General features: G+C 40.4%; 96 protein-coding genes and 2 pseudogenes. 8 read left to right on the top strand and 90 right to left on the bottom strand.

The window, feature by feature from the left end; all coding sequences use genetic code 11:
- Nucleotides 1-328 precede the first annotated feature (328 nt).
- The 29 genes and pseudogenes from NXH67_RS03620 to NXH67_RS03480 form a co-directional block, all read right to left on the bottom strand.
- On the bottom strand, nt 329-895 hold the full coding sequence (locus NXH67_RS03620) for an HD domain-containing protein (protein WP_026668811.1): 567 nt from the start codon (nt 893-895) through the stop codon (nt 329-331).
- A 40-nt stretch (nt 896-935) separates the two neighbouring features.
- Nucleotides 936-1,508 (bottom strand): DUF1349 domain-containing protein, encoded by a 573-nt coding sequence (locus NXH67_RS03615; RefSeq protein WP_272796427.1) that lies wholly within the window; start codon nt 1,506-1,508, stop codon nt 936-938.
- A 68-nt stretch (nt 1,509-1,576) separates the two neighbouring features.
- The gene (locus NXH67_RS03610; protein ID WP_272796426.1) at nt 1,577-2,062 is read right to left on the bottom strand and encodes a hypothetical protein; all 486 of its coding nucleotides are present in this window, start codon (nt 2,060-2,062) and stop codon (nt 1,577-1,579) included.
- Between the two features lie 14 nt (nt 2,063-2,076).
- Complete coding sequence (locus NXH67_RS03605; protein WP_272796425.1) at nt 2,077-2,268, bottom strand: hypothetical protein; 192 nt, start codon at nt 2,266-2,268, stop codon at nt 2,077-2,079.
- Nucleotides 2,256-2,861: an HD domain-containing protein gene (locus NXH67_RS03600; RefSeq protein ID WP_026654007.1), complete on the bottom strand. Its 606-nt coding sequence runs from the start codon at nt 2,859-2,861 to the stop codon at nt 2,256-2,258. The genes NXH67_RS03605 and NXH67_RS03600 overlap by 13 nt, the downstream gene beginning before the upstream one ends.
- Before the next feature lie 11 nt (nt 2,862-2,872).
- Nucleotides 2,873-3,520 (bottom strand): metallophosphoesterase family protein, encoded by a 648-nt coding sequence (locus NXH67_RS03595; protein ID WP_272796423.1) that lies wholly within the window; start codon nt 3,518-3,520, stop codon nt 2,873-2,875.
- Nucleotides 3,521-3,523: 3 nt separating this feature from the next.
- Nucleotides 3,524-3,994, bottom strand: coding sequence for a hypothetical protein (locus NXH67_RS03590; RefSeq protein WP_272796421.1), 471 nt, complete (start codon nt 3,992-3,994; stop codon nt 3,524-3,526).
- Nucleotides 3,995-4,011: 17 nt separating this feature from the next.
- A complete protein-coding gene (locus NXH67_RS03585; protein WP_026517273.1) occupies nt 4,012-4,479 on the bottom strand; it encodes an HIT family protein in 468 nt (155 codons plus the stop codon).
- 17 nt (nt 4,480-4,496) lie between these two features.
- Nucleotides 4,497-5,480: a GNAT family N-acetyltransferase gene (locus NXH67_RS03580; RefSeq protein WP_272796420.1), complete on the bottom strand. Its 984-nt coding sequence runs from the start codon at nt 5,478-5,480 to the stop codon at nt 4,497-4,499.
- Nucleotides 5,477-5,707, bottom strand: a complete 231-nt coding sequence (locus tag NXH67_RS03575) for a hypothetical protein (RefSeq protein ID WP_272796419.1) — start codon at nt 5,705-5,707, stop codon at nt 5,477-5,479. Before NXH67_RS03575 ends, NXH67_RS03580 begins: the two co-directional genes overlap by 4 nt.
- Nucleotides 5,700-6,233, bottom strand: a complete 534-nt coding sequence (locus NXH67_RS03570) for a hypothetical protein (protein WP_272796418.1) — start codon at nt 6,231-6,233, stop codon at nt 5,700-5,702. Before NXH67_RS03570 ends, NXH67_RS03575 begins: the two co-directional genes overlap by 8 nt.
- Nucleotides 6,234-6,245: 12 nt before the next feature.
- Nucleotides 6,246-6,422, bottom strand: coding sequence for a hypothetical protein (locus tag NXH67_RS03565; RefSeq protein WP_022779452.1), 177 nt, complete (start codon nt 6,420-6,422; stop codon nt 6,246-6,248).
- Nucleotides 6,423-6,618: 196 nt separating this feature from the next.
- Entirely contained in the window at nt 6,619-6,909 is a 291-nt protein-coding gene (locus NXH67_RS03560; RefSeq protein ID WP_272796417.1) for a hypothetical protein, read from the bottom strand.
- On the bottom strand, nt 6,851-7,264 hold the full coding sequence (locus tag NXH67_RS03555; protein WP_242830372.1) for a GNAT family N-acetyltransferase: 414 nt from the start codon (nt 7,262-7,264) through the stop codon (nt 6,851-6,853). Before NXH67_RS03555 ends, NXH67_RS03560 begins: the two co-directional genes overlap by 59 nt.
- Before the next feature lie 149 nt (nt 7,265-7,413).
- A complete protein-coding gene (locus tag NXH67_RS03550) occupies nt 7,414-7,896 on the bottom strand; it encodes a flavodoxin family protein (RefSeq protein ID WP_026668807.1) in 483 nt (160 codons plus the stop codon).
- Complete coding sequence (locus tag NXH67_RS03545) at nt 7,893-8,429, bottom strand: PadR family transcriptional regulator (protein ID WP_022775675.1); 537 nt, start codon at nt 8,427-8,429, stop codon at nt 7,893-7,895. The genes NXH67_RS03550 and NXH67_RS03545 overlap by 4 nt, the downstream gene beginning before the upstream one ends.
- Nucleotides 8,429-9,160, bottom strand: coding sequence for a 4Fe-4S binding protein (locus NXH67_RS03540; RefSeq protein ID WP_022779447.1), 732 nt, complete (start codon nt 9,158-9,160; stop codon nt 8,429-8,431). The genes NXH67_RS03545 and NXH67_RS03540 overlap by 1 nt, the downstream gene beginning before the upstream one ends.
- 192 nt (nt 9,161-9,352) lie before the next feature.
- Entirely contained in the window at nt 9,353-10,078 is a 726-nt protein-coding gene (locus NXH67_RS03535) for a flavodoxin (protein ID WP_272796415.1), read from the bottom strand.
- A gap of 5 nt (nt 10,079-10,083) precedes the next feature.
- A pseudogene (locus tag NXH67_RS03530) lies at nt 10,084-10,422 on the bottom strand (carboxymuconolactone decarboxylase family protein); the annotation flags it as partial.
- 1 nt (nt 10,423) lies between these two features.
- Nucleotides 10,424-11,479: an aldo/keto reductase gene (locus NXH67_RS03525; protein ID WP_272796413.1), complete on the bottom strand. Its 1,056-nt coding sequence runs from the start codon at nt 11,477-11,479 to the stop codon at nt 10,424-10,426.
- A gap of 18 nt (nt 11,480-11,497) precedes the next feature.
- Nucleotides 11,498-11,662: a hypothetical protein gene (locus NXH67_RS03520; RefSeq protein ID WP_272796412.1), complete on the bottom strand. Its 165-nt coding sequence runs from the start codon at nt 11,660-11,662 to the stop codon at nt 11,498-11,500.
- A gap of 62 nt (nt 11,663-11,724) precedes the next feature.
- Entirely contained in the window at nt 11,725-12,267 is a 543-nt protein-coding gene (locus NXH67_RS03515) for a flavin reductase family protein (protein WP_272796411.1), read from the bottom strand.
- Between the two features lie 47 nt (nt 12,268-12,314).
- Nucleotides 12,315-12,932: a TetR family transcriptional regulator gene (locus NXH67_RS03510; protein ID WP_022762071.1), complete on the bottom strand. Its 618-nt coding sequence runs from the start codon at nt 12,930-12,932 to the stop codon at nt 12,315-12,317.
- A 252-nt stretch (nt 12,933-13,184) separates the two neighbouring features.
- The gene (locus NXH67_RS03505) at nt 13,185-13,871 is read right to left on the bottom strand and encodes a DUF624 domain-containing protein (RefSeq protein ID WP_272796410.1); all 687 of its coding nucleotides are present in this window, start codon (nt 13,869-13,871) and stop codon (nt 13,185-13,187) included.
- A 36-nt stretch (nt 13,872-13,907) separates the two neighbouring features.
- Complete coding sequence (locus NXH67_RS03500) at nt 13,908-14,753, bottom strand: carbohydrate ABC transporter permease (protein ID WP_022779440.1); 846 nt, start codon at nt 14,751-14,753, stop codon at nt 13,908-13,910.
- Between the two features lie 16 nt (nt 14,754-14,769).
- Nucleotides 14,770-15,693, bottom strand: coding sequence for a carbohydrate ABC transporter permease (locus NXH67_RS03495; RefSeq protein WP_042258082.1), 924 nt, complete (start codon nt 15,691-15,693; stop codon nt 14,770-14,772).
- A gap of 152 nt (nt 15,694-15,845) precedes the next feature.
- Nucleotides 15,846-17,297: an ABC transporter substrate-binding protein gene (locus NXH67_RS03490; RefSeq protein WP_272796409.1), complete on the bottom strand. Its 1,452-nt coding sequence runs from the start codon at nt 17,295-17,297 to the stop codon at nt 15,846-15,848.
- 52 nt (nt 17,298-17,349) lie between these two features.
- A complete protein-coding gene (locus tag NXH67_RS03485; protein ID WP_272796408.1) occupies nt 17,350-19,290 on the bottom strand; it encodes a glycoside hydrolase family 127 protein in 1,941 nt (646 codons plus the stop codon).
- Between the two features lie 22 nt (nt 19,291-19,312).
- Nucleotides 19,313-25,303 carry a DUF5695 domain-containing protein gene (locus tag NXH67_RS03480; RefSeq protein WP_272796407.1) on the bottom strand — a complete coding sequence of 1,997 codons (5,991 nt, stop codon included), beginning with the start codon at nt 25,301-25,303 and terminating at the stop codon, nt 19,313-19,315.
- A gap of 278 nt (nt 25,304-25,581) precedes the next feature.
- Here NXH67_RS03480 and NXH67_RS03475 point away from each other — a divergent pair, with 278 nt between their 5' ends.
- Entirely contained in the window at nt 25,582-26,595 is a 1,014-nt protein-coding gene (locus tag NXH67_RS03475; protein ID WP_272796430.1) for a LacI family DNA-binding transcriptional regulator, read from the top strand.
- A 55-nt stretch (nt 26,596-26,650) separates the two neighbouring features.
- Here the strand turns inward: NXH67_RS03475 and NXH67_RS03470 are convergent, their stop codons facing one another.
- The 5 genes from NXH67_RS03470 to NXH67_RS03450 all read right to left on the bottom strand — a co-directional run bounded on the left by NXH67_RS03470 (nt 26,651) and on the right by NXH67_RS03450 (nt 32,867).
- The gene (locus NXH67_RS03470) at nt 26,651-26,968 is read right to left on the bottom strand and encodes a hypothetical protein (protein WP_272796406.1); all 318 of its coding nucleotides are present in this window, start codon (nt 26,966-26,968) and stop codon (nt 26,651-26,653) included.
- On the bottom strand, nt 26,969-30,040 hold the full coding sequence (locus NXH67_RS03465) for a glycoside hydrolase family 3 N-terminal domain-containing protein (protein ID WP_272796405.1): 3,072 nt from the start codon (nt 30,038-30,040) through the stop codon (nt 26,969-26,971).
- Between the two features lie 110 nt (nt 30,041-30,150).
- Nucleotides 30,151-31,449, bottom strand: coding sequence for an ATP-binding protein (locus NXH67_RS03460; protein ID WP_022779433.1), 1,299 nt, complete (start codon nt 31,447-31,449; stop codon nt 30,151-30,153).
- A complete protein-coding gene (locus tag NXH67_RS03455; RefSeq protein WP_026668803.1) occupies nt 31,450-32,163 on the bottom strand; it encodes a LytR/AlgR family response regulator transcription factor in 714 nt (237 codons plus the stop codon).
- A gap of 143 nt (nt 32,164-32,306) precedes the next feature.
- Nucleotides 32,307-32,867, bottom strand: a complete 561-nt coding sequence (locus NXH67_RS03450) for a TetR/AcrR family transcriptional regulator (protein ID WP_272796403.1) — start codon at nt 32,865-32,867, stop codon at nt 32,307-32,309.
- Between the two features lie 111 nt (nt 32,868-32,978).
- Between NXH67_RS03450 and NXH67_RS03445 the strand changes: the two genes are divergently transcribed.
- Nucleotides 32,979-33,521, top strand: coding sequence for a hypothetical protein (locus tag NXH67_RS03445; protein WP_272796402.1), 543 nt, complete (start codon nt 32,979-32,981; stop codon nt 33,519-33,521).
- Between the two features lie 14 nt (nt 33,522-33,535).
- Nucleotides 33,536-34,003 (top strand): sugar phosphate isomerase/epimerase family protein, encoded by a 468-nt coding sequence (locus tag NXH67_RS03440; protein WP_330676578.1) that lies wholly within the window; start codon nt 33,536-33,538, stop codon nt 34,001-34,003.
- Between the two features lie 62 nt (nt 34,004-34,065).
- Here NXH67_RS03440 and NXH67_RS03435 read toward each other — a convergent pair whose 3' ends face one another.
- The 3 genes from NXH67_RS03435 to NXH67_RS03425 form a co-directional block, all read right to left on the bottom strand.
- Nucleotides 34,066-34,479 (bottom strand): EamA family transporter, encoded by a 414-nt coding sequence (locus NXH67_RS03435; RefSeq protein WP_272796401.1) that lies wholly within the window; start codon nt 34,477-34,479, stop codon nt 34,066-34,068.
- Between the two features lie 109 nt (nt 34,480-34,588).
- Complete coding sequence (locus tag NXH67_RS03430) at nt 34,589-36,937, bottom strand: glycoside hydrolase family 31 protein (protein WP_272796400.1); 2,349 nt, start codon at nt 36,935-36,937, stop codon at nt 34,589-34,591.
- Entirely contained in the window at nt 36,910-37,152 is a 243-nt protein-coding gene (locus NXH67_RS03425) for a hypothetical protein (protein ID WP_272796399.1), read from the bottom strand. Before NXH67_RS03425 ends, NXH67_RS03430 begins: the two co-directional genes overlap by 28 nt.
- A gap of 37 nt (nt 37,153-37,189) precedes the next feature.
- Here NXH67_RS03425 and NXH67_RS03420 point away from each other — a divergent pair, with 37 nt between their 5' ends.
- Nucleotides 37,190-38,377, top strand: coding sequence for a cation:proton antiporter (locus NXH67_RS03420; RefSeq protein WP_272796398.1), 1,188 nt, complete (start codon nt 37,190-37,192; stop codon nt 38,375-38,377).
- A gap of 94 nt (nt 38,378-38,471) precedes the next feature.
- Here the strand turns inward: NXH67_RS03420 and NXH67_RS03415 are convergent, their stop codons facing one another.
- The 29 genes and pseudogenes from NXH67_RS03415 to NXH67_RS03270 all read right to left on the bottom strand — a co-directional run bounded on the left by NXH67_RS03415 (nt 38,472) and on the right by NXH67_RS03270 (nt 62,591).
- Complete coding sequence (locus tag NXH67_RS03415; protein WP_272796397.1) at nt 38,472-40,616, bottom strand: EAL domain-containing protein; 2,145 nt, start codon at nt 40,614-40,616, stop codon at nt 38,472-38,474.
- 247 nt (nt 40,617-40,863) lie between these two features.
- Nucleotides 40,864-41,241, bottom strand: a complete 378-nt coding sequence (locus NXH67_RS03410; RefSeq protein ID WP_272796396.1) for a zinc ribbon domain-containing protein — start codon at nt 41,239-41,241, stop codon at nt 40,864-40,866.
- A gap of 123 nt (nt 41,242-41,364) precedes the next feature.
- On the bottom strand, nt 41,365-41,691 hold the full coding sequence (locus tag NXH67_RS03405; RefSeq protein ID WP_272796395.1) for a hypothetical protein: 327 nt from the start codon (nt 41,689-41,691) through the stop codon (nt 41,365-41,367).
- Nucleotides 41,692-41,726: 35 nt separating this feature from the next.
- On the bottom strand, nt 41,727-41,903 hold the full coding sequence (locus NXH67_RS03400; protein WP_272796394.1) for a hypothetical protein: 177 nt from the start codon (nt 41,901-41,903) through the stop codon (nt 41,727-41,729).
- A 13-nt stretch (nt 41,904-41,916) separates the two neighbouring features.
- On the bottom strand, nt 41,917-42,774 hold the full coding sequence (locus NXH67_RS03395) for an AAA family ATPase (protein ID WP_272796393.1): 858 nt from the start codon (nt 42,772-42,774) through the stop codon (nt 41,917-41,919).
- 1 nt (nt 42,775) lies between these two features.
- Entirely contained in the window at nt 42,776-43,078 is a 303-nt protein-coding gene (locus NXH67_RS03390; RefSeq protein WP_272796428.1) for a Dabb family protein, read from the bottom strand.
- Between the two features lie 130 nt (nt 43,079-43,208).
- On the bottom strand, nt 43,209-43,520 hold the full coding sequence (locus tag NXH67_RS03380; protein ID WP_272796392.1) for a glutaredoxin-related protein: 312 nt from the start codon (nt 43,518-43,520) through the stop codon (nt 43,209-43,211).
- Nucleotides 43,517-44,218 carry a hypothetical protein gene (locus tag NXH67_RS03375; RefSeq protein WP_272796391.1) on the bottom strand — a complete coding sequence of 234 codons (702 nt, stop codon included), beginning with the start codon at nt 44,216-44,218 and terminating at the stop codon, nt 43,517-43,519. The genes NXH67_RS03380 and NXH67_RS03375 overlap by 4 nt, the downstream gene beginning before the upstream one ends.
- 57 nt (nt 44,219-44,275) lie before the next feature.
- Entirely contained in the window at nt 44,276-45,607 is a 1,332-nt protein-coding gene (locus tag NXH67_RS03370; protein ID WP_272796390.1) for a topoisomerase DNA-binding C4 zinc finger domain-containing protein, read from the bottom strand.
- A gap of 44 nt (nt 45,608-45,651) precedes the next feature.
- Nucleotides 45,652-46,422, bottom strand: a complete 771-nt coding sequence (locus tag NXH67_RS03365; protein ID WP_272796389.1) for an MBL fold metallo-hydrolase — start codon at nt 46,420-46,422, stop codon at nt 45,652-45,654.
- 53 nt (nt 46,423-46,475) lie between these two features.
- Nucleotides 46,476-46,550, bottom strand: a pseudogene (locus NXH67_RS18435) (SEC-C metal-binding domain-containing protein); the annotation flags it as partial.
- Between the two features lie 1,298 nt (nt 46,551-47,848).
- Nucleotides 47,849-48,118, bottom strand: coding sequence for a metallophosphoesterase family protein (locus NXH67_RS03355; RefSeq protein ID WP_272796387.1), 270 nt, complete (start codon nt 48,116-48,118; stop codon nt 47,849-47,851).
- A 14-nt stretch (nt 48,119-48,132) separates the two neighbouring features.
- Complete coding sequence (locus tag NXH67_RS03350) at nt 48,133-48,684, bottom strand: DUF4298 domain-containing protein (RefSeq protein WP_272796386.1); 552 nt, start codon at nt 48,682-48,684, stop codon at nt 48,133-48,135.
- A 92-nt stretch (nt 48,685-48,776) separates the two neighbouring features.
- Nucleotides 48,777-49,247, bottom strand: coding sequence for a hypothetical protein (locus NXH67_RS03345; RefSeq protein ID WP_272796385.1), 471 nt, complete (start codon nt 49,245-49,247; stop codon nt 48,777-48,779).
- Nucleotides 49,248-49,267: 20 nt separating this feature from the next.
- Nucleotides 49,268-50,185 (bottom strand): DUF6591 domain-containing protein, encoded by a 918-nt coding sequence (locus NXH67_RS03340; protein WP_272796384.1) that lies wholly within the window; start codon nt 50,183-50,185, stop codon nt 49,268-49,270.
- 20 nt (nt 50,186-50,205) lie between these two features.
- A complete protein-coding gene (locus NXH67_RS03335; RefSeq protein ID WP_272796383.1) occupies nt 50,206-50,862 on the bottom strand; it encodes a hypothetical protein in 657 nt (218 codons plus the stop codon).
- A gap of 4 nt (nt 50,863-50,866) precedes the next feature.
- The gene (locus tag NXH67_RS03330; RefSeq protein WP_272796382.1) at nt 50,867-51,193 is read right to left on the bottom strand and encodes a helix-turn-helix domain-containing protein; all 327 of its coding nucleotides are present in this window, start codon (nt 51,191-51,193) and stop codon (nt 50,867-50,869) included.
- 159 nt (nt 51,194-51,352) lie between these two features.
- Nucleotides 51,353-51,799, bottom strand: coding sequence for a hypothetical protein (locus NXH67_RS03325; protein ID WP_272796381.1), 447 nt, complete (start codon nt 51,797-51,799; stop codon nt 51,353-51,355).
- A 2-nt stretch (nt 51,800-51,801) separates the two neighbouring features.
- A complete protein-coding gene (locus NXH67_RS03320) occupies nt 51,802-52,878 on the bottom strand; it encodes a protein kinase domain-containing protein (protein ID WP_272796380.1) in 1,077 nt (358 codons plus the stop codon).
- Between the two features lie 27 nt (nt 52,879-52,905).
- Nucleotides 52,906-53,775 carry a ComEC/Rec2 family competence protein gene (locus NXH67_RS03315; protein WP_272796379.1) on the bottom strand — a complete coding sequence of 290 codons (870 nt, stop codon included), beginning with the start codon at nt 53,773-53,775 and terminating at the stop codon, nt 52,906-52,908.
- Nucleotides 53,772-55,973 (bottom strand): hypothetical protein, encoded by a 2,202-nt coding sequence (locus NXH67_RS03310; protein WP_272796378.1) that lies wholly within the window; start codon nt 55,971-55,973, stop codon nt 53,772-53,774. Before NXH67_RS03310 ends, NXH67_RS03315 begins: the two co-directional genes overlap by 4 nt.
- Before the next feature lie 115 nt (nt 55,974-56,088).
- The gene (locus NXH67_RS03305) at nt 56,089-57,414 is read right to left on the bottom strand and encodes an AAA family ATPase (protein ID WP_272796377.1); all 1,326 of its coding nucleotides are present in this window, start codon (nt 57,412-57,414) and stop codon (nt 56,089-56,091) included.
- 15 nt (nt 57,415-57,429) lie between these two features.
- Nucleotides 57,430-58,455 carry a hypothetical protein gene (locus NXH67_RS03300; RefSeq protein WP_272796376.1) on the bottom strand — a complete coding sequence of 342 codons (1,026 nt, stop codon included), beginning with the start codon at nt 58,453-58,455 and terminating at the stop codon, nt 57,430-57,432.
- A 2-nt stretch (nt 58,456-58,457) separates the two neighbouring features.
- Nucleotides 58,458-59,102, bottom strand: coding sequence for a hypothetical protein (locus NXH67_RS03295; RefSeq protein ID WP_272796374.1), 645 nt, complete (start codon nt 59,100-59,102; stop codon nt 58,458-58,460).
- A 540-nt stretch (nt 59,103-59,642) separates the two neighbouring features.
- On the bottom strand, nt 59,643-59,987 hold the full coding sequence (locus NXH67_RS03290) for a Mor transcription activator family protein (RefSeq protein WP_272796373.1): 345 nt from the start codon (nt 59,985-59,987) through the stop codon (nt 59,643-59,645).
- A gap of 297 nt (nt 59,988-60,284) precedes the next feature.
- The gene (locus tag NXH67_RS03285) at nt 60,285-60,860 is read right to left on the bottom strand and encodes an SGNH/GDSL hydrolase family protein (RefSeq protein ID WP_272796372.1); all 576 of its coding nucleotides are present in this window, start codon (nt 60,858-60,860) and stop codon (nt 60,285-60,287) included.
- Nucleotides 60,861-60,891: 31 nt separating this feature from the next.
- Complete coding sequence (locus NXH67_RS03280) at nt 60,892-61,389, bottom strand: flavin reductase (RefSeq protein ID WP_272796371.1); 498 nt, start codon at nt 61,387-61,389, stop codon at nt 60,892-60,894.
- A gap of 36 nt (nt 61,390-61,425) precedes the next feature.
- On the bottom strand, nt 61,426-62,229 hold the full coding sequence (locus tag NXH67_RS03275) for a cyclophilin-like fold protein (RefSeq protein ID WP_272796370.1): 804 nt from the start codon (nt 62,227-62,229) through the stop codon (nt 61,426-61,428).
- A gap of 50 nt (nt 62,230-62,279) precedes the next feature.
- Nucleotides 62,280-62,591, bottom strand: coding sequence for a hypothetical protein (locus tag NXH67_RS03270; protein ID WP_029231752.1), 312 nt, complete (start codon nt 62,589-62,591; stop codon nt 62,280-62,282).
- 293 nt (nt 62,592-62,884) lie between these two features.
- Here NXH67_RS03270 and NXH67_RS03265 point away from each other — a divergent pair, with 293 nt between their 5' ends.
- Nucleotides 62,885-64,114 carry a hypothetical protein gene (locus NXH67_RS03265; protein WP_272796369.1) on the top strand — a complete coding sequence of 410 codons (1,230 nt, stop codon included), beginning with the start codon at nt 62,885-62,887 and terminating at the stop codon, nt 64,112-64,114.
- Nucleotides 64,115-64,323: 209 nt separating this feature from the next.
- Here the strand turns inward: NXH67_RS03265 and NXH67_RS03260 are convergent, their stop codons facing one another.
- The 3 genes from NXH67_RS03260 to NXH67_RS03250 all read right to left on the bottom strand — a co-directional run bounded on the left by NXH67_RS03260 (nt 64,324) and on the right by NXH67_RS03250 (nt 65,443).
- A complete protein-coding gene (locus tag NXH67_RS03260) occupies nt 64,324-64,689 on the bottom strand; it encodes a hypothetical protein (protein ID WP_022779901.1) in 366 nt (121 codons plus the stop codon).
- Nucleotides 64,690-64,707: 18 nt separating this feature from the next.
- Entirely contained in the window at nt 64,708-64,980 is a 273-nt protein-coding gene (locus tag NXH67_RS03255) for a hypothetical protein (protein ID WP_272796368.1), read from the bottom strand.
- 142 nt (nt 64,981-65,122) lie between these two features.
- A complete protein-coding gene (locus tag NXH67_RS03250; protein ID WP_022779899.1) occupies nt 65,123-65,443 on the bottom strand; it encodes a nucleotide pyrophosphohydrolase in 321 nt (106 codons plus the stop codon).
- Nucleotides 65,444-65,593: 150 nt separating this feature from the next.
- Between NXH67_RS03250 and NXH67_RS03245 the strand changes: the two genes are divergently transcribed.
- Nucleotides 65,594-67,240, top strand: a complete 1,647-nt coding sequence (locus NXH67_RS03245; protein ID WP_272796367.1) for a DUF2075 domain-containing protein — start codon at nt 65,594-65,596, stop codon at nt 67,238-67,240.
- Nucleotides 67,241-67,547: 307 nt separating this feature from the next.
- On the opposite strand, the gene NXH67_RS03240 is transcribed toward NXH67_RS03245, so the two are convergent.
- The 8 genes from NXH67_RS03240 to NXH67_RS03205 form a co-directional block, all read right to left on the bottom strand.
- A complete protein-coding gene (locus tag NXH67_RS03240) occupies nt 67,548-68,138 on the bottom strand; it encodes a class I SAM-dependent methyltransferase (RefSeq protein WP_272796366.1) in 591 nt (196 codons plus the stop codon).
- 9 nt (nt 68,139-68,147) lie between these two features.
- Nucleotides 68,148-69,323: an HNH endonuclease domain-containing protein gene (locus tag NXH67_RS03235; protein WP_272796365.1), complete on the bottom strand. Its 1,176-nt coding sequence runs from the start codon at nt 69,321-69,323 to the stop codon at nt 68,148-68,150.
- A 30-nt stretch (nt 69,324-69,353) separates the two neighbouring features.
- A complete protein-coding gene (locus NXH67_RS03230) occupies nt 69,354-72,476 on the bottom strand; it encodes a DUF3427 domain-containing protein (RefSeq protein WP_272796364.1) in 3,123 nt (1,040 codons plus the stop codon).
- A 445-nt stretch (nt 72,477-72,921) separates the two neighbouring features.
- Entirely contained in the window at nt 72,922-74,214 is a 1,293-nt protein-coding gene (locus NXH67_RS03225) for a Wadjet anti-phage system protein JetD domain-containing protein (RefSeq protein WP_272796363.1), read from the bottom strand.
- A gap of 8 nt (nt 74,215-74,222) precedes the next feature.
- Nucleotides 74,223-77,480 carry an ATP-binding protein gene (locus NXH67_RS03220; RefSeq protein ID WP_272796362.1) on the bottom strand — a complete coding sequence of 1,086 codons (3,258 nt, stop codon included), beginning with the start codon at nt 77,478-77,480 and terminating at the stop codon, nt 74,223-74,225.
- Entirely contained in the window at nt 77,470-78,135 is a 666-nt protein-coding gene (locus tag NXH67_RS03215) for a DUF4194 domain-containing protein (protein ID WP_272796361.1), read from the bottom strand. The genes NXH67_RS03220 and NXH67_RS03215 overlap by 11 nt, the downstream gene beginning before the upstream one ends.
- Nucleotides 78,125-79,531, bottom strand: coding sequence for a Wadjet anti-phage system protein JetA family protein (locus tag NXH67_RS03210; protein WP_272796360.1), 1,407 nt, complete (start codon nt 79,529-79,531; stop codon nt 78,125-78,127). The genes NXH67_RS03215 and NXH67_RS03210 overlap by 11 nt, the downstream gene beginning before the upstream one ends.
- Before the next feature lie 160 nt (nt 79,532-79,691).
- Nucleotides 79,692-79,877 (bottom strand): hypothetical protein, encoded by a 186-nt coding sequence (locus tag NXH67_RS03205; protein WP_272796359.1) that lies wholly within the window; start codon nt 79,875-79,877, stop codon nt 79,692-79,694.
- Nucleotides 79,878-80,211: 334 nt separating this feature from the next.
- On the opposite strand from NXH67_RS03205, the gene NXH67_RS03200 reads away from it, so the two are divergent.
- On the top strand, nt 80,212-80,544 hold the full coding sequence (locus NXH67_RS03200; RefSeq protein WP_272796358.1) for a multidrug transporter: 333 nt from the start codon (nt 80,212-80,214) through the stop codon (nt 80,542-80,544).
- Between the two features lie 28 nt (nt 80,545-80,572).
- Here NXH67_RS03200 and NXH67_RS03195 read toward each other — a convergent pair whose 3' ends face one another.
- Both NXH67_RS03195 and NXH67_RS03190 read right to left on the bottom strand, forming a co-directional pair.
- Nucleotides 80,573-81,463 carry a DnaJ domain-containing protein gene (locus NXH67_RS03195; RefSeq protein ID WP_272796357.1) on the bottom strand — a complete coding sequence of 297 codons (891 nt, stop codon included), beginning with the start codon at nt 81,461-81,463 and terminating at the stop codon, nt 80,573-80,575.
- An 18-nt stretch (nt 81,464-81,481) separates the two neighbouring features.
- A complete protein-coding gene (locus NXH67_RS03190; RefSeq protein WP_272796355.1) occupies nt 81,482-81,964 on the bottom strand; it encodes an SEC-C metal-binding domain-containing protein in 483 nt (160 codons plus the stop codon).
- 110 nt (nt 81,965-82,074) lie between these two features.
- On the opposite strand from NXH67_RS03190, the gene tnpA reads away from it, so the two are divergent.
- Nucleotides 82,075-82,428, top strand: a complete 354-nt coding sequence (tnpA, locus tag NXH67_RS18430) for an IS200/IS605 family transposase (protein ID WP_442870178.1) — start codon at nt 82,075-82,077, stop codon at nt 82,426-82,428.
- On the opposite strand, the gene NXH67_RS03185 is transcribed toward tnpA, so the two are convergent.
- The 11 genes from NXH67_RS03185 to NXH67_RS03135 form a co-directional block, all read right to left on the bottom strand.
- Nucleotides 82,364-82,600 (bottom strand): CopG family antitoxin, encoded by a 237-nt coding sequence (locus NXH67_RS03185; RefSeq protein ID WP_044932127.1) that lies wholly within the window; start codon nt 82,598-82,600, stop codon nt 82,364-82,366. The genes tnpA and NXH67_RS03185 overlap by 65 nt on opposite strands.
- A gap of 114 nt (nt 82,601-82,714) precedes the next feature.
- Nucleotides 82,715-83,293 (bottom strand): GNAT family N-acetyltransferase, encoded by a 579-nt coding sequence (locus NXH67_RS03180; RefSeq protein ID WP_272796354.1) that lies wholly within the window; start codon nt 83,291-83,293, stop codon nt 82,715-82,717.
- 202 nt (nt 83,294-83,495) lie between these two features.
- Nucleotides 83,496-83,951, bottom strand: coding sequence for a GNAT family N-acetyltransferase (locus NXH67_RS03175; protein WP_272796352.1), 456 nt, complete (start codon nt 83,949-83,951; stop codon nt 83,496-83,498).
- Nucleotides 83,942-84,463, bottom strand: coding sequence for an NUDIX domain-containing protein (locus NXH67_RS03170; protein WP_272796351.1), 522 nt, complete (start codon nt 84,461-84,463; stop codon nt 83,942-83,944). Before NXH67_RS03170 ends, NXH67_RS03175 begins: the two co-directional genes overlap by 10 nt.
- Nucleotides 84,464-84,760: 297 nt before the next feature.
- On the bottom strand, nt 84,761-85,117 hold the full coding sequence (locus NXH67_RS03165; protein WP_272796349.1) for a dihydropteridine reductase: 357 nt from the start codon (nt 85,115-85,117) through the stop codon (nt 84,761-84,763).
- Between the two features lie 36 nt (nt 85,118-85,153).
- Nucleotides 85,154-86,173, bottom strand: a complete 1,020-nt coding sequence (locus tag NXH67_RS03160; protein ID WP_272796348.1) for an NAD-dependent epimerase/dehydratase family protein — start codon at nt 86,171-86,173, stop codon at nt 85,154-85,156.
- 188 nt (nt 86,174-86,361) lie between these two features.
- Complete coding sequence (locus NXH67_RS03155) at nt 86,362-86,940, bottom strand: TetR/AcrR family transcriptional regulator (RefSeq protein WP_026493131.1); 579 nt, start codon at nt 86,938-86,940, stop codon at nt 86,362-86,364.
- A 267-nt stretch (nt 86,941-87,207) separates the two neighbouring features.
- Complete coding sequence (locus NXH67_RS03150) at nt 87,208-88,473, bottom strand: alpha/beta hydrolase-fold protein (RefSeq protein WP_272796346.1); 1,266 nt, start codon at nt 88,471-88,473, stop codon at nt 87,208-87,210.
- Nucleotides 88,474-88,799: 326 nt separating this feature from the next.
- Complete coding sequence (locus NXH67_RS03145; protein ID WP_272796345.1) at nt 88,800-89,240, bottom strand: GNAT family N-acetyltransferase; 441 nt, start codon at nt 89,238-89,240, stop codon at nt 88,800-88,802.
- A gap of 50 nt (nt 89,241-89,290) precedes the next feature.
- Nucleotides 89,291-89,827 (bottom strand): GNAT family N-acetyltransferase, encoded by a 537-nt coding sequence (locus NXH67_RS03140; protein ID WP_272796343.1) that lies wholly within the window; start codon nt 89,825-89,827, stop codon nt 89,291-89,293.
- A 45-nt stretch (nt 89,828-89,872) separates the two neighbouring features.
- On the bottom strand, nt 89,873-90,331 hold the full coding sequence (locus tag NXH67_RS03135) for a GNAT family N-acetyltransferase (protein ID WP_272796342.1): 459 nt from the start codon (nt 90,329-90,331) through the stop codon (nt 89,873-89,875).
- Nucleotides 90,332-90,574: the final 243 nt, after the last annotated feature.

Raw genomic sequence — 90,574 nt, 5'->3', positions numbered from 1 at the left:
CTTGAGAAAGATGAAAAAGCATACGAAAGAGAATGATAATGAAGCTTTCATATGCACAAGAATGCAAAATGGTATAGATATTAGGGATTATGCTCATCTAAAGGCATATTAAGAACCTCTATTTGATTACTTTCGTATGTCTTGAGCACAAGCAGGGCTTGCCCTTTACGGGTTCTGGTGGAAACGCTACAATGATGTTACGCGACGGTGTGCCATTTAGCTGTTCCCATCATCTTCACCGTCGGCAAAACCTGACATGCGTTTCCAGCAGGTTCCGTCGAGGGTGGCGTCCCTTGTCCACAACATAGATGGTTGGTTATCCTGCAAGTTACTGCTTCTCAGCTTCTATCTTTTTTAGGGTATCATCCAAAATCTCTTTTCTCAGTTCAGTAAGCCAATCTGAGAATGCAACAGTATCAAATGCATATGTTTTATTTAGCTCATACTCGTTTTCTGACCATGTATCTATAGGAGATTCATTGTGCTGTATAAGAGCTTCAAGTTTATCAAGAGATTTGTATAGCTTTGCTTCCTTAGTTTCCTGCGCATCCATCTCTTTGTATAACTCAGAGATTTCTTTAGATAATTCCTCCGGCAAAGATTGCACCCATTGGTTGAGGAGCGAATCCTCAACTTCTCTGTCATCATCTGTTTTGATAAAGGTTGGAATATCTCCGGTAAAGCATTCCCCCAAATCATGGATGAGACACATGTCTACAACTTTATCTATATCCAGCTCCGGAAACTCATGCCTCAAAAGAAATGCCATCAGAGAAATACGCCAACTATGTTCAGCAACGCTCTCTGTTCTGCGCTTCGTAGTCGTACAATGACGAGGTGTATCTTTTAATCTCTCAGCAACGTGTAAAATATCCAGGTATTCTCTAGCGTTCATACATATCCTCCCACCAAAAATTTGTACACTATTCCGCAAGTTATTCGTTACCATTACGGATATTCTTCAAAGATATTCTTTTTAATTCTATATCTCTGAAATAACGATCCCCACCCTCGCCTAGCGGAGACTGAGCTACTAGTCCAACCTTTATTGTTTCTCCCATTGGCAAGTTAGCCAATCGAGCCATTCTATACTCTTTACCGTCGATGGAGTAATGAATTCCAAATACATTTCCTCTTCTGGCAAGTTGTAGCCACACTTCATTTCCTTCAATATCGACAGAGTTTGCATCATCTGATCGTCCGTTTGTCATAACAGAAACCACAGAATGAGTGCCGTAATCTGTATATTCGAAACACGCTTTTGCCCACAAACGCTCATTATCATATGCTAATAGCACACAAGCGTCATAGGTAGCCACAAAGTCATGTGAAACTCTGGCTTTAAGAACAAAATCCCCCGTAACATCCTCATAAAAGAATGGAGCATTATCTACAGATTCATTGCTGTATGGATCCACAAAGAGATTACTGTTCGGCGTAGCAACAGCTTTTATTCCATCTTCTATAGTCTCATAATTACTGTCTAATATAGTCTTATTAATCTCCATAACTGGTCTTCTTCTCTGTCTCTTTAAATTTTGATTCGTTATTCTAAGATATACTGCAAGTTAAAGTTTCACCCTACAAGTTGCATAACCCATGCCAGGATTGCCGCCACTATCGGAAATCCAATCAAAGTCCCAATCCATTTACCCGCCAATGTTTTCCCGTGAATATAAGGCATGAACTCCTCTGTTCCCGGTATGATCCACGCCCTGGTATGCCCTACCCACCACCAGTCAATAAAGATCCGGTCAAATAGACCTGCAATCAGATAAATACCAGCGAGCTGAATAAATCCATCTAGAAAACCACTTACACCATTATAGAAAAAAACAGTTAAAGGGATTGCAGTCAGCATGGGAAGAAACAATGCCAAGCTCGTAATAATACTTACATGCTTTATCTTTTCTTTTGTAATAAGGCCAAGTTCAACCACCTTATCCTGAACTTCCTGTTCATAAAAAACTACAAGTCCAACAGGACCATCTTTAGCAATACCAACTACGCAGATCAGTAACAGCCAAAAGCTCAAAATCAATCCTTCAAAAACAACCAGCATAATTAACATCCTTTCTAGTAGATACCCTGCATAGGCCAAGCATCACCTACATTAAGTCCGTTATCAGAAAGCCATGCATCTTCTACGGAAACAAGCTTTGTTTGTCCCTCCTCATTTTCAAGTGTTACTGAAACCTTCGGCCTTTCTCCGGGTGCGAGCTCCTCGCAGCCAAAGTCTCCATCAAAAATCTGCTTTATCTTCCACATGAGTATTCCTCAAATTCTTCGTTTATCAGATCTTCGCTTGCTGCCATAGCCTGAAGAGTCATGGTAAGCAGCTTATCAAGTTCCCAGCCAAGCTGCTGCGCGCCTCGCTCAATTACTTCTCTGGAGCAGCCTGCGGCAAAGCCCTTGCTCTTGTACTTTTTCTTGAGAGACTTAAGTTCCATATCCTTGGTGCTCTTGGACGGTCTCATGAGCGCCGCTGCCCAGATAAGTCCGGTAAGCTCATCTGCTGCAAAAAGAACTTTCTCCATTTCGTGAATGGGTTCCACATCTATAGTTGTCCCGCATCCAACAGTTATTCCATAGCCATGCGAGCATACAGAGTGAATAATGTCGTCACTGACACCACCTTCTCTTAGGAGTTCAGGAGCCTTCAGGCAGTGCTCTTCTGGATACAGTTCAAAGTCTATATCATGCAAAAGACCTACAATCCCCCAGTACTCCGCTTCATCAGAGTATCCCAGTTCATTTGCATACCACTTCATAACAGCCTCAACTGTCAATGAATGCTGGATATGAAATGGATCCTTGTTATATTTCTTTAAAAGTTCAAATGCCTCATCCCTAGTGATCATACAGTTCCTCCTCAGCTTATCCTCTGTAGTATCCCGGCAACATCCACTCCCGGATGCGTCAGGTACATTCTGCAAATACTCTCTGCAAGCTCTTCTGATATCTTTAGCTTCTTGGCAATTTCTTTATGCGTTTTTCCTTTATCTGTCATGTCCATTGTCTTGGAAATAATCCTATCTATATCCTTTGGAAGCCTTGAATCCTGACCTGAGTTATCTATGACTCTTTTTCTAAACTCAAACTCTCCGGGGCCTGATATCTCAAGAAGGGCAAAAGACACTTCCTGCTCCGGTTTCCTTTTTCCACAGCAACCAGGATTAAACCAGACCTGCCCATCTTTCTCAACCAGGCTGTATTTATGGCTGTGTCCATATATGATAATTGATATCCCCGTCAGATCATCGTGAATTTTACCCTTGTTGTGAATAACATAGATCTTGTTGCCAAGAAATTCTAAAATTGCTATCTCTTGGAGATATTCAGCCCACTCTTTATCCGCATTTCCTCTCACAACTGTAACGGGAGCAATCTCCTCAAGCCGATCAATGACTGCTTTATTATCTATGTCTCCGGCATGAATGATATGATCAACACCTTTAAAAGCATCAAACACTTCCTGCCTTAATAGTCCATGTGTATCTGAAAGGATTCCTATTCGCATGCTTCAATCCACCTTACTATCGCTCTTGTTTCCTTTTTTTACTATTAGTAAAATCCCTGATATTGCCAAAACAAGTCCTCCTACAACCGCAGTAATAATGGTGCCTGCGCCATATTTTCCAGCTAGGAATATTGAAGTCGGTCCATCAGCACCACCTATGATTGTATAAGAATGCGGTGTACTCGTGTAGAGAGTAATAGCCATCCAGAGCACTCCTACAATAGCTGCTAAAACTCCGAGAATTATTCTCCCTGCTCTTTTATGAATAGCGAGCTTAATTAGTAGGCACAAGATCATAAAAGCCACAAAAGCTACTGCATTTGGAATTGCAGAATAGTAATACCAAGGAGCTGAATTGATCTCATACACCTTAGGATGATTTATGAAGTCCCTGTACGCAACATAAAGACTCTCTACAAAGATTCCTGCGCCAAATACCATTATCATGCTTATCAACGTGTTAAACTTCTTCATGAATCCTCCACAAATTATTACCCCAGCAGTTTATCCAGCTCACAAAGAAGTTTTGTTTTCATCTCTTCTAGTTCTTCACTGCTGGGTCTATTAGTGTCAGCGTACATTTTTTCACTTGGATAGCACCAGACAGGTCCCTTGCCTTGGTTTCCATAGTTATCTATGTCGCCAGCCCTTCTTGGAAACAAATGCCAATGAATATGTGCACCACCTTCACCATTTCCCAGACACTCATAATTCATCTTTTCAGCTCCGAAAGCATTTTTCACAGCTTCAGCAACAAGTGTCATTTCATATAAGTGCTTTGCTCTTGTTTCCTTGTCCAGATCAAACAATTCAACAACATGGTCTTTATACAAAAATAATGTATATCCCTTAAAATGCTGGAAATCCCCAATTACCACATATCCAGTTTCCAGTTCTTTTACAAGAAATGGATTGTCCCCTGCTTTTGTTTCTTTAATTCTTTCACATACTCCGCACATACACACGCCTCCATAATCTACAGTTCTTTTTTCATATAACCACATGTAAATGGAAAGAAATCAAATTTCTTTGTCCCCACATGAACAGCTCCGTTATCCTCATACCACTTACGAAGCCGCGTATTCTCTTCTACTATTCCGATATTCATCAATCTACAGCCTTTGCTTCGGGCGATTTTAAAAGAATGCTCCAATAGCTCTTTCCCTATTCCCTTATGTCTGTACTCTGGTAATACAGCAAGATTGTTCAACTCGCACTCATTGTTATCCTGAAGGAGTAACGAGTAATATCCGCACAGTACACCGTCTACCTCAAACACATACATCGGTCTATGCTCGCCATCCATGTGCCAGTATAGTCTCTCATCGGTAGTTGCAAATGCAGTAAACCTCGGAGCATTTTCCTCTGTAAAACCATATTCATCAGCAACAGTCTTAAAACTCTTTTTAATAATATTTGCACATAAAGAGATTTCTTCCCGCTTAACCTCTCTGATCATTCCATTAAGCATCTTGAACATATTGCATCTTCCCCAGGATTCATCTTTATAAGAAAATGCATTTTCTGTAACACTCCACTCAGTAAATCCAGCCTTCTGATAGCACTTCTTTGCTCTGATGTTTTCGGAAAAGACATTTAGATGAAGTGCTTTCGCTCCTGTTTCTTCAAAAGCATATTGCGATGCCAGCTCAAGCATTTCCTTTGCAACACCTTTTCCACGCAGCAATGAATTGACCACAATAAACTTCAGCATGCCTTCTTTAGTCTCATCATTTAATGAATAGCAAAAGAAACCCACATTATTGCCGTCATCAAGGCTTGCAATAAACGGAGTATCTCCCCACTTCGAGTGCATATCCTCAAGAACCGCTTCAAAGTTTTCTTTCTCAAGAGGATATTCAAAGCGGCCTGCACACCACATAGCGTGTGTCCTTTCATCATCTATCCAGCTTTTAATATTGTCGAAATCCTTAGAATGTAAATATTCCCTTAGCTTCATATTCCCACCAAAACTCCGCTGTAAAATTGTTCCTGAAATGCAATCTGTGCATATATCTCGTCTCTACTTGGAATCTTGATATCACTCCTCACAGTTCCATTTTCATCGCAAGGAATAACTATCCATTTAGTTTCGTCATCATCAGCAAGCTTCCCCTGTTCACCGCGAATGCAGGTCTTTCCGATTAGTTTCCTGTCTATCGTGTATACATCCCACAACTCACTCATTAACTTTCTCCATCAAATCTTTTTTCCAAATATGAACCTCTATATAGCGTTCCGGACCATGGGCACCATCATCATTCCAATTCTGCGGCAAACCATACTTATCGATAATCTTAAGGATTTCATCATAAGTGTATACTTGCCCGCGATATTCCTTACCGTCTTGAACTGCAAATGTCGGCATTGAATCACCATACGTAAAAGAAACATATCGAAGGTCTATCTCTGAAGCAGGAATCTTAATAAAATCCGGCTGCTCATACCATGAATAAAGCCACGGACTATGCTCAACAACAAAATAGTACGGACTATCTATCTCTATGAGTCCTCCTTTAGCTAAAAATGCTTCTTTCAGCTTTGCCTCACATTTCTTTCTCTTATCAACATATGAGTCATCTCTTTTGGCACACATCGAATCAGGTCTCTCAAGACGGATTTGATCCAGCAAGGCCTTTGATTCCTCATCAGGTAATAACGTTATACGCTTGCATGGGCCTGTGCGTTTATCATAGTAATGATACAGATACATGATTTACTTCCTTTAGTCACAATTGTATTCTGGCCTTTTATATAAATACTGATCATCCGGAACAATGCTTTTATCCCATACTTCAGCAATTTCATGAAGCCTATGAAAAAAAGGTTTTTCTTCACTTACCAAAGTTGAGCCAACATCAAAAAAGAGCCACTCAATATTATTAATTTCATCTTCCAGCATCCTCCGGTCTGGCATTTCTAAGTATTATTGTTCTTCCAAGCTTATCCTTAATAGATATTTCCCCAAATACCATTTTTCCCTCCGCCAACGATGACATAGTTCTAATATATCAGAAAAAAGAGCCATCTTACAGCAATTATTCTGTCAAATGGCTCAATCACATCAATTTGTAGATTAATAGTTCGCTCCTCCAAAATCATCTCCGTAACCCCCATAGTCCATATGGATCGCGCTTTAATTCTTTTTCATATAAAGAAACTACTGACCATATATCAAAAAACATCACCTTACAAGGACCGATAAACGCTTCTTTTATAAGTTTTTTTTCATAGGCCATATCCTGTATCTTGTACCATGCCTTCACCGGCGGGTGTCCGGCTTCTATCATCCACTTATCTGGCGGATAGATTTTACAAATTTCTTGAAATTCATTTGCCCTGCTCCTTATAAACAATAAACCTGGGTCCCTCTTCTCCAATTTCTCCATTAGCTACAAATCCACATTTCATCAGCACTCTTTGCGACGCCGCATTGTCAGGATCTGTCTCTGCCTCAACAGCCACTATTTCCGGATGTTCAAATGCCCATTTTATTGCCAGGCTCACAGCCTCTGTTGCATAGCCATGTCCCTGAAACTCATCTAAAATTCCGTATCCGATTTCAGGATTTTTCTCCTCAAGCCCCTTGAAACACAGATCTCCGATATGTGTTCCATCTGTCTTTTCAATCATCCACATGGCATACCAGTCCCACTGATCCGGATGCGTAAGGCACCCCTCCAGCATTTCACCATATGCCTTCTTAAGCTCATCATCCTTTTCCGCCTGGATTATTCTTTCCATCTGCTCTCTACTAGCGGGATATATCTTTATTCTTTCTGTTTTTATCATCATTCTCCTCTTTATTTCTCCTGATTTCATATTATCTTAAAACCAAAAACAGACCTACCTTTATACGGATATAGGTCTGTTTTACACTACTTAAAATTCTGCTATAGCATCTGACAAAACTCGCTGAGTCTATGCGTATTATCTTCTGAAGGTTTATCTTTCGGATCAATGAAAATCGCAGTCGCGGCAAAGCTGGTGATTCCAATGCAGTCCTTTAGCTTAGAAAAAGCTCTCTCTGCCCCGGAACCGCTTTGGCAGGCAAATGCAGCTATAGTCTTATTTTTCAAGTTCTCGTTATTCTCCAAAATAAACGTCCGAAGCGGAGGCGTGAACGTTCCTGCCCAAACAGGAAACCCAAAAATAATCTCATCATAAGCTGACACGTCCAGATCGTATGCCTCAAGCTCGGGCTTTTCTGCCATAACAGCACTCTTCCCACCCCAGAAAAACTTTGAGAATCCACTGGTCGAATACGCTTTCTTTGGAACAAGTTTTAATTTATCTGCTGGAAGTACCTTTGCCAGTTCATCTGCTATATACTCTGTGTTACCTTCTAATGAGAAATAAATTATAATCCTTTTCATGCCAGAACCTTTCTTGCTTTGTTGCACCATTTCAAATATGCCTCATAGGTTTCTATTCCAAACAGTATCGTAAGATAGAAATAAACATGATCTTCTTCATCAAGTGCTTTTTCAATATTAGCCTTATATACCTGTAATACCTTAAGGTCAGCCTTTATCTGTTCTTCAAAGACTTCTATATTCCTAAGTGCTGTCTCTTTACTTTCAACCCCTCCGAAAAACAGTTTCATCAAAGTCTCATATTTAAGATCGTTGCTTGCCTTCTCGTCTCTTACCCATGCTCTGAGTATCTCTTTTCCCTGACCGGTAATGCTGTAAATGATCTTCTCCCGGCCGCCACTGTCATTACCCTTAAGACGCCTTACGCTGCCCTGTTTTTCCAGTTCCGCAAGAGCGGGATAAATGCTACCAAAGCTTCCCTTCCAGAAGAACCTTATACTTCCGTCGATCTGTTTTTTTATATCATATCCGGTCAGATCATCATGGGATAACAAGCCCAGAATCACCATGTCTATCTTTCTGTCTTTGGCCATTATTTCCACCTCCAACAGTATTTTAGAACTTTTTTCGGACATTCATCAACACAAGCTCCGCACAATATGCACTCGGTGCACTTTGAATTGCTGCCTTCCTTTGCCATATGTGCGACGTCAAGCCCCATTGGACAAGCCCTTGAACACCTGTTACATGAAATACAGTCCGCTGCAGATGCTTCAACATGAAGCTGGGGGACATGAAGAAAACGACCTATGCTGCTCCCGATCACCATAAATGGCGCCATCCAGCAAAGATAATGGCATGTTGCTCTCCTTCCATGTATCAGTGACGGAAGAACCAATATCAGAAGTACTCCGTAATAGACAATATAGTTATGTATTTCTGTCACTGAAATACCGTGATCTGTCATGAAAAACGGATCTATGGTTACATGGTTTTTCCCGAGGATGAAAGTCACAACTATAGCGGAGATCCACAGTATCCAGATAACGTATTTAATCTTATTCCTCCAGCCCTGCTTCGCGGACTTATCATTGCATCTTGCTACACATTCCTGTAGCCCTCCTGCCGGACAGAGATATCCGCAAAAGGCACGTCCAAAGAACACCGAAAAAATAAGCAAGCTCATAAAGACTATAAAGCTTCCGTTCATGATATGTTCTGATGCTGCCATGATTATCAGGTATGGTGAAAAGTACCACGCTGTTATTGGAAACAGCAGGAATGACATGAAAATAATCGTTCTTCTTATTGTCTGACGCTTCATTGAACACTCCTTCGCATATATCAATTAGATATATCATTTTGATATATATTATACTTCAGAATACTTCATGTCAACAGATGTTTTTTCAAATCAGACATAATAAGAGGACGGTCATACAGACATCCACTATTCTTTTTAACATGATATTTTGTTTTCTCTGCATGTTCTCGTCCTCACTTCCTCACTCTTTCTTTACTGCATGCCATCTATCCAGGATCTGATCTCATCCTCAGATGCTCCTGCGCCAAAACGCTTTCCATCAATCCATGTACCACTTCCTGCATTATCTGCAAGATTCTGACCACTTCTTCCTATTCCACTGCTGCTTGAGGTGCAGAAAGGTATCATTGTAATGCCATCAAAGCTGTAGCTCTCCACAAATGTATCCATGATGCGCGGCTCTTCTCCCCACCAGATAGGGTATCCAATATAGATTGTTGTATATCCATCAAGAGATATCGCATCACTTCCAATCTCAGGTCTTGCCGCTGAATCATTCTGTTCCTTAGTTGAGCGGCTGTTTGAATCGTTCCAGTTTAGATCTGCATCTGTATATTCCTGTGCAGCCTTTATCTCATAGGTATCTGCATCTGTGATTCCTGCAATCTTTTCCGCAACACCCTTTGTGGTTCCGGTTGCTGAGAAATATACTACAAGAACACCACTGTTTTCCTTGGAGCTACCAGTCTCTTCCGAAGAAGTATCATCCGCACTTTCATCATTTGTGTTTGAAGCAGCTTCACTTGTCACGACCTGCTGTGCTTCCTCTTCAGTATTATTCGCAGTTTCTGTTTCCTGTGAACTCTCAGCCTGTATAGTCTGAGCTGTATCACTCGCTGCCTGACCCTCGTTATTCCCACATGCCGTAAGACCAACAGCTAACAAAACAGCTGCAAGTACTGCCATCTTTTTCTTCATTTTGCGTCAGCCTCCGTCGTTTCATTCCATACTTCCTTTGCAAGACGAAATACCGCCCATCCTTTAGGCCATCCTACATACATGGTAGCATGGGTTATGATTGCAGCTATCTCTTCTTTGCTTACACCATGCGCCTTTGCATTCTGAAGGTGATACGAAAGCGATGAGTCTGTGATGCCTGAAGCCATAAGCGAAACCACTGTAATAATACATTTGGTCTTCACATCAATGGCTTCTTCATTCCATACCTCACCAAATAATACGTCATCATTTAAATGTGCGAACATTGGTGCAAATTCTCCAAGCTGCTCTCTTCCTGCGGTTTGTACGATTTTTTCTGCCATCTTATTTCTCGCCTCCTAATATTTTCTGTGTACCTGTAGTCCAAACATGTTTCTTTGATGCATCAGTTCTTTTATTCTGTGCCATGACTCCTGCAAGCGGATGAGGCACATATGGCTCTTCAAGGTAAGTAAGCTCTTCGTCAGTCAGTTCCAAATCCACCGCTTTTGCAGCCCCTTCTATATGATGCAGCTTAGTCGCTCCAACTACCGGCGATGTCACTTTGGTAAGAAGCCATGCCAGTGATACTTCCGTCATGGTAACACCGTGTTTCTCAGCAAGCTCTGCTACACGACCTATGATCACAGCATCTTGCTCCGCTGTAGCATCATACTTAAACTTTGCATATGCATCCTCAGCAGCTCTCTTGGTATCTCCCTCACCGGGCTTTCTGGATAGTCTTCCACTTGCCAGCGCACTGTACGGAGTGAGTGCGATATTCTCTTCTTCACAATAAGGCACCATCTCACGCTCTTCTTCACGGAAGATCAGATTATAATGCCCCTGGATTGAAACAAACTTAGCAAATCCTTCTTTTTCTGCCAGAGCATTAGCCTTTGCAATCTGCCATGCGAAGCAGTTTGAAATGCCGATGTACCTTGCCTTGCCTGCTTTTACGATACGGTTCAAGCCATCCATGATATCGTAGATATCTGTATTCCAATCCCACATGTGATAGATATACAGATCCACATAGTCCATTCCAAGATTCTGAAGGCTAGTGTTTATCATATTTTCTATATGCTGCTGACCGGTAATTCCCTTTTCTATCTCTTCCGGTGTTCTCGGAAGAAATTTGGTAGCAACAACCACATCCTTGCGCTTTGCAAAATCTCTAAGTGCACGTCCTACGTACTGCTCACTGGTTCCGCTCTGGTATGCTATCGCCGTATCATAGAAATTAACTCCAAGATCAAGACCTCTCTTTATAATTTCTCTGGAATGTTCCTCATCAATCGTCCAGCTATGCTGTCCTTTTTGGGCATCACCAAATCCCATACAGCCCATACAGATACGGGATACATTCAAATCAGAATTTCCAAGTTTTGTATATTTCATTGCCTGACTCCTTTCCGTTTACAGTACTTCATCAAGCCACTTTTTAATGATGGCTTCATCCGGGCGATTGATCTGTGTACCCTTTTCCCACTTCACATCACCCTTTACATTCTTATGAAGTTCTTCATCACTTCTTCCCACACCGCTTGCTGAAAAAACAGCCACTAAAGTTTTTCCTGTCATTTTTGTCCTTTCTTCTTATATAAAACAAGCCTCTGACCTTTGTAGGCCAGAGACTTGAAAAATCAGTTCATCTTTCCACAGTTTCCGACCTTTTCTCCGGTAACGAAATACTCATAGGTCGGGAATTCAAACAATACCGGCTTAAAGGTATGATAGTTGATTTTGCCCTGCTCGTTTAAAACTGCTTCATCAGCATAGGTGGCAAGGATCTTGCAGATAAAGTGGTCGAAGTTTTCAAGTTCATAGTTACCATCAACCTCACACTCGATAGAAACCTTGGCTTCATCAATAATAGGTGCTCCGTTTTCGCCCATTGTCCATGCAAAAGCCTCAGACTTATCCTCTTTGTTTCCGCTGATTGTTCCCATCTTATCCGCTTTTGAAAGCCATGATTCATCTACCACATTTACGGAAAGCTTTTTATTCTCACGGATTCCCTTATTGATATAGTGTGCCTGTACCAACGATACCATCAGATGACTGTGTGCCACAGTTCCCGCATGTGCAACAAGAGTCCATGTAGGTTTATCATTTACCATTGCCCCAACAACGATCACAGGGCATGGATATAACGCAAGTGTTGCTCCAATATTGTTCTTTGCCATATTAGTTTTCCTCCTTGAAATTAGTGTTTTTATTAGTCTGCCTCGCTTTATAAAAGCTTTAGCAGACAGTTATTTGTTATTTCAAAAATGGACTGATATACATAGTCCACATTTGCCTGTTTCATGGCTTCCCTCTGTTTATCCGTTACTGCGGTATAAGGATAAATACCAAACATAAAAGGGAAGAATACATATATAAAATCCTGAATCTCCTGCACCGATTTCTCCGGACAGAACTTTGTGATTATCCTGCATACATTCTTCATGGACTCGCCATAAGCTACCTTAAAAGATGTAAGAAGTTCAGGTCTGCTGTTTTCCTCCATATCATAGTTATTCATGGAGAGAAGTTTTAGCAGTTGCTGCCTGTTTGCTATGGATGATGCAAGCTTGTTTGCAAGCTGCTCCTTGGAAAGCTTCTCATTTTCCTGAAGAATAGATTGTAATTCTTCATTCCAGCGAATGTACTCTCTCTCAAAAAGGGCCAAAAATATTTCCTCTTTTGTCTGGTAGTAGTTATATATTGTCGGTCTTGAGAAGGATGTTTCATTCCCGATCTCTTTAAGAGTGATATCTTTAAAGCTCATGGTCTGATACAGCTTCTCGCAGGCACTTATGATTTCTTCTTTTCTTGCTGCGGTTCTTTCCGGTGATCCTTTTGGCATATATCTGTCTCCTGATTTTTTATTCTGACTTCGTGTCAATATGAATTGTATCAGCATTCTGACACAGTGTCAAGTTATTGTTTTGTAAAAAAATAGCGGCTACAAGATTTCTCTCATAACCACTGTATTTGGGGTTCCATCTCCAATATCAGATTTTACTTTACTATCCGTTGTCGTTTTATCTTCCGATTCCTCCAAGATTATTAGTTGTCAGTATAGACATCGCTCTGTTAGCTGCCAACAACTTTTTACCTAATTACCAGCTTCTTCATAAGGATCAGTAATTCTCCGCTTTATCACCGGACATATTATGCTGCAAGAGATCAAGCCATAAAAAGAATTACCAATGATCATTGGCACAAGAATTGAGTACGGCATAAGAGCAAGTATTATGAACAGATAAATTGCTGTATATAAAATAAGCTTCAGGCCGCTCTTCCACTCCAGAATAAGGAGTATGGCTGCGTTTCTAATTATTCCTGACAATCCAAGACGCAGATGAGCAGCCAATACAAAAGTCCATAATGCAAAAAGAATGCCTATGCCAAATATTGCGCAGCCGGCACACATGATGATCACATATGAAGTATTGTCAGAGACAGCTTTAAAGTTTCCCGCAAGGCTCATGAGATAATAGCCATAGAAAATGACTGCAGACTCCATGATGCCCAAGACAAGCTTTTTAATAAAGCCATCTTTAAATTCTGCAAGATAGTCCTCCAGGGTAAAGTCATAACCCTTCAGAAACATTTTGCCGGTAAAGGCGCAAAGTGCTGTCCATGCAGCCGGTATTGTGATTAGAGGAATGCAGCTTATGATAAATACTATATTTATCATGAGCAGCTTTCCCGGAAAATTAACAACAAGATATAAGATGCGGAAAAAGCCGTCCTTAGGCGGCTCTTTTTCCACATCGTTTTCTCCAAGATACCATTTCATAAAACGATTCAAGTATTTCATTTTTTCCCCTATATATTAGTTTTTCATACCGGTCAGTACTATACCTTCTACAAAGCTCTTTTGCCCAAATATATAGATTACTATACCAGGCAGAATAGTCATAAAAGTGGCTGCCATAGCCATGGGCCAGTTTGTTCCAAAAGAGCCTGTGAAATTGGTGAGTGCAATGGCAAAAGTAAACTTGCTCATACTGTTAATGTAGATTATCTGCTGGAGCATATCATTCCAAATCTGTATAAATAACATCATTCCAACAACAACTACTGCCGGCTTGATCGCAGGAACAAGAATTGTCCACAATATCCTCATGCGGCCGGCCCCATCTATTGATGCAGCTTCATCAAGATCCCTGGGGATTGTCATAAGGAACTGCCTGATCAGGAAGATGTTAAAGAATCCTCCACCTGTTAAAAACGGCAGGATCAGAGGCCAATATGTGTCACCAAGTCCAAAGAATTTTGTCCACGCAATATAAAGTGGAATCAGCGTAACCATGCCCGGAAGAAGAATTGTGCTGACACATATCTTAAATATAAGATTTTTGCCTCTAAACCTTAGTCTTGCAAAGGCGTAGCCACAAAAGATGGCAGTAATAACACCAAATGTCACAGCCGGAATGATAATTGAAAAGGTGTTTTTAAAATATGTCCAGTATTCGAAGGTCTGAAGGGTCTTGGTGTAGTTGGACCATAGCCACTCTGTTGGAATAAAGGATGGCGGATAAGCGTTGACCTGCGCAACACTCATAAGTGAAGATCTGAATATCCACCATATTGGAAGGAGTGTCAGAAATGCAAAAAATAAGGCAATCAATGTTACAACTGAGCGGTTTGCCAGTTTCCTTTTTTCTTTTCCTGTCATGTCTGCTCCCCCTTTCTCATGCTTCATCGCTAAAAATGCTATCTTTTTGAGTTACAAATAATACTATTGTAAAAATGCCTACCAGAACAAAGAATATAACTGAAAAAGCTGCTGCATATCCAAGCTTATTTTTTTCAAATCCATACATGTAGATAACATAAGATAAAAACATAGACTTCTTGGCCGGTCCGCCATTTGTAAGGGCTAGAGCCGGATTAACTACCTGCAGATGTGTGATAAGAGCAGTCAATACATTATAAAAAATAATAGGCTTGATGCATGGAATAGTTATGTTCCAGAATCTCTGCCATGAGTTGGCTCCATCTATCTGAGCAGCTTCCTTGTACACTGTAGGTACATTTTGAAGTCCTGCAAGAAATATTACTATGAGATTTCCGCTGGCCCATACTGCGATGAGAACAAGGGCCGGTATTACCTGCCTTGGACTGTCCAAAAATCTCTGGGGTGGAATCCCCAGCATTCTGAAGATGAAGTTAAAGAGTCCATAGTTCTGCTCATAAAGCCATTGCCAGCCTTTGAAAACACCTATTGCCGGTAGCAGATAGGGTATAAAGAAAATAGATCTGAAGATAGTTCTTCCAAAAATATCCATGTTTAGAATAAGTGCTATCACCAGAGAATAGATAACCGCGCCGATAACTGCCAAAAATGCATACAAAAGCGTTGCCTTTACAGCACTTGCAAAATACACATCTTTTGTAAAAATCCTAATGTAATTATCCAGACCCACAAATTCAGGGGTGGACAAACCATTATAGCTAAACAAACTAAGTACAAACACTGCTATGGTAGGAAGATAACTTATAAAGGTGATTCCAAGGAATGCCGGAATCAGGCACAAATAGGCACATCTTTCCTCTTTTCTATTATATTTGGACTGAGAAGTACGTATTTTTCTTTTGCCGGATGCTCTTTTCATACTCTTCGCCTCGCTTGTACTATATATCCCCGCAACTTCCATTGTATAATCCCTCTCCCCTGATATCAACGCCGGCGAAGACAGTTACACTGCACTTTTGACCATGTTTCAAAAGTTACATGAACTGTCTTCGCACGGCACTATATCAAATATTAATTATTTGTACTGAAAATATCATTTAACTCATCGTAATACTCATCAATTGCTTCTTTCATTGTCTGATCACCAGACCAAACAGCTGAGAATGCAGAATCCAGTGTTGCATTGAACTCATCTGTTGCGTTGATATAATACCATGCTGTTGACTGAGAATTTTCTCTTGCGTAGTCTACTACTGCACTCTTGTACATATCATGGTCAGGATAATTAGGGTTATCAATCCACTTATTTGTAAATTCATCATCTGTGTACCACTTATCAAGAATAGGCATCCATGTTCCTGCTTCAATAAGTGACCAGCTGTTTTCTTCCTGGTAGTACCACTTGAGCCATGTCATAGCTTCTTCAGGGTGCTTGGTTGTAGCAAATACCACGTTTGGTCCGCCAGTACAAATTGTAACCTTCTCCTTCATGTAAGGAAGAACGCCTACGCCATATTTAAAATCTGCAGATGGTCCAAGGAAGGTTCCTACATTCCAGGTTCCATCTGTTGCCATAACAACCTTCTTGGAACCAAGTGAGGATTCAAGTGCGTTAGCTGCGCTTGTTACAGGAGGTGCACAGTGATACACATCTGAAAGGTCTGCAATTTTCTGCAGTGCTTCTACTGTTGCATCGTCATTGATAGTACATTCCTTGCCGTCAGCACTATAATATCCGCCACCATTACTCTTTGCCCATACTTCAAGCTGCCATGGAAGAGTGTTAACTGTACAGCCGTAAACATCAACGTTTGCCGGATCAAAGTCTGGACTTAATGCGTTATTACCGTTGATATCAACTGTGAGAGTCTGAGCTATCTTAACAAATGTATCCCAGTCCCATGCACTGTCTGCACTTGCCGGAGGTGTGAAATCAGCAACATTTAATCCCTGCTTGGAACATATTTCTTCCAAAAGATCTATGTTGTACCAAAGGTTAAGTACCTCATTAGCTGCTGAATATGCCACAGGTGTTCCCTGATATTTAAAGGTTATGGAATCAAGAGGCTTGGAATCGCCTTCACCGTACATTGAGCTGATGTCTGCAAGTAATCCATTCTCTGCAAATTTTAATACTCCGGCTTCGCTCATGATGGCTGTATCAGGAAGTTCTCCTGCTGTAGCCATTGCATTTAACTTGGTTACATAGGTATCATGGTCAATCTTGATTACTTCTACTTCAATTTCATCCTGAGACTGATTGAATTTATCAGCCACCGCCTGAGTTGCAGCAGTCTCTGTCTCATTGCCCCACTGAGCATAGGTAATATGTACCTTTTCTCCAGTGCTCTCACTAGTTGAAACAGGTGTCTCTGTCTCTGTTTTAGGTGTCTCTACTGCGTTCTGCGTTGTGTCCTGCGCTTCCCCCTGTGCGCTTTGAGAACTTGCACCACAACCTGTTACCAACATTGCCGTAGTAGTAACAACAGTTAATGCCATGCTCAACAATCTTTTCTTTTGCATACTTGAAATATCCTCCTTTAGAAAATTATTTTTCAGCAGTAATGTTCTATCTTTAGATAGAAATATTCTGCCAGACTTCCATCTCTCCAATACCTCTGTTGTTCCAAAAAGCATAGGGAACAGCTCTGATCTTCACAGGCTTTTTAGTAAATCTTGCCTCTCCATAAAGGCTGCCATCTTCAATACCAACACTCTTAACCCTGTAGCCCTCATACTCTATCGCCGGTACTTCTCCCGGGAATTCTTCATAAGCTTTGCCCTTTAGCAGATTAGCATCAGTGTCCACGTAAATGTCAGATAAGTTCTGTCCATTGTCCGCCTCCTCCAGGCAATAGACCATAGGTCCATGCATTACAGCAACCTTACCTGCATCAGCCCTGACATTGTGGTCTGCTGCCACAAATTTTGGATGAACTCCCATATTAAGCTCGATTGTGTGTTTGCCACCCTCAAGAGAAATTACGGCATAATTATTTTCAGCTTCATAGGAAAGCTTTTCACCATCAAGGACTATCGTCATATCCTTGGCATAGGCAGGAACTCTTATCCTGATATCTGCAGCTTGCAGAATTGAAATACTGATATCTACTGTTCCATCTGTCAAAAGAGATGACTTAAGGTCCACAGATATTTCCTGCCCCGGATCATCTATTAAAACTGTAGATGATACAAACTGATTAATGAAAATGCCCTTTTCGTCACAGGAGTATAAATACTGTGATAAAGAAGCAAAAGTCCTTGCAAGATTGGGTGGACAACAGGCTACATTAAACCATTTCTGTCTGGTAGATTTGACATGATCCATATAGGTGTTCTCAGTACAAAACTGCGGAACCATCTCTAATGGATTTACGTAAAAGTATCTGTCCCCTTCAAGATTCATAGCTGCTAAAATAGTGTTGTACAATACTCTTTCAACAGTATCATAATAGCTTGCATTTTTCTTTAATGCAGCCATCCTTTGTCCGAACATCATCATTCCAACAGAAGCACAGGTCTCACAATAATTTGTACTGTTAGGCAGATCGTAATCTGTGGTAAAGCACTCTAAAAATCCGCTGCTACCAATTCCTCCGGTAATGTACATTCTCTTGCCTACCATGTTATCCCATAGTCTGTCACAGGCTTTTTCCATTTCTTTATCCTGCTGCCAATCAGCCAGGTCAGCCATAGCACTGTACAGGTACATTGCCCTTACGGCATGGCCTTCTGCTTCAGTTTGTTCTACCGGAGGTTTCTCTGCCTGTGCATATTTCATGGAATAGTTTCTGAACTCAGGAAAGAACTCCGGGCCTTTTCTGCCATCAATCTCATTCTGCAAATAATTGGGTGTAGTTCCCCTCTGCCTGACAAAATAATCAGCCTGCTTTAAGTACTTGTCATCCCCGGTCCACCTATAAAGCTTGATCAAAGCCAACTCAATTTCTTCATGCCCCGGAACTCCGGGAATCTGTCCTTTCTTTGTTCCAAATACCCTGCAAATAAGGTCAGCATTCCTAATTGCAATTTGAAGAAATTTCTCCTTACCGGTGGCCAGTGCATAAGCAACCGCTGCCTCAATCATATGTCCTGAGGTATATAATTCGTGTCCCTCAACCAGGTTGGTCCATTTCTTTTCCGGAGCTGTTATCTGAAAGTAAGTATTTAAATATCCGTCTTTTTCCTGAGCCTTTTCCAAAATATCGATCACCTGATCAATTTTACCTTCAAACTGAGTCCCGCTACCTATTGCAATGCAATAGGCAGCTGACTCTATCCACTTATATAGATCAGTATCAAGAAAAACTACTCCTTGCCGTTCTCCCTCCTGTAGTCCGGCAGCTATACGGAAGTTTTTGATACATCCCGTAGGATCAGTTCCTTCCAGTTCATCATTTAGAGCTTTCCACTGATGAACCAGCATGACTTCACTTACTTTATTGATATAATGCCCGAATAAAGGATCAGTGACTTTTACCTGCTGAAGTTTCAATGGCCTTATTTCTTTTTCCATGCCCAATGCCCCTTCATATTTTTTAGTTAATAAGCACTCCGTTTTCATCAAAGGTGTACTTCTTAAACCATTTTGTAATAGTTCTGCCTATTACCATATGACCTTCTGAATCAAAATAATGTCTTCCATCTTCAAGGTCAACAAAGGAACTTACTACCTTGTGTCCCTTTTTATTAAAGTAGTACTTCTCTCCTTCTACTTCATAAACTCTGCCAGTGACCTGAACGCCCTTTTCATCAAAATAATAGGTGCATGTCCACTTGGTCATAAATCCTGTGACCATTCGTCCCTCTGAGTCAAAATAGTATGTCTCTCCATCAATTGTTACGAACTGGCTTATAGCCATTGTTCCTTTTGGCTCCTTGAAGTAGCGATAAGAACCCTCTACCATCTGAAGGCCTGTGAGTTTTGTTCCATCCTCAGTAACCAGATAGTATGAACCATATTTTCTGATAAGTGTCGCCTTTACAGGCTCCTCTTTTTCCACATTTACTATCTGCCACTCATGAACACCTACTCCTGTGTTGTCACTTTCAAGTTTTGTAAATGTAGCACGGATGCCTTTTGTAGTGATGCTCTCAAATTCTGATACTGTAAAGTCATCAACAATCAGCTCTGCTGCAGATACAGTTGCAATCTTTTGCCATTTACCATCTTCATCAATAATCTCGTAGGTGATCTGAGAAGGATATTTGATTCCACCATTGTCAATCTCAGATCCGTCATACCACAGGTACATATTGGAGGTATTAAAGGTAACTTCTGTTGGCCAAAGATATGTTAAAGACTCTCTTGCAGAAGTATTTCCCCAGGTTCCCCAGTGACCATACCTGCTGTTGTAGGAATCTATTGGAAGATTACCGTCGTTAACTGCAGGAAGTGATTCCCAACCGGATGTATGTGAGGCTGACAGCTGTGCGATAAATGCAAGGTTATCGCCCTCAACCTTGAGATTTGCAAATGCAGAAGCCATAGCTTCATCAGCTGCTCTTAGTTCTGTATCACTTACATCTTCTTTCTTGAGGAGTTCTTCTGCAGCAGCTATAGCAGCTGTAAGACCATCAAAGCCTTCTATTACATGTGTCTTTTTTACCAGCTTATAAGCCTTGATATCATCTTTCAGTGCCTGCTTGGCCGCTGAAAGCGCATCTCCATATCCGTAAACCTTCCATTCGATAACGCCACTGCCAAGGTTCTGTGGATTCATGATCATCCTGATTGCTGTAGTCTTGACAGGATCAAATGTGGTCCTGTTATACTTGTTTAGCTCAACTCCAAGCCCCTCAACGCCTGTGAAATTCTTCCATGTTACTCCATCAGCATCAAGATAATAGTAATTAACTGATGCAGGATTGAAGTTTCCATTTCCATCTCTGAAATAATAAGCGTCAGTTCCTGTAAGTATCTGTTCCTCTTCCCAAGTGTACTGTACCCATGCCTGTGCGCCATTATTGCCGCCCCAGTTGTGCCAAGCGCCATGGCTTGTATCTCTACTGGAGGTTGGCTCGTAGCCGTCGTTAAGTGTCGGACATCCGCCAAGATCATTTCTATTCTCGTAAATAGCAGAAGGCACTGCATTTTCAGCCAGATTTACAAGGCTTCCATTTACAACCATTACTGTTAATGTGGCTGTTACATCATATCCTGCTACCCGGCCGGTTACTGTAAATACTCCAGCCTTGCTATATTTCTCAGGATCAATTTCAGCCCATGTAACATCTGCTTTTTCAAACAAGCCGTTTGAATAAAGAACCTGCACCTGTGTAGGCAGCTTAGGTGCCTTTCCTACCGGTGTGACCACATCTCCTGCTATTGCGGAAGTTATAGTAACTTCTTCACCGGTTCCAAAAATTTCAAGTGCTATCTGAGAATCCAGTGCTACAGAATAGATTCTGAAATTATCTATAATTCCATCAAAGTATGGATCTGTCTGATTTGTTCCTCTTCCAATGTAATCTGACTGATTAGAGGAAAGCTGTCCCAGTGTAAGTGTGCAAGGCTCACTGAGCTTTTCATAGCCGTCCACGTAAACAACTGCTGTCTGTCCATCAAGTGTAAGTGCTACATTCTTCCAGAAATCCTTGGATATAGCCACTCCTGTCTTGTAGGCTGTTCCATTTATTGAAAGAACAAGTTCATTTCCATTTTCAAAAGAAATAGCAATCTTTTTGCCTGCATTATCATCAAGGCTAAATACCTTGGCCCCATTACCTTGAGATGCGTTGAGCTTAATATCAGCACTTATGGTGCTTTCATTAAGTCTCTTGAAAAGGCTCTCATCAAGTCTTACATAACCACTTGAATTGCTTCCGTTTACACTAAGCCCTTTAGTATCATCTTTTCCATTACCTGTAGCAAAGTTTCCAACTGCCTCGGCAGCCTTGCCTCCTTCAACTTCGTTTAATATCTTTTTGCCACTTATATTGTCAAAGGTATACTCTGCTATAAGCTCAGGAAGCTGATTATCATCTGTTACAGTAACCACTACGCTGTCTGACTCTCCTGTAGAAGCGGTAAGTGTAAACTCATAAGCGCCAGCCTTACTAAAGATTACATAAGTGCTGAGATTATCAGGTGTTGCAAGAATTGCACTTCCATCCTCCGGAGATGCAGTAACAGTCCATGTTCCAGAAATCTTATTAGCTGCATTACTGCTATCTGTTATAGTTCCTGCAAGCTTTACTTCGTCATAGATATCAGCTGTGAAATCTTTACCTGCATTTACTACCACGCTGCCTTCAAAGGCTCCGGCTACTACCTGTACTTCCTGAAGCTGTGCCCCCGATAGCCGTACAGGCACTGTAACTTCTTCCTTTGAAGAATTAACTATAAATCCGCACTGAGCTTCTCCATCAACCAGAAGTGTGTAGGCCCCTTCGTTTAAACCATATAGAGTAACTTCTGAAGTGTGACCTGTTTCCTCGAGGTTTTTGATGGTAAAAGAAAGAGCGTCTTTGCTGTCACTTATGGTTGCGGTAGTATACTGATCTCTTTCAAGTTCCAGATATAATTCTTCATTTATAAGATTAAGCTTTGTATAAAGACCATCGAGTGGTATTACTACATACTGACCGTTATTCTCAGATACTTCACAGCCATATCCAAAGAGTCCAAATATAGGATCCTCAGCAACGTCTGATGAAAGAATCTGTACAGCACCAAATAATCCCAGGTCAGCCTCTCCTGTCATCTGTCTCCAGCCATTATGGAGTTTTCCACCGCCAGTTCCCTGTCCGCCCAGATTACCCATCTCAGCCTGATAGGTCCAAGCTGCGGCACCAATGTTCTCAGAATCTGCATCTATCTGTCCTGAATTGATACAGGTCAGATTTCCAAGCTTGGCTGCATAGCTAAGTCTCTGAGCCTCTGCCTTTTCTTCACCAGAAAGGCCATTGTTCTGATAACGGATATAGTCATCCATACAGAATCCAACCAGGGACATAGAGTATTGGAACTGCCACCAGTTCTCACCGCAGTTAGTTACAGGAACACTATATTCGTACCATATAGGCTGAGTTCCTCTGCAGGCTCTTGTCTTAAGGTCAATAGCTGACAACATTCTTTCTGCATTAGTTGTATCTTTTCCCGCCTCGAGCTGCATCTTGGCCAGAACGTAAACGGCTTCTTCACCTGTATTGTCGTATGAGTACTCAGAACCATAAGGATATCTCTGGCGTTTGAAGCTGTTATATTTTTCGTTCATTATTGCTTCTACATTACGTGCCTGAGTTTCAAAGCCTTCTGCTCTGAGAGCATCTATGATTGCCGGTGTTGTGCTCTCTCCCATAACACCAGTGCTCCAGTTATAGGCTACACCGTTCCCGTAATACAGAGCGTATAGAATGTTATAGGCCCTTAAAAGATATGTATCAGGTGTTTCCTTATAGTCCACAAGATCCGGATACTTGCTGGCTATCTTGTACATCATGAAATAGGTGTTATAAATATGAGGGTAAGCATATCCTCTATAAGTAGGTGATGCGTTTGGCTCATTCATTAGGAAGTCATGTACCAGATAGTCATTATGATGTTCCTGCATGAGACCATTCCAAATAGCTTTATCAAGATATTCATCAAGTGCTTCTACTTCAGATGCCTTGGGCTGATATACATTCTTTTCAGCAAGGAACGTTCCATGGGTTAATCCCCAGTCATCTCCCCAGCCCCAATAGCTCATATTAAAGTAGTCACGCTCTACATTGTTTCTGGTAGTCTTCTGATCCATCATCCAGTCATCAAAGACTTTATCTCCGGTCTGCCCCGGAAGATCAAGCTGTGTCTTGTCAACCATGAAAGTTGAATGAGTTTCCAGCGCCCCGTCTATGTCATCCATGATGTAGAACTGGAAGGTTGTCTTTTTATCCTGCCAGCTTACTGTAACGTTATGGTGGCCAAGATCGTAAAACTTAAGATCATATACGTGATACTGCTCACCGTCTTTTTCTACCGTCCTTTCATAGGTCATTGTTGCATCGCCCTGATGAGGAAGGGTTGAACTTACAGTAGAGGCGTGCCCTGCAAAAAGATCAAGCTGATCCGGGCACTTGATATCTATAGAAATATCCTCCGGATCTATTGTCGTGTGAAGATACATTTTGGCCGGCATATTTCTTGCAAAAGTCATGCCCGGAACAGCTACCGCATCAATAATCCCTTCGTTGTAAAGGGCTGATCCAAGGGACTCCTGATTTGGAACTGCACTGAAGTTAAAGGTGTAGTTCTTTTCCTCTCCCTGCCCAAGGGTAAGACTGGTATTAGGCAGGTATCCCCGGTTAGTCTTTTTGATATTATCAGAATGAATGTAAAAGACATTAAGTCCGTTCTGCCATCCTGACTGATCCTGACACCACGCAGCTTCATAGCTTTCACGCTCATTAGTGCGCCAGTGATCCTGATACTCAAATCCTGCATCAGTATTCTGGTCTGGTGTCATCAGAAGGAATCTTCCCGCTCCGCTTGGCCTTGTTACATAAATGTAAGAACCATTCTGTCCCACAAAGCTGTGATCAACGGATCTTGTCTCATAAATCTGATCTCCTCTTGTCCAGAACTCATTGAAAGGAAGAGGAAGTCCCAGATCGCCTACGATAATATCATCGCCTGTGATGTTCTTTAAACTGATGTCCCACTTTAGTTTCTCTCCTACCAGCTGATAGGTTTCAACAATAAGGAGGTCATTGATCTCTTTTGTGGAAACGCTACTATCAAGGGAAGGATCATAGACTACAGTGATCTTTTTCTGCTCATTGTCGACAAAAATTTTACGAATGTCACCAGAATTGGCTGTTCTCTCATCCCTATAGTTTCTGCCGTCGCCACTCTTTGTTGCCAGCATCAGCTCTCCAAGCCATTCATGACCTGATGTATTCTGAGAAGGAGTGTTACTCTCGTTCATTACATAGTTTGTATCAAACTCATCTCCAACCAGCTTAAGAGTTGTGATCTGGCCATACTTGCCTACTGAAACCTGGAAGTATTCATTAGAAATTGTTCCACCGTTTTCTGATAGTTCGCCATCAAAGTTCTCGGCAAGTTTCCTTGCTCCAAACACCTCCTGATCTGCAGAATTCTCAGTTGATGCACTGTCTGTAGCTTCTTGTGATGATAATTCTGTAGATGCATCTGTTGACTCTTCAGCCGATGCGCTGTCGGATGATGCTTCTGATGAAGCCTCTGATGATGCATTGCCTGACGCATTGTTTGACGCATTATCTTCAGCCTCCTCGGTTGATGAGTTACCTGCTGCCTCATTTGATGCATCCCCAGGTTCTTCTGTTCTTTCTTCTGTTGTCTCTTGTGATGATTCTTTTGATGATTCGTCAGATTGTCTGTCTGTCGATCCTACAGATAATTCTTCAGATGCCTCATCAGCTGCGCTTGCAATCGTGGTCAGATTCCCCTGATCCGCAGCGATTACCCCAATAGCCATCTGTGACACAAGCATTCCGGCTGAAAGGATTGCTGCAAGGCATTTTGCGCCACGTTTTTTACCCACACGAACTTTTTCCCCCATTTTTTTCCTCCTTCTAGTTGTGTGCAAAGTTAACGTTTTCCCTTTTCATATTTAAAGCTGTAGTCCTCGCTACAACTCATGATACTCATTTAACTCATCCCCCAATTTCATTTAAGGTAAACGTTTACCTTAATTTGGATTTTATATTGTTGCATTATATATGTAAATAGCAATTTTCAATAATATTGCGAGCAATTTTTTGGTTGTTTTTAATTAAGAAAACGTTTACCATTATCTTGTAATTAGTATTTTGGAAGTGAGGACGAACTGTGTCTAATATGAAGGACATCGCCAAAAAAGCCCAGGTATCTGTCGCAACAGTATCCAAGGTTTTAAATGGCACCGGAAATATAAGTGAAGAGACCACCAGGAAAATTCTGGAAATTGCTGAGGAGCTTAATTATCATCCCAACCTCTATGCCAGAAATCTAAAAACCGGTTTCAGCAGGACAATTGGGATCCTTGCAGAGGACCTTACCGTATTCAACACTCCTCCAATAATAGACGGCATCGGAGCCTGTTGTGAAGAGAAGGGTTATCGTTATCTCTTGGAAAATCTTCGCATAAACACTCTTGGTATTGATCCTGACAATGACAAGGATAGATACTCAGAAATCAAAAACAATGCAGTTTCACACATGAGTTCCATGCAGGTTGATGGAATTATTTATCTTGGCTGCCATTCTCACAGAGTAGTACCAAGCATATTTGAAATCAATATTCCTTTCGTATGCGCTTACTGCATTTCTCCATCCCTTGCGATTCCTTCTGTTTTGTATGATGATCAGCACGCCGCCTATGAAGCAGTTTCTCTTCTGATCAAAAAAGGGCACAAAAAAATAGCCACCATAACCGGCAAAGTAAGCAGTGTTCACACCAGATGGCGACTAACAGGTTATCAGGAATCCTTATATGATCATAACATCCCCTACAATCCCGGGTATGTAGTAAATGGTGATTGGTCAAGAGACAGTGGCTACAACGCCACCAAGAAACTTATCAAGCAGCATGTGACTGCTATTTTTTCCCATAACGATGAAATGGCCATGGGCGTAATAGATGCCTGCAATGATGCCGGGATTCAGGTTGGCAAGGATATTGCACTTATTGGCTTTGATAACAGGGAATTATCAACAGTGTGTCGTCCAACACTCACAACTGTTGAACCCCCTCTTTTTGATATCGGCTACAAATCAGCCGAAGGCTTGATTTCAAAAATTGAACATAAAGAAGACATCCTGCGAGGCGAAGTGCGACTTCCTTGCAGGATAATAGAAAGAGATTCTACCTGATTGGCAGAATCTCTTTTTTTCACTCCGCTCTTCCTACTACTTCCGCATTTTTACCTTATCTTTTCTTATAAAGAACAAGTTCTGGATTTGCACCCTCTGCCTCATATGTGCATACCATTATGAAATCCATATTTGCAAAAATCCCGAAACATCTGTCTCCACCAAACTCTGACTCAAGCTGGTTACCAAGATATGTAACATTGTCGTCCAAAAATTTAACCTTGGCTCCGTTTGGTAATGGATATTCAAGTATAACTTGCTCAAGGAAAACCTGTAACCACTGTATAAACTGCATTTTTAACTGCTGCCAAAGCGCATCAAAATACCACCAGCCTGACCGGGACTGGTGGTATTTTTCTATGTTATCTATCAATTAGGTATTGCCTTGTTTTGCGGCCTTTTTCTCAGCTTTTTCCTTAAGCTTTGCGAGCTTTTTAGCTGTAGGCTTGTAAAGCCTGAATATCTTATAGATCTGAAGAACAATCAGCAGCACGCATACAACAGTTACAATTCTCACCAAATGATCAGTAGTTCTTGTGCCGTCCTTGATAACTGTTCCGGGCATGGCGCCATTCATGGCCTTACTGTTGACTACAGTATAAAGAGTATGATGCATTGCTTCTCTTGCGTAATAATATGTTGCAGGATCATTTTTATCAAAGTTATATCTGGCTGCAGAAGGAAGCGATGTAAGTTTCACATCTCCACCCGCTTCAGTCATCTGATAGCCGTCCATGAAGACACCTGTATTAGCATTATCTGTCATAACAAGGCCATCAAAATCCCATTCATTTCGCAGAATTCCGGTAAGCAGACCATAATCTCCTCCGGCCCATGTAGCACCAACTCTGTTAAAAGAGGTCATGACTGCCTGCGAAGCTCTTATCTCTTTAGAAGCCTTCTTATAACTTCCATCTTCCTGCTTCTCAACGTAATTAAGAGTCACGTTTCCGGCTTTCATTGTCATTTCAAAAGGAACAAGGTAAATCTCTCTGGCAGCCTGCTCATTTAACCACGTTGCAATACTGTACTGGCCATCCCTGTCTCCACGGTGATTTTCCTGATCATTGAATGCAAAATGTTTAATGTAAGTATACATACCCTTGGAAGCAGCTCCGTATGCTGCATTTGAGCCAACTACGCCTGAAAGGAAGGCGTCTTCTGAATAATACTCACCATTTCTTCCGGAGAAAGGAGTTCTGTGTATATTCATTGAAGGAGCATACCATCCGTCTGCGCCGCCAAGAAGTCCCTCATTACCTATCATCGTTCCAAACTCAAGAGCCAAGGCAGGGTTCCAACATTGTGCCAGTGTCATTGCATTCGGGAACATAGCCCCGGTTCCGCCATAGATAAGACCTGCCGCTGTATCCGCATCTATGTTATATGGCTTCTCTATAGATTTAATATATTCGATTCCATATCCACTTACACCGATGGCATTATAAATTTCCTCAGCTGTAAGTTCATCCAAAAGATCATCCCATAATGGATCATCATAATCGAGGCCTCTGAGGTCGATGAGCTTAAGTCCATTATCAGCACCGTATACAATCTTAGTCTCTGAAAGTGATGCCTTATCTACCGTCGTTCCCGAATCAAAACTGTCAAGCTGTGCTATAAGTTCTTCTGAAGCAGTCTTTGTATACGTATAAGATACTCCGTCACTTCCATTTATCTCATTTCCCCATGTGCTTATCTGAGCACTTGGTACTCCATCATGTGTTGGGAAAGTACCTGTCCAGTCACTTCTTGTAAGATAGGTATTCTCACCTCTTGCATCATCAAGTCTGTTAGTAATATCTACACCTGAGTAGCTGTCTTTTGCATAAGTAACTGTATCTACATCTGCATTATCAGGAGTATACAGGCTTACAAAAGAAATATCTCCGCCCTTAGTCACATTCTCTGAAGACAAGCCTGATGTGCTGACAAGAGCTGATGATACATCTTTTGCCGCAAGAATATTGTTTATAGCTGCGTGAGCGTTCTTTGCAGCTGTGATGTAATAATCGCCTGCGTCAAAAATATATGTCTTTGCATTGCTTGAATCATAGGCTTTAAGCTGTGCCTTATCAAACGAAAGCTTTACTGTCTCGCTTTCCCCCGGAGCAAGTTCCCCAGTCTTTTCATAAGCCACGAGCTGAACAGATGATTTTTCCACACCATTATCAATGTCATACTGAGTATATGGACTTTGAGCGTAGATCTCTACAACATCCTTACCGGATACAGATCCTGTATTCTTAACGTTTACTGTGATATTACATGTATCATCACTCCAGGAAACATCCATGTCTGACCACTCAAATGTTGTATATGAAAGTCCATATCCAAAAGGATAAACAACCTCAGATGTGTAATCATAATCACTGGCATTTCCCTGTTTTAAAACAACATCCTCATATCTGGTTTCGTAATACTTGTAACCTACGTAGATACCTTCTTCATATGTAACATAATTGTACTTGGTCAGATTCCCGTTTGAGTCTGAATACTGATAGTCACCAAAGTTCATAGCAGAAGGTGAAGAAAGAGGATCTGAAGCAAATGTATCAACAGTCCTTCCTGATGGGTTCACCTGTCCTGTCAAAATGTATGGCAGTGACTCTATTGCTGTAGCTGAGATAACTGCTTTTATGTTAGGAAAATTCTTAATGAAATCAAAATCAAGCGCTGCATTTGAATTGCTGACAAGAATAATCTCATCAAAATTCTCATTCAGATATGACAGAATCTCAAGTTCAGTGCTGTCGGGCTCAAGATATGTCCTTGCCTTATCCTCTTCAGAAGATGCATGGCTGTACATGGATCTTGGCATGTCTCTTCCTTCGCCTGCTACTCTCTTAAGAAAATATACTGGCACAGTTCCTTTTACCGAATCCATTACTGATCCATTTTCAAGAAGTACTGAAAGCGGCACCTCGTTGATACTGAAATCCTCTGCATCACCATATGATATTGAGCCGCTGCCAAGTCCATAGTTCTTGGACTGTTCCTTATAAAATTCAAATAATTCTGTATTTAACGCCACTCCCGCATTACTGAAAATGTCTTTAAGACTTCTTCCGCCAGTCATTGAATCATTAGCAGTAACAGTCGCTGAATTAACACTAAAAAAGCTAAAGACTGAATCTGCTGCTTTAGGAAGTGCACTTTCTTCATTACTCAAAAGAATCGTGCCCTCATCAGCAATCCTCTGATGAAGCTCTGCTTCTGCCTCCTTGATTGAATCTTTTGTATAATCCGCTTTGTTATACTCAAGATCAAGTCCCTTAGTATCGACCTTGGAATTGTCCTTCTTCGTATTAATACCACCTATCATACTGTCAACCATTCTCGCATAGTTTGGTAAAATGCTATTTAACGCAACTATGATCATGGCCAAAAATACTATCAGAATGCTGCGTATGATTGTTCCGACTATTTTTCTTCCTTTACTCATAACCCTCTCCTTTAAAAAATGCGCGTTTTCTGTGCTATGAGATTATCATTTTGCAAATAAAAAAAGCAGGTTTTGTCATATCCTGCTTTTTCTTTGTCAAATCCGGTAATTCAGTTGCCATTTTCTGTAAAAATCAGCCTGAGAAGATATTTGTTATTATCGGTCTTTATTATCATCTGGCCTTTGTATTTTTCAGTGATTGCCTTAATGCTGCCGCTTCCAAAGCCGTGACTTATTTTATCCTCTTTTGATGTCTCCGGAACATCCCCATTCATCTTTATATCCCCTTCATATGGGTTAATAATTTCAACAAGAACAATTCCTTTTTTGTCCTGTATCTGAACAGAAATCCAGCGCCTAGCTGTATCCGCTATCTTCTCGTTTGCTTCAATCGCGTTATCAAGGGCATTCCCCATCAGCGTATAAAGATCTATCTCATCCATAAAAGAAAGCTGTGAACCATCTGCGATACAACTCATCTGAATATGCTTACTATGGCAGATCAGTTTTTTCTCTGTAAGAACCGTATCCAGATACTCATTTCCTGTTCTGACAACTGCATCATACACCGCTATATCATTTTCCATCTCAGATAGAATCCCACGCCGCTTCTCATCATCTTCCATACTAGCCAGCGCACTTATCTGATGTTTCATATCATGATAATGCTGGTTTACGATAGCCATGGCATCTTTTGAAATCTCATATCTTGCCTGAGTATCCTTCCAAATCTGCTCCTTGACCTTAAACTCCGCCCTTTCATTCTCCCTGATAAGCTGCGCACGCTGGTTAGAAAGTATAAAAATGCAGCTCAAGATCGCATAAATGCAATGAAGATAAGTAAATCCAAAAATCCCCGATACCAGACTAAGAAGCCATACAATAAGCAGAATTCCGATAGTTGCCGAAGTAGCAGTAACCGTCTCAACATAAAACCTGCCATTTTTCACCGTTCCCTTGGCAAACCAATAGTAAGCCAAAAGAAATGAACCAATGAGACACGCCATGTATATAACAGGCTGATCTGCCAGGATTTTACCATTTGAAACATACTCAACTAACGTCCTTATGCAATAAAAGATATGTTCTATGGAATAACCAACTGCAAAAATGTATACAGCCTCATATAACGTTACCTCGGTCCACAAATATATTGAGGCCACAACAAAAAACCACGAAACTATGAACCATCCGACAGTAAAAGCATATCCTGCCATCCCGGTTATGATCTCTGTTCCGGCATAGCCAACATTTTTTGCCGCCAAAATCATAGCATAGCTAAAAATCTGACTTACAGCAATGCAACATATTGCCTTTATAAGTCCATTTTTTCTTTTTCCAATTACTATGCAGAGCCCAATAGTTGGCATCAGCATCTCCAGCAGATATCTGAAATTGAATCCGTCCATCTATATTTCCGCTCCTACATACTGCGCAAATGCAGCCAAAAAATTCTTTTTCTGACTCCTGCTTAAGTAAATATCCTCACCATGAACCCGTACTATGTCTCCATTTATCTGATCAACATATTTAAGATTAACCAGCTGAGACTGGCCCGCTTTTACAAAATTATAGTCCGATAATTCTTCTGCCATTGCGGTAAGAGTGCTTCGCTTGTGCTCCAAAGTACCAAGACTGCAATGAACAAATACATCATGCGCCACTACCTCGATGTAATAAATATCACTGACAGACACTTTCCGCTTCGCACCATCATCAAGAACAATAAGTGTCTTATCTTTCCGAAACTTATCAGATGTTTTCAGCACCCGGTCCATTGTAACGACAAGCTGCTCATATACAACCGGCTTTAATATAAAATCCAAAGCATTAACCTTATAGCCTTCTATCGCATACTGAGCAAGTGCAGTTATGAAGACTATGATCACATCAGGATCTAATTCTCTTATCTTTTTCGCTGTTGTCATACCATCCTGATGTTTCATATGTATATCAAGAAAGATAAGATCATAATCCGATGTATAGTCATCCAGTATATCTATACCATCATAAAAGGTTCTTACAATAAAACTATCGTTATGGTCTTTTTCATATCTGCTAAGGTACTCAACAAGACTTGCCTGGTATTCTTTTTCATCCTCTACGATTGCAATCCTAAGCATATTTCTTCCTCGATCCGTAATCGAATCTCACATCATCACTTCTTGTTCAGCCTGTACCCCACAATAGCGCCAGTAATACCGCCTAAAACATGCGACAGATTGGAAATGTTATCCTGCAGGAACAGCCCTTCATTTACGACAATTCATATTCCTATTAATCTTCCAGATGCATTTAATATTAAACTGCACATTTTCTGACAGCTAAGGCTGCATCCATCAGATATCCAGTCACTTATCATTTTGACACTTCCGTGTAAAACATAGGAGGACAGATATTTTTTTTCATATTCTGTGATAGATGAATTACGCATAGATGCCAGCACAAATTTATTAAAATCCGGTAGTAATGAGCTTATATCTGATATAGGATTTAAGTTATCTTTTCCCAGAAATAAGATAAAAAAATCCGCATTGTCTTTTATGAACTGAAGTGCATTTACCAAATCATCAGCTATTTTCCGATCCTCGGCTAAATTCTCCATAAGCAGAGCGGTTGTTTTAGATATATATATTGAAGCAATTTCGTTTAACACGTCATATTGACTGCCATAATATTTATAAAAAGTTGTCCTGTTTATGCCGGCTGTCATACATAATTCCTTTATAGTTATCTTTTCTATAGTGATATTTTCAAGCATTTGTATAAGGGAATTTCTTATACGCTCTTTTGTATGTAAAATCTTGGTCTCTCCTGAGGCAGTCATTGATACTCCTTTTCTGAAATCAACAGAAGTAAAATATTTGTCGGTTGAAATCAACACATGATGATTATATTATAAGCAAAAATAAACCGAAAGGAAATATAAGTATCTAAAATGAGAAAGTTAAAGGAAAAAAAGCCGCTGATATTCACCGTCTTAATTGCCGTGTTGTGCATGATTATTGCCTTTTTGATAAGAAATATATATCTAAATGCCACAGCAGGACCTTATGAAGTTACAAGAAAAGAAATAGCTGATTATTTCAGTGCACAGCTTAATACTCAGGAGAATACTGTAAAAAAAGGTGTGCAGCAGATTATGCTCGGTACAGTATCAGATAATTACGACACTACGCTTGACGCTTTGAAACATGTTAAGGCTGCCGGATATGATTATATAGAGATAAATGATTTCATGATAGAAAAATCTTCTTTTATAGTAAAGCTTTTGACAAAATTTGGTGGAATGGACATAGGAAACAGCGGTAATCAGGATTGGCATACGCTTATTTATGAGAGCGGGCTCAAGGTAAGCAGTATGCATTCAAATCTCGGTGCAATAGAAGCAGATCCTGAGAAAGTTGCGAATCTTGCAAAAAGCTATGGCACAGACGTAGTTGTTATAACAGGAATGTACAGGTTTGATATAGCGATTTAAACGAGGTTGAGAATCTGGCAGAGCGGTTAAATACTGCAGGAAAAGCTCTGAAAGAACACGGCGTAAAGCTTTTATATCATAATCACAACTGTGAATTGCAGAAGGTTTCAACGAATAAGACAGCTTATGATGTGATTATAGAAAACACTGACGGTGAATATGTGAATTTTGAGCTGGACACATATTGGATGACTGACGGAGGAGCTGACGTCTATCCAATAATAGAAAAGCTCGGTTCACGTCTTAAGTACTGGCATATTAATGACAGAGGAAACACTCAAAAAGGACCATATATGACACCCATCCTTAAAGAAAAGGCCACAGAGCTTGGAAAAGGCAATATGAATCTTAAGTGCCTTTCTGAAGTCATAAAGGAAAAGGGTGTTATGGCAGTTATTTTGGAAACTCACATGAACTGGATTGACAATGATCCGGTAAAGAGTATCGAAGTAAGTTCCGAATTCATGAATAAATATTTTTAAACGTGGTTGAGATGAGGAAGATAATGCTATGCGCAATGTCTCCAATGATGCATGCCTGAATATTATATTACCATCAGCAGCGTCCCCGCTCCGATCAGGATGCATCCCATAATTGACTTTGCAGTAAACTGCTCATGCAGGAACACAAATGCCAGAACCAGAGTGATCACCACGCTGAGTTTGTCTATAGGTACTACTTTAGAAGCTTCTCCCAACTGTAATGCTTTGTAATAACATAACCACGAAGCACCCGTAGCCAGACCTGAGAGAATAAGAAATATCCAGCTTCTTTTGCTGATCGTCGATAACCCGCTCTGTGCATGAGTTATGAATACCATAATCCAGGCCATTCCAACCACTACCACGGTTCGGATGGCCGTAGCCAGATTAGAATCCACTCCTTCGATTCCTATCTTAGCCAATATTGAGGTTAATGCAGCAAATACTGCAGATAACAATGCAAATATGATCCACATATATCTAAAACCTCCCCATCTATATTTCATTCCGACAATTAAAGTTTCAAAATATCCGGGCACTATGCCCGGATGAAATTTTATGCAGATACTTTGGGAATGTACCCCCTTATCCGACCACCCGGTACCGGATCTCTCCACCCCGGAAGCGCTCATCTCCGGTGGTTTCGGTAGTGAATTCTTTTTTCCGATCATCCCATTTTAATTGGGTAATGCAGTACTGTCCCTGTTTATAGCCGTATCCGTCTCCGGCATCTTCATACAGGCGGAAGGTGGCATCTCTTCCGGGATAAACGATCACCTCCGTTACCGTATTCTTCTGGGCGTTTGTGCAGACGGCAGCCTCTTTTGCAGGGATCAGCGATCCCTCTTTTACAAACACCGGAATGCGCGCCAGCTCGCAGGAAAGCTCAATCCTTTGGCCTCCGTTGTAATACTGTTCCGTTTGCATCTCATACCAGCCGCAGCCCTTCGGCAGATAGATGCTCCGCTGGTCGTCTTCTCCTGTAACAGGGCAGATCATAAGGCTATCTCCCAGCATATACTGATCCCAGATTTCGGACACCCGTTCATCCTCCGGAAAGTCGAAGAACAGTGGCCGTATGATCATACCATCCTCCATGGAGGTGGCAGCGCCGACGGAATACAGATAGGGGATCAGGCGATAGCGACCGCGAATGGTCTCGCAGATCGCTTCGTACACCGGATCTCCTTTATCTCCAAAGGCCCAGGGTTCCCGTTCCACATCGGTGCCATGGGCACGAAAGATCGGCAGATACGCCGCCCATTCCAGCCAGCGCACATACAGTTTTTTGTATGCATCATCGATCCCTTGCGGATACTTCCCCTTCCAGTACCAGAAGGGTCCTTCTTTGACAAAAAAAGCTCCGGTATCCATGGTCCAGTAGGGCATGCCGCTTGCTGCCATCTGCAGACCGCACCGGATCTGCTGCCTCAGGCACTCCCAGGAAGCCGCTGTGTCACCGGACCACAGGATGGTACCGTATTTCTGGCTTCCTGCCCAGCCGCTTCGGGTCAGGTTTACCACTCGTTTGTCCGGATAGGTGCTGCGCATCCCTTCCCACATGGTCATAGCATGGTATCTTCCATAGGCATTGGCTTTTTCCAGTGGCATGATTGCCGCAGCATCCTCTTTGAAGGCTACGTATTTTTCTCCGTCGGAGGGTTCCATGATGTGTTCCCATTCCGGAGAGATCGGCTCGCTGGAATCGCACCACCAGGCATCCACGCCTGCAGGTGCCAGCCCTCTTACTACCTGCTCCCAGTACAGCTTTCTGGCTTCTTCGGAAAACGCATTGTAAATATCGGTTCCGTGCAAAAGCATTCCCCGCTCCCGAAACTCCCGGTTATTCTCTGTATTAGGGCTCATATTGGGCCAAATGGACATCATAAAGTGTATGCCCTGCTCATGAAGACGCTCCACCATGCCGGCAGGATCCGGGAATCGCACGGGGTCAAAGCTTTTTTGTCCCCACTGTCCATCCTCCCAGCTAAGCCAGTCCAGGATCAAAGTGTCCACTCCGATCTTCCGGTTCCGAAATTCTCCCGCCGTATCCAGGATCTGTTCCTGGCTTTCGTACCTCTCCTTGGACTGCATATATCCATAGGCCCACAGTGGCAGCATAGATGCCTTTCCCGTAAGCCTCCGATAGTTTTTTACCACCTGAAACAGATCCTCTCCAAAGAGGAAATAATAATCCAGATAGGCGTCTGCCTCCGTCTGCAGAAAGGCTTTTCCATGGTTCTCCGAAAACAGTGCCGGCGATTCCGTGCTCAGCAGGATACCGTATCCGCCTGTGGATACCAAAAGAGGCATACCGATTTTCCGGTTCCCCTGATGGACATAATAGGATACATGCCTGAGATTCCATTCTCCGTGTTCGCCCTGTCCGAGACCAAATAGCCTTTCAGACTCTGCAAAGGAGAAATACGTCCGGGTGCGGTAAGCCTCCCCATAGGCTTCCTTTTCCACCGCCTTCACCTTCTTTTTAACCCCATCGGCGGTCTGGATCTCTTCTACCTGCAGGTCCTTCGTGGGGATCGTGCGATACAGCGTGATCTTTTCCAGTTCTCTGGGCAAATCCTGCGCTTCCCGAAGAAGGCTCCGTCCCATGGAATCCAGAAAGGTTACTGCTCCGCCGGCTCTGCTTACTGTGACGGTGCCTTCCGCCGTACAGATCCCGATCTCATCCCCGCTCTCTGTAACGGTAAAAGGGAGGCTACCTGCAAAATCCTGAAAAAAACTACCCTGCTCTCCTGCAAATGTATCGTCCTCCGAAAAAGAAATCCGGACAATACCGCCCACCTGAGGCATTACCCGCAGCATGCCATATTCCGAATGCAGAAATACAGCGTTTTCTGTTTTTCTTACTTCTGTAATGTTCCTCCTTTTCGGAGGGATCACGTTCATCATAGGCTTATTTCCTTCTCTTCCCATTTACTTCTACGATCCGTTCTCTCTTTATATGTTGCTGTCTGTGTTTGAGCCGGCGTCTGCTCTTCTGCCACAGGCGCTTCTGTACCTGAACCACATGCTACCATTGATAATGCCATGGTTGCAGCAAGTAGTGCCGCTAAAAACTTTTTCTTCATAAAATAATATCCTCCATGATTATAGTTTTTTAACTTGATTTTGAGAAGAAAAAGTATCATACTCATTTCCTAGCATCAATAAGATGGAGGTATAAGTATGGATACAATTCAGATACTCAGAGATCTTTTTATCATAATCGTCATGGCAAAGTTATTCGGACTGATAGCCAGAAGACTTCATGCGCCACAGGTTGCCGGTGAGATCATCGCAGGTCTTCTCATAGGTCCAACACTGCTTAATCTTGTTAATCCCAGTGATTTCCTGTCGGGCATGGCTGAAATCGGTGTGATTCTTCTGATGTTCAGCGCCGGACTGGAAACAGATATCGACAAACTCAAAAAATCCGGCCTGAAGGCAACAATCCTTGCATGCACAGGTGTTGGAGTTCCGCTTGTTCTTGGAACGCTCCTGTACATGGCCTTCTATGGCTTTGCAACTCCCGGATCAACCGAGTTCATAAAAGCACTCTTTATAGGAACTATTCTTACAGCCACTTCCGTTAGCATAACAGTCCAGGTTCTTAAAGAACTTGGGAAGATTTCCACAGAAGTGGGAACAACGATCATGAGCGCCGCAATCATCGATGATGTAATAGGAATCGTGGTTCTTACAGCTGTTCTTGGTCTGAAAGATCCAAATGCCAATCTTGTAGCTGTTTGCTTAAAGACCGTAGCCTTCTTTGCCCTTTCGGTTGTTGTGGGAATGATCATATTTAAGATAATGTCAAAAGCAGAAGCAAAATGGCCTCATACCAGAAGAATCCCGATCATGGGACTGGCACTTGCTTTTGCGATGTCTTATGTTGCAGATAAGTACTTTGGAGTAGCTGATATCACCGGAGCCTATGTCGCAGGTATTATTCTCAGCTCCCTGGACAACTCCGAGTATATAGACAGAAAGATGGACATAAATTCATATATGTTATTCGGCCCCGTATTCTTTGCAAGTGTAGGACTTCAGACAAACCTAAGATCTGTTGACATGACAATCTTTGCATTCTCGGCAGCATTTGTTGTCGTTGGACTCCTCGGAAAGGTTGTAGGCTGTGGCATCGTAGCAAAGCTCCTTAAGTACAACACTTCTGACTCGTTAAAGATTGGTGTCGGTATGATGACCAGAGGCGAAGTTGCACTTATCGTGGCTCAGAGAGGTTTAAAAGCTGATATCGTTGACAGCAGATACTTTACCGCAGTAATCCTGTTGATAATATTGAGCTCAATTCTGACACCTATAATATTGAAGGCTATATATGCCTCAGATGAAAAAGCTAATTCTCCTGCTTGAGTTAATCGCCTGTAGAACTGGGATTATACAGAAATAAAAAGGTCCGCTTTCTATTAAGAAAACGGGCCTTTTTATTACTTAGCAGGCTCTTCTTTTATATTTTCTCAAATTCTTCAACAGGAAGCGCTTTATAGAAGTAGTATCCCTGCATCTCCGTGCATCCAAGCTCTTTTAGCATTTGAGCCTGCTCTATAGTTTCAACTCCTTCTGCAATCAGTTTTATACCAAGTCGTTTAGCCATATAGATCATACATTCAATGATGATACGCCCCTTTTCTCCACATCCATCACCAGTTAGGAATCGAAGATCCATCTTGATACGATCCACAGGAACCTCTTTCAGCATGTTCAGCGAAGAGTATCCGCTTCCAAAGTCATCCATTTCAACCTGGAAGCCAAACTTTCTGAGTCCCTTGGTAAGGTTTATCAATATTTCCGAATCCTGTACATATGCTGTCTCAGTAATCTCAATCTTCAGCTGATCTGCTGTAAGTTCATATTTTCTCAGAAGGTCACAGAAATACGCTACAATGTCCTTGTTGTCATGTATGTCGCACCGGGACACATTTACAGATACAGATCTGTGTATTCCCTGCTCATTCCATCGGTGCAGATCCTGGCAGACTCTTTCCCAAACATAGCAGTCAAGCTCATATATCGAACCGGCATCCTCCAATGCAGGGATAAACTCTGAAGGAGGAATCCAGCCAAGCTTAGTGTGATTCCATCGACAGAGCGCTTCTGCTCCGGTAACTTCTCCGGTTTCAAAATCCACCTGAGGCTGATACCACACCTGAAGTTCACTTTCCCTTATGGCAACCCTCAAATGTCCAACAACGTCAGATATCCATTTTCCTCTTTCCCATTGACTGGGATTATAGAACTGATATCCATCCTTGACCGTGTCACGAACCTTTCTCTCTGCTACACGGGCAAAATCAAGCAAGTGATCCACATCAGGATTCTTGTAATCTTCCGGCATTAAAACATAAACACCGCTACTCATCTGTACCCTGACTTCTTTCCCTCTATCGATGAAGTAATTACGCACCAGATCAAAAACCTGTGCCTCATCAGCTTTCATTTTTTCGTTGCCACCTATACTACGGAGCACAACAAAATGATCGCCTTCTATTCGGCCTATTGCCTCCTCATCGCTCATTACTTCCAAAGACTTTGATGCCCAGAACTTCAAAAGCTCATCTCCAGCTTCTTTTCCCAGGTTATCATTTATATATTTGAAGTCCCTGATGTTGTTGTACGAGATCATATATGGAATATCCGGATGCAGCGTCAACAATTCCACTACACGTTTCCTGAATCCATTCATACTGAGCACACCGGTCAAAGGATCTCTATCAACAAGTTGCTTGACCGTTTCTTCATGCTTGGCATGCAGGGCTTTCTGTTTCATTATGACAATTATATTAAAAATAGCTAATATAAGAATTCCTACGAGAATAATCAGACCATACTCATGAATATAGTCTTCTAAATCATATTTGTATAACTTACGTGAAGTATGATCCAGAACAACAGCCTGTTTCTGTGTGTCTGAAAGTGTATCTATGCCTGTATTAAGACGTTCTATTATCTCCCGTCCCTTATCTGTATCCAGCGCACCAGCTCGAAAATCCATGGAAAACATTGCTGCAGGCTGAACCTTAAGATCATCATAAGTAGGTTTCTGCAGAACATAGCTCCACACATATGAATTATGCAAAAGTGCATCCACCTTACCGGCGCGAAGAGCCTCTACACATTCAGGCATTGAGTCATATAAGGTGATTTCTATTCCTGGATATAGTTGACGAACTGTTTCGGCAGCACCGCTCAATGAACTAAGCATTCCAACACGTAGTTCATGCATATCAGGAAGATTACTCTGATTAACCGTAACAAGTGTAAATGGTGTTTGGATAAGATTATCAGAAACAACAGATGGATTTCCTGATGAGCTTGTTATGGCACTTCCGAATGGCATAATCACATCATATCCCGGGTTATCAAGGGCATCCTTAAGATTTTTCTCTTCCAGGACTCTGAAAACAGCTATATATCCAGCCTCTTTTGCTGCCGCCGTCATAAGATCTGCACCTATTCCGGTAATTATCCCTGCGTCCTCGTCAAAGTAAAACATAGGGCAACGATCTGTAGGTACTCCAACAATGAGATATTCATCTGATTCTGCATTAGAAACAATGCTGCTTATGACCACGCAGCACAGAATAGCCAGCATACATAATGAAGTTATTATTCTTTCACGGAGAGCGCCTTTCCCTATCAAAGCAGCACCTTTCTATTGGTTCTGAGTAGACTGATTTTTATTTCAATTGGATATAGAACCGCACTATAATTATATCAAAAAGCTTGTAAAATACCGATAAATATATGATTATATAAAGATAAAGTTTACAGCATTTATCCAAACAAAGCCTCCGGTTGTCATACCGAAGGCTTTTAAATCTCTTTATCATCTATCTGTTTTAAAACCTCGTTCCGCACTTAGGACAAAAATCAAAGTCCTCTGTTGTCTCGTATCCACACTGTCTGCATCTCTTATAACCGGTCGTGAATCCTCTTCCGCCGCTTACCTGAGTCAGATGACTTGGCAGAATCTCCGTTTCTTCGCCCCTTGCGATCATCTTACCAACCTCCGGATCAAGCTCATAAACAGTTCCGCAGCAGCTGGTCTGCACGTAGTAATGCCTGTTCCACTTAAAGGTCGGTATAAAGAAAAGAGACAGTACTGTATATGTCATGAACACGTTGAAGCGCCCATATTTCCCACAGATCACGCAGGTCATCAGCTGATTGAAATCAAAATCCTTCCTGCCATCTGTAATTCCCATGATAAAAAACATCTACTTCCTCGCTCCGTTCTTAGTAATGTACTCTCACAACTCTTGCCCCAAATGGGAAAAGAGCTACTCTAGCAAACACAAATGCAAACATTAGCATCGCTACGATAACAATCTCTTTTCGCCTCATTGTCTCTTTTTCTCAGCCATTCTCTCTTTTATTACCACCACAACAGTTCCAACTGCGGCAACTGCAAACGCGATAAAGCCATAAACCATCATGAGTGCCGCACCAAAAATTGGAGCCTCAGAATTAGCGCTGACAAAGTAGTAGTAATAATATGTGTAAAGAATCATTCCCACTACGGTAGATACTACAAGCATCAGCGATGAAATAAGATACTCTTTCATGCCTTTTGCAAGGAACATATTCATAATTCCAAGCACAACAATTATTATCAATAAATACCTGCTGATCAATGTTCCTCTCAGCTTATCTACTATGAAAAACATAATAAGCGGTAGCAAATTCAGCCATTTTAGATATCTCATAATCCCATCCTCATGCTGACAACTCCGTCTTTCTCGCCAACTTCTTCAAAACCCATACGCTTATACAGTTCGTATCCAACCTTCATCACTTCAGGCTTGGTAGTAAAAGTAACTTCCTTAAATCCAAGCTCTTTTGCCTTATCAAGTCGGGCTTTCATTTCCATTTCATTCATGTTCAAATCCTCATCAAAACTCGTTTTTATGCTTTTCAAAAAACTCAAAGTAAGTCCTTACTCCCTCAAGCTCCGTCCACTTCTTGATATCTACCGGCCTTTCATCAAGGTCATAAATCAGTGCACCTTTTAACGCCAACAAAAATGGGGAATGTGTTGCTATTATAAACTGGCATCCAAAGAACCTTGCTGAATTCTGGATAAACTCAAGCAATTCCAACTGCCTCTGAGGCGAGAGTGAGTTTTCAGGCTCATCCAACAGATAAAGTCCATTATCTTTAATCTTTTCAGAGAAATATTGCAGAGCACTTTCTCCATTGCTGTGCTCTATAATGTTATTTCCAATCGTATCTCTAACATACTTTGACTGTGTCTTGGATCTGGCATCCACAACTTTCTTGAGCTGATCATAATCATCAAGTGACTTCATCTGAAACTTTGAATGCTTATTCTCAATCCATTCATCAAAAGCCTGCTCTCTCTTCCGGTCAACGCCATCGTTCAGTGCTCTTAAGTTGAGCATAAAATCAAATACATCATCACTTGTAATCATCCTGATTTCTTCAGGTCTGCCTTCATGTGTCATCTCAAAATCACACATACCGATATAATCACCAAAAAAACTACTTCTGTTGAACAATGTATCTCTTTCGGCTTTCAGTTTCTCTGCCATAAGGTTCAGGGCTGTGCTCTTTCCTGAGCCATTGTTTCCATACAAAATCGTTATTTCAGAAAAAGACAGCTCCCGCAGCTCATTCTCTGCGAACACCCCAAACGGATAGAACGAGGTATAGCACGTTCTTCTTATATAGTTTACAAACTGCTCTTCATTTTCCACTCCTGGAAACTTAAATGAGTCAATATATCTCATTTTAAACCTCAAAATCCAGGCAGCTTCTGATCTTGGTATAAGGTCTCACCTTGGAATCAGCTACTGCTACGTGCTCAGGATGTACAGAATATCCCTTAAGCGCATCAACGCTCTCAAAAGTAGAATCCAACATCAGGTCTGCATTTGAAGACTCAAGACCATTGATATTGACCTTGATATCCACGATTCCGGGAACCTTTCCTTTTAATCCTTCAAGGCCTTCCTTGATCCCCTGCTTAATTGTCATCTTCTCTTTTGCAGAAAGTTCATCCTTAAGTGTCCATAAAATCACATGTTTAACCATTCTCGTTCCCCTTATCCTTTCCATCACTTCCTTGTTCCGCTCAAGCGCATCGTAGATGCCATCTTCAGAAAGCACTCCACGCTTCAGATCTTTGGGCAAAAGCCCATCTTCATCCAGCGCAAAATCATCTTTAACACCCTTTCCTTCCGCTTTTATGATCTTCTATTGAGCAGGCATCAGGTGTTCCATATTCAATAAGACCCACAACCGCAGGATCAAGAGTTATACTGCCATCTTCGAGAACAAAAGCCGGTATGCCAACATCGCCTATTTTCTTGGAATGATCGAATGCCGGATTGGTATCACGTAGTCTGGTAAAAGCACTCATGTTTCTGATATTCTCACCAATGTTAATATACTCAAATTCATTCTCACGCCCTATAATCTGCTCATGAATGTAATCGCAGTAGGGACATGTAGGCATTCCGTAAATTTTGATCATTGTTCTCCCTCCATAATGTCATTGTAAATCTGAACAATATTCTTTTCGATATTTACCTCACCATTCATATATCCAAAAGAAACGTTGTCTTTCCTTAAAGTCGCCACATATCTATAATAATCCTTATGGCTTATGAATCCGGTAAAGAAGTAAACTCTGTCATAGCTTCCAAATTCTCCAGCAATATAACGTGATGACTCGTTTATTTGTATGTAGCTCCAATCTGGGAATGTCTTTTTTAACTTACTGATCCAGTTTGGATGACCGCCAATTATTGCAATCTTCTTTCCCGAAATAGCCTTTTTCATCTGCTCAATGCCAGCTTCATCCGGCAGATCTTCCTGTTTTGTAGAATTATAAGTAAAGCTTCTTAATGCTATCAGCTCATCACGTTCTGACTCGTACTTATTGATCATTGAATCAGCAGACTTGGCTTTTTCCCTATAACTTCTCAAATCATCCCTAAGAGCCTGATTCTGTTGTTCCAACTTGCTGTTCTTAGCTCTGAGAACATCGATTTCTTTTATGTAATCTTCTACAGAAGCATCCTTAAGCTCTACCGGCGCGGTAGTAACAGCTTTCTCAGGCTTTTTAGCTTCCTTTTTCTCATAAATAACTATGCTTGCCGGTTTAAAACTTGAGAGCCAAATTGCTTCTTCATCAATTTCTTCACCTAGCAGAAAGGCTAGCTGCCGCAATTACTCCAAGAGTTCTTTTTATTCGCATTTCATCCCTTTTACAACTTCTCCTTCATTTCATCGAATTGACCGAGTATATTTACATCTAGGATAGCTACTGCATCCAACAAATCTGCCATTCCTACCATTTCTTTCAACAAGCCTGCTACCGCATTCGGGACACACGGTCGGATCGTATCTATTAGCATTACTTCCCCTATGTGGAATACTAATTTGTACTGCTGCATCAGGATTGTTTCTGGAGCATTCGGTACATGTTCCCAGGTTCACATGATTCTTCCCACCATATGAAGAAAATTCCCTATCCATGGCTATCTTCCCGCAGAACTCACACTTAACCCATCTGTTCCCATCGGGATCTTTAATAGGATTTTCCTGTTGCTCAAAACCAGCAGCCATGTTGCGGGCAAATTCTTCCCGGGCTCTGCGCTTTTCTGACTCAGCAGCCTCCTTCTCACGAAGCAACTGCTCCTCACGTTCTCTTATCTTTCGCACGTATTCCTCTTGGAGTTTCTTTTCTTCTTCCAAGCGTTTTTGGCGTTCAGCCTCGCGCTTTTCCTGCTCCATGATACGTCTGTCGTGTTCACAATCCTGCTTCTTTCTGAATTCATAATATGCTTTATCATATAAAGTATCTAAACTATCTCTGTGAAACATTAGATTGTTATTCTCATCAAAAGAATAGTCACTGAGTCTTCCTTCTGTAACAATCGTCTCACGCCATAGTCCATCAATATCCTGATCATAAAATACAGCTTCAAGTCGAGCCTCTTCATACTCAATCCCATCTATTGACAGAAGAAGGCAATAGCCCTGTCTGCTTTCTATTTTCATAAGCCATTCCGGAAACTGATCTTCAAAACCTCCATTCATGATATCTGCAATATAATAAATCCTGATATCCTGTGTATTCATATCAAGAATATCAAGTTTATCATCTGTGATATTTGCCCTATCATGAAAGTAACTGATGGCCAGCTTATGGGACTCTGATAAAAAAGAGAACTCATACTTCCTATTAGTGCTTTCATCAACTGTATTTATAGGCACTCTGGTGTCTATGTCCCCGGTTTTAAGTTTATCATCGAGCCAGCATTTCAATACTATCTTTGACTCTATCGAAGTCTTGCCTTCAGTTACTGCCGTACACTCAAGCTCTGTATCAGAATCCTTTATCCTAAAATGCTGTTCCCTAAGATTTCTATCCCCGGCTACAAGTATAAGATTGGCACCACAACCGCAAGGACAGAACAGTTCTCCTTTTTTGCTCTTCTCACGAAGCCAATTTAGTTTCTCCGGGATATTGATCTGCTTATCACCAATGACAGTATATATGGACTCAATTCCTATAGATTTTCCGTTATATATAGCCTCCGTCCTCTGGGCCATTGAACTCTGCTCCTTATCTTACATAGTGTTTTGCATACCCGATTTCATCTATAACAGATAACGCTCTCCAGCTGTTGATATGTTTTACCTTCTTCCAGCTTAAACGGATGCTGCTTAGCTTCACCTCCGAACCATTGATATGGAAGATCATTTTCTGTTTTGCCTTCACATATCTCTACAGCCCCACTTCTCAGACAACGCATCAAAGAAATATCATCGAAATCAGTTGCATGACCGTGTAAAATAAGATCTGCCTCTTTCTCCAGAAACATAACCTTATCAAGTTCTTTGACATAATCTCCCATACTGGGACACCCATCTAACTGCATCCACAGATGATGATTTATGGAATCCCCAGTAAACAGTATCCTGTCTTCCTTTAGAAGGAGGAGAATACCACCCGGAGTGTGCCCCGGAAGATCATACACTTCCAGCGTTTTCCCACCAAGATCTATTACATCCCCACCTTTTATAGGTTTGAACGCAGGCATAGTCAGTCCAGCCTTTTTACATTCTTTAATAAACTCAGGGGCATTTATAAAAGATTCAGCAAGCTCATTATCCTTAGGATTCATATAGACTTCGTCAAAATACACATTGCCAAAAATATGGTCAGGATGCCCATGCGTATTTACGACTGCTATGGGTTTATCTGTTATATCACGCACGACTCTATGGAGATCATTGTAGCCGTTCATGGTATCGATGACGCATACTTTTTCATTCCCTACAACTATATAACCGGTTGCTTCATGTGCCTCATCCATAAGATAAAGATAAGGCCGTAATTGCTTTATGAATAATTCTTTGCCCATCTCTTTCTCCTACCTTGTCAAAAATACAAACACACACATGCTTATCGCCTGCTTCAGTTTCTTCCGCAGCATTTCTTAAACTTTTTACCGGAACCGCAAGGACATGGATCATTGGGATATACCTTCTTGGTTGTCTTCTCAACAGGGCCATTCATACCCATAGGCATGTTCATAACCGGCATTTCAACTGACTCACCATCAACGTCAACACCAAATCCCATCTCCCTGATATGCGGAGCTGCCTCAGCAAGCATCTTAGCTGCATGACTGCTTCCTGGAATTATGGTTGGCATCTGTCCCGGCTTAAGAACCGGCCTTGGCATATCACTTGGTGCATATCCCCTGTTAATGAGCATATTGGTTCCATTTGTCAGCGGCATGTACAGACTAACAATCTTATTCACCTGCTGATCATTTGCAAATTCGAACTGATCCCAGAACCATTGCATGGTATCGTGTGGATTATCATCCTGCCATGAGATCCTGTCCCAAAGCTCATACAAAAGGTCAATCGCATCATCTCGCTCCATCTTCATATCTTTCACAAGAAATGCCAGCATATCCTTATACACCTTGTGAGATAAAAGAGCTCCCGTAAAGAACAACTCCTCAACTTCTGCAGGAGTAGGAATATAAAAATCTTTATCCGCCTGTGCTCTACGTAACCTGTCCAAAGAATCCATATGACCGATAAAGAGCCTCTCAATAAGCACATTTTCTATCTTGACTGACTTAAGCAGATCATCTGGGATACGCTTATATATCACATCAAGTTCCTCTGCGTCCATATGCATTCCTTTTTTCTTGTTAACTACTTTCAGAAAAACATCTACCGGTGTGTATGCGTACATGGTTTCCGCCCATCTAAGGCACATCCATACCCAGGCAGCTCTTGCTCTGTACTTATTAAACTCCTCACCAGCAATCTCTTTTGTATAGATCTCCCACACATCTGTAAGCGTTGAGAAATAATGGTCTTCATCGAAGTATGCCAGTTCCATCTCGTTTAATGTGCAAGCCATATCAAACACTGGCTCATCCGGTTTTACCTCAATGACCTTTCCATATGCTTTTTCCAAAAGAAGCAAGGATGCTTCATCCAGAATCGCCAATCGGTTAAAAAGACTTTCCTTTGAAAGAAAGATCTCTGCGATCTTTTCAATAAGATCTGCCTTTTTGAGCTGAGAAGTTTTCCCAATATAAAGATCTCTGGCAAAGAGCTTAAGCGACTCCTTGTCATACATATCCATCTTGTCTCTAAACTCAAGCAAATTCGACATATCCGCACCCTCCAACTACGCTAAATCCCCATGCATTCAACTTACTCTATTATATGCAAAAAAGCACTTCCATGCTATATGAGTCATGAAAGTGCATCTATGTTAAATTCCCTTTTATAAGCGGGTTGATGTTGGGAGGAAGGCCATCAACAATTTGGGATGACCTTTCCCTTGTTGTGGATCACGTAGATCTTATTACTTTCAAATTCGAGAAGTGCTTTCTCTGGAAGGTACACTGCCCAATCCTTGTCAACATTTCCTCTGACTGCAGTAACCGGTGCTATCTTTTCAAGTTCATCGAGCACTTCCTTCTTATCAATATCCCCAGCATGAATTATGTGATCGACTCCCTGCAGGCCTTCTATCACTTCTCTCCTGAGAAGGCCGTGAGTATCAGATACAATACCTATTCTCATCTTATGTCTCCATCTTAATCTTCGGTTTCATCCTCTGTAAGATATGGTTTCAACACTTCCATGATCTCTTTATTCCGATCAAGCAGGTTGAAAACACCATCTTCAGACAATACGCCGCGCTTCAAATCTTCCGGATATAGTCCTTGCTCATCCGCCTCAAAGTCTTTTCGCCACTGCTTGCTGCCATAGTAGTCGGACAGCTTCTGAAGATCATCCTGCATATGCTGAAGATCAAAGATATTTGCCTCCAGGGCATTGAGTGTTTCATTGGCCTTCTGATAGATTGCTTCCATCTTGTTCAGATTCGCTGGCACATTATCTCTCTGAAGGCGCTTAGCAAAGTGATTCTTCTTATGCTCGTATCTCTCGGCAACTTCCTCCGGAAATAAATGAATACTTCTATTGTTCAGAACCTCAGCAACACGCTTATGGGCTTCCTCATCAGAGAATCCTTCTTTTATCTGGTCCTTGTATATTGCGTACATCAGATTTGTACAGAGAGCCTTGGCACGCTGCTTCAAATCTGAGTAATGTTTTACTCTTGGTGGATGTTTCTTTTTGCTCATGGTGGTATCCTTCTGGTAATTATCAGTCTTTTAATTATATCAAAAACGAGACTACTACATCGTAGCAATCCCGTTCATTATAAATATATTACTCAAATCCTCATAAATACTTCATTAACTGCTTCCGCATAAAGTGCACGCGATTTCTTATGTGGATCATCGTTGTTATTCTTTTTATCCAGGTATACGTCCCTAACCTCATTCCATTTCTTGGCAACCTTTATTCTTTCAGCTTTTTCTTCTATGTAGTACGAAGATGCCTGTTCTTCCCACGAAAGAACACGATTCTGTTTATTGAACCGAATATACTCTTGATGATGCCTGCCCTTGTTTTCATAGTCGTATACCAAAGCTATATCACAACTATGAAGGACTTTCGAACTCCATACATCAACTTTCTTCAGCGTTATAACTCGCGTTGATTCCTCAATCCTGTTAAACCCATATCTCATATATATTTGTTTCAGGCCATTAAAGACTTTTCTATGAATCTCATCCGGACCATCTTCCTCTAAATTATAGCCAAAAACTACGCCACCATTTATCGGTTGCGTAGTTTTCATGCCTGTTTTCTATTCTTTTATCAATATGCCTCAAGCATCTTCTGAGTACACCTTGTGGTAACCTCAATGTAATACTTGTAGTCTTCTGTAGACATGTCATCTGAGTTATATTTATCTACCTTATCTGCGAACTCAGCATATTTCTGCATCATTTCTCCATACTCTCCCAGCATGGAAACCATGTTATTAGGATCCGAATTGTATTTCTTCATAAATTCAACATACTGATCAATAAATTCTTCATAGCTATCAAGGAAGGCCTTAAGATCAGGATCCACTCCACTAGCCTTTTCTGTCTCCTGAGGCTGCTCCTCTGTTTTCTCTTCTGTTTTTTCCTCTGGGGAAGCTTTATCTGCCTCAGTTGTAGTTAGTTCTTCTTTTGGCTCCTCTTTAACTTCTGACTTAGTTATAGTATCATCTGCTTTCTTTTCTTCTTTTACTGTTACTGAGTTTTCCTTAGTTGCTGTAGAACTAGAAGCATATTCTTCTGCTGTTGGAGTCTTAAAAAGCCCAAACTTCTTTGCCTGACCAACTCCAGAAAACAGACAGATTACCGCAAGGATCAGTGCAATAATCGTAAATCCCTTAAGCTTATACTTCTTACCAAGGCAGTATATCGCTCCTGCAATAATACCAGCCGACAGTATAATTGTTAATATAGCCGGGTCAGAGTTGAAATCTAATATAGCAAGGATAAAAAGAATGATTCCAAAGAACTTGCCAAACTTATCAAGCCCTGAAGCCTGCGGTTGCTGTACTGGTGGCTGAGTCGGATATACCGGTTGCTGATATCCTACTGGTTCGTTATTCTGTTGCTGAACATTTTGATTCTCCGCTACTTTCTCAGGTGTAACACTGCTTCCCACCTGCGTTCCACAATTAGGACAGAACTTTGTTCCATCCGGTACTTCATTTCCACAATTCATACAAAAAGCCATAACAAGACCCTCTCTTTCTCTTATTTACTGTGATAAGTTATAAGGATGTTCGAATTCTTCGGAAAAATATCCCCTTCTTCAAATTCCTCGTTACCATTGATTGTTATAGTTTCAACCTGACCATTCTTTCGCTGGTTGAAAAGTCCAAGATCTCCCAACGGTAGTGAATTAACATTGGTAAAACCGGCACTCCTGAATATCGTTGCCACGCTATTATAATTTTTCCCTGAACAATCCAGCATCTGTGCTGTGATGGTGGCATCATTGGGACTGACATATTGGGACTTCTTCTTTTTCTTGTCATCACTCTTTATGTAAGTAAACATCGCTATATATGCACCAATTATGATTCCCCACATGCCACCAAGAGGAGCAAATATGCAAATGATAGCTCCGACCAGAACAAATGCTAATGCAACACCATAGGCAACCAGCGTGGATTTTCTTCCACGGTTATTCTCTTTTTCTTCAAGTTCCAGTTCACGGAGTCTTAGTATACGTTCCGTTTCAGCTTCTTTTATCCTGGCTTCGTCAATGTTTCGATAAATATGCTCATTATCGTTATGAACCATGACTTTGGCTCCGCAATAAGAGCAGAAAGCAAATTCCCTTGAATTATCTATTGATAGTTCAGCCCCACAATCCGGGCATTTAACAGATATAAACTGAATTGCCATACCCTCACCTCTCTTCTTCTTTTTCTCCCGGTCTTATTACCTTGTAACCATATGACTCAAGGGCTGCAATTACTTCAGGAGTAATGTTCACATTGAAATCTGCGTCTTTCATGCCTTCCCGCTCAATGACCCTGTGAAGATCATCTACGGAAACATCCATCACTTCCGCAATTCTCCGAAGATTATCCCTATCCGGCAGACCGCCATCTGTCTCCCACTTGGCTATTGCTGATTTTGAGACTCCAACTTTATCTGCCAGTTCCTCTTGCGTCAGCCTCATATGTTTTCTTCTGGCCGATATATACTGCCCTAAACTTAATCTCTGCTCCATGAAACTCTCCTATTTTCTGGTAGGTACTGTATTTCCCCTTATCAAATTACTTTTTGTTTACGCTGCGTAAGTTCGTACCGGATTCCTATAAATACCATATCAATTTGAGCAAAGAAAAATCCCCACCAAAATGGTGGGGAAAATCATCATCCTTCATTCTTAAGTTGTAAGTTTCTTGAGCCCTTGCTTCATCAGCATCTCATCTATCTCGTACATATCAAAAATGCGGTTGTTGACGGCAACTATTATGCACGCATCTCTGGGATCCTTTGCATACAGCTCGCTGAGTCCGTACAATTTCAGTGCTCTGTTGGTTTCATCCCAATTAAAATGTCCTGCAAGGCAAAGCCTGATGATCAGGTCCCTGTCCTTGGTATGTTTTTCCATGGTAACAATCTTGCTGCCATAGGATTCGGTGACTCCGGCAAAAGAGTAAACATCCTTAAGCTTGATGTTCTTCTCATCCAGGACATCTTTCATGTAATAGTAAAATGCCTTCTTCTCATCAGCCATGTACTTGCTGTTATCCTTAAGATATGAATCAAGTTGATCAGGCTTCATATTTTCAAGAAGATCATTGAGTTCGTTAGTAGATTTCTTTTGCAAGGCTAATTCCTCTTAAGTTCCTGCAGTGCTTCATAGAGTTCAATTGCAGTATATCTGTCTTCAGCATTGAGGCTGATACAGCGTTCAATAATATTCCAGATTTCTCCCGGCGCACGTTTCTCTTTTGGAAAACAGCCCGTGATCATCACATTGAGAAGCATTCCAACCGCATAAATATCTGCTTTTGCCGAAGAAGCAGTTAATCCATATCCCACCTGTTCAGGCGCTGCATAGTACTGGGTTCCCATGTATTTGGTATCGTCTGTCTTCTCAGGATCATACCATTTGGCAACATTCATATCCAGGAGGTTCACCTCGCCATCAATGGTAAGGATGATGTTGGATGGCTTAACGTCTCTATGAATGATGGGCGTCGGCAGGTTGTGTAATTCATTCAGTATCACACAAATATACTCTACCACAGTAACAGCCTGTTCTTCAGGCATTGGTCCTTTTTCCAGAATGTGCTCTAAATTCAGGCCAATAATAAACTCCTCTATAACGATCAGGCAGTTGCTGCTCTCAAACATATCTACGATACGAGGCATCCGCTCAACGGGATGTTCCATCAGGTAGGAATAAACGCTTTTGTTATAGATGGTGAGAAGCTTCTTGATGTAGCGCTTGCCGGTCTCTCTGCGCCTTACAAGAATTATGTTATCTCTTCCTTCGATAGCCTCTTCGTCCTGATACATGGACAGCTCCAGCGCATCCGCATCAGATAGTCCCCTGTAGGGATTTCTCTTATCTGCCTCGAACTCATCCTCAGAAGTATAGAGCTGGCTTACATCAATCTTGTTTACATGACCACACTCCGTGCACTTCCACTCTCCGCAGTCCTCAGAAAACCCCGGCTGCTCATTCATGACTGCCCGGCACTCATCACAGATCCAGACAATATCACCTTCCACTTCAGGGTTGATCAGCATCTGGCCGCAGCCTTTGCATTCCCAGTATTTTAGGGAAAGATCATAACCTTTCTGAAGAGTGAGGTTTGCGTAACAGTGGGGACAGTATTCATAATAATTCTCCCCATCCTTTGCCCTCCGACTATCTAGTTTTGTTATTCCACTAATCATTTCAAAAAATTTATCAAACACTTGTTATCACTTCGTCGTTTGTACTGATATTTCTTTTCCATTAGATTTAACTGTTATATCACCATTCAAGTCAGTCCTGTAGATTTTTGCACTATATGCCTTATTGTTTAAGATATCTAAAGTTCTTTGATGTGGATGTCCATATATATTTCCTGCTCCACAAGATATGATTGCGTAATCCGGCATAAAAGTTCGTACAAATGAATAGAGGTCAGAATCATGCTCATTGCTTTCTCCACTTGACCCATGATGTGGCATTTTCATTAAATCAATTTTATATTCCTTATCTTCATCATTTCTATACTTTTCTACTATCCTTTTTTGAGCAGCATACTCTATATCTCCAGTAAACAAAAACTTATTCTTACCGTATGTTATCATGATTACAAGCGAATCATTCGGATCGTTTGAAGCCACATCTATCACATCAATTGTTGCACTTCCTAACTTATATTGATCTCCTACATCAGGGACCTTTATCCTTGAACCGAGCGTTCCCAACTGATGCTCAACTTGCCTAAAAACTTCTGAATCATAATAATCCGTATTACTTAATGTGGCTCCTATCGACGAAACACTATTAAGAGCTTCGACCAACCCTCCAATATGGTCGGAATGTGGGTGAGATATCACTAAAAAATCTAGTTTTCTTCTTGATCCAACATGATCTTTTAATATTTGTCCAACTTTTTCTCCGTACTGCTTTTCTCCTGCATCTATAAGCATAATCTGTCCATCGCACTCTATCAAAGCAGAGTCTCCTTGTCCTACATCAATGAACGTTATACTGAAAGTCGAATTACTTTCTGTATTAGTGCATCCACAGCACAATAATACCAGTAATAAAACTAATAGAATACTCAATCGTTTTTTCATTCTTTTTCAAACACCACCTTATCGCCATACCAATGAGATTCGTATTCATTCACTTTATAATTCAGTATCAACTCACGGTTATATGCATCAGAATAGATTATCTTCACTGATACGTGCGAATCAGCTGTCCAGGAAATCTTTTTCCATTGCTTACTAGATACAACCGCCTTAAAATCTTTGATATTATCGCCCTTTCTCTCAACATTCGAAATCGTACAGTCACTTATCGTTGTTTTATTTCCTTTATCAGTTATTGTAATTTCTACTTTTGATTCTGCAGATAGAAGAGCTACCGGAATAGTAATATCATCTTTGGTCATACTTATCTCATAATTTTTAGCCCCATCATTAAATGAATAAAAATCATTAATTGGTTCAATTATAAACGTTCCATTGTTACCTGCCTGTAGGATACTATTGATATCATTCATATCCCCCTTACTAATATTCATTTTTTCAGAAAGAGCAAAAAGTAACTCGCAATTAAGAATCAATGGCTCATACAACGATGGCAGCTCTGTTTTTCTTGCTTTCTTCAATCCTTCATTATATGCTTTTACCCTTTTCTCTTCTGCTTTAAATTCCTTCTGGGCATCTTTCTTTTCTTGCTCAGTCATATATCTGTAATCAGGTTCTGATATTTTTACTTCTTGAACCAGAGCCAAATATGAAGTGTTTAAATTCCTTTGTTCCTTTAACAAAACAGTCACATTATCATAAATATATTCATACGCTTTATCAAAATACTCCTTTTTATTTGTTTTTGAATATAAATCAAGATATACCTGCGCTGCAAAGTATCTAGTTGACCAATCCTTAGAAGATGTATTATCAATGATTGCATTTGCATACTTACTGATTTCAGACTCATACTTGGCACCTTTATATATATTCTGTGCTGAAACTATTGCCTTAGGTAAAATCTGAACATAATCTGTATCTTTTTTATAAATCCCTATAGATAAGTCATTGTATTTCTCTACGCATTCCAAGCAGTCAGCATATTTATCCAATTCAAAATAGCAATCTGCTAATTCAAGCCAATAGTTACCCAGTAATTCATATTTTCTTTCTTCCGCCCTTAATAGTTTTATTTTCTCCGCAGGTGCTTCCGTTGCACATATTTCAGAAAAACTTTTGATATCTTCTTCAGAAAGAGTCTTTAACCCATCTAGGTCGTACTCCTGAACCATATCAACCATATAATTAAATGCTCTTTCACGGTTATTTTGTACAGCATTACGTTCTTCGTCATCTAAATTCCAACCGCTCATCAAGAATTCCGTATCAGCATTTTCACTTTCATTTTTATAATTTGTATACGAATCAACAACTGTATATACAGCACTAATTGCTAAACGTTTCCAATCCAAGGAATTAGCCATGGATAATACTGCTATTGGATTTGGTACAGCGTTCCTCATCGCAGCCGCTTTTTTTTGATTATGAATGAACTGTAACCTTTCTCTTTTTGTAGAAATATTTATATATGACTTTATTACATCGCATAGATTCTGAATATGGTTTTGAGTCGTTTCATCAATAGACCCTGGATTAATATCATTCAAGAGCGAAGTATATATATCATCCAACATCAAACGATTATCTTTAGAAGTCCTAATATTCTCGGCAGTTATTGCTAAGTGATACAGCATGGAATATGAATTCTTAATTTTTCTTTCTTCCTCTGCCTTTTGCTGAGCCGCAACCTCCTCAGCTTTCTTCTTCTCCTCTTCCTCAGCCTTCTGTTTTTTCTCTTCTTCTGCCTTCTTTAGATCTTCCTCAGCTTTTTTGGCCTCAGCCTCAGCTTTTAAGCGTTCTTCTTCAGCCTTCTTTGCTTCTGCCTCCGCCTTTAAGCGCTCTTCTTCAGCCTTTTTAGCCTCAGCCTCAGCTTTCAGACGCTCTTCCTCAGTTTTAGCCTCTTCTTGCGCTTTTTTCGCATCTTCCTCAGCCTTCTTTGCCTCTTCCTCTGCCTTCTTAGCTTCTTCTTCGGCTTTCTTTGCCTCTTCTTCGACCTTTTTTGCCTCTTCAAGATCTACACTCGAAGCTTCTTCTGATGACTCATCAGCTGCTTCTTCTATTTCAGCAGTTTGCTCGATTTCCTTTGTAGAATTGCTTCCACAACCAACCAGTGATGAACTAACCATACCCATGGAAAGAAGTATTGCTAATGTCCTATAAACCAGCTTCTTTTTCATAATTCCTACCCTCTCAACTTAAGCTCTCAACTTAATAATAAAGTTGTGTCTATTAATACTGTATATTTACATGTGTCCAATAAATATAACTTTGTCCAGGAACACGTACTTTATACTACCATGTACTACTTTTTAGTCCTTTGGCATTCTTGAGATCTTCCAAAACTACTGTCCTATATTCTTCAACTGAGATACTGTCCAATATTGGATTTAGTCTGTTGGCACGCATTTTAATTACTTTTTCAAAATAGTTCCTGACATCACGGCCATTGGCATAATCATCAGAACGATTCTCATATAAATCCGTAAAACAATCTAAGAGATATTGGGCACATCCTTCTCCCAAAATCAGGTTCTGATTATTGCATTGAAGATAAAAGATTTCTCTGAGTTGTTCCGGCGTATAGTCTTCAAAATTGATATATTGATTGAATCTGGATTTCAAACCTGGATTCGAGCCTATAAACTCCTTCATCAAATCCGGATAGCCAGCGACAATCACAATGAAATCATCTCTATGGTCTTCCATTGCCTTAAGAACTGTATCAACTGCCTCCTGACCGAAATCACTCTCTCCTTTTCCATGTGTAAGAGCATATGCTTCATCAATAAATAGGATTCCGCCCATAGCTTTATCAATTGCTTCCTGAGTCTTGATGGCTGTCTGACCGACATAACCACCAACCAGTCCGCCTCTATCAACTTCGACAAGCTGTCCTTTAGATAAAACTCCCAGAGCCTTATAAATCTTAGAAAGCAGCCTTGCTACAGTAGTTTTTCCCGTCCCAGGGTTTCCATAAAACACCAAATGCAAAGAAAGTGGGATCTTCTTTTCTCCAAATTCCTCACCTTTCTTCTGTAACCTGATAAGATTAATAATTTGATCAACTTCTTCCTTTACACCATCAAGGCCAATCAACGAATGAAGCTTATCCAAAAGTTCCTCTAATGACTCTTCGGGCTCGGCATTGATTTCCTCTTCTTCTGAGGGATCCTTCTCCTCAGTATTTTCGACATCGCGCTTAGATTCAGTCTTATTAGCTACGGTTGTTTCCGAAAAGTCTTTGCCCACCTGATTATCAGGAGCAGTAACAGCACTAATCCTTTTGATAAAGTCTGAGTATTTATCTTTATCTATATCTTTCTTATCAAATTTGCTAAAGATATAGTATTTCCCCAGGATTGTAAAAAACATTACGATATCGCTGACATGTTTACCTGCTGCCCTCAAGGAATTATTAGCCGACGGGCATTCGTTTTTTAGCTTGGGGTTAAAATCCTTCTGAACATAGATTTTTCTAAATGCTTCAAATCTGTCTACTCCATCATTCATAGAAATATACAGAATAAAATCGCATATATCCTGAAGAAAATCAGAAAATGCCGCACTTCCAACTGCCTGTTTAGCCCTGTTATAAGCATTTTTTACATCAATATCCATACCTGCTTCCGCCCTTTATACTGCCAATGCAACCTGCTTCATAGTATCCTGGTAAATTCTAACTACATCAGGGTTCTCCATCGCACCTTCTGTCTGCTCAAATGCTTCCTGTATACTCTCAGAAACATTTTTTCTAACATACTCTGTATAATCAGCCATCATATCTGCACTGTCCAAAGTCTGAATCAGCGTCTGATTATCTTCCACATCTTCTGCCAATTCTCTAACCTGATCATAAAGACCAATATAATATGTATCCGCCTCTGTAGTAGTAAGGTTTAAATCAAGTATGCCATGGTCCTGAATCTTTTGAACAAACTCATCAGATGATATCCTATCAAAAGCAGCCATCCAGTTAGCATGAGAAGAATGCCATACTTCACCATCTCCAATTGCTTCCTTGTTGTTGAAATAATATAGTTCATCAAAATATCTCAACGACACTGATAGCATTGAGGCAAGTGAATAGATTGAAAAAATAATACCATCCACATCCTCGGTCATATTCTTCAAGAACACCTCAATAAGCATATTTAAGACATTACACTCATCATCCACAAGTTTTCTCATCTGCTCTTCGGTGTAGAACTTCTGAGTTTTTCTTGAATCAAGCATATTGGAATGCTCTGATAGAACCTTTTTAAACTCAAAATCTGCCTGTATTCCTTGGCCTTGCTTAATAACACTCATCAATTGGTTTATCTGCCCACTCATCTTGTCGAGCTTTTCATACATAATCACAAAACCGACACAAGTAGCACACAGATTAACTCCACTCAAAATAAGTCCCAATTGCTGAAGCTTAGCAACATTACTCACTGCCTTAAGAGTCTTCTCTGCCACTGCATTGTTCTTGTTCAATATATTAACTGCATTTTTCAAGAGCTCCGTCTCTTCTCCCTGTGGGGCAATATTAAGCGCCACCTTCTGGAACTCCTTAAATTTCTTCTTTTTGCTCCTTATAGCAATTTCCATTAAGCCGTTATCATTAAGAAATTGCTCTAACTGCTCTATACTTGTAATATTAAGTATTCCTGACATTTTTAGTATTCTCCGGTTATCTCGTTGTTCTTTATGTAATAAAACATTATCATTGTTAATATAAAAGTTGAGGTATCTGTGCAATATAGATCTGACAAGTCAAACATCATTTTTTTGCCGATTGGTAAACTTAATCCTCCCGGTTTCTCCGATTTCATAGCTGTTATTATCCGATCAATTTTCAAGCATGAAGATGATAATTCAAAGTTCTCAATTTCCTTACCCTCATTGTCTATAGCAGCCATGTAAAGACACATCATAATTCTTGAATAATCCATCTTCTGCTTAATCGTCATACTACGCGAATTCTTTATTTCCATAGCATGCAAATAGTATTTCCTTGATCTTGGGGTCGGAGGCGGAGTCTGTCCCTTTTTAACTGATGGTTCCCTAGGAATATATTTTTTTACAATATCATCCCAATTCGACACATACTTCTGAAATATCTTATCAAACGTACTTAAATTCTTTAGTTCTACTTTTTCAAAATAATCACATACTTTCTCAGAGAAATTATCTTGAGTGATTTTATCTTCAGCAACAAATGAAAAGGATAAGTACTCTCCCAATAGTTTATCCTTTAATGCAAAAAACTGTTCTGACTCAATCTCATTTACGGTATCTTTTACAAAATCCTTGATTTCCACGTAAAACCTCCTTACAAGCATCAAGACTATATTCATAACTTAATATTAGGGACTTGAGCCAAGCAACAGCTGTTTTCTCACAGTCCCCAATACAGTATTATAACAAAGATGTCAGTTTTATTCTTTACATTTATGTTCAAATTACTCTTTGATTACTTAGCGTAACTTTCTTTGTTATTTTTTTATGTTATCAGCTAAACAAAACACAGATTCCCACCGTTTTGGTGAGTGTAAATAAAAAACTGTTGTCTTCGCTAGAACTCTCCCCGATTCCACCCGCTGAGGTTCTTCTGAAGCCGGAACTGCTTAAGTAACAATCAACCAACCATAGGCCAGACATATTTCCATACTCTTACAGAAATGGGGCGCGATTACTTTTACAAACTTTTGCGCCGCCATTTGTTTGCCGTGCTCAGATATAAGCAAAAACAACAGTTTTTACTAATTATACTCCATCTAAAAAGGCGAAAATTAAGGTTTATGATTGTATTCACTTTTACTGCCTTGCAATTACTTTTTCACTCAAAGAAGTGCTGATATTTACTGCTTTTGCGCCCTTATTTCTGCAATTATCTGGCGAACCCTTCTTTCTGAGAGCCCCAACATTTTTGCCATCTCAGAAGGTTTCATAATTTCCATGTTTTCCATGATAAATTCCTTACGAAATTCAATTGAATAGAGCTTCTGTGGAAATGTGATATTAAGTCCGGAAAAGTTCTTCCAGATTTTTAATGTAGCAGCATCCCCAACCAGCTCTGCCAAATCTTTATATACGCCACTATAACGTTCCGGATTGCTGTTAATATCAATCACCTCCTCATCAATATTCAATTGTAAAGAATCCTTTTGGAAAACATCCTTTGCTGATTGCCCTGTTGTATTCATGTGAAATTTACACTGACAAATTTCTTAACCTATATGCAGTGCATTCCTCCTTTCGTTACAGGGCATGTTTTTTTCGCGAGGTGAAAAGAACTATAATTCTGCTGGTTACAGCTCACAAATTCATCTTAGAAGAACTATAATAATTGTATGAAACTCTTCTTCATTTCTAAGAAAGGACATCTACCATGAGTGAAAATAATTCCAACAACAAAAACAAGCACAGCATCAGTACAGGAGCTGCTGCGCTCATATCTGTACTTGCTGTGCCCGTAACTCTTCTGGCCAGTTTATTAATTTCTAATAAGCGAAAGAAATAATTTTTTCTGCAAAATGCAAATGCGCTTCTTCAGTAAGGTGTACCCCGTCATAGCATAATGGCAGATCCCACTCACATGCATTTAGAAATGTCAGTCCCTTTTCACTTGCTATAGCTTCATATACCGTCCCAAACTTATTTGACTCATTGACAATGACAGAATCAGTCCAATCGCCCAGGCTCATCTTTGGCGGTGCCACTAATACCATACGCTGAACATGCTCCGGAATGCAGTCACATAGTGTTGAAAGAAAATGTCGCAAACGAATTCCTACATTTTCACAGGATGCAGGGGACATGTTCAATAGGTCATTTGAGCCGATCATTATCAATATCATATCTGGGCTATACTCTTTGATACTTCTGCCAATTGAAGCAATAGAACTATCCGAGTATGGAATCGAAAGGCCGTTATACCCCTGATTATTCACCTCATACTCATGCATCAGATCAATCACACCGGTCCATCTGATATTCTTAGGATATCTCCCAACACCACCCATTCTTGGGTCAAAGCCATATGTATTTGAATCTCCAAAGGCATATATTTTCTTCATATCCAAGTCTCCTTAGACCATGGAATTTAGCTCACTTAATGATTTCTACAACCTCTCCAATGTACATATCATGCTCAGCCTGGTCTTCATAGAACTGCTTCGCAATGTCTGAGCTCATATTCTCAGGATCAAGCCTCTGGCAAAAGAGCTTTCGGCAAACGAGAGTAACCTCTGCCTCTTCAAAAGTCATTGAACCATCAACTTCCTTAGCTGTCAGTCCTGAAGAATGCATTTTATCAATGTCTCTGCCGGACTTAGAACCAAGGACTCCAAGAGCACTCTTATACTCTTCAGGATAAAAACTGATTGTAAAGTACTCGTTATTATCCATAAATTCATGGGTATAACGGGATGTTCGCACATAAGCTGTTGCAACAGGCTTATTCCATAGGGTACCAAGACCACCCCAACTTATTGTCATCGTATTGAACTTGTCCTTGTCACCTGCTGTGAGTAGCGCCCACTGCTTATCAAATTTGCTAAAAATATCTGTTGTAAACTCCATCTTTTTGCTCCCTTCTTTCTTCATACATACTTCTATTCACTAAAAGTGCGAATTTGCCCCTTACTTTATCTCTAAAACAACATCACCATTACCAAGAAGCTGTGTCAGCTCTTCCTCAGATAGATCAATATGCCCAAGCTTAGTATATGCCCAGGAATTTGATCCATAGAAAACCACAATCTGATTCCCTGAATAAAGGACTATATCCCCAAACTCTGTTGTGATCTGCTTATCATCCCGGCTTATGCTCTGACCTATTGATCCAACCTGCTCAAAGCCGCCATACATTGACATGTTTACTTTGAGAGGGCAGATTTCCTTCAGCTCATTTACCGAAGCATTATCTTCCCATGTAACCGGCATTTCTTTTCCATCAATAGAAAGTGTCATAGCTGTCTCTTTTGCCTCCTCTGTAATAACCTCTCCGGTCCAGTCGATAATTCCACCAAACTCAAAGACATTGGTATATCCCATATCAAAAAGCTTCTGTGCTGCCTCTTTGCTGCGCCTTCCACTCCTGCAATAAACAAGAATTACCTGTTCAAGGTCAGGAAGTTCCGACGGCATTGAATCAGTAATACTTTCGTTAGGAATACATATAGCTCCCGGAATGTGCCCTTCATCAAACTCATCCTGACGCCTGACATCCACAATCACATGACCATCATTAAGATCCATCATCAGCTTTGCTGTTTCCTGATCAATCTGCGTGTAACTGTCTTTTTCGTTCTTTGATGCAAGAAAAACAGATGTCGGTCCATCAGCCCCATCGATGATTGTTACATCTGATTCAGTTTTAGATCCGCAGCCTGTCATTATCATGGCTAGCGTAAGCATCCCCAGGGCTAAATGTCTTCTTTTCACTTAATGGTCTCCTCAGTCATTACTCTTTTATCTATTCTCATGTATCCCTCTTAACACCCTTTCCTTCCGCTTTTATGATCTTCTATTGAGCAGGCATCAGGTGTTCCATACTCAATAAGGCCCACAACCGCTGGATCAAGAGTTATGCTTCCGTCTTCAAGAACAAAAGCCGGTATACCAACATCGCCTATTTCCTTGGAATGATCGAATGCCGGATTGGTATCACGAAGTCTGGTAAAAGCTCCCATGTTTCTGATATTCTCACCAATGTTGATATACTCAAATTCATTCTCACGCCCTATTATCTGCTCATGAATGTAATCGCAGTAGGGACATGTAGGCATTCCGTAAATTTTGATCATTGTTCTCCCTCCATAATGTCATTGTAAATATACCCCAATAAAATCAATACTTTCTTCATATACTTTTAACTCCCCTAATTATATGCAAAAAAGTACTTCGACGCTATATGAGACATCGAAGTACCCTCTATATAAATCCCCATGAAATCGGGTTGTTGCAGGAAGGAAGGCTACGTACATTTTGGCGCAGCCTTTGTGTGCTATGAAAAAGTGTTGTATCCTTCCGCTGTACCTAAAATGTAGTAAGATATCAATGAAGAATAAAACATTTAAAAATTTAACGGAGTCATTACATGAAAAAGAAAATACTATTTATGGCAATTGCCATTGCACTTACTTTGAGCGCATGCTCCGGCAACGTCATCACCACAGATCAGAATACTGATTCAGAAGCAGTAGCGTCTGTATCCACTGAAGAGACAAAAACAGATTCAACATTAGACAATACTGCAGAAGAACAAAAAACAAGTTCTGAAGTAGCCACCGACGCAAGTACCGAGGAGCCTTCTTTTGAAGCAGGATACAAACAAGCTTACAAAGAAATCATCGAGGCCGATTGTGAAAAGAAAGCGTCCCTTACAGAAGAAGCTTCATATGATGAACTTGCAGAATGCATCGATTGTTACTGGCTATACGATATAGACAAAGATAATGTGCCTGAACTTCTGATAAGATATGGCGACTGCGAAGCTGCATATCACGGAAAGCTATATTCCTTTATTAATGGAGAAGCGAAATTCATAGATGATCTTTCAATGGGGCACACTGGATTCTATGCAGTTCCTGATGAAAACGGAATACTTAGCTATTGGGGACATATGGGATATGCAGAATGCTGGAAGCTAACGCTTAATGGCACCGTGCTTAGCTCCGAAGAATTATATTCAGAGGATATCAACGAAAAGATGCAAGCTGGAGAAGACGTCTGGTACAAAGCTTCAAATGAGATTGTACCCGGGGCCTATTACCTGGATTCATATGATTACAACAACACCTATCCAATAGAGATGTATGAGACCATTACAGCTTACGCCAATGGAAAAGAAAAATCTGATTTAGAAAACTACTCTTTCCCCGATAATAACCCGGACTACTACACTGATATTATGCAAAAAGATGTCATGGTTAACGCCGTAGCCCTTGATCAGTTCATGAACACATTAGGGGAAGTGCCTTTCAGTAAGCTCTTTGAAGAAAAGCAGATATATGACTATGCTCCAGGAGGCCTTACTCCCCTAAAAATCACTTACGCTGATTTAAACGCTGATGGCATATACGAATGCATTTTCTACCTTAACGAAGGAAATAACCCTGAGGATCAGTACATGGATTATAGAGTTATCCTAAGTCTTCAGAGCGACACAGTTTATGCGTATCTGAACTTTTGTCCTTATGAGACCTCCATTACCGAAGATGGCTACTTTATAACTGAGCCCGAGGAGTACGCCAGTGAGCGCTACGTAAAAAGAGTACTCTATGATAGGGAAAAATGTTTTATCTATAGTGTTCCTTCCGAGGTTTGAACTCGTTAACGCTATAACGATGATATTTTATAGAAAAATCATATCTTTTTCAGTGAAACAATGCTATGATTAGTTCACTCCATGTAGGGAGCCGTCGAGCACCTACATATCATAAGAAAACAGGGAGACTGCCATATTCTTGGTTGTTCTCCCTGCGCTGCATTATAAAGATTTGTGAGCTCTTCAAGACTAAGCATAAGCAATCCTTCTTATCTCCAGAAATCAAACATACTCCCCAGTATGTATAATCCAAACAAAACCAATGCCCCTATGATATTATTACCAACAAATAGCCATATTGCAGCAATCACGACTATAGTAATCAATATGTGTCCTGATTTTTCGGCCTGGACATCTCTGCGAAGCTTTTCCATGTCGGCATTCATTTTCCTACGTTCTTCAGTTGTAGGGTACCATCCTCCGCCACCAATGCCATTGCCATCATCGATATCTGTACTGCCACCATCATCACTTTCTTTATAAAAAGTATCATAAATGTAAGCAGCCTCATTAGAATCTATGTGTCCATCGTGATCTAGATCAAATGGCGTATTTTCAAAATTATCATATGCCATAGCGCATCTCCATTTTCATCAAAAATCAAAATCATCGAAATCATCTGCATCAAGGCCTGCATCTTCTAAAACCTGTCTGCGCTCATCTTCATCCATGAACTCCAGCTCGTCTCTGTCCAGGCCTGCCATCTCAATCTCGTCTATAACGTCATCATCTTCATTAATGTTGCTTCCGGATGAAATACCATTATTATCCTCAAATAATGTATCATTGATAAAAGCCCATTCTGCTCCGCTAATCTTGCCATCCCTATTCAGATCAAATGCTGAATGTCCAAATAATCTATCCATTGGTCCTTCCATATCAGTGTCCTTTCTTTTTCTTATTACTATCAACCATTGCTGCAATTATCATGACTTACGTTTCACCGATGCCAAGGGACGCTCTTTGCGTTATATGCTACATCTATTCAATTCGAATCAAAAGCACTTCTTACAGCTTATCGTACTTAGTACTGATCCCCTTGCTCTTCTCCACGGGATACTTCTTCTCATTCTTATCAATCTTGCTGTTCAGGATCTCGCATATATCAAAGCCCTTCTTCTGCGCCATCTGTATGCAATAGTTCATCACATCAGCCAGCTCTTCCTTAAGCGCTTCCTCATCCGCATCAGGACTCCACTGGAAGCACTCCAGAAGCTCTCCTGCCTCTATAGCTATGGATTTAGCCAGGTTCTCCGGAGTGTGGAACTGATCCCAGTCACGATCCTCAGTAAATCTGGCAATTCTTTCGCATGTCTCTTCAAAAGTCATCTCGTTATCTCTCTTTCAAGCATATTTGAATTTCATCACTAGTATAACACGCATGAAACCTGACGTTACCCCAAACTTTCGTAGCATCGTTAAAAATGTTATCATTTTAAATATAGTTAATATCTCTATTTTCAGGAAAGCAGGCACTTAATGACTAATTCAGCAACAGGCGAAAAACTGTATATCATTTCCGGCCATCCCTTCCCCAGCAACAGCTACGGAGATCAGGGATATCTCGGCAACTGGCCTATGCTCTATATCCTAGAGAATGGAGACAAAGTCTATATCGGCGAGTCCACCAACGTCACCGAGCGCATGCGTCAGCATTATCAGAATCCTGAGAAAAAGATCTTTAATCAGGTCCATTTTATATACTCCGATCAGTTCAATCAGTCTGTGACTTTTGATTATGAGTCCAAACTCATTCAGTTCATCGCAGCCGATGGGAAGTTTGTCATAACCAACAAAAATGATGGTATCGCCAATAAAGACTATTATGAAAAGTCTTCCTACGACGATTGCTTCAATGAGTTATGGGAAGAGCTTCGTAGCTGCAAGCTTGCGGATCACACCCTTGAGCACATCAGAAACAGTGAATTCTACAAGTACTCTCCTTTTAAAGAGCTGAACAGAGACCAGAAGCAGTTGGCAAGCGATATCATTTCAGAAATCCTTGCCGGCAAAAATATCCCCATCACAGTAAACGGCCGTCCCGGAACCGGCAAGACCATCGTTGCCGTATATCTTATGAAATACCTTAGAGATTATGAGGATCCTCATTCCGGCAAGAAGCTTTTTGCTGATAAAAAAATGGCTCTCATCATCCCACAGACCTCTCTCAGGTCCACACTTAAGAGTCTTTTCAAAAAGATCGAAGGCCTCGCAGCTAAAGATGTCATGGGCGCTTCAGAAGCAGTTAAAAAAGGCTCCTGGGATATCATCTTTGTTGATGAAGCCCAGAAGCTCCAGGTCAGAAGAAGCATCGTCGGCTATCAGGCACATGACAATAACAATAAAAAGCTTGGTCTCCCAACCGATGCCACAGAGCTTGACTGGATCCTTACCATAGCCAAAACTCCGGTCTTCTTCTATGATCCTGAGCAATTATCAGGTCCCTCCGGCACTACCATTGAGATCTTCAATGAAAAAGTCCGGGCCACTCTTAAGAAGAACTTCACTGACAGGATCACTGCGTATACCACCCATTTCCTTCGCATGCAGATGCGTGTCCAGGGCGGTGACGAATATATCAACTATGTAAATGCTGTTTTACATGGGGAAGCAAAAGAGAAAAAGACTTTTGATAATTATGACTTTAAGCTGTTTGATTCCTTCAGGCTTTTTAACGACCTTTTATACCAAAAGGAAAAAGAGCTTGAGCTTTGCCGTATGCTGGCAGGCTACGCCTGGGAATGGAAAACCAAGAATGATCCTACCGCCTACGATATCAGTATTGAGGGTGTAGACAAAAGATGGAACCACTGCCTCAACAACTGGGTTAACAGTGACGGTGCCATCGACGAAGTAGGCTGCATTCACACTGTTGCAGGCTATGACCTTAACTATGCCTTCGTGATTATAGGAAAAGACCTGTATTATGACAGCAATACAGGCCTTCTTAAAACAAATAAGAGCACATACTTTGATAAACGTGGAAAGCAGTCTGCCACTGACGAAGAGCTTGATCTGTATATCAAGAACATTTACTATGTGCTGCTTACCAGGGGAATCAAAGGGACCTATGTGTATGTTTGCGATGATGCGACAAGGGAGTATTTCAAGAGGTTTATTGATTAAAAATATTTTTGCCACAAACCAATCTTCGTTCGTATAAATAATCAGATAAGAAAATACAAAGCAACGGTGGCTTATGCTTCACCTTAGTTATTAGGTTTTCTTATGAGAGGGACTGGTTCAGATGACTTTCGCTTCATCGAAGATCAGGAAAAAAATATTAAGAGCGTCCACAGCTAGGGTGACTTACGTTTCACCGATGCCAAGGGACGCTCTTTGCGTTAGCAATATATTTATTTAATTTTCTCAGTGATGATCGTTCCAATAGTCCTCAGCAGCAATAAAAATCCCTTTTTTCCCCATTTTCAGCTTACTCTCTTTTTGCAATTACATTTATCCACTTCTCGTCATCCCTGCCGGGCCTACAATCCGTGCTTATCTCATTAACAAGTATGGTAAAGCCTGCATTTTCAAATAGCGGCACTACACTCTTCTCATTGAAGTCACTAAACTTGCGGTCTCCGCGCATCTTAGTTCCATCACCATATTTGAAGGAAGCGTACATTATCCCGCCGTCCTTAAGAGCCTTGTTCATCTTCTTCATGATCTCCGGAAGTTCATCCACTGGAACATGTAAAAGTGAAGCGCAGGCCCAGATAGCATCGAATTCATCATCAAATGCCATATCTTCAAAACGAAGATTCAGAACCTCTTTGCCAATATGTTCTGCTGCCCGCTTGCATATCTCAGAAGATGCATCAAATGCGGTAACTTCATACCCTGCATCCTGGAAAGCCTTGCTATCTCTTCCGCTTCCACAGCCAGCATCGAGAATACTTGATCCAACCGGAACACAAGACATAAACTTATCTCTCATATAGGACATGTCAGCGCCGACACTCCCCTCAAAGAAAGCGTCGGCGTTATTATTATAATATTCAACATTTTTATCGATCATCATATATCCCTGTTAAACTTTCCATAATTCATACCCCTGCCTACGTGCAGAGTCATAAACCGGTCGCATATTTTTTCCCAGAATATTTCCAAACTCTTCCGGAGTATTCCCCGGTCTATATAATTCCTGGTTCGCCCATATAGAATGTATATTGTCTTTGTAACAAGCTTCAAAACGTTTATGCATTACAGGATAATTCTCATCATGTATCAACAAGTATAGCAGATACTGATTCTTAGAAAACTTACTGAAAAACGGATCCCAAGAAGGCAATTTATTACTCTTGGAAGAATTGAGAGATGAATCCATTGGCATAAGATTCCATAATTCATCGTTCATTACAAATGACCAAGGAATAAAATGGTCTACATCGTATTCCTTAGGAACAATCGGCTTGTCAGTAAAGACATCTGTTACCTGTCTCAGATCTAGTACCGAATCCCAAAGCTTTCTTACTGCGTTCAGCTTCCTCATCTTCTCATCCATAGGAGCCAACTTATAGACTAGTCCCGGCACCTCTGGATTGTTATTCTGAAGCCACTTAACTTTTTCAAACTGGATCCAGCCTAATATTGCAACAGTATTATCCTGTATCATTTTGATCCATGATGGATTGAAATATACTTCCTTCTTAAGCTTGCTGCTATTGCCAAGAGTATATGGCAGAATATTCACCTTATTAACACGCTCAATATAAGCAATCATCCTACGTGTACTTTCCCAATCAGCGTGTTCTTCAAATTTATCAAAGAAACCCGCAAGGGCTCTGTACGGAACCATATTGGTGAGCTGCTCTTTTTCTGATTTCAGCTCAGAATCATGATCTTTGATCGCATTTTTTATCTCAAGCTTTGATGCATTAGCAGGCAGATTACTGATATCACGAAGTTTAATTACTGCTCTTTCCAGACCATCCCTGACTTCTCCTACTACTATCCCGCTAAGATGAATATGAAACTCCAGAACAGAATACCATGCGTTGGCGATCATCTCGTTTATAATTTCATCAAAGGTAGTCTCTGTAATGTTTTCAGAAATGAGATTTATGATCGCTTCAAGCCAATAGAACTTATAACAAAATGAAGGATTTTTCATCATAAGGGAGAAGCCTTCTATATCCAAATGGTTATAATAGTCTCCTTCAATTCTTAAGCCATATTCTATTTTCTTGGAATCAAATTCAGCCATGACTTTCCTATATTCCTTCAAATCCGATGCTCACGCTACCGGAAGAAAACTAGCCGGAATTGGAGCCTCAGTCTCCCATTCAATATTCATAGGGAAATCTCCAGTCGAACTAACATAATTTACATATCCCAGACAATAAAATGGGCAAGTGTTTCCATAAACATCATTTTTTGTTTCTCTTACAAATAACAAAAACTTCTTCCCATCCTTTACGTGGTCTATAAAACGTTTTCCCTTGTTTGTGTGTGAATCATTATTCTGTGATTGCCAATGGAATCTATGCTCACTTATAACATAGTCATCATACATTGTAGTAGGAGAAAATTCCTTATCAGATTTATTTAGCGTAACGAAAAACAGTTCTGTATTCATCTCCTTAATATCATAAACTCCCGCCACAGAACCACTCATCCTTTTTTCTTCTGTTTGTTTCCCAAATATCGTGAATATATCCTCTCTGGAATAGCATCCATACATTTCCAGATAGCCAGGGAGATGACCATCATCTATCAACTCTGTTTTTATAGTCAGATGATCTTTAAGATATTCTATAAGTTCGCTCAATTCTTTAACAAAATCAGGATATTCTCCAAATTTCTCCAAAGCATCATCTACTGTATCAAAACCTGTTTCTGATAGCTTTTTTTGATATAAAGCGTAATACAACATAAGCTTTAGTGTATTTTTATCAACGCTTTGCCCCCTACAGCTACATCCATTGTTTAGATATTCAGAGATAAACGATATATACTTCTGTGAATTGATATAATAAAAACGCCCCATCCCCTTGGTATAAATCTTTGTATACTCATCCTCTTCATAATTACACTTGCCAGCTCTTTTCCTGAGGGATGTCCAACAATTATTACTTCTATATAAGATGCGGATATCCTGTCCTATACGATTTAGAAATTGAGACAAGGAAATATCTTCTGGTATAAGACTAAGCTCTCTACTGAGCTTTCTAACATCATATGTAGCTGATTGAATATGTTCTAGTATCTCCTGTTGAGCCTTTTCCTCCATGTGTATAGAACAGCCCGGAGGAAGCATTGTAAAACCATATTTAATTTGATCTCTCAGATTGACATCATATTTTTTCATCAAACTCTGAAACTTCTGAGAGTAATCATAATTCTTATTTGCCTGAGCAACAAAATCAAGAACTGTAAGAACTGTCTTCCCGGGTGCCAAGCGCAGTCCTCTTCCTAACTGCTGTTGAAAAATCGTTATACTCTCGGTCGGACGAAGGAATAAAACAGTATCTACAGCCGGTATATCAACTCCCTCGTTGAATATATCTTTTACAAACAAATAATGAATGTTTCCTTGTTCCAAATCTTTTTTTATCTTGTTTCTGTCACCTCCTGCCTCATTTAGTCTTTCCGATGTCAACCAATCAGCTTTTAATCCCACACTATTAAAAATATCCGACATATACTTTGCATGTTTTTGACTCGCGCAAAAGCCCAATGCTGTACATTCATATTCATTTGGGACATAGGTTTGCAAGGCTTTTATTATTTGCTGTGCCCTTCCTTCATTGCATAGCCGGTTAGTCAGTTCCCTTTCAACGTATTTACCCTGAAGCCACAGAGTATCATCTGTAAGATCCGTTTCGTCCGAAATACAAAAATACTGAAATGGAGTAAGAAGTCCCGCTTCCAGAGCCTTGGGCAATCTAATTTCCGCACTGATCTTGCCACAAAAGTCAGGAAGTAAAGATTTTCCGTCCATTCTTTCAGGCGTTGCTGTCAATCCAATAAGGTATTCTGGGTCAAAAAGCTTAATCAATCTCTGGTAAGAATCAGCTTCAATATGGTGAGCCTCATCAAAAACAATGTAATCAAAATAGTCTCTACCTAAATCTATAAATGTTTGAATGTTTGAAGTAGCCATATCAACTGATGTAAAAAGATGATTCAGGTTGTTTGGTCTATTCCTACCAACCCACAGTTCACCAAAATTGGCATCCTGCAAAACACCTCTGTATGTATGACGCGCTTGCTTCAATATTTCTTCTCTGTGAGCTATATATAGAAGCTTACAGTCCTTGTGTGATTTTTCGCTGATATACTTATAGTCAAACGCAGAGATAACCGTTTTTCCAGTTCCTGTAGCTGCAACCACCAGGTTACGTTTTATCCCTTTCTCTCTCTCTGCAGTTAGTTTCTCTATAATTGCTTTCTGATGTGGAAGAATGTTGTATATATTTAGAAAACTAACATCTTTATCAGTTGTTTTGTCTTGAGTTGACGCTATTTTTAGTTCTTTTTCAAATTTAGCAATTCCACCTATAGCAAAATCTTCGAAATCAGGACTATTCCAATATCTCTCAAATGTGGCTATAGCTGCCTTTATAATCTGCGGATTCTCGACATTTGTTACACGTACATTCCACTCAAGTCCATCAGATTGCGCTGCTTTGGATAAATTTGAAGAACCAATATACGCTGTACTCATATTTGAATTTCTCTCAAAAATAAATGATTTGGCGTGGAGGCGTTCAATACGTGTATTATAAGATATCTTAATCTCAGTATTATCCAATTCAGATAATTGCTGGATTGCTTTTGCTTGAGTGATTCCGCAATATGTCGTTGTTATTATCTTTAGTTCATGCCCCGCTTTCCCACAGAATTCTTTCAGCTTGTCCTTTATCAGATTCAATCCCGATAATCTTAAAAATGAAACAATGATATAAATCTTATCAGCACTTTCAATATCACGAATCAGTTCAGAATACATAGAAATACTACTGCTTCCACCTGTAAACAGCGTACTTGTCCGATATCCTGATAAAGGACGTGCCAATTCTTTTTTTGTGACTCTCCTTATTGCTGCATCTTCCTTCGAGATAATCTCAGCCAAATAATTCTGTTCATCAACAATAAGCTCATCATCAGATATTCCCAATTTAGAAAGGATACCATTAGCATATTCTACGCGTAGTTTTACTTCTTCTATACCACTGCTATCAGTGATTTCTTCTATTTTCTTTTTCAGAATGTCAGACAGATATTCCGCTAAAAACTTAGACGATTCTGCCGAATCAATCCTTTTCTTTTTGGATTCCATCCCTTCGCTTTCAGCATTTTCTATCTCGGCATTATTCGTTTTATTTATTAAATTTTCATATGCTCCTGGTTTCATAAAATGTTCTGTGCCTTCCTATGCATTAAAATGCTTATTAAAATGACACCATATCCACACTACGAAATAAAAGTCTAGAGTATTTCATATAAACATCACTGATTTTTACTGTGACTACACAACAATTCAATTATGTTCTTTTTATTCTCTTCATCAGCGTTTTTTATATTTCTTTTACTTTCATTGCTTATAGTTTTCTGCGCTTTATTACATCAATTATAATAATATCATTACGACCAGATTTATGATAAAAAAAACATAATGAAAATCTTCATAAAAGCAATATTTTTTTATTAAGATTTCAGAAATCCACCAAATACATTCCCACACGGATCTGTGTAAAACCTCCTTAGGAGACCAATATAATTCTCTCACACTTTTGTTTGATACGATGATAGCGCATCAGGTTTTCAGGAAGGTCACTTCGCAGGCGACGAAGAGTGTTTCAGTCATGATGACTATGATGAATTATCCAGTATGAAGGATTACAGCCATTTGTCATCCTGAATGCCTCTTGCTTCCAGCTAATAACCTCCTGTTCTAGCTTTACATTGTTTTCGAGCACATATCGCATTGTGTCAACATATAGCCCTTTATCAATCAAGGACTTCGCTTTCTTGATATCGTTGCTTTCAAGCGGTTTGCAATACTCCTTGTACTCTTTCAATTCGTCAACGCTCATACAAAGCTGCTTGAATGCAATACCTGTCTTTTTCTTTAAATGCTCAAGAATATAAAATCCATCTGGATCTATGTCGCCAAAATGGAACCATTCTTTATCAAGATTTGACTCAGCTATCTTACGTATAAAATTCTGCTTGGCCGTATTGTGATATCCTGCCAGATATATAAAGAACGCATCTTCATCCTGTACGCGGTTGAAACTTGTAAGGTTTTCAACAGTAACTATCCTTGATGCGTTTACAATAACGTTTTCAATCCGGCCCAATGTGCTTGCATCTATTGCGATTGCCAAAGATGGGCTTAACTCAATCTTTTTTCCATCCTTCAAGCAGAGAGTGCCTTTCCCTTTAAAGTTCACATAGGTAGGGTTCGGGAAAACATTATACTCTGCCAAAATAGCATGTCCCTGTTCTCTATCATCAGGAACATTTTCAATAAGATCGCCAAAATCCCCATATTTCCTTAGTACTGTCAGGACTTTACTCCGATAATCTCGCTTAAACCTCTTGGAATCGCCAAATAATTCAATAGATAACTCTCTTTCAAGGATTTCCTCTGTATTACTGCTAATATACTCAAGTATATTTATTATCTCACTGGCTACAGGCATCTCATATTCAGCCTTTTTCCGCTCTTCAAGACGCTTGATCTGCGTTTTACAAAACAGATCCAACACCTCATTTTTTCCAATATGAGATTTATACATAGATATCTGACTGTCTTCCAATTGTTTTAGCTCTGTCCTACCAAGCAAACTATAGAAAGAATCCTGCGCTGCAGGAACCATATCTATGGACTTGATAACACCGTTCTTTTTTGACAGTTGAATCAATCCTGCATCTTCAAGTCCAAATAATTCTCTTTCAAAATCTTCCTGCTCATCAAGATTAGCAAAATCAGAATCGTAATCCCTGAAAAAATCTGAAGGTTTTACCTTAAAACTCTGATTTACAGCGTTTTCCCCACGATAAGTCTTGCTCTTCTCGAATTTATCGAGAAGAGCTTTAAGGACTTCTTTCTGTCGCTTATTCAACTTTATTGGCCTATCTGTCATATCAGAAATCACTCCTCAAGATTCTTAAGCAGCCCTTCTACCGCGAAGCTTTGGCGCCCCTTCGGAACCAGCGTTATTGTCGTCTGTATATGGGAACCTATACTGTTTATCTTATCCGGCGGGGCTGCATAAACCACCTGGAAGTCATTTGTCTCCAGGTAGTCGACCATCTGCTCAATTCGCTCTCTGGAAAGTGCAGAGAAGGCTTCATCTATGAACGCCAGGCGAGCACTGCTACGATCTTTAGGATATAGCTGAAGAAGGCTTGCTGCCAAAATGATAAAGTAAGGCGTCTGCTTTTCACCATTACTTGCCGATCCCTGCTTCTTTGATAAAGTAGCCTGAACTTCATCCTCACCCTGCTTACTTATAATTCGCATATCATAGGTAAAGTACTTTCGATAATCTGTATATTCTGTCTCATCCTCTTCGTTAAGCACTATATCGATGAATTCCTTAATATCATGTTCACTGTCCTCATCATCTTTGATGACATTAAGATAGTATTCTGCATTATCAAAGTACTCATGCATCTGCTTACATATCTTGAAGAACAGTGCTTTTCCTTCAGAATCCAGCCTTTCCTTCATCTCAAACTGATAAACATCGTTTCCAAAAGGACGACCTTTTAACTCCTTATTGATCTTATCAATTTCTTCTTTAGCACCACGAATTGTTTCATTTATCTCCGCAACAAAATCTCCCACAAAAGCACTCTGAAGCTTTTCGCCCTGCTTTTCCAGTTTCTGTTTTGCTTCCTCAATCTGAACATTAGCAAGATTACGATACTGCTCCCTGTAATAACCAATGAAGGATACTCCTCGCATCTGGTTATCTGTGCCGTTTATTCTGCAATACTGCAAGTGAGCATCCTCCAGATCTTTCTTGGCCTTATCCAACTCACGTTCCCATTCACGTACAGTCTTTTCTGTAATTACCGTATCCTTTTTCTGAATCTGTTGGTTGTACATTTCTATAGCCGGTTGCCTTAACTCAGGCATCTCTCGGCATTCCAGCTCAAACTCCTTTTGGGCAGAATCACGTAACTGTTCTTTTGAAGAGATGTCTTTTTGTATTCTTTCTATTTCCTTTTCTGAACCACCTATATTTTTATACAGAGCATGGATTTCCTCTTCTATCCGCTGATGGTTTGCCTTAGCCTTACTAAATGCCTCAAGCATAGCAGTAAGGCTCGGATCCTTCTCATAGTTTTCCTTCTCGCTCTTTGCAGCTCTCAGACTATCCTTTACAGCATCATACTCATTTACAGCTTCAAAATCATAGTCATCCTGGTTCAATGATTTTTCCTGTAATCCTGTAATCTCTGCTTCCAACGACTCATTAATCGCAGAACGCTCTCTTATGCTTTCCACAAGTTCATGGATTTCTTTTCCCAAATCCTCTATTTGCAGTTTAATAGCATCCTGGCCAATAAAAAGCTTAGTACCATTAATCTGCATCTTACCAACAGCATAGCTCTTGGCGAGCATGCCATTAGGCATAATTGCACCCTTAGGATACTCATGAAGCTCATCTACTGTCTCACAGAGATGAATTCCATTGAGCAAATAATTAGCATACATGCGGGCTGTAGGATTTATAATCTCTAGCTGTTCAGCTGCAGAGCCAGCAACTATCTCTGTAGCTTCAAGCTTATCTGCTATTACAACTTTTCCCTTTGGCGCAGGATTATCATTAACAATTTTCAAAACCTGAACTGTGTATTTTGGATCAACTATGATATTAAAGCGCTTTCCGCCCATGAATGTCTCTATGGCTCGTCTCCACTTTTTATCTTTGACTTCCGTAATAAGTTCAACAAAGAACTTAACATCCGTCGAGATATTCTGCTTCTTAAGCTCATCAGAAATCAAACTCCTGGTCTTCTCATATCCAGGCTCAAATACAAGTTTATTTCCTTCGAGCTGCTTTTTCTCGTCAAGTTTCTGAGCAAGAGAATCGTTATCCTTCTCTATTTGATCCATGTTCCTAAGCTGCGCCAACTTCTTAAGCTCGCAAATACGCTTAATCTCTTCAGAAAAAGCATAAAAAGCAGCAACCTTCTTAGTAGTATCGCCTTTAGATGAGATAGTAGTCAGTTCGTCCTTAACATCAAGATTTAACTGCAGTTCTTCTGAATAATCCTGCATTGTTCTATCGATCCACCCTTGAAGAGCTTCAACTTCTTTAACAGACTTTGAAAGAAGATCGCGCTCCTTCGTAAGTCTTACTATCTGATCTTCAAAGCGTTTCAGCGTACTGCTTATATCCTGGTAATCACTGCTACTATTTAATTCTTCAAGCTTCTGCCTTGCCTCTTCGAGCTCTTTATCTTTCTTTTCTTTCTTATCTATCAGGAACGCAAGTCCTGCTTCCTCTTGTCCCTTTGCACTCTTTAACTTCTCTATAGCCTGTACAGCACTCTGCCACTTCTGATATCCCAGCACTAATCGGCGCTTGTTATAATCAGAGTACTTCTGTTCATATTCTCTCGTACAGTCTTCAATATGCTCCAAAACCTTCTTGCTTTCGAGCATATCATCATATGTCTGACGGATTTCTTCATAATTGGCTCTCTGTTCTTTAAGATCTGCCAAAGAAGACATTTCTCCCTCTTCAAGAACACATTCCTGAATAAACTTGTCTATGTTCTTCTGAGGATCAAAGGACAGCATTTTTATTATCTTTGATTTATATTTTGAAACTTCACATCGAAGTCCCATAGCCTGGAGAACCTGCTTGGTTCCTCTCTCCATTCCCATGAATTCCTTACTGCTTATATGTTGTCCTTTTATAGTAATCTGACTTTTAGGATAAACTGATAACTTGCCATCTTTTTCTTCAGAAAAAACAATATCAGAAAGAGACGCATCCTTTGCAACATACCAATAGGAATTCGCTCTAGACTCATCCTTCTTAAGCTCTATGGTAACAAATACAACCATATTTGCCTTATCCAATGGAGAATAGAATTCCATAGCGATATAACTCACTACATCCATATTTCCGCGCAAATATCGACCGGTGCCTTCGCTATGAGTATCACCGCGCACATATGCGGCAACACTTCTGTCGCGGTCTTTGGCAGCTATATTAAAATGTGTGTTTCCTGTTAAAAGATATGTTATCGCATCAAGAACAGTAGACTTTCCTGTTCCATTATTACCGGTAATCAGCGTTGACCCTTCTAACTTCATCCTTACATTAGTAAATCGCGACCAATTAATAAGCTGAAGGCCGGTAGCAACTTTTCTATTACTCGTCATATTCCGGTTCCTCCATTTCTTCCTCATCGTCGTCTGCGGATGCTTTTATGGCTTTTATCTTCTTACCATTCTCTTCAACTAAATTTTGAAACTCTACACTATCAAGTGCAAACTGGATAGACGGATAGATCTTTATGCTGCAATCAGGATCACCCAACTTTCCCGACACCTCAACCAAATTATATTTTGTAAAAAGTTTAAGGATATCAGCCATCAAAGTCTTTCCATCAAAATCTTCTCTGAAACCGTATTTTTCCAGTTCTTGCTTTAAATCCAAGATTGAAATGACAATACCTTTTGAAAGGTTACCACGGCGTATACGATCAAGATAAACAGTCCACAGGCAACACAAAACAACAGTGTCTGCTTTGCGAAGTCTTAATCTGTTTGCCTGTATCTTACCCGAATCAGAAGAGTCTCCGGAATTTACAAGCATAGTGACACCGTTGTCTCTGTCAACTTTGATATCAAAACCCATATGGCTTAAATATGAACTTACAGTTTCTTCATTCTTAGCCACAAAGGTATAAAGCTTCTTGCTGTCATCATCTTTTTCTTTAACTATGAATGTAGATTTTAATAATCTCCTACACACACGCTGAAACAGTTCCTTCTCACCGGAAGTATACATATCCCAATCTGCTTCAAACCCCATTTGCTTTTCTCCTTATTTTGAACCGGCGCAAAATCATATCATTTGCTTCCATATACCCATCTTCAACTGTTATCTCAAATCCATTTTCCTCACAATAAGCCACTGCAGAGATATCAGAAAGGAGCTCTTTCTTGTTAGAAAGTGGAAGTTGCGAGCTATCGAGTTCGTCCTTTCCCCTCATCTGCTCATCCAAATATAGCTTCATCCGTCTCTTGGAATAAGGATTATAGGCTTCTTTTTCTAATGCAGAAATTGCATCATCCTTGTCCTGCTGAGTAAGAGTCTCCGTTTCAGTAGTTACTGCTTTTTTAATGGTCTTACTCTTGCGTGGATTCCATAGAGATGCTGTATCTATATATTCATTCTTATCAAACTTATATAGCTTAGTCATCTCATCCGAAAGATCATCCAGAAGATTTCCTTCATCAATACTTGTCCTAAGCATTTTTAATACCTGCTCAACATTACCCTGTGCATCTTTTCCGCTGTTTCGAATAAAACGTATCCTTCCAACTGCGATATGAATATGCATATTAATCTTATGCTTTATATCTCGCATGATACGGTCATAATCTTCATTGAGGAATCTCTTGGTATTCTCCACCATATCAAAAACAAGCTCCTCTGCTTCATCTTCTGATATGTTTTCCTCAATAGCGCAGCCATACATTATAAGTTCACGCATTTCAGGATTGTTTACTATCTCATCCAATTTTGAACGAATATGACTTCGATACATATGAATGTTCTGCTGTTTAGTGAGACGAGCATATTCTCTAATAAATTCACCATCACAATATTCCAACAGGTGGTCAGTAAGAGTTTCTAGCGATGTCTCACGGGTTAATTCTTCTATCTTCTTACGAATAAATGTTGATAATCTCTTTAATGATTTAGATAATGCCTTAGCATTGTTATAAACAGCCTTAACTGCATTTACATACGGATCTGCCTTCCACTGATCAGAATTCATCAACGTATTGTAAATGTTATAAATGTACGAAGAATACTCAACCTTCTCAGGTTGTTCCAATGCAAGCAAAAACTCAGAAAGGGCAATGCCCGCCTCCGTCATTATAATGTACTTCTCATAGGAGGCATCATCCGTTTCTTCAGTCAACCACCCACAATCCTCATCTGTAAATTTACGGATAATACTATTTGCGACATCAGAGCTCTTTTCATCCGCCTCTTCTTCTGAAAAGCTAAGATTGTTCTCAAAAATATAACTGGCAAGAGCATCTCGAAGCTGTTTGCGGCTAATCCGATAAGAAACCTCCATGTCATACTGTGAATATATTTCAAGAAGGCAACCGGCATTGTTTATATAGTCACTACCGCTCGATAGCAGATTAAAAAAACCTGATGGTATACGATTAAATACATTTGCTGCCATTGTTTAGCCTCCTTCCTTAGTTTCTTTTTCCTTTTCTATTATGCCCATAGAACATTCCCAATAACAAGTATAGTCTGCTCAAAGCTCAAACCAAAAAGCATCCCCCCAAAAAAAACAATCACTGTATATTCATTTCTTGAGTCATTAAACTGCTTAGCCATTACATGTCATCCAGCTCATCCTCAAACTCCAGCCATCCAAGCAATCTATCTTCTTCTATTTCTCTTCGCAGCTGCTCCTGCTTACGATCAAATTCCTTACGTTCTTTCTTACTCATGCTGCCGACAAGATTCTTATACTGCTTATCTGTTAGTCTTACGTCTTTATCTTTCGTTCCGAAAAACATAATGGTACCTCGCTTTCAACTTAGCTCTCCGTCTCTCCTGCAGATCTCATAGAACTCGCAGGTGACACAGAAATGTTTGCAAAACTTATTGTTCCTATGAATGCATTTCTTAATCCAGTAAAGTAGTCTTTCCATGATGTGATCCTCTCAAGTGAAACACGGCCTTCTTTTTGAATCTAAGTTCACTTTCGTTTGTTGTACCTAAATTGTAAAAAATCAACAGTCCCATAAAAACACCAACTGCATATTGTAGTTATAACCCGGATTTCAGCAAGAAGAAATACAATATGTGGTATAATCATTTTCAAGACTAAATTCAAAAGAGGATTCTAACATGAATGGAATTACAAAAGCAGATTGGAAATTGTTCATGGAAAAGGTTCCTGAGTGGCAGGAAGCCTACATGGAAAGACTTTTAAAAGAATATGTTAAGATGCTTCAGAGCAAGAAGCCTGCATCCACCAAGTTCTGGGATCTTGATAAGCGCATAAAAGCTGACAAGAAAAATCCCGGAGTGCAGATGCAACTTGATAAGGGTGAAGCTATTTACGATATTGTAAAAATGATAAATCTTGGGATCATTACCCAGGAAGAGCTTGCCGATTTTAGTGACTCTCTGAAAGCGGATGTGCAGGAACTTCTGGACCGCCATTATGGGCAGTGGTAAAGAGAAAGCTGTTGATGGAGTGAGATCATCACTTCATCAACAGCTCTTTTATTAGCTTCTCATTTGATACCGGAGTATCTGTAAGATCTTTTGGTATGGTCAGCTCAATTGCAACATGAATGCGCTCTTTGTTCCTGCGACCGCTGTCCACTTTTATTATTGTTGCATGAGCATCCACCATGGGATCCTCAAGGAGCGGTAGAACTACGTAGTACAACTCATCCTCATCGAATGAGATACTGCCAAGCATCCTGCCTGTGACAATCTCCTCAACAACAGCTCTGTCCTCTCGCAGATAGCTGTTAAGTGGTTCACCGCAGTTTATCTTGGACTCACAGCTGCTGCCGAGCTCATCCTTGATGAAACCGCTAAAATAATACACTTCCTTGTCTCCATATTCGCGGATCTTCTTTCCAATCTTCCTGGCTGCATCAGCCGGAAGGACATATTCCTGCATCATGAGATGGAAAATGTCTTTTACCTTATCAGGAGCAGGAGTAACATCATGATCTGTCATCACATCTTTGCAGGCCTCAAGAACACTCTTTGCAAAAAGAGGGAACTCCTCCATGTCAGGATCCCAGACAAATCTGCCTCTGGCCATCTTGGATGGTGGCAGGGCTTCGTCGTAGATTTTGAACTGGAAGAAGATGTTCCGCTCCGAGAAAGCACTTTTGTTCTCAAAGGCATCCCATGTAAACTCGTATGATTCAAAGTAAGGCTCGCCCTCAGATTCCCGGATCTTCTTGTAGGCCTCGATGACCTGGCGGATCTTTTCATCATCTTCCGGAGCTCTTTCCCTGGTGGGATCAGAGTCCGGGTGATACATGATGAGGAGCTTTTTGTACTTCGCCTTGATCTCGCGGTCGGTATTCTCTTTAGATACGCCAAGTATCTTATATGCTTCTTTAAGTGTCACTTTCCTTTATCCCACTCCTCACACTTTCCCGCAGCACTTCTTATATTTCTTTCCGCTGCCACAAGGACATGGATCGTTGGGATAAACTTTATGACCGATTTCCTGACGAGTCTCCAACTTTTTTAATCTGTGATATTCACTCTCAAGTTTCTTAAGTTCTTTCTCCCGAGCATCCATGGTTTCCTGTTTTCTTAAGAATGCTTCTCTCAATATTCGCTCTGCTATTTCAAGGAGTTCATTCTTGGCTTTGTATTCAAGTGTTTCTAAAGCATCAGAGTCATCATCAGAAAGTATATCTTCTCCACTTTCGGCTAGTTGCTGCTTCGTAGCTTCGAGCATGCACTCTAGCTTATCCCCATAATCTTTCTGTGCATCCAACAATTTCTGTAGCAGATCAGGATAATCTTTTACCAGCTCAAATATCTGATCAAGTGTCTCGTCCGCAGCCCCTTCGTCATTATCTCTATTTTCATTTTCGTATTCTTCTGTAATCTTATCCATAACATCCTCTTCATCAAAACATTATGAAAGTATTATAGCTTAAGTACCCAGTAAGTGGTATATACTCGGCCCACGTTCCGGCGCGCCGCCCCGTGGCTGAGCCATGTCCTATGCTTTCTGCTGAGACAGATGAAGATCATATACACATGCTTATCTCCATGCCTCCGGATGTTGCTCCGGTAAAACTGATCAACACCTTAAAGTCCCAGATCTCTAAAGAAGTCAGGATCGAATACCGTGAACATATAGAAAAATTTCTGTGGGGAGATGCTCTTTTCTGGAGCAGGAGCTATTTTTGCGCCACAACCGGATCAATTTCACTTGAAACAGTGAAAAAATATATAGAAAGCCAGCGCACGGATGACCACAAAAGAAAATATAATGTGAACTTATGCATCATCATTTCCAAGTCATTTTTAACTTCTTTTTTGAGGTTGCACAATCGACCAGATAAAGGTTTATAAGCGTCTGATAAGGTATACCGGAATCTGCTGACTGACTTTTAAAGTACTCAAGGGCATCAGCATCAACATTCATTGTTATCTTCTTGTGTAGCTTCTTAGCATAGGGATTCTTAACAGCTTTACTGAAGTCAAATTCCTGTTCCAAAAATTCATCATCGTTAAGTCTTTTCATGATCTTCTGCTCCTTTCATAGCTCTACATTGTTTTGTGTTAATCTTTCTATTGTCATGTTTCCAGATTTTCCCATTCCATATTCTTTTCTTTCCCCACGTCAAAATTGAATTATTTAACCGTTTATACCTTGCAAGCCCGCATAATCCTCTCTGAGCAAGCCAAAAATATTATAGTCACAATAAACGGAAACCATTTTTCCTTGGCGAACGGTCCCCTCTTTTATAAAGCCACATTTTTCCATAACCTTATTTGATGCAATGTTTCTTACATCTGCATTCCCATTCAAACGTTCTAATTCAGTGTTCTCAAATATAAACCGTAGCACTTCCTTTAAAGCTTCTGTAGTAATTCCCATATTCCAGTACTCAGGACTAATTCTGTACCCTATATCACCCATTCTGGCATTTTGGATATTAAATACCTCAATCATGCCTACCACTTTATTGGATTCTTTCAATACAATTCCCCAATTAAAATCAGGCGAAGGTTTTCTTTTTACCCAAGGGCGGGCATCAATAAACATAAGTTCAGGATTTTTCTCATTCTTACTTGCTTTTCTTCCCCAATATGTATAGATTTCATCTCGCCCAAGCCACTCTCTTAAATCCGGAACATCATTTTCGTTAAGCACACGAATGATCAATCTGTCCGTTTCAAGAATTGGTTTATCTATTTCATAATCTTTTAGCATAATATCCTCCGCTAATCCCGCTTAGTTGCTTTAATCGCATCTAAGCAATGTATCCTTACTACGCGATTACTATCTGTCTCTGACATTTTCTGTAACTGTGTAATATATGGCATGCTCTTTTCATTACCATTCTGACTATTGAGACAGTCCAGGCTCATACGCTTTTCATAATCATCAAGTTTTATCTCTTCCCAGGGATTGTTCATTTCTCTTTTACCAAAACCATGCATTCTTCCGAGTCTTCAAAGCCACATTTTTTATAAAGGGGCCTCCCCGCCTCTGTTGCATCAAGGCTGATCTCTGTTGCTCCTTTATTCCATGCATCTTCGATGAGCAGGTCGACCATTTTCTTTCCAATGCCCTGTCCTCGATACTCCTTAGCAGTATACACATTCATAAGATGAGCCCGCTTGCCTGATGGATGCGAGAATGTCGGCATAACACTAAAATAGCAGATTGTCGCACAGCCGATGACTATTTCTCCATCCAAAGCAAGAACCGTGGTCTGATCTCCCTCAAGGAAGTATCTCCTGCTTTCCTCTACAAAACTCTCAGAATACCGGTAATCTGCATCAAGAGAATTAACTTCTTTTAACATTTCCAGTCTGCTGCTCATCATGAGATCAATATCTTGTTTGTCTGCAATCCTTATTTCCATCCCAACTCCTGCTTTACCATTTCAAGCATTCTTCTATCTCTTTTGATCATGATTTCATTGAAAAAGTCTTCACTGGAATACGCTGCATTAGTCGCAATAGCCTCATCTATATCCACTATTTTCAGCACGAACCCCGCTTCGTCCTCATAAGCATCCAAATCCTGTTCGACAGCTCGATCCTCAACATCGCATAAGTAGTAATAATTCTCCTGTTCAAAGATTTCACCATCCTTTACGGTGCTCTTCTGTCTTCGCAATACACTTCCATATTCCCTGATAGATTCAGGAATTACGACAAGGCCCACTTCTTCCCGAACCTCTCTGATGAGAGCTTCTTTCTTATCTTCGTCATCATGGATTCCTCCGCCCGGAAACTTGTAATACTTCTCTTTCTTGCTGTAAACGAGAGCTATCTTATCATCTTTTATAATGATGGCCCTGGCTGAAGGTCTGCGAAAAACTGTATCTGTTTCTTTATAATCCTTAAGATCAATTTCAAATAACTGTTTCATAATGCTCCAAGACTCATATTGTCTGACTCTAGTTCAAAACCGGCTCTTTTTTCAAAATACTTATCTTCTACTATATCTGTTTTTATTAAAGAAAAAAAGCCACCTGACGGTATTTTATCCGCCAGATGGCTCTCAAATTCATATATGTTTTAGACCAATTCCAGTCTGTCTCTTGCAAAGCATCCTATGGCTGTTACGGCCATTACTGCTATTACTACTACCATTCCAAATAAGGCATTCCAGACAAAGCCTTGTCACCATTCTTAAGTATTGTTTCTGCATTCTTATTTTCAGTCATTATGCTTCTCCTGTTATCTCTTTTGCAAGTTCCAGAATCTCAAAGGCATATTTTTCCTTGCCCTTTTTAAGAAGCTTCTTGTATAAAGGATAGTTAGTGATGCAGATTGCAGCACCTGCCAGTCCCAGCAGTACTCCGACGATCATGAAAACTGCTCCTGTTCCAAAGACGCCCAGCCCAAAGCACATCCCTGTGCCAAAAATCAGAGTTCCTATGATCCCCAGTGTCATTGCCGAAATGAAAGCCGGAAGCTTTGCTCTTTCATCAAGCTTTTTAAGCTGCCTTACCTTATTTGTTTCCTTTGGCATGTAATCCTTTGCAACGCTTTCTGCATAAACCTTATCTAAATCGTTCATCGTATTCTTCTCCTTCTTTTCTCTTGAATGTCCTTTTTATGCGATCTTTCCTGTTTCTTTGAGCCATCTGATCTCGTCACGTATGGTCTCTCTGTATGACCTTGTGGTATAACCCAGATCCTTACTTGCTTTACTTGAATCAAATCGGTTGTTTCTTGCAAGGTTGTAAACGGAGAATGTTGTCATAAGAGGCTTTTCTCCAGTCTTCTTAGCCTTTTTCTCAAGTACCCCGGCAATCAGGTTTGCTACTGATATTGGTAAAAAGAACTTCATCTGCTTGCAACCGCTCTCCTCTGAAACAAGCTTTGTAAAATCCTTAAAGCTGACAGGTTCATTCCCAAGAATGTAGCACTCTCCGCTTTTGCCCTTATCAGCTGCCCCAATGAGTCCGTCAGCCAGATCTCTTACATCACACAGATTAAAGCTTCCATCGATTCCTGCAGGCATCTCGCCATTGATGATGTCAACTAAAGTCTTGGTGGTCTCACCCATTGCAAAGTCCTCAGGTCCAAGGATTCCTGACGGGTGTACCACACAGGCGTTAAGGCCTTCCTTTGCAGCTTTGAGCACCACGTTTGTTGCCATAGCCTTTGACAATGAATAGCAGCCTTTGATTCTCTCAGGATCAAGGGGAATAGATCCTTCGCACTCTCTTATGGTTCCTTTTTCTTCCTCAGGTATTGCTCCTGTTGATGAGCAATAGACAAGCTTTGATACTTTGTGCTCTTTGCACATCTCTATGATGTTTTCTGTTCCACCGACATTTACATCCATGACTTTCTGACTGTAGTCGGGATTAACTGTTACGATGCTCGCTATATGAAGCACAATTGCTTCCGTATCTTCAGGCGTCTCAAAGAATCTCTCCAGGTCATCTTTGTTACAAAGATCGCCGTATGCTATTTCAACTTCCTCAGGAAGATATTTTGCTGACTTGTCGCCTTCAAGGACAAACGCCCTTACTTTTTCGTTTCTATCGACAAGCTTTCTGCAGACTGTGCTTCCAAGAAATCCTGCAGCTCCTGTTACCAGATACATCTTATTTGTTTTGCTCATTTATCGTTTCCTTTCTTATACTCAATTTGTTTTTTTGCTCTTTGCTTTGAGCTTGAAGTCATTATAGGAAAATGAGCGCACAAAAAGAACAACACTTTTTGCAAAATGTGTTGATTTCAGGAGTACAGGTCCCGACACGTTTTGTAAAAAGTGTTGATTTGTAAATTCGATATAGTGTTTTTACTGCGTTATGGCTTGATGATACACTTCTGTATAACGCTTATGATCTCATCTTTTGACTCGGTGCATCCACCTCGTACCCACTCAGTGACAACTCCGATAATTCCCTTAAGATAAAAGACCATGATAAGTGGCTGTTCTTTTTGGGGAACTCCAAACCTTGTAAGAATGGGGCCGAATATTGTTTTAAACCAGGTTTCATAGGTCTTTTCTGCGCCCATCATCTCGTTCTTTTCATACATCAGATAAAAAAGCTTGCGGTTCTCTTCCACAAAATCCAGATATGGCATCAGATACTTGGGTGTTACAAGAAATAGCTCATCCTCATTTTTTTCATCAACATCAAGTGCTCCAGGCCCCTCAGCACCAAAGCGCCCAAAGAAATCTTTATATACAGCTTCCACCGTTTCCTGCAGAAGATCATTTACATTATCATAGTGAAGATAAAAGGTGGATCTGTTAACGCCAGCAGTTTCACATATCTCCTTAACAGAAATAAGTTCAAAATCTTTACTGTCAAGAAGTGTCAGTAACGCTGTATGCATTTTTTCCGCTGACTTAAAATACTTGCTCTCATTCTTGTTCATAGCAAAGCACTCCTAACACCTGTAGACTCATATATTCCCGAATAAAGCTCGGGAATATATGACAAATAGGCCATTCCAGTGCGACTACGTCGCAGGGCCTATTTGCACTTGTATCATATTCTCACGAAATGCGCAGCGTAGTGCGCATTTCTGAAATTTCATTCGATAACTCATACTAAAATGATATCACAATTTACCTTACTTAATAAAAGCAGCTACAGATTTCTCCATAGCTGCTGTAATGTGCCGTATTAAAGTCATGATCTCTTACTGCTGGAATAGCCATTCCATAACTGCTATACAGTTATAGGCGTAATCAAATGAAGCCATATGGTATGTAGCTCCGCCTCCGGCGCCTCCACCATTTCCGCCCATCATTCCTTGAGGCTTCTCGCCGGTCATTTCCATTGCCGGCTTATCTTCACTTACATCTGAAGAAGCGTCTGTAGCAGCCTCGGGATTTGAAAGGCCTCCTTCTTCAGAAGAACTCATCTGCCCTCCGTTTCCTCTTTCGCCAAAGCTGCCATCTCCACCGCCCATAGGTGAATTGCCTGTTCCTGCATCAATCGTTCCTGTCTTCCAGGAGATAAAGTACGCTCCTGTAGCTTCTCCACTGAATAATTCTGAGGCAGCTGCTGAAAGCTCATCTGCTGACCATGTGCCATTCCACTGTGCATATGTGTAAGTGGCACCATCTGCATCATATCTGGCCATAAGGTCCTGTGCTCCGGTCCATGCACTCGTATCATCTTCAGCTGCAAAATAAACGAAGGTCTGCCCCTCCAGATTTGAAAGAAGTTCCGTATCCCACTGACCATCAACAAACATACACGCAGCATATAAATCCGGGTATTCCGATGCAAGTATGAGTGTTGTCATGCATCCCATGGACTGACCTGTTCCATAGATTCTATCAGTATCTACTGCGTACTCATCTGACATGTGATCAATAAATCTCTTGGTGAGCTCAACATATTCTGTTGTACTATATCCATCATGGTCATCAAGAATTGTTTCAGGATATGTTGGTACAGCTACTATGGTCGGATATACTGACTGCCATTCTGATGTTGCCCATACAAGACCACCAAGCCCCTGTGTAAGTGAATACTCCGCATCAGTTCCTGCAGTTGTTGAATCACCTATAAACACAACCATTGGATATTCTGCATTTTCATCATATCCTTCAGGAAGATACAGATTATAAGTTATAGAAAGACCTGTCTCCTCATCAGTATAAGTGAGCTGGTCAAAAAGATCTGTATATGTCTCCACAAGACCCTCTTCATCTTCCGCAAGCGTGTTACTGACAAGTCCCAGCTCTAACGTAGAACCGGTATCTGTAGTTGTTTCAGTTTCTGGAGCAGAATCTGAAGCTTCTTCTTTTACCTCTTCAGATGAATCACTTGTTTCCTGGTTGCTTTCCGATGATACGGTCTGGGTACTATCTGCTTGCTGTGCCTGGCTTCCACAAGCAACTGCAGATACGGTTATCGCACATGTTGTCAAAATAGTTACTAATCTCTTGAACATTATAAAATTCCTCCATATATCTGTTCCTGTTTGTCATAAAAGTTTTGGAGTATTTTATATTGCGAGCTACCATTCGCAGTAAGCCTGTTTCCAGAATTTCTAAGAGTTCTGTTCTTCAGTTTACATTCTCATGATATATCCGTTAACTAAATCCAACCTAAAGAGCCTCTAAACATATTCTTAAATCATTAGTTACTTATTTTCTCTTCCAGCTTCTTGCGCTGTCTTTTTTCATACATTGTACGCTATCAAAGGCTCTTTTAGATATTCCATTAAGTGTCAAAGCATCAGAAGTGCTTGCTTTTACAAATTGTAGGCTCATATCTTTACCCTCTTCTTTTCATCATCAGATAGCAGTTAATCCCATTTTTATAAAAATCAGGTAGTTCTCCAACACACTTATATCCCAGATTTTCATATAATTTCTTTGCCCTCGGGTTAAAATCATCTACAGTCAAAAAATATTTTGCTGAAGGAGAATCAGAAGCATTATCTTCAAAATACTTCATCAGCTGTCTACCGATACCATAATTCCTGTATTCTTCCTTTACCGCAACAATATGAAGATAGGGGTAGCTTCCAAAAACACCATTTGTCATGTAGTAAATAAACCCCAGGCATTTCTCATTTTCATCCAATGCAACATATATGTTTTCTTGTCCCACTGCATATGTTAGCATATTGGCTGCCTTTTCATAATCGCTGAAATACGCTCTTCCTAAATCGGAATTTTGCAAAATGTCTATGCAGCTATCAAGATATTTCATATCTGCAAGTTGAATATGTATATCCTTTTTCCACTTACGCTCTTCACACATTATTTGATACTTCCGTTTCTTTTTGCCAAATAAAATCGATATAGTTCTTCGTTCGCATCGTTGAGATCTTTGTACATTTTTTTCTCTGTAAATGAAAAGCCTACACTTTCTATCGTTTTCCAAGATGGGACATTATCCTCACGTATAGTGGCAATTATCTCATTTTCATCATAATGCTCGAAGAAATAAGAAATATACGCCTTTGTTGCTTCTGAAGCGTATCCATTATTTCGAAAATCTGCTCCGATAAAATAAGTAATGCCCACTTTCTGCAAATCCTCATAATATGAACATCCGACAGATCCGATAGTCGAGCCTGTTCTTTTATCTTCAATAACATAAGCAAGATAAGATTTTCGAGGATTGTCCTCTCGCGCCAGATTTTGCGCTTCTATAATCCAGTCATCCATCCAGGAACTAGAATCTTTGTCAAAGCCTATATCATTAAGGCTCCCATCAGAAGCCATATGAATGAACGTCTCTCCGTCCGTCAGTGCTATATCTCTGATTATCAATCTATCAGTTTCTATTAACATATCGCTCTCCTACAACTCCCCTTTCTGAAACAAAAGGAGCGCTTATCATCCTATCCGCCTCAATATAAATCTGTATACTTTAACACTTCCATCCATTTCTTCAGACTGGATATCAAAGCCGCTTCTTTCTGTATAGAATTTTACATTTTGACTTTTGTCCACAGGAGTTACTAGTGTAAATGTCTTCCAATCAGAATAATGTGTTATTGCAAATCGCATTGCAGTCGTTCCTATTCCTCTTCCCTGAAACTCAGGAATTACACATAAACATCCGACTTCATAATTACCCGCTTCCAGCTCCCTGCATGAAATGACGCCAACCGGTTTACTTTCATTAAGAATTATGAATTTAGGATAATCAATTATTGACTGCTCCATCTCTTCTTTTGTTCTACCATACGCCGGGCATTCACCATACTTTACATAATCATCAAAAAACGCAGCGTTATATATATCTACAACCAACTCTGCATCAGACACCTCAGCATTTCTGAACTCAATCATTTTTTATTACCCCTCTTATTTCTATACCCATCCATCCCGGATATCATCACATTCAGTGATATCTCAAAGCTCTCTTCCAATGATATTGGATTTCCAAAGGAATTATGATGTATCAGCGAGAAAACTCCTTCCGACATAGTCGGTGGGGGATGAATCGCTGGCCCTCAGCGTTTCGCTTTGCTGTATCGTCCTGTTTTTTCATATTTTCTTTTGTGGTCATCCGTGCGCTGGCTTTCTATATAT

The organism is Butyrivibrio sp. DSM 10294 (assembly GCF_028539135.1).
Lineage (GTDB): Bacteria > Bacillota > Clostridia > Lachnospirales > Lachnospiraceae > Butyrivibrio.
Note: the sequence above shows the minus strand (reverse complement) of the source record. Positions and strands in the feature narration are given on the sequence as shown.

Bases quoted from the DNA above. Each gene is read 5' to 3' on its own strand.
- NXH67_RS03240 (WP_272796366.1), bottom strand. From the start codon at position 68,138: ATGATGATCGATAAAAATGTTGAATATTATAATAATAACGCCGACGCT.
- NXH67_RS03220 (WP_272796362.1), bottom strand. From the start codon at position 77,480: ATGACGAGTAATAGAAAAGTTGCTACCGGCCTTCAGCTTATTAATTGG.
- NXH67_RS03190 (WP_272796355.1), bottom strand. From the start codon at position 81,964: ATGGATAAGATTACAGAAGAATACGAAAATGAAAATAGAGATAATGAC.
- NXH67_RS03320 (WP_272796380.1), bottom strand. From the start codon at position 52,878: ATGATTAGTGGAATAACAAAACTAGATAGTCGGAGGGCAAAGGATGGG.
- NXH67_RS03140 (WP_272796343.1), bottom strand. From the start codon at position 89,827: ATGTTAATAGAAACTGATAGATTGATAATCAGAGATATAGCACTGACG.
- NXH67_RS03535 (WP_272796415.1), bottom strand. From the start codon at position 10,078: ATGAAGAAAAAGATGGCAGTACTTGCAGCTGTTTTGTTAGCTGTTGGT.
- NXH67_RS03515 (WP_272796411.1), bottom strand. From the start codon at position 12,267: ATGGCAAAGAACAATATTGGAGCAACACTTGCGTTATATCCATGCCCT.
- NXH67_RS03330 (WP_272796382.1), bottom strand. From the start codon at position 51,193: ATGGAGCAGAGATTAAGTTTAGGGCAGTATATATCGGCCAGAAGAAAA.
- NXH67_RS03310 (WP_272796378.1), bottom strand. From the start codon at position 55,973: ATGAAAAAGAAGCTGGTTTATAGGACATTAGCAATACTTCTTTCCATG.
- NXH67_RS03345 (WP_272796385.1), bottom strand. From the start codon at position 49,247: ATGAAAACTACGCAACCGATAAATGGTGGCGTAGTTTTTGGCTATAAT.
- NXH67_RS03420 (WP_272796398.1), top strand. From the start codon at position 37,190: ATGGATACAATTCAGATACTCAGAGATCTTTTTATCATAATCGTCATG.
- NXH67_RS03255 (WP_272796368.1), bottom strand. From the start codon at position 64,980: ATGGATAGATTATTTGGACATTCAGCATTTGATCTGAATAGGGATGGC.
- NXH67_RS03560 (WP_272796417.1), bottom strand. From the start codon at position 6,909: ATGGAGAAATTGGAGAAGAGGGACCCAGGTTTATTGTTTATAAGGAGC.
- NXH67_RS03370 (WP_272796390.1), bottom strand. From the start codon at position 45,607: ATGGCCCAGAGGACGGAGGCTATATATAACGGAAAATCTATAGGAATT.
- NXH67_RS03335 (WP_272796383.1), bottom strand. From the start codon at position 50,862: ATGGCAATTCAGTTTATATCTGTTAAATGCCCGGATTGTGGGGCTGAA.
- NXH67_RS03605 (WP_272796425.1), bottom strand. From the start codon at position 2,268: ATGTGGAAGATAAAGCAGATTTTTGATGGAGACTTTGGCTGCGAGGAG.
- NXH67_RS03550 (WP_026668807.1), bottom strand. From the start codon at position 7,896: ATGAAAAGGATTATAATTTATTTCTCATTAGAAGGTAACACAGAGTAT.
- NXH67_RS03445 (WP_272796402.1), top strand. From the start codon at position 32,979: ATGAGAAAGTTAAAGGAAAAAAAGCCGCTGATATTCACCGTCTTAATT.
- NXH67_RS03475 (WP_272796430.1), top strand. From the start codon at position 25,582: ATGAAGGACATCGCCAAAAAAGCCCAGGTATCTGTCGCAACAGTATCC.
- NXH67_RS03565 (WP_022779452.1), bottom strand. From the start codon at position 6,422: ATGCTGGAAGATGAAATTAATAATATTGAGTGGCTCTTTTTTGATGTT.
- NXH67_RS03465 (WP_272796405.1), bottom strand. From the start codon at position 30,040: ATGAGTAAAGGAAGAAAAATAGTCGGAACAATCATACGCAGCATTCTG.
- NXH67_RS03210 (WP_272796360.1), bottom strand. From the start codon at position 79,531: ATGGCAGCAAATGTATTTAATCGTATACCATCAGGTTTTTTTAATCTG.
- NXH67_RS03610 (WP_272796426.1), bottom strand. From the start codon at position 2,062: ATGCTGGTTGTTTTTGAAGGATTGATTTTGAGCTTTTGGCTGTTACTG.
- NXH67_RS03525 (WP_272796413.1), bottom strand. From the start codon at position 11,479: ATGAAATATACAAAACTTGGAAATTCTGATTTGAATGTATCCCGTATC.
- NXH67_RS03395 (WP_272796393.1), bottom strand. From the start codon at position 42,774: ATGAGATATATTGACTCATTTAAGTTTCCAGGAGTGGAAAATGAAGAG.
- NXH67_RS03185 (WP_044932127.1), bottom strand. From the start codon at position 82,600: ATGAAAAGACTTAACGATGATGAATTTTTGGAACAGGAATTTGACTTC.
- NXH67_RS03235 (WP_272796365.1), bottom strand. From the start codon at position 69,323: ATGGCTGAATTTGATTCCAAGAAAATAGAATATGGCTTAAGAATTGAA.
- NXH67_RS03160 (WP_272796348.1), bottom strand. From the start codon at position 86,173: ATGAGCAAAACAAATAAGATGTATCTGGTAACAGGAGCTGCAGGATTT.
- NXH67_RS03570 (WP_272796418.1), bottom strand. From the start codon at position 6,233: ATGTATCTGTATCATTACTATGATAAACGCACAGGCCCATGCAAGCGT.
- NXH67_RS03150 (WP_272796346.1), bottom strand. From the start codon at position 88,473: ATGTTCAAGAGATTAGTAACTATTTTGACAACATGTGCGATAACCGTA.
- NXH67_RS03510 (WP_022762071.1), bottom strand. From the start codon at position 12,932: ATGCCAAAAGGATCACCGGAAAGAACCGCAGCAAGAAAAGAAGAAATC.
- NXH67_RS03405 (WP_272796395.1), bottom strand. From the start codon at position 41,691: ATGTTTTTCATAGTAGATAAGCTGAGAGGAACATTGATCAGCAGGTAT.
- NXH67_RS03315 (WP_272796379.1), bottom strand. From the start codon at position 53,775: ATGAAAAAACGATTGAGTATTCTATTAGTTTTATTACTGGTATTATTG.
- NXH67_RS03380 (WP_272796392.1), bottom strand. From the start codon at position 43,520: ATGATCAAAATTTACGGAATGCCTACATGTCCCTACTGCGATTACATT.
- NXH67_RS03410 (WP_272796396.1), bottom strand. From the start codon at position 41,241: ATGTTTTTTATCATGGGAATTACAGATGGCAGGAAGGATTTTGATTTC.
- NXH67_RS03575 (WP_272796419.1), bottom strand. From the start codon at position 5,707: ATGAGTGAGTTGTGGGATGTATACACGATAGACAGGAAACTAATCGGA.
- NXH67_RS03350 (WP_272796386.1), bottom strand. From the start codon at position 48,684: ATGAGCAAAAAGAAACATCCACCAAGAGTAAAACATTACTCAGATTTG.
- NXH67_RS03180 (WP_272796354.1), bottom strand. From the start codon at position 83,293: ATGCTAAAAGATTATGAAATAGATAAACCAATTCTTGAAACGGACAGA.
- NXH67_RS03600 (WP_026654007.1), bottom strand. From the start codon at position 2,861: ATGATCACTAGGGATGAGGCATTTGAACTTTTAAAGAAATATAACAAG.
- NXH67_RS03520 (WP_272796412.1), bottom strand. From the start codon at position 11,662: ATGACAGGAAAAACTTTAGTGGCTGTTTTTTCAGCAAGCGGTGTGGGA.
- NXH67_RS03265 (WP_272796369.1), top strand. From the start codon at position 62,885: ATGAAAAAGAAAATACTATTTATGGCAATTGCCATTGCACTTACTTTG.
- NXH67_RS03615 (WP_272796427.1), bottom strand. From the start codon at position 1,508: ATGGAGATTAATAAGACTATATTAGACAGTAATTATGAGACTATAGAA.
- tnpA (WP_442870178.1), top strand. From the start codon at position 82,075: ATGCTTTCTGCTGAGACAGATGAAGATCATATACACATGCTTATCTCC.
- NXH67_RS03270 (WP_029231752.1), bottom strand. From the start codon at position 62,591: ATGATCAAAATTTACGGAATGCCTACATGTCCCTACTGCGATTACATT.
- NXH67_RS03225 (WP_272796363.1), bottom strand. From the start codon at position 74,214: ATGACAGATAGGCCAATAAAGTTGAATAAGCGACAGAAAGAAGTCCTT.
- NXH67_RS03200 (WP_272796358.1), top strand. From the start codon at position 80,212: ATGAATGGAATTACAAAAGCAGATTGGAAATTGTTCATGGAAAAGGTT.
- NXH67_RS03340 (WP_272796384.1), bottom strand. From the start codon at position 50,185: ATGGCTTTTTGTATGAATTGTGGAAATGAAGTACCGGATGGAACAAAG.
- NXH67_RS03595 (WP_272796423.1), bottom strand. From the start codon at position 3,520: ATGCGAATAGGAATCCTTTCAGATACACATGGACTATTAAGGCAGGAA.
- NXH67_RS03390 (WP_272796428.1), bottom strand. From the start codon at position 43,078: ATGGTTAAACATGTGATTTTATGGACACTTAAGGATGAACTTTCTGCA.
- NXH67_RS03170 (WP_272796351.1), bottom strand. From the start codon at position 84,463: ATGAAACAGTTATTTGAAATTGATCTTAAGGATTATAAAGAAACAGAT.
- NXH67_RS03435 (WP_272796401.1), bottom strand. From the start codon at position 34,479: ATGTGGATCATATTTGCATTGTTATCTGCAGTATTTGCTGCATTAACC.
- NXH67_RS03415 (WP_272796397.1), bottom strand. From the start codon at position 40,616: ATGCTGGCTATTCTGTGCTGCGTGGTCATAAGCAGCATTGTTTCTAAT.
- NXH67_RS03300 (WP_272796376.1), bottom strand. From the start codon at position 58,455: ATGTCAGGAATACTTAATATTACAAGTATAGAGCAGTTAGAGCAATTT.
- NXH67_RS03450 (WP_272796403.1), bottom strand. From the start codon at position 32,867: ATGACTGCCTCAGGAGAGACCAAGATTTTACATACAAAAGAGCGTATA.
- NXH67_RS03425 (WP_272796399.1), bottom strand. From the start codon at position 37,152: ATGATACTTTTTCTTCTCAAAATCAAGTTAAAAAACTATAATCATGGA.
- NXH67_RS03485 (WP_272796408.1), bottom strand. From the start codon at position 19,290: ATGGAAAAAGAAATAAGGCCATTGAAACTTCAGCAGGTAAAAGTCACT.
- NXH67_RS03540 (WP_022779447.1), bottom strand. From the start codon at position 9,160: ATGAAGCGTCAGACAATAAGAAGAACGATTATTTTCATGTCATTCCTG.
- NXH67_RS03500 (WP_022779440.1), bottom strand. From the start codon at position 14,753: ATGACAGGAAAAGAAAAAAGGAAACTGGCAAACCGCTCAGTTGTAACA.
- NXH67_RS03430 (WP_272796400.1), bottom strand. From the start codon at position 36,937: ATGGGAAGAGAAGGAAATAAGCCTATGATGAACGTGATCCCTCCGAAA.
- NXH67_RS03245 (WP_272796367.1), top strand. From the start codon at position 65,594: ATGACTAATTCAGCAACAGGCGAAAAACTGTATATCATTTCCGGCCAT.
- NXH67_RS03280 (WP_272796371.1), bottom strand. From the start codon at position 61,389: ATGAAGAAAGAAGGGAGCAAAAAGATGGAGTTTACAACAGATATTTTT.
- NXH67_RS03555 (WP_242830372.1), bottom strand. From the start codon at position 7,264: ATGGAAAGAATAATCCAGGCGGAAAAGGATGATGAGCTTAAGAAGGCA.
- NXH67_RS03290 (WP_272796373.1), bottom strand. From the start codon at position 59,987: ATGAATACAACAGGGCAATCAGCAAAGGATGTTTTCCAAAAGGATTCT.
- NXH67_RS03155 (WP_026493131.1), bottom strand. From the start codon at position 86,940: ATGAACAAGAATGAGAGCAAGTATTTTAAGTCAGCGGAAAAAATGCAT.
- NXH67_RS03305 (WP_272796377.1), bottom strand. From the start codon at position 57,414: ATGGATATTGATGTAAAAAATGCTTATAACAGGGCTAAACAGGCAGTT.
- NXH67_RS03215 (WP_272796361.1), bottom strand. From the start codon at position 78,135: ATGGGGTTTGAAGCAGATTGGGATATGTATACTTCCGGTGAGAAGGAA.
- NXH67_RS03620 (WP_026668811.1), bottom strand. From the start codon at position 895: ATGAACGCTAGAGAATACCTGGATATTTTACACGTTGCTGAGAGATTA.
- NXH67_RS03260 (WP_022779901.1), bottom strand. From the start codon at position 64,689: ATGGCATATGATAATTTTGAAAATACGCCATTTGATCTAGATCACGAT.
- NXH67_RS03205 (WP_272796359.1), bottom strand. From the start codon at position 79,877: ATGTTTTTCGGAACGAAAGATAAAGACGTAAGACTAACAGATAAGCAG.
- NXH67_RS03505 (WP_272796410.1), bottom strand. From the start codon at position 13,871: ATGAAATGGTATCTTGGAGAAAACGATGTGGAAAAAGAGCCGCCTAAG.
- NXH67_RS03580 (WP_272796420.1), bottom strand. From the start codon at position 5,480: ATGAAGCTAAGGGAATATTTACATTCTAAGGATTTCGACAATATTAAA.
- NXH67_RS03355 (WP_272796387.1), bottom strand. From the start codon at position 48,118: ATGAGAATAGGTATTGTATCTGATACTCACGGCCTTCTCAGGAGAGAA.
- NXH67_RS03175 (WP_272796352.1), bottom strand. From the start codon at position 83,951: ATGGAAATAAGGATTGCAGACAAACAAGATATTGATCTCATGATGAGC.
- NXH67_RS03365 (WP_272796389.1), bottom strand. From the start codon at position 46,422: ATGGGCAAAGAATTATTCATAAAGCAATTACGGCCTTATCTTTATCTT.
- NXH67_RS03165 (WP_272796349.1), bottom strand. From the start codon at position 85,117: ATGAACGATTTAGATAAGGTTTATGCAGAAAGCGTTGCAAAGGATTAC.
- NXH67_RS03285 (WP_272796372.1), bottom strand. From the start codon at position 60,860: ATGAAGAAAATATATGCCTTTGGAGATTCAAATACATATGGCTTTGAC.
- NXH67_RS03490 (WP_272796409.1), bottom strand. From the start codon at position 17,297: ATGCAAAAGAAAAGATTGTTGAGCATGGCATTAACTGTTGTTACTACT.
- NXH67_RS03145 (WP_272796345.1), bottom strand. From the start codon at position 89,240: ATGAAATATCTTGATAGCTGCATAGACATTTTGCAAAATTCCGATTTA.
- NXH67_RS03230 (WP_272796364.1), bottom strand. From the start codon at position 72,476: ATGAAACCAGGAGCATATGAAAATTTAATAAATAAAACGAATAATGCC.
- NXH67_RS03590 (WP_272796421.1), bottom strand. From the start codon at position 3,994: ATGAAGAAGTTTAACACGTTGATAAGCATGATAATGGTATTTGGCGCA.
- NXH67_RS03545 (WP_022775675.1), bottom strand. From the start codon at position 8,429: ATGGCCAAAGACAGAAAGATAGACATGGTGATTCTGGGCTTGTTATCC.
- NXH67_RS03460 (WP_022779433.1), bottom strand. From the start codon at position 31,449: ATGGACGGATTCAATTTCAGATATCTGCTGGAGATGCTGATGCCAACT.
- NXH67_RS03480 (WP_272796407.1), bottom strand. From the start codon at position 25,303: ATGGGGGAAAAAGTTCGTGTGGGTAAAAAACGTGGCGCAAAATGCCTT.
- NXH67_RS03135 (WP_272796342.1), bottom strand. From the start codon at position 90,331: ATGATTGAGTTCAGAAATGCTGAGGTGTCTGATGCAGAGTTGGTTGTA.
- NXH67_RS03585 (WP_026517273.1), bottom strand. From the start codon at position 4,479: ATGTGCGGAGTATGTGAAAGAATTAAAGAAACAAAAGCAGGGGACAAT.
- NXH67_RS03250 (WP_022779899.1), bottom strand. From the start codon at position 65,443: ATGACTTTTGAAGAGACATGCGAAAGAATTGCCAGATTTACTGAGGAT.
- NXH67_RS03400 (WP_272796394.1), bottom strand. From the start codon at position 41,903: ATGAATGAAATGGAAATGAAAGCCCGACTTGATAAGGCAAAAGAGCTT.
- NXH67_RS03455 (WP_026668803.1), bottom strand. From the start codon at position 32,163: ATGCTTAGGATTGCAATCGTAGAGGATGAAAAAGAATACCAGGCAAGT.
- NXH67_RS03495 (WP_042258082.1), bottom strand. From the start codon at position 15,693: ATGAAAAGAGCATCCGGCAAAAGAAAAATACGTACTTCTCAGTCCAAA.